This is a genomic window from Rheinheimera nanhaiensis E407-8 (genome assembly GCF_000296695.1).
GTDB classification, from domain to species: domain Bacteria; phylum Pseudomonadota; class Gammaproteobacteria; order Enterobacterales; family Alteromonadaceae; genus Alishewanella; species Alishewanella nanhaiensis.
Genome location: NZ_BAFK01000014.1, coordinates 1 through 109,779 on the forward strand (window position 1 = coordinate 1; position 109,779 = coordinate 109,779).

At 52.5% G+C, this 109,779-nt stretch carries 64 protein-coding genes; 36 read left to right on the plus strand and 28 right to left on the minus strand.

Annotated features, from left to right (window positions below):
- Nucleotides 1-437, plus strand: a 437-nt coding sequence (locus RNAN_RS19245; protein WP_040552079.1) for a hypothetical protein, incomplete at its 5' end; no start/stop codon positions are given.
- A 28-nt stretch (nt 438-465) separates the two neighbouring features.
- Here the strand turns inward: RNAN_RS19245 and RNAN_RS12090 are convergent.
- Entirely contained in the window at nt 466-675 is a 210-nt protein-coding gene (locus tag RNAN_RS12090) for a hypothetical protein (protein WP_008222154.1), read from the minus strand.
- 65 nt (nt 676-740) lie between these two features.
- Entirely contained in the window at nt 741-1,205 is a 465-nt protein-coding gene (locus RNAN_RS12095) for an EVE domain-containing protein (protein WP_008222157.1), read from the minus strand.
- A gap of 95 nt (nt 1,206-1,300) precedes the next feature.
- Here RNAN_RS12095 and RNAN_RS12100 point away from each other — a divergent pair, with 95 nt between their 5' ends.
- Both RNAN_RS12100 and tesB read left to right on the plus strand, forming a co-directional pair.
- Nucleotides 1,301-1,564, plus strand: a complete 264-nt coding sequence (locus RNAN_RS12100; RefSeq protein WP_148275733.1) for a hypothetical protein — start codon at nt 1,301-1,303, stop codon at nt 1,562-1,564.
- Between the two features lie 71 nt (nt 1,565-1,635).
- A complete protein-coding gene (tesB, locus tag RNAN_RS12105) occupies nt 1,636-2,505 on the plus strand; it encodes an acyl-CoA thioesterase II (protein WP_008222159.1) in 870 nt (289 codons plus the stop codon).
- Here tesB and plsB read toward each other — a convergent pair.
- Complete coding sequence (gene plsB, locus RNAN_RS12110; RefSeq protein WP_237739918.1) at nt 2,502-5,027, minus strand: glycerol-3-phosphate 1-O-acyltransferase PlsB; 2,526 nt, start codon at nt 5,025-5,027, stop codon at nt 2,502-2,504. The two genes, tesB and plsB, sit on opposite strands and share 4 nt — an antisense overlap.
- A 53-nt stretch (nt 5,028-5,080) precedes the next feature.
- Between plsB and lexA the strand changes: the two genes are divergently transcribed.
- From lexA to RNAN_RS12135, 5 genes are all read left to right on the plus strand, one after another.
- Nucleotides 5,081-5,698: a transcriptional repressor LexA gene (gene lexA / locus RNAN_RS12115; protein ID WP_008222163.1), complete on the plus strand. Its 618-nt coding sequence runs from the start codon at nt 5,081-5,083 to the stop codon at nt 5,696-5,698.
- A 306-nt stretch (nt 5,699-6,004) separates the two neighbouring features.
- A complete protein-coding gene (gene coxB / locus RNAN_RS12120) occupies nt 6,005-7,147 on the plus strand; it encodes a cytochrome c oxidase subunit II (protein WP_237739919.1) in 1,143 nt (380 codons plus the stop codon).
- A 3-nt stretch (nt 7,148-7,150) separates the two neighbouring features.
- Nucleotides 7,151-8,740, plus strand: a complete 1,590-nt coding sequence (gene ctaD / locus RNAN_RS12125) for a cytochrome c oxidase subunit I (RefSeq protein WP_008222167.1) — start codon at nt 7,151-7,153, stop codon at nt 8,738-8,740.
- 9 nt (nt 8,741-8,749) lie between these two features.
- Nucleotides 8,750-9,310 (plus strand): cytochrome c oxidase assembly protein, encoded by a 561-nt coding sequence (locus RNAN_RS12130; RefSeq protein ID WP_008222169.1) that lies wholly within the window; start codon nt 8,750-8,752, stop codon nt 9,308-9,310.
- 1 nt (nt 9,311) lies between these two features.
- Nucleotides 9,312-10,190, plus strand: a complete 879-nt coding sequence (locus tag RNAN_RS12135) for a cytochrome c oxidase subunit 3 (RefSeq protein ID WP_008222170.1) — start codon at nt 9,312-9,314, stop codon at nt 10,188-10,190.
- A 2-nt stretch (nt 10,191-10,192) separates the two neighbouring features.
- On the opposite strand, the gene RNAN_RS12140 is transcribed toward RNAN_RS12135, so the two are convergent.
- Nucleotides 10,193-10,402, minus strand: a complete 210-nt coding sequence (locus RNAN_RS12140) for a DUF2909 domain-containing protein (protein WP_008222172.1) — start codon at nt 10,400-10,402, stop codon at nt 10,193-10,195.
- A 26-nt stretch (nt 10,403-10,428) separates the two neighbouring features.
- Here RNAN_RS12140 and RNAN_RS12145 point away from each other — a divergent pair, with 26 nt between their 5' ends.
- Genes RNAN_RS12145 through RNAN_RS12165 form a run of 5 tightly spaced genes read left to right on the plus strand, consistent with a single transcriptional unit; the run spans nt 10,429 to nt 14,190 of the window.
- A complete protein-coding gene (locus RNAN_RS12145; protein ID WP_008222173.1) occupies nt 10,429-11,160 on the plus strand; it encodes an SURF1 family protein in 732 nt (243 codons plus the stop codon).
- The gene (locus RNAN_RS12150) at nt 11,153-11,665 is read left to right on the plus strand and encodes a redox-active disulfide-containing membrane protein (RefSeq protein ID WP_008222176.1); all 513 of its coding nucleotides are present in this window, start codon (nt 11,153-11,155) and stop codon (nt 11,663-11,665) included. Before RNAN_RS12145 ends, RNAN_RS12150 begins: the two co-directional genes overlap by 8 nt.
- Nucleotides 11,662-12,660, plus strand: a complete 999-nt coding sequence (locus RNAN_RS12155) for a COX15/CtaA family protein (protein WP_008222179.1) — start codon at nt 11,662-11,664, stop codon at nt 12,658-12,660. The genes RNAN_RS12150 and RNAN_RS12155 overlap by 4 nt, the downstream gene beginning before the upstream one ends.
- Nucleotides 12,657-13,568 carry a heme o synthase gene (gene cyoE, locus RNAN_RS12160; RefSeq protein WP_008222180.1) on the plus strand — a complete coding sequence of 304 codons (912 nt, stop codon included), beginning with the start codon at nt 12,657-12,659 and terminating at the stop codon, nt 13,566-13,568. Before RNAN_RS12155 ends, cyoE begins: the two co-directional genes overlap by 4 nt.
- The gene (locus RNAN_RS12165) at nt 13,558-14,190 is read left to right on the plus strand and encodes an SCO family protein (protein ID WP_008222183.1); all 633 of its coding nucleotides are present in this window, start codon (nt 13,558-13,560) and stop codon (nt 14,188-14,190) included. The genes cyoE and RNAN_RS12165 overlap by 11 nt, the downstream gene beginning before the upstream one ends.
- On the opposite strand, the gene RNAN_RS12170 is transcribed toward RNAN_RS12165, so the two are convergent.
- Entirely contained in the window at nt 14,187-15,215 is a 1,029-nt protein-coding gene (locus RNAN_RS12170; RefSeq protein WP_008222186.1) for a polysaccharide deacetylase family protein, read from the minus strand. The two genes, RNAN_RS12165 and RNAN_RS12170, sit on opposite strands and share 4 nt — an antisense overlap.
- A 94-nt stretch (nt 15,216-15,309) precedes the next feature.
- Entirely contained in the window at nt 15,310-15,888 is a 579-nt protein-coding gene (gene nfuA, locus RNAN_RS12175; protein WP_008222188.1) for a Fe-S biogenesis protein NfuA, read from the minus strand.
- A 125-nt stretch (nt 15,889-16,013) separates the two neighbouring features.
- On the opposite strand from nfuA, the gene RNAN_RS12180 reads away from it, so the two are divergent.
- Nucleotides 16,014-18,554: a M14 metallopeptidase family protein gene (locus tag RNAN_RS12180; RefSeq protein WP_008222190.1), complete on the plus strand. Its 2,541-nt coding sequence runs from the start codon at nt 16,014-16,016 to the stop codon at nt 18,552-18,554.
- Here RNAN_RS12180 and RNAN_RS12185 read toward each other — a convergent pair.
- Nucleotides 18,551-19,273 carry a ComF family protein gene (locus RNAN_RS12185; protein WP_008222192.1) on the minus strand — a complete coding sequence of 241 codons (723 nt, stop codon included), beginning with the start codon at nt 19,271-19,273 and terminating at the stop codon, nt 18,551-18,553. The genes RNAN_RS12180 and RNAN_RS12185 overlap by 4 nt on opposite strands.
- Before the next feature lie 37 nt (nt 19,274-19,310).
- Between RNAN_RS12185 and bioH the strand changes: the two genes are divergently transcribed.
- The 3 genes from bioH (at nt 19,311) to RNAN_RS12200 (ending at nt 21,468) form a co-directional block, all read left to right on the plus strand.
- On the plus strand, nt 19,311-20,060 hold the full coding sequence (gene bioH, locus RNAN_RS12190) for a pimeloyl-ACP methyl ester esterase BioH (protein ID WP_237739920.1): 750 nt from the start codon (nt 19,311-19,313) through the stop codon (nt 20,058-20,060).
- Between the two features lie 104 nt (nt 20,061-20,164).
- Nucleotides 20,165-20,461 (plus strand): hypothetical protein, encoded by a 297-nt coding sequence (locus RNAN_RS12195; RefSeq protein WP_040552084.1) that lies wholly within the window; start codon nt 20,165-20,167, stop codon nt 20,459-20,461.
- Between the two features lie 5 nt (nt 20,462-20,466).
- Nucleotides 20,467-21,468 carry a putative metalloprotease CJM1_0395 family protein gene (locus RNAN_RS12200; RefSeq protein WP_008222197.1) on the plus strand — a complete coding sequence of 334 codons (1,002 nt, stop codon included), beginning with the start codon at nt 20,467-20,469 and terminating at the stop codon, nt 21,466-21,468.
- Nucleotides 21,469-21,497: 29 nt separating this feature from the next.
- Here the strand turns inward: RNAN_RS12200 and RNAN_RS12205 are convergent, their stop codons facing one another.
- Nucleotides 21,498-23,798 (minus strand): Tex family protein, encoded by a 2,301-nt coding sequence (locus RNAN_RS12205; protein WP_008222199.1) that lies wholly within the window; start codon nt 23,796-23,798, stop codon nt 21,498-21,500.
- Between the two features lie 472 nt (nt 23,799-24,270).
- On the opposite strand from RNAN_RS12205, the gene RNAN_RS12210 reads away from it, so the two are divergent.
- The 9 genes from RNAN_RS12210 (at nt 24,271) to RNAN_RS12250 (ending at nt 79,114) form a co-directional block, all read left to right on the plus strand.
- Nucleotides 24,271-61,635, plus strand: a complete 37,365-nt coding sequence (locus tag RNAN_RS12210; RefSeq protein WP_008222201.1) for an Ig-like domain-containing protein — start codon at nt 24,271-24,273, stop codon at nt 61,633-61,635.
- A 100-nt stretch (nt 61,636-61,735) separates the two neighbouring features.
- Entirely contained in the window at nt 61,736-62,563 is an 828-nt protein-coding gene (locus RNAN_RS12215; protein WP_008222202.1) for a peptidylprolyl isomerase, read from the plus strand.
- Nucleotides 62,560-63,414: a peptidylprolyl isomerase gene (locus tag RNAN_RS12220; RefSeq protein ID WP_008222203.1), complete on the plus strand. Its 855-nt coding sequence runs from the start codon at nt 62,560-62,562 to the stop codon at nt 63,412-63,414. Before RNAN_RS12215 ends, RNAN_RS12220 begins: the two co-directional genes overlap by 4 nt.
- Complete coding sequence (locus RNAN_RS19335; RefSeq protein ID WP_052027292.1) at nt 63,386-68,581, plus strand: Ig-like domain-containing domain; 5,196 nt, start codon at nt 63,386-63,388, stop codon at nt 68,579-68,581. The genes RNAN_RS12220 and RNAN_RS19335 overlap by 29 nt, the downstream gene beginning before the upstream one ends.
- A 101-nt stretch (nt 68,582-68,682) precedes the next feature.
- On the plus strand, nt 68,683-74,913 hold the full coding sequence (locus RNAN_RS12230; RefSeq protein WP_148275735.1) for a hypothetical protein: 6,231 nt from the start codon (nt 68,683-68,685) through the stop codon (nt 74,911-74,913).
- On the plus strand, nt 74,900-75,862 hold the full coding sequence (locus RNAN_RS12235) for a hypothetical protein (protein WP_040552087.1): 963 nt from the start codon (nt 74,900-74,902) through the stop codon (nt 75,860-75,862). Before RNAN_RS12230 ends, RNAN_RS12235 begins: the two co-directional genes overlap by 14 nt.
- Nucleotides 75,855-76,742 (plus strand): hypothetical protein, encoded by an 888-nt coding sequence (locus RNAN_RS12240; RefSeq protein ID WP_008222207.1) that lies wholly within the window; start codon nt 75,855-75,857, stop codon nt 76,740-76,742. The genes RNAN_RS12235 and RNAN_RS12240 overlap by 8 nt, the downstream gene beginning before the upstream one ends.
- Before the next feature lie 104 nt (nt 76,743-76,846).
- On the plus strand, nt 76,847-77,638 hold the full coding sequence (locus RNAN_RS12245) for a hypothetical protein (RefSeq protein WP_148275736.1): 792 nt from the start codon (nt 76,847-76,849) through the stop codon (nt 77,636-77,638).
- 6 nt (nt 77,639-77,644) lie between these two features.
- Entirely contained in the window at nt 77,645-79,114 is a 1,470-nt protein-coding gene (locus RNAN_RS12250) for a hypothetical protein (RefSeq protein WP_008222210.1), read from the plus strand.
- Nucleotides 79,115-79,255: 141 nt separating this feature from the next.
- On the opposite strand, the gene RNAN_RS12255 is transcribed toward RNAN_RS12250, so the two are convergent.
- The 3 genes from RNAN_RS12255 to greB form a co-directional block, all read right to left on the minus strand.
- Complete coding sequence (locus RNAN_RS12255) at nt 79,256-80,017, minus strand: ABC transporter permease (RefSeq protein ID WP_008222213.1); 762 nt, start codon at nt 80,015-80,017, stop codon at nt 79,256-79,258.
- Nucleotides 80,014-80,940 carry an ABC transporter ATP-binding protein gene (locus RNAN_RS12260; RefSeq protein ID WP_008222215.1) on the minus strand — a complete coding sequence of 309 codons (927 nt, stop codon included), beginning with the start codon at nt 80,938-80,940 and terminating at the stop codon, nt 80,014-80,016. Before RNAN_RS12260 ends, RNAN_RS12255 begins: the two co-directional genes overlap by 4 nt.
- A gap of 263 nt (nt 80,941-81,203) precedes the next feature.
- Entirely contained in the window at nt 81,204-81,683 is a 480-nt protein-coding gene (gene greB / locus RNAN_RS12265; protein WP_008222217.1) for a transcription elongation factor GreB, read from the minus strand.
- 253 nt (nt 81,684-81,936) lie between these two features.
- On the opposite strand from greB, the gene RNAN_RS12270 reads away from it, so the two are divergent.
- From RNAN_RS12270 to envZ, 3 genes are all read left to right on the plus strand, one after another.
- Complete coding sequence (locus RNAN_RS12270) at nt 81,937-82,143, plus strand: hypothetical protein (protein WP_008222218.1); 207 nt, start codon at nt 81,937-81,939, stop codon at nt 82,141-82,143.
- Nucleotides 82,144-82,248: 105 nt separating this feature from the next.
- The gene (ompR, locus tag RNAN_RS12275; RefSeq protein ID WP_008222220.1) at nt 82,249-82,974 is read left to right on the plus strand and encodes an osmolarity response regulator transcription factor OmpR; all 726 of its coding nucleotides are present in this window, start codon (nt 82,249-82,251) and stop codon (nt 82,972-82,974) included.
- Complete coding sequence (gene envZ / locus RNAN_RS12280; RefSeq protein WP_008222223.1) at nt 82,975-84,279, plus strand: two-component system sensor histidine kinase EnvZ; 1,305 nt, start codon at nt 82,975-82,977, stop codon at nt 84,277-84,279. It begins immediately after the preceding gene.
- A 42-nt stretch (nt 84,280-84,321) separates the two neighbouring features.
- Here envZ and RNAN_RS12285 read toward each other — a convergent pair whose 3' ends face one another.
- The 10 genes from RNAN_RS12285 to RNAN_RS12330 form a co-directional block, all read right to left on the minus strand.
- A complete protein-coding gene (locus RNAN_RS12285) occupies nt 84,322-84,762 on the minus strand; it encodes a serine protease external chaperone (protein ID WP_008222226.1) in 441 nt (146 codons plus the stop codon).
- A gap of 141 nt (nt 84,763-84,903) precedes the next feature.
- The gene (locus RNAN_RS12290) at nt 84,904-87,153 is read right to left on the minus strand and encodes a S8 family serine peptidase (RefSeq protein WP_040552092.1); all 2,250 of its coding nucleotides are present in this window, start codon (nt 87,151-87,153) and stop codon (nt 84,904-84,906) included.
- A gap of 178 nt (nt 87,154-87,331) precedes the next feature.
- Entirely contained in the window at nt 87,332-88,198 is an 867-nt protein-coding gene (locus RNAN_RS12295; protein WP_008222232.1) for a hypothetical protein, read from the minus strand.
- A gap of 27 nt (nt 88,199-88,225) precedes the next feature.
- Nucleotides 88,226-90,661, minus strand: a complete 2,436-nt coding sequence (locus RNAN_RS12300; RefSeq protein ID WP_008222233.1) for a penicillin acylase family protein — start codon at nt 90,659-90,661, stop codon at nt 88,226-88,228.
- Between the two features lie 105 nt (nt 90,662-90,766).
- The gene (locus RNAN_RS12305; RefSeq protein WP_008222235.1) at nt 90,767-91,627 is read right to left on the minus strand and encodes a DUF6999 family protein; all 861 of its coding nucleotides are present in this window, start codon (nt 91,625-91,627) and stop codon (nt 90,767-90,769) included.
- Nucleotides 91,611-92,303 carry an iron-containing redox enzyme family protein gene (locus RNAN_RS12310; protein ID WP_008222237.1) on the minus strand — a complete coding sequence of 231 codons (693 nt, stop codon included), beginning with the start codon at nt 92,301-92,303 and terminating at the stop codon, nt 91,611-91,613. The genes RNAN_RS12305 and RNAN_RS12310 overlap by 17 nt, the downstream gene beginning before the upstream one ends.
- On the minus strand, nt 92,300-93,403 hold the full coding sequence (locus RNAN_RS12315) for a beta-ketoacyl-ACP synthase III (RefSeq protein ID WP_008222240.1): 1,104 nt from the start codon (nt 93,401-93,403) through the stop codon (nt 92,300-92,302). The genes RNAN_RS12310 and RNAN_RS12315 overlap by 4 nt, the downstream gene beginning before the upstream one ends.
- On the minus strand, nt 93,400-93,972 hold the full coding sequence (locus tag RNAN_RS12320) for a hypothetical protein (protein ID WP_008222241.1): 573 nt from the start codon (nt 93,970-93,972) through the stop codon (nt 93,400-93,402). Before RNAN_RS12320 ends, RNAN_RS12315 begins: the two co-directional genes overlap by 4 nt.
- A 65-nt stretch (nt 93,973-94,037) precedes the next feature.
- Complete coding sequence (locus tag RNAN_RS12325) at nt 94,038-94,286, minus strand: GNAT family N-acetyltransferase (RefSeq protein WP_008222243.1); 249 nt, start codon at nt 94,284-94,286, stop codon at nt 94,038-94,040.
- The gene (locus tag RNAN_RS12330) at nt 94,283-94,552 is read right to left on the minus strand and encodes a hypothetical protein (RefSeq protein WP_008222244.1); all 270 of its coding nucleotides are present in this window, start codon (nt 94,550-94,552) and stop codon (nt 94,283-94,285) included. The genes RNAN_RS12325 and RNAN_RS12330 overlap by 4 nt, the downstream gene beginning before the upstream one ends.
- 148 nt (nt 94,553-94,700) lie before the next feature.
- Here RNAN_RS12330 and RNAN_RS12335 point away from each other — a divergent pair, with 148 nt between their 5' ends.
- The 3 genes from RNAN_RS12335 to RNAN_RS18740 all read left to right on the plus strand — a co-directional run bounded on the left by RNAN_RS12335 (nt 94,701) and on the right by RNAN_RS18740 (nt 97,246).
- The gene (locus RNAN_RS12335) at nt 94,701-95,930 is read left to right on the plus strand and encodes an NRAMP family divalent metal transporter (protein ID WP_008222246.1); all 1,230 of its coding nucleotides are present in this window, start codon (nt 94,701-94,703) and stop codon (nt 95,928-95,930) included.
- Between the two features lie 29 nt (nt 95,931-95,959).
- On the plus strand, nt 95,960-96,307 hold the full coding sequence (locus tag RNAN_RS12340) for a tetratricopeptide repeat protein (RefSeq protein WP_148275737.1): 348 nt from the start codon (nt 95,960-95,962) through the stop codon (nt 96,305-96,307).
- 177 nt (nt 96,308-96,484) lie between these two features.
- Complete coding sequence (locus tag RNAN_RS18740) at nt 96,485-97,246, plus strand: class I SAM-dependent methyltransferase (RefSeq protein ID WP_237739921.1); 762 nt, start codon at nt 96,485-96,487, stop codon at nt 97,244-97,246.
- Nucleotides 97,247-97,311: 65 nt separating this feature from the next.
- On the opposite strand, the gene ilvN is transcribed toward RNAN_RS18740, so the two are convergent.
- Nucleotides 97,312-97,803, minus strand: coding sequence for an acetolactate synthase small subunit (ilvN, locus tag RNAN_RS12350; RefSeq protein ID WP_008222251.1), 492 nt, complete (start codon nt 97,801-97,803; stop codon nt 97,312-97,314).
- Nucleotide 97,804: 1 nt separating this feature from the next.
- Nucleotides 97,805-99,574, minus strand: a complete 1,770-nt coding sequence (locus tag RNAN_RS12355; RefSeq protein WP_008222253.1) for an acetolactate synthase 3 large subunit — start codon at nt 99,572-99,574, stop codon at nt 97,805-97,807.
- Nucleotides 99,575-99,920: 346 nt separating this feature from the next.
- Here RNAN_RS12355 and RNAN_RS12360 point away from each other — a divergent pair, with 346 nt between their 5' ends.
- Nucleotides 99,921-100,766, plus strand: a complete 846-nt coding sequence (locus tag RNAN_RS12360; protein WP_008222258.1) for a tetratricopeptide repeat protein — start codon at nt 99,921-99,923, stop codon at nt 100,764-100,766.
- A gap of 10 nt (nt 100,767-100,776) precedes the next feature.
- Here RNAN_RS12360 and RNAN_RS12365 read toward each other — a convergent pair whose 3' ends face one another.
- Both RNAN_RS12365 and RNAN_RS12370 read right to left on the minus strand, forming a co-directional pair.
- Complete coding sequence (locus RNAN_RS12365) at nt 100,777-101,166, minus strand: response regulator (protein ID WP_008222260.1); 390 nt, start codon at nt 101,164-101,166, stop codon at nt 100,777-100,779.
- Nucleotides 101,163-103,022 carry a GAF domain-containing sensor histidine kinase gene (locus tag RNAN_RS12370; protein WP_008222262.1) on the minus strand — a complete coding sequence of 620 codons (1,860 nt, stop codon included), beginning with the start codon at nt 103,020-103,022 and terminating at the stop codon, nt 101,163-101,165. The genes RNAN_RS12365 and RNAN_RS12370 overlap by 4 nt, the downstream gene beginning before the upstream one ends.
- A gap of 99 nt (nt 103,023-103,121) precedes the next feature.
- On the opposite strand from RNAN_RS12370, the gene RNAN_RS12375 reads away from it, so the two are divergent.
- Nucleotides 103,122-104,303, plus strand: coding sequence for a methyltransferase (locus RNAN_RS12375; protein WP_008222264.1), 1,182 nt, complete (start codon nt 103,122-103,124; stop codon nt 104,301-104,303).
- Here the strand turns inward: RNAN_RS12375 and yihG (RNAN_RS12380) are convergent.
- The 3 genes from yihG (RNAN_RS12380) to speA all read right to left on the minus strand — a co-directional run bounded on the left by yihG (RNAN_RS12380) (nt 104,300) and on the right by speA (nt 108,108).
- Nucleotides 104,300-105,229 (minus strand): 1-acylglycerol-3-phosphate O-acyltransferase, YihG family, encoded by a 930-nt coding sequence (gene yihG / locus RNAN_RS12380; RefSeq protein ID WP_008222266.1) that lies wholly within the window; start codon nt 105,227-105,229, stop codon nt 104,300-104,302. The two genes, RNAN_RS12375 and yihG (RNAN_RS12380), sit on opposite strands and share 4 nt — an antisense overlap.
- Entirely contained in the window at nt 105,229-106,122 is an 894-nt protein-coding gene (gene yihG / locus RNAN_RS12385; RefSeq protein ID WP_008222268.1) for a 1-acylglycerol-3-phosphate O-acyltransferase, YihG family, read from the minus strand. The genes yihG (RNAN_RS12380) and yihG (RNAN_RS12385) overlap by 1 nt, the downstream gene beginning before the upstream one ends.
- A gap of 99 nt (nt 106,123-106,221) precedes the next feature.
- Complete coding sequence (gene speA / locus RNAN_RS12390; RefSeq protein ID WP_008222270.1) at nt 106,222-108,108, minus strand: biosynthetic arginine decarboxylase; 1,887 nt, start codon at nt 108,106-108,108, stop codon at nt 106,222-106,224.
- A 142-nt stretch (nt 108,109-108,250) separates the two neighbouring features.
- Between speA and speE the strand changes: the two genes are divergently transcribed.
- Complete coding sequence (gene speE, locus RNAN_RS12395; RefSeq protein WP_008222271.1) at nt 108,251-109,108, plus strand: polyamine aminopropyltransferase; 858 nt, start codon at nt 108,251-108,253, stop codon at nt 109,106-109,108.
- Between the two features lie 133 nt (nt 109,109-109,241).
- A complete protein-coding gene (locus RNAN_RS12400) occupies nt 109,242-109,691 on the plus strand; it encodes a DUF4124 domain-containing protein (RefSeq protein ID WP_008222273.1) in 450 nt (149 codons plus the stop codon).
- Nucleotides 109,692-109,779 lie beyond the last annotated feature (88 nt).

A 109,779-nucleotide genomic window follows, 5' to 3' on the forward strand; every position in this document is an offset into this window, starting at 1 on the left:
CCGAGCAACTGGGTAAAACCAATAAAACCTTACAAAAACAGCTGGCGCTGCGCGAGCAGGAGTCAATCCGGCTACAGCAGGCGGTATACCAACTGGCAGAGCAACAGAAAACCCTGTTAGAGCAGCAACTGGCATTGCAGCCGGCCCAGCCGCTGCTCAGTAACCGTGAAATGCAGCTGGCGCGCTTTTTGTGTTTAAGTTTGCCGGTAGTGGTCAAAGAGTGCTGTCACAAGGCGGTGCTGCCGCAGCAGGTGCTGAAACAGCAATTGCGGCATCATCCGGGGCTGGACAGCCTGGTGCTGGAGCAAATGACAAAAAAGCACAGCCGGCTAACTGCGCTTTGGCAAAGCAATACTATTATGGCGTATATCCAGCTATGCAGCGTGGTGGCGGGGCTTGCCGGCGAAGAGGCAGCAGCCAAAGTCAGCAACCTCTAGGCCAGCATAGCGTGACGTAGCACGCCCTTTAATGACGTAATACAACTCGGGGCTCAGTATCAATCTGGCCGTCAACATCAATGGCGGCCATTTTAGACCCTGCCGCCAGCACCGCCAGACTGCCATTAGCAATATGACGGACGAACAGCAAATCGTAGCCGAAGCGTTGTAACTCCGCGACGGAAAACTTCTGTGCCAGACTCAGATCGTCCCAGAAAAAATGTATATCCTTATCCATCTGGCGCCTTTCAGTAGACATAACAGGCTCCAACTATCAGGGATATCGGGTTTGCAAAACATCTGTTATCGCTGTTTGCCCAGCTGCAATATGCTTTGCCACTGCGGCTCGGTAACCGGCATAACAGACAATCGGTTGCCCCTTTGCACTAAAGGCAACCCATAGAGCTTAGCCGAGCTTTTCATTTTGTCCAGTGTGATAATAGCTGGCAGCTTCTCGACAAATGTAAGGTCAACCGCTACCCAACGCGGCGCCTCCGGTGAAGATTTCGCGTCAAAATAGACACTTGTGTTGTCAAACTGGCTCGGATCGGGGTAGGCGCTACGCACCACTTTGGCAATGCCCGCTACTCCGATCAGTTTGCAGCTGGAGTGATAAATAAATACCAAATCACCTTGTTTTACCTGGTCGCGCAGCATATTGCGCGCCTGATAGTTGCGCACCCCTTCCCACACTATGGCGCTGTCGGGGGCACTGGCAAAGTCATCAATACTGCATTCTTCAGGTTCGGTTTTAAATAACCAGTACATGTGAAACTTTTCCTTGTTATTTTTTATTAATTATCTAATTATTAAATCAGGCTTTCATGCTAATTTTTTTTTATAAAAATCACAGGGAGGATAAGATGGTAAAAATATTGGTTGTCATTTTTGTTGTAATTATGATTCAAGGATGTGCCAGCGGCCCGTCTAAAGCAATTGTGTTGCAAACTGCAGACGCAGCATCAGAGGACACTGTAACTGTAGTATGTCACCGAGAAAAGAAAACAGGAAGTCATTTATCAGCCGTGGTTTGCCGTGATGTTGATGGGCTAGCAGCAGAAGGCGAGCTAACCAGACAAGCGTTGCAGAGAGCTCAGTTAAGGACGCCTTCATCACGACAGATGTAAAAAATTATCCCCACTGTAGTAAACTGTTCAAAGCATGATGAATGAGTCCAGTAAGGTGGGGAAATACATATATGAGTATTGTTTTGGAAAACCTTCTATCTCTCCTTAAATTAGAAGAGATTGAGCAGGGCCTGTACCGTGGCCAGAGCCAGGACTTAGGCTTTAAGGCGGTATTCGGTGGTCAGGTAATGGGCCAGGCCTTGTCGGCAGCGAAAGAAACCATTGCTGAAGATCGCAAGGTGCACTCGTTTCACTCGTATTTTTTGCGCCCCGGTGATGCCTCCCGCCCCATAGTGTATGAAGTGGAAAATATCCGCGACGGTAAAAGCTTTAGTACCCGCCGCGTCAGTGCCATTCAGTTTGGTAAGCCGATTTTTTATATGACGGCCTCGTTTCAGGTGGAAGAAACCGGCTTTGAACATCAGGACCTGATGCCAGAGGTACCGGCGCCGGAGCAACTGGTGTCTGATTTAGAGTTTTACCAGCAGCATGCCCAGCTGATCCCGGAAAGCCTGCGCAGCAAGTTTATTTGTGAAAAACCGATTGAAATGCGCCCGGTTGATTTTCAAAACCCGTTTAAACCGCAGATAAGTGCGGCCAAACGTTATGTTTGGTTTAAAGCCAACGGCGCCATGCCGAATGATTTACGCGTACATAAATATCTGCTGGCCTATGCGTCAGATTTTAACTTTCTGCCCACTGCGCTGCAGCCGCACGGTAAGTCTTTTATGGCGCCAAACATGCAGGTGGCCACCATCGACCATGCCATGTGGTTTCACCAGGATTTTCGCTTTGATGACTGGTTATTGTACGCCGTTGACAGCCCCAGCGCCTCCGGCGGCCGCGGCTTAGTGCGCGGTCAGTTTTATAACCGCGCCGGTAAGCTGGTGGCATCAACGATTCAGGAAGGGGTGATCCGCGCCTACCCCAGCAGCCGTTAGTGGCTGCCGGCTGGCATAATGCTGTGAATACTTTGCAGCACCTCACTGCGTAATAAGCCTGCGACGGTGTCACTCAGCTGATGCAGGCTCTCGGTAGCACAGACCCGGCTTTGTTCATCCAGTTGGCTGTAGCCACTGTCTTTTAACGCCACCAGTAAGGTGGCAAACAGCTGTTTGTCATAATACTCGGGCGCGGTAATACCATGCAGGTTTAACAAGCGCTGCGCCAGTTCGTGGCTATGTTTTTCCAGCTCAGCGCGGTTTAACGCTTCGCGCTGGATCAGCTGTAACACCATGGCGTAGCGCTGCAGCGTATGTTCGGCGTTGTGCGCCAGCATGCTTAACATGGCAAAGCTGCTCTGGTGCTGCGGTGGAGCACAGTAATAATCGCCCTCTTGCAGCACCAGGCCGGCATCGACCAGGTGCTGCAGCACGGCTTTGCTGTAGGTTTCTACTGAGCTGATCGCTAAAAACAGTTCATGGCGCAATAGCGGATACAACTGCTGCACTATAGCGGTTAGCTGTGTCAGGCTGATACGGCGCTGGTGCAACACCGCACTGGCAATAATGGCCGGCAGCATAAACAAGTGCAGCACATTGTTACGGTAATAACTCATCAGAATGGCATTTTCTGCCGACAAACTCAGCAACTCACCAAAGCTGTCACTGTGCTGCTGCACTTTTTGCAGGCTGATGGCGTGGTCTATCAGTTGTGCGGCGTTTTCCTGTGGCAGTGTCACCTGCTGATGATAAGGCACGGCACGCTGCAGGCTCAGGTAAAAGCTTAACAGTTCAGTCAGCTCACTGCGGGCCATAGTATGACGCTCGGTGGCCAGCAAGCACAGCGCCAGTAAATTAATGCTGTTAAGCGCTGCGGCCTGATTAATGCGCTGCATCAGGCTCTCGGCCAATTGTGCTACTACCGGGTTAAGCCACTGCGGTTTTTGTACTTCCAGCGGATCGATGTTTTGCTTCCAGTCTGGTACCTGCTGGGTTAAATAGCTGTTCAGGGTTATCGGTTCGCCAAAATTGACAAAGCCGTAGCCATAATCGCGCAGATTACGGATCGCTTTTAACACGCCCAGCGCTGACTCTTTTTGTTTGCCAGAACCTTTTAACTCGCGCAGGTAAGTGTTTACTTCCATCACGTGCTCATAGCCCAGATACACCGGCACCAGGGTGACCGGGCGCTCTATGCCGCGCAGCATCGACTGCAGTGTCATCGCCAGCATGCCGGTTTTCGGTTGCAGTAAGCGGCCGGTGCGGCTGCGACCGCCCTCGGTGTAGTACTTTACCGAATAGCCTTTGCTAAACAGCTGGCACAGGTATTCACGAAATACTGCTGAGTACAGCTTATTACCGCTGAAACTACGGCGGATAAAAAAGGCGCCGCCACGGCGGAAAATCGGCCCGGCCGGCCAGAAATTCAGGTTAATGCCGGCGGCAATGTGCGGTGGTGCCAGGCCCTGCTGATAGATGACATAACTAAGCAACAGGTAATCCATATGGCTGCGATGGCAGGGCACATACACGATCTCATGGCCTTTTTGTGCCAGGTCGCGCAGCATATCGGCGTTATTGACTTTGATGCCTTTATACAGCTTATTCCATAACCAGCGCAGCACCCTGTCACCGACCCGCAAGGTTGACGCGCGATAGTCAGCAGCAATTTCCAGTAGCAGCTTACGTGCTTCCTGTCGGGCGGCCTTTACTGAAATACGCTTGGCTTTAGCTTCATCTTCGATGGCTTTTTTCAGCGCTGGCGCGCCTAGCAGCGCATTAAATAGCTGGGCACGGTTAACCAGTTTCGGCCCGGTTGCAGCCAGGCGCTGACGGTAAAAGTGAAAGCGCGACATGCGCAGCAGCTTATGGGCTGTACTTTCACCGGCACCAAACTGCGCTGCCATCTGTTTAAGCGATACCGGCCGGCTAAACCGCACCAGCGTATGGCGGCCAGAGATCAGCACAATCAGCAGCTTGGCCAGCCAGTTAGGCGCATGGGCTTCACCCAATAACCATTTGATACTGTTTTCTTTACCCGGTGCCCGGCCCCATAATAAGGCTACCGGCATCAGCTGGGCGTCCAGCTGCGGGTTAGCCAGGTGCGCCTGCAACAAAGCCTGGCCCTGCGCTAAGGCTGTGGTTTTGCCGCGCGGCAGCAGCAGAGTGTGGGGTTTTTCAAGAAATAAGGTGCGCGGGTGGGCTTTACCGTCCAGCATGACGTTATCGGCCGGATCGGGCAAGCCCAGCTTGTCGCAAATACGCCGCACGGCGGCGAAGTCGGCTGCTGATTCTGTTGTGCAAATATAAAACAAGGGTTTAGCTTGCTCTAATGCCAGCTCGGTTACCGGTTGCTCCGGCACTATCTTGTACTTCAGCAGCGGCCACAATGGCCATTTTAATAAGGCTGCAAACAACTTTACCGGCCGAAACATGACCTTTTCTTCCTCAACGAACAAAGTGGTATAGCATAGCACGATGACGTGGCCTGGAAAATTGCGCGCGCTGACAGAAACTTGCATTTGTTACACGCCTGTATATACTCACAGTATTCACTGTACAGGTAACCAGCATTATGAGACCACTAACGCCCCGGCAGGCCGAGATCCTGCAACTGATTAAAGATTATCAACAAGATACCGGTATGCCGCCAACCCGTGCTGAAATAGCCCAGCAGCTCGGCTTTAAGTCAGCTAATGCGGCAGAAGAGCATTTAAAAGCACTGGCGAAAAAAGGCGTGATTGAAATGATGCCGGGTACCTCCAGGGGCATCCGGTTGGTTGACAACGACGAGCCAGAGCAATTAGGTTTACCGTTAATTGGTAAAGTGGCGGCCGGCCAGCCAATATTGGCGGCTGAGCATGTGCAGGACTATTACCAGGTGGATGCCAATTTGTTTAAACCCCATGCTGACTTTTTATTGCGGGTGCAGGGCATGAGCATGCAGGATATTGGCATTTTAGACGGTGATTTGCTGGCGGTGCACAAAACCAATCAGGCGCAGCCTGGCCAGGTGATTGTGGCGCGGGTAGATGAAGATGTCACGGTAAAGCGGTTTCAGCGTGAAGGCACCACGGTACTGTTGCAACCGGAAAACAAAGATTTTGACGTAATAAAAGTAGACCTGAGGGCGCAGCATTTTGCTATCGAGGGCTTGGCTGTAGGCGTTATCCGTAACGGCAGTTGGTTATAATTTGTACTAAGCTCAGTAAGTTATTTCATTCAAAGCGCTGGTATGACCACGTGGGTTTGCCGGCGCTTTTGTTATTTAGGGGTTTACAGCCGCCTTTATTTGGATAATTCTTAACCCGAAACTGATTAAAAAATAATAACAGGGTCAGTTCCGGTTTCTGCGCTAGCCCCGAAACCGATACTTACAATAACAATAATAAACTGATGAAACTTCAGGCATGGGTTCGGTGTGGGTGTGTAAGAACCGTGTAGTACTGTGTACTTAGTTTCTGCAGTTTGCTTTGCAAAATGACAGAGGAGAAGTCCAGTGACGAAAACGCGTAGTCTTCGTTGGTCGCTGCCAGCCTTGCTTTTAGCTGCAACCGCTAATGCAACAGATATGCCTTTGAATATGACCAAAGGTGTAACAGAAATCAGCCAGCAGGTGTACGACCTGCATATGACGATCTTCTGGATTTGTTGTGCTATAGGTGCAGTGGTGTTCGGGGCCATGTTCTGGTCCATTTTACGGCACCGAAAAGCACGGGGCGTGCAGCCGGCTCAGTTTCATGAAAGCACCAAAGTAGAAATACTCTGGACGGCGATACCGGTAGTAATTTTAATTCTGATGGCCATTCCGGCTACCAAAACCCTGATTGCAATGGAGGACACCACAGAGGCAGATGTCACTGTGCTGGTTACCGGTTCGCAGTGGAAATGGCATTACAAGTATTTAAATACCGACGTCGAGTTCTATTCCTTGCTGGCGACACCCAAAGAGCAAATCAATAACAGGTTTGCCAAAGGCGAAAATTACCTGCTTGAGGTAGACCGGCCTTTAGTGATCCCTACCGGCAAAAAAGTACGCTTTTTAATGACGTCTGATGATGTGATCCACTCCTGGTGGGTACCGGCCTTTGCCGTGAAAAAAGATGCCAACCCCGGTTTTATCAATGAAGCCTGGACCCGCGTTGAAGAGCCTGGCATCTATCGCGGCCAGTGTGCCGAGCTGTGTGGTAAAGACCACGCCTTTATGCCGGTAGTGGTGATTGCTAAAACCCCGGCAGATTACGAGCAATGGTTAAACGGCGAAGCCGAGCGTATTGCCAAGGCCAAAGCTGAAGAGCAGGAGCTATTGGCAATGAATATGAGCATGGACGAGCTGATGAGCGTGGGAGAGCGTACTTATATTGCTTATTGCGCGGCTTGTCATCAGCCTAACGGCGAAGGTTTAGCCGGCATTTTCCCGGCGCTGAAAGGCAGCAGCATGGCGCTAAACGATATGGCTGGTCATATTGACATAGTGTTAAACGGCAAAGCCGGCACGTCAATGCAAGCCTATGCCAAGCAGCTGAGCTTAAAAGAAATTGCCGCGGTAATTACCTATGAGCGTAATGCCTGGGGTAATAATACCGGTGAGCTGGTGCAGGCGGCTGATGTGCACGCCGTGCTACAAGGTAAAGGGGAATAACGGATGAGTGCAGTAGTGACAGATCATGAACATGATCACGAGCATCATGACCACAAACCCAGCGGCATAAAACGCTGGCTTTACACCACCAACCATAAAGATATAGGTACCATGTATCTGGTGTTTGCGCTGATCATGTTTTTTATCGGCGGCGCCATGGCGATGGTGATCCGGGCTGAGTTATTCCAGCCGGGAATGCAGTTTGTTGAACCCAACTTTTTTAACCAGATGACCACAGTGCATGGCCTGATCATGGTATTCGGTGCAGTGATGCCGGCCTTTACCGGCCTCGCCAACTGGATGATCCCGATGATGATAGGCGCGCCCGATATGGCGCTGCCGCGGATGAATAACTGGAGTTTCTGGATCCTGCCGTTTGCGTTTTTAATTCTGTTGATGTCGCTGTTTATGCCAGGTGGCGGCCCCAGCTTTGGTTGGACCTTCTATGCGCCGCTGTCGACCACTTATAGTAGCGACAGTACCGCCTTGTTTGTGTTTTCTGTGCACATTATGGGGATCTCCTCCATTATGGGCGCCATTAACGTGATTGTGACCATCTTTAACCTGCGCGCACCGGGCATGACCTGGATGAAAATGCCGTTGTTCGTCTGGACCTGGCTAATCACCGCCTTCCTGCTGATTATGGTAATGCCGGTACTGGCGGGCGTGGTAACCATGGTGTTGACCGATAAATACTTTGGCACCAGCTTTTTTGATGCTGCCGGTGGTGGTGACCCTGTGTTGTTCCAGCATATTTTCTGGTTCTTTGGCCACCCCGAGGTGTACATCATGATCTTGCCGGCCTTTGGTATCGTCTCCGCCATAGTGCCGACTTTCGCCCGTAAGCCGCTGTTTGGCTATGCCTCTATGGTGTATGCCACCTCCAGTATTGCGTTGCTTTCTTTCCTGGTCTGGGCACACCATATGTTTACCACGGGTATGCCGGTAGCAGGTGCTTTGTTCTTTATGTATTGCACCATGCTGATAGCCGTGCCCACCGGGGTGAAGGTATTTAACTGGGTAGCGACCATGTGGCGCGGTGCCATGACCTTTGAAGTGCCGATGATGTTTGCGCTGGCCTTTATCGTGCTGTTTACCATCGGCGGTTTCTCCGGCCTGATGCTGGCCATTACCCCGGCTGATTTCCAGTACCACGATACCTACTTCGTGGTGGCGCACTTCCATTATGTGCTGGTCACCGGTGCGGTGTTCTCGATTATCGCTGCGGCCTATTACTGGCTGCCGAAATGGACCGGCCATATGTACGATGAAAAACTGGGCCAGTGGCATTTCTGGTGCTCGCTGATCTCGGTAAACCTGCTGTTTTTCCCAATGCACTTTGTCGGTTTGGCCGGCATGCCAAGACGCATTCCGGACTATGCGCTGCAGTTTGCTGATTTTAATGCCTTTATCAGTATTGGCGGCTTCCTGTTTGGTGCCTCGCAACTGATTTTTGTCTGGGTATTAGTCAAGTGTGCCCGCGGCGGCGAGAAAGCGACGGCTCAGGTATGGGAAGGGGCGGAAGGCTTAGAGTGGCAAGTGCCTTCACCGGCGCCATACCATACTTTTGACACCCCACCGGTGATTAAGTAGGAGCCGGCTATGGCACTGCGACATAAACCTTTAACCGTCAAATTAGCCGTTACCGCGCTGGCCATGTTTGGGTTTGGTTTTGCGCTGGTGCCACTGTACGACGTGTTCTGTGACCTGACCGGTTTAAACGGTAAAACCGCGGCCACGGCCGCCTCGGCTGAGGCGGCTATGATAGATACCAGCCGGCAGGTGGTGATTGAATTTGTCGCCCGGCCCAATAAGCAAATGCCCTGGGTGTTTAAACCCGAGGTCAGCCGGATGACAGTGCACCCTGGTGAAATTCATATTATGAATTACCTGGCAGAAAACCCGACCGGCCGCATGATTGTTGGTCAGGCGGTGCCTTCAGTATCACCAGGACAGGCCGCGTTGTACTTTCACAAAATAGAGTGTTTTTGCTTTACCCAGCAGCAGTTAGCCGGCGGCAAAAACATGCTGATGCCATTACAGTTTTATGTCGATCCGGCGCTACCCAGCCAGTTTAGTACCATTACGCTGTCTTACACCCTGTACGATGTAACCAACGCCTGGCAGGACAGCAGCGCCGTTTCAACCCAACCTGGGGAATAACATGACTAAGACATACGAAAAATATTATGTTCCCGCCCAGAGCCCCTGGCCAATCGTTGGCGCTGTTGCGCTGTTTCTGATTGCCTTTGGTGCCGGCACCTATGTTAACGAAGTAACCAAACAACAACCTGGCTTTGGCGGCTATATGCTGGCTGCCGGTTTTGTAGTACTGATTTTTATGCTGTTTGGCTGGTTTAAAAACGTCATTGATGAGTCGATGAGCGGTTTGTACAGCGCGCAAATGGACCGCTCGTTCCGTCAGGGCATGAGCTGGTTTATTGTGTCAGAAGTGATGTTTTTTATGGCGTTTTTTGGTGCCTTGTTTTACGGCCGGGTTATTGCACTCGACTGGTTAAGTGGCGGCAGCAACAATGCGATGACCTTTGAAATTCTCTGGCCAAATTTTGAAGCCATGTGGCCGTTGTTAAAAACGCCCGGTGGTATTGAAACCCAGGCCATGCCTGCTACCGGTCTGCCACTGATTAACACCGCCATTCTGGTGCTGTCGTCAATTACCTTGCACTTTGCCCATACCGGCTTAGAGCAACACAAGCGCGGCCAGTTAAAGCTGATGTTACTGGTGACTTTGCTGCTGGGTGCAACTTTCCTTGGTTTACAGGTGTATGAGTATATTCACGCCTATCGCGATCTGGGGCTAACGCTGGCATCCGGCTTTTATGGCAATACCTTTTTCCTGCTTACCGGCTTTCACGGTATGCACGTGACACTGGGGGCCATCATCCTGCTGTTTGTGTTTTTGCGCGTATTAAAAGGCCACTTTACACCCGAGAAGCACTTTGCTTTTCAGGCAGCGGCCTGGTACTGGCACTTTGTTGATGTCGTGTGGCTGTGTTTGTATGTGTTTGTTTATGTAATTTAGTGTCAGTAGGGCCTGGGGTTGGTGTCTATCAGCCCCAGTAGCTGCGCTAAAAAGATCAGTAGCAGTGCCAGTGCTGAAAACAGCACCCGACGCCCGAGAAAACGCGACATGCGAACGTTTGGCTGTGGCTGGCGCAGCATCACCAGCGCCGCCCGCACCAGATTAAAAATAATAAAAAGTAGTAGCGCGATGACAACAAGCTTTATCAACATAGCAAACCGCCTCCGGGAGCTGGGTTATGCGCATTAAACTGGCAAAACAGCACTTTGCCGTTAATCCGCTGTGGCTGTGCCTCACTCTGACCGCTTTTGCCATTTTAATCAACTTGTCCTGGTGGCAACTAAACCGCGCCGGTGAAAAAACTGCACAATTGCAACGTCTGGCTGCTTTACAAACCGCGGGCGCTTTAACACCAGCGCAATTAGCTGAGCTGGAGCCTGCGGCTATTGATGGCGCACCGCTTAGCGGCGAAGCACGCTGGCTTGCCCCCTACAGTTGGTTGCTGGATAACCAGATTGTCGGGGGCCAGGTGGGCTACGATGTCATCGTACCGGTGCAGGTTGAGGGCTTAACCCCCCTGTTACTGGTGAATTTAGGCTGGGTAGCCGGCGGGCGCGACCGCCGTCAGCTGCCGCTTATCGAGATACCCGAGCGTATTCGTTTAGATGGCTTGTTACGCACCGAAGTGTCGGGGCTGATGTTACTGGGCCAGAATGCCGAAGAAACCGGCAGCTGGCCAATGCGCATTCAGCAGGTTGATTATGGCGAGTTGGCGCGCATCAGTGGTCTTCACCTGTTGCCGGTGTTGTTATATCAGCAGCAAAGCACTGAGTTTATCAGCCATTATCAGCCGGTGGTGTTGCCACCGGAAAAGCACCGGGGTTATGCACTGCAATGGTTTTTACTGGCAGTGGCCGTCGTTGGCGTGGCGCTGGCCGCCGCGCATCAGGGGAGAGTGCAAGATGAATAAGTATAAATTTATGGCGTTATTTATTGGCTGCTGTGCCCTGCCATTGCTGGCTGCCTGGCTGGTGCTGACACAGGGCTGGTTTAATGCCGGCGCTTCCAGTCAGGGCCAGTGGCAGCAACAGGAAGTGTTTTTACTGGCTCCCGCCACGGGCAAAGCGCACTGGCGTTTAGCGGTGGCGCCGGCGGCGAGCTGTGACAGTCAATGTCAGCAGGGCTTACACACCCTGCAGCAGCTGTATTTGGGCCTTGGGCGCAAACAGCAGCACGTACAGCCACTGCTGCTGGGTGATGCGACTGTGCCGGAGGCATACCAAGCTATTAGCAAGGCTGCGGTGTTATTACCGCTGCCACAGCAGCTACAAAACCAGATCTTACTGATTGACCAGCAAGGGCTGGTGCTGCTGCGTTACCCGCTGCCGGCAACAGCAGAGCAGATGGCGCCAACCGCCAAAGCCATCCGGCAGGATTTACTTAAGTTAGTTAACTACGATCGGACCAGCGTATGAAAAAACAACAATGGCTGGCGACTATCGCCATTTTCCTTACCATGGGCGTGATTTTACTGGGTGCTTATACCCGGCTGACCGATGCAGGTTTGGGTTGCCCTGACTGGCCCGGTTGTTATGGTTTTTTAAAGGTGCCGCAAAAGCCGCATCATGTCGAAGCGGCACTGCAAGCCTTCCCGGAGCGACCACTGGAGCCGCACAAAGCCTGGAATGAAATGATCCACCGCTACTTTGCCGGCAGTTTAGGCCTGCTGATTGCGGCCATGTTTTTTGTCGCGCTGTTTAACCGTGCCAGCCCTAAAGTGTTGCCGTCCGTGCTGTTAGCGCTGGTGGTGTTTCAGGCCGCATTGGGTATGTGGACAGTAACGCTAAATTTATTACCGTTGGTGGTAATGGGGCATTTGCTGGGCGGCTTTAGCCTGTTGTGCTTGCTGGCGGTGCATTGGTTGCGGCTGCACCCGCAGTATCAGGTGCAGGAGGCACAGCTGACCCCGCTAAAGCCTTTTGCTGCGCTGGCGATACTGGTACTGGTGGCACAGATTACGTTGGGGGGCTGGACAGCAGCCAATTATGCGGCGCTGGCCTGCATCGATTTGCCAATTTGTGAAGCTGGCTGGCAGCAGCGGCTGAATATCAGTGAGGCTTTTGATTTACACCTTGGGCATGATGATTATGAATATGGTGTGATGTCGGCCGAAGCGCGGCAAACGGTACATGTGTTCCATCGTTTTGGTGCCTTGGTAACACTTACGGTGTTAGCGTTGTTTCTGTGGCAACTATGGCGCAGGGTGCAAAGCAGCTTGATGAAACGGTTAACCCTGGCGGCTGCCACATTGTTGGCAGTGCAGTTTAGCTTGGGCGTGGCTAATGTCGCATTGCATTTACCGCTGGCGAATGCCGTGGCACACAATTTTGTTGCAGCAAATTTACTGATGCTGCTGGTGGTGATTTACCTGCAGCTGGGGTTCGGCAGGCAACGGAGGGCGACAATATGAGTATCGCTATTAAACGACTGAGCAATGTTGGCCGCGCTAAAGATTATCTCGAGCTGACCAAACCCAAGGTTGTCGCACTGTTAGTGTTAACCGCCTGGGTGGGCATGATGCTGGCCGTACCCGGCCTGCCGGATTTACTGACAGTGCTGGCCGCTACGCTGGGTATAGGCCTGCTCTCGGCAGCAGCGGCCGCGATTAACCATGTGGTAGACCAGCGTATTGATGCGCAAATGGCCCGCACTTATAGCCGTCCTGTCGCCAAAGGCCGGCTAAGCAGCAAACAAGCCAGCAGCTTTGCCTTTAGCCTGGCAATAACCGGTTTTATCATTTTATATAGCTTGGTAAATGCCTTAACCGCCTGGCTGACGCTGGCCAGCCTGTTTGGTTATGCCGTGGTGTACACCATGTTTTTAAAGCGGGCGACGCCACAAAATATCGTTATTGGTGGCTTAGCCGGCGCTATGCCGCCGCTGCTGGGCTGGGCGGCTATAACCGGCAGTGTCGACGGCCACGCCCTGCTGCTGGTAATGATTATCTTTACCTGGACGCCGCCACATTTTTGGGCGTTGGCGATTCATCGGCGCGATGATTATGCCCGCGTCAATATGCCGATGCTGCCGGTGACGCATGGCATTGAGTTTACCAAAAGCGTTATTTGTTTATACACGGCGCTGCTGTTTATTGTTTGCTTGCTGCCCTATTTGGTGGGCATGAGCGGGGCGATCTATCTGCTGGGCAGTGCGCTGCTAAACCTGCGCTTTATGCAGCATGCCTGGAAACTAAAGTTTAACCCTGACAGTGGCAGCGCCATGGCTACCTTTAAGTTTTCTATTGTGCATCTGATGGTATTATTTCTGCTGTTGTTAGTGGATCACTATATTAAGGTGGCGCCGATTTATGTTTCGTAAACTGTTGTATGTGTTGTTGGCGGCAGGGGCCTTGGTCACTGGCGTTGTGTTGTATCAGTTGGCCAGCACCAGCGCTGAACCAAAGCTGGCGCTGGTATACCCGCAACCAAGAGCGCTGGCAGACTTTAGCCTGACCGATCAGCATGGTGACACGGTAAACCGTGAGCGGCTGTATGGCCAGTGGACCCTGGCCTTTGTCGGTTATACCTATTGCCCGGATATTTGCCCGTTAACCCTGGCCAAGCTGGCCGGCGTGCAGCCCGAGTTAGCGGCACTGGTGAAAGAGCCGCTAAAAGTCTGGTTTATTTCTGTTGATCCAAACCGTGATACCATAGAGCAGTTAGATAACTACGTCAGTTATTTTGAGCAGGCTAATGTGCTGGGCATGACAGCAGGCCATGATCAGTTGTTTCCTTTTGTCCGCCAGTTGGGGCTGATGTATGCATTAAGCAGCACCACCGAGCAGAACTATCTGGTTGATCACAGTGCTTCTGTCGTGCTGATTAACCCGCAGGGCCAACTGGTGGCAATGTTTAAACCACCGATGCAAGTCGGCCAACTGCCGGTGGTGGACGCCGAACAGCTGTTAGCTGATTTCCCGCTGGTATTGGCGAAGCTTTAGTTAAGCCAGGGCTGTGAATACCAATAGAAATAGCCTTTGCGGCTAAGTGATGGCGCCGTGCAGTTGTAGCGGCTGCGGCCTTTATTCAGCGCTTTACTGGCACGTACGCTAAAGGTGTTGTCATTCAGCCATTGTGGCGTCATGACTTCGCTGCCGGCAAAACACTGTAACTGCTGGCGGTTAAAGTCCGCCACCTTTAGTGTGAGGGTAAGCGGGGGTGGGTTTTGGCTGACCAGTGGGTCTACACCATGATAATCGCTGATGCTAAAAGCCAGCGTGCGTAGCTTCTGCGCTAAGTCTTTCAGCTCGGCATAACGGCCGGCGGCCGGAAAGCGCGGCAAGCGGGTTAATGCACTGTCAGCACCGATAGCGCCGGAATGCTGGCCGATGCCAATAAAGCCCAACTCGCTGACTAATTGCTCCAGCGCTGCGCTGTATTCGCCATAAGGATAGGCCAGCCATTGATGGCGTTGTCCGGTAACCTGTTCAATTTTATCTTCGGCCGCCAGTATGCTTTGCTTCATGCGTGCCAGCCATTGCAGCTCTGTTTCGCCCGGTTCCGGTCTGGCCATATGTTCATGCCACATGGCATGGTTCGCTACCAGTACGCCCTCGTCTGACATTTGCTTCACTTGCTGCCAGTTCAGCAAAGGGCCATCGCCTTTATCAATGCTGCCGGGGCTGATAAAGATAGTGTAGGGGTAACCAAATTGACGCAAAATAGGGTGGGCGGTGGTGAAGTTATTCTCGTAGCTATCGTCAAAAGTGATCACCACAGCGTTCTGCGGTATCGCAGTGTTTTGTTTTAAATGCTGAATTAACACATCCAGGCCAATCACCTGAAACTGGTTGTCTTTGAAGTATTGTAAATGGCCACGCAGCTCATCGGCCGTCACGCTGCTGACCCTTGGCGTATCGCTGGCGACATGATGGTAAATCAGCATCACTGCTGCCTGAGCCGGGGCAATAAGCAAACAGCCTACCGCCAACAGTAAGCTACTGAATTTTTTTAGCTGGTGTTTCATAGAGAGTGCCCGTCACAGTAAAAAACCTGCTGGTTTTATACCACAAGCGGGCACTAAACGCAGCTGCCGTCAGGTGGGCAGCCTGGTGGTAAGCTTAATAATAAGAGTGCTCACCGCGCTGATGTTCGGTAATGTCGCGCACACCAGACAGCTCACCGCTAAAGCGGTTTAACAGCTCTTTTTCAATCCCTTCTTTTAAGGTTAAATCCACCTGAGAGCAGCCATTACAACCACCGCCAAATTGCAGCACAGCTACGCCGTCATTGGTCAGCTCCATTACGCTAACACGGCCACCGTGGTTAGCCAGCTGCGGGTTAATTTCGCTGTCAATCACGTACTGCACCCGCTCTAATAACGGCGCATTGTCACTCACCTTGCGTACTTTGGCATTCGGCGCTTTTAACGTCAGCTGCGAACCCATCTGATCGGTGACAAAATCAATTTCAGCATCGACTAAAAACGGCTGGCTCTCGTTATCCACCACGGCGTTAAAACCGGTAAAGTCGAGCATCAGGTCGCTGTCCTCTACCGCATCCGGTGGACAGTAAGATACGCCGCACTCCGCTTGTGCCGTGCCCGGGTTAACTACGAAAACGCGAATATGGGTGCCTTCTGGCTGCTTGGCCAGCAGTTTGGCAAAGTGCTGCTGCGCCTGTTCTGAAATCGTAATCATAATAGTACCTGACTAAATTACTAGGTTAATGGCTATGATACTCCTCCTGCTGCACTGATGCCAGCCCCCCTTGAGTTTTGCCGCTGTTCTGGCTAACGTAGCCGCAGCAAAAAGGACATCAACTAATGAAATATTACACTGCATTAAGCCTGTTACTACTCAGCGTTGTGAGTTCCGCTAAGCCAGCATACAGCCCGGCCCCCAGCCAGTCGACCCTGCCCGCTCCGCAGCAGGTGCTGGGTTTTACCGTGGGTGACTGGCACGCCCGCCATGATCAGATCCAGCGCTACTTTGAGCAGCTCGACGCAGCCTCAGCCCGTGCGCAGCTGGAAGTTATTGGTTATAGCCACGAACAACGGCCCTTGCTGCAGCTGGTGTTGTCGTCTGAGCGCAACATGCAGCGGCTGGAGCAGATCCGCCAGCAGCATGTTGCCGCCGCCCGCGATGGCGCAACTCTGCCGGACGATGCGCCGGTGGTGATCTGGCTTGGCTACAGCGTGCATGGTAATGAGCCCAGTGGCGCCAATGCGGCTATGTTGGTGGCGCAGTATTTGGCCGCCGCCGAAACTGCCGAGGTGAAACAGTGGCTGGAAAACGCCATTATCTTATTGCAGCCGGTATTAAACCCGGACGGCCATGACCGCTTTGCGCTGTGGGCCAATATGCACAAGGGGGCGGCACCGGTGGCCGATCCACAGCACCGCGAGCATATCGAGCCCTGGCCTAATGGCCGGCCAAACCATTACTGGTTCGACTTAAACCGCGATTGGCTATTACTGCAGCATCCGGAAAGCCGGGCCCGTATTGCGCAGTATCAGCAGTGGTTACCGAATGTAGTGGGTGACTACCATGAAATGGGCACCAACAGCAGTTACTTTTTCCAACCCGGCATTCCCAGCCGCAATTATCCGCTAACGCCCAAGCGCAACTTTGAGCTGACGGCAGAGCTGGCGCAGTTTCATGCCGCAGCATTCGATGAGCGCGGCCAGTTGTATTACACCGAAGAGAGTTTTGACGACTTCTATGTTGGCAAAGGCTCAACCTATCCGGATATTCAGGGCAGTGTCGGTATTTTATTTGAACAGGCCAGTAGCCGTGGCCATTTGCAGGACAGCATTAATGGCCCGCTTAGTTTCAGTGCCACTATTCAAAACCAGCTGACAGCTTCGTTATCAACCATTCGCGGCGCAGTGGCCAAACGTGCCGAGCTGTTGGCTTATCAGCAGTCGTTTTATAAATCGGCCTTACAGCAAGCGCGCGCCAGTAAAATTAAAGGCTATATGCTAACGGAGAGTGCGGATAAAACCCGGCTGGCTGCGTTGCTGGACGTGCTGCAGCGCCACCATGTGCAGGTGTATGCCCTAAGCCGCGACTGGCAGGATGATGACAACAGCTATGCCGCTGGCAGCAGTTATTATGTACCGCTGCAGCAACCGCAATACCGGCTGATTAAAGCTATGTTCAGTACGGAAAAAACCTTTAAAGATAATACCTTTTATGATGTGTCAGCCTGGACCTTACCCTACGCCTACAATATTGCTTTTACTGCGCTTAACCGTGAACCGGCAAGTAGTTTGCTAAGCAGCAGTTGGCCGGCGGCACCGGCCAAAGCACCGCCGCTAACTGCAGGCGCTTATGCCTATGCGTTTAACTGGCAGGATCAGCAGGCGCCGTTATTTTTGCAGGCGTTACTGGCCGAGCAGTTAGTGGTGCGCGCAGCGATGAAAGACTTCAGCGCGCTAAGTGGTGACGGCGAAATAAGCTTGCCGGCCGGCAGCATGGTGGTGGCTGCTGGTTTGCAACAGCAGCAAGACTGGTTCGAGCGTCTGCAGCGCGTGCAGCAGCGCTTTACGTTGCCGCTGCAGGCAATCCGCTCGGGTTTAACCCCTACTGGCAGCGATTTAGGCAGCCACAACTTTAGTCCGGTGCAGTTGCCACAGGTGTTACTGCTGGCAGGGCCGGGGATGAGCTCTACTGAGGCCGGTGAAGCCTGGTATAACCTGGAGCGACTGGCCGGTATTTCGCCCAGTATGGCCGAGCCGCAGCGTTTAGCACAGCTGGATTTAAGCCGGTACAGCCATATTATTTTGCCAGATGGCAACTACCGTAGCTGGCAGGACACTGAGGTGACTAAGCTACGCCAGTGGCTGGAGCAAGGCGGTGTGCTGTGGGGCCATAAAGGGGGCGCTGCCTGGCTGGCGCGGGTGGGTTTGCTGAAGACCGGCGTCTGGCAGGGCGAGGAAATGAGTAGCCTGATCCCGGCCGATAACCTGCAGTATCAGGATAAAGAGTTGCTGGCCGGCAAACAGCGTATTGCGGGGGCGATTTATCAGGCCGAGCTGGATTTAAGCCACCCGTTAACCTTTGGCCTAACCAGTAACCGTTTACCGGTGTTTAAGAACAGTACCAGCTTGCTGCAGCCCAGCCACAAACCCTTTGTTAATGTGGCGCTGTACAGCGAGCAGCCACAGCTGGCCGGTTACACGGCAGCAGAATACCTGCCGCGCATCAAACAAAGTGCAGTGCTGCTGGCACACAATGCCGGTAAAGGCCGGGTGATTGCCATGACCGATAACCCGGTATTTCGCGGCTATTTTTATGGCTCCAGCCGGCTGTTGGTCAATGCACTCTATCTGGGCCACAGCTTTAGCGCTGACGCCGGTTAACTATTTAAGGTTACGGCTACCGTCCACAGGCTAATCTGGCGCACGCCGGCCCGGCGCAGCAGGCGGCAAAGCTCGTTGGCGGTAGCGCCGGTGGTCACCACATCATCCACCAGGGCGACACAAGCGGGTAATATTGTGCCGGCTTGCAGGGTAAACGCCTGGCGTAGGTTACGCTGGCGCTGCTTACGGTTTAATCCTACCTGCGCCGGCACACTGTTGTTGCGGCCAAAGGCATGCAACAACGGGATATTTAACCTGGCGGCGGCGATTTCTGCCAGCAACTGGGCCTGATTAAAGCCACGCTGGCGCTGGCGGCGCGGGTGCATAGGCGCGTATAGCAGCGCCTGCGGTAGTGCCTGCCCGTCTTGTTGGTACTGCTGTAACATCAGGTCAAATTGCTGCAGTAACAGCTCGCCGGCGGCAGCATCGGCAGCAAACTTCCAGCGCTGTAGCCAATGGCGGTAAGGTTGCTGATAAAAGCCCACACTGAGCAACTGGTCAAAACGGGCTTTGCGCAGGCCGCGGCCAACTTGCGGTAACCACAACAGGTTGTAATGACAACGCGGGTAAGGCAGCTGCGGCAGCGCTTGCTGGCACTCTGCACAGAGCTGGCGGTCAAAGCGCTGCACCGGTAAACTACACCACAGGCAACTGGCGGGCAGCACGCCGTGCCACAGTCGGGCAAACTGTCTGGCAAACGCAGTAAGCAAATTAATCATCCATTAAATTTACATTTTGATAACTATGGCAGGGCAAATGACATCTGACAAACCCGGTGTGGTCTTACTGCATGGCTGGGGTGTAAACCAGGGCGTCTGGCAGGGCGTTCGCCAGGCACTGGCCGCTAAGGTGAAGCTGACAACACCGGATCTTCCCGGGTTTGGGCTGGCACAACATTATCCGCAGCCCTATAGCCTGGACGCTGTGGTAACACAGCTGTCAGAGCAGATCCCAACGGGCAGTTATGTGTGCGGCTGGTCACTGGGTGGCATGTTGGCCATCGCGCTGGCAAAGCGCTACCCGCAGAAGGTGGCAAAGCTTGGGCTGATTGGCGCCTCGCCCTGCTTTGTCGCGCAGAGCGACTGGCCGGGTATGCAGCTAAGTGTGCTGCAGCAGTTTGCCGGCGCACTGAGCCAGAATTTGCCGTTGACGGTAGAGCGGTTTTTGGCGATCCAGGCGCTGGGTAGCCGCAGCGCGCGTGACGACATTAAAACACTAAAACAGGCGATTATGGCCTATCCGATGCCACCACAAGATGCGATAGCCGGCGCCCTTGAACTGTTACACTGCGATTTACGCGCTGAATTTGCCGCGCTAAGCCAACCGGTTGCCGGTTTTTACGGCCGGCTTGATTCATTGGTGCCGGTGGCCGTGCTAACGCAGTTACAACAGCTGCAGCCCAAGGCCAGGTTCACGGTGGCAGAGCATGCCTCACATGCGCCTTTTATTTCGCACCCGCAGCTGTTTATTAACTGGCTAAACAACTGGTTAGGCGAAGCGGGTTAAAACGCCCCTCAGCTTACAACCAAATAGCCTAAGGGCAGGCTTCCCTTTTATGCTGGCCTGGTTAATAATTAACCAGTATTTGCTAAAGTCGCACGAGGTGTATCTTGGACATTCAATCAGCATTTTATTCTGGCATGCAGGGCTTTAGCCGCGCCAGCGAGGGTGTCACTCAGGCCACTTTGGAGATTAACCGCCAAACCCGGCCGCAAAATGACACTGAGCAAGCAGTAGCGCAAAGGCCTGATGCTGCAGCGCCTGACACTGTCACTAATACCCAGGCACCATCGCTGACGACTAGCCTGGTGCAATTAGGGCAGGAGGAGCGTAATGCGCAGGCGAATGTACGCAGCATCCAAACTGCCGATCAGGTGCTGGGCAGTGTGATTGATATCCGGGTATAGCGCTGATGCTGGTATCACATTATCCTAACGTCAGTATTAATACCGCTAATCCGCCGACCGAAATGGCGCGGCGCGATGCTGTACGTCGGGATTTGTTTGTACCTATCACAGAGTCTGAAAAAGCCAGCCCGGATAAACCGGCGGTTAGCGACGAGCGCAGCCGCGCAGCGAATAGCCAGCCGGCCGTCACCTTATATGATGCGAAGGGTAAAGAAACCGAAACGCAGCAGGCGATAGAAGGGCGTGGTGAGCGCCAGGGTAACGAGCAGAGTAACGACGCTGAAGGTCAGCGTGAGCAAAGCTCGCAACAAGATAAGCAACAAGCGGCTGAACAGCAGCAGGCGAAGCGGCAGCAAGCTGAGCAAGAAAAAGTTGAGCAGCAAGAGCAGCAGCAAATCCAACAGCTGGAAAGCCGCGATCAGGAAGTGAAAGCGCACGAGCAGGCGCATGCTGCTGTTGGCGGCCGTTATGCCGGCGCGCCCAGTTATTCCTACGAGCTGGGGCCGGATGGTAAGCAATATGCGGTGGGTGGTGAGGTACAAATAGATATCTCGCCAATACCGGGCGATCCGCAGGCCACGGTACAAAAAATGCAGCAAGTACGTGCCGCCGCGCTGGCGCCGGCCGAACCTTCAGCGGCAGACCGGCGTATTGCCGCCGAAGCCATGCAGCGGCAAATACAAGCGCAAGCAGAATTGGTGCAGCAAACCTCTGCTGGCGTTAGTAACAACCAGGCTGAACCAGCACAGTCAGTGCAGCAAGACAGCAACAGTAACGCCGACGTCAGAGTGAATGGCGGGCCGGCTAGCGGCCAAATTTTCTACGGCCCGCAGGTGCAAACCGACATTAGCTACAAGGTAAATGACGATGCCGGCGGCGCTATCGTCTTCCCGCAGCGCGACACTCTGGCTGTTACCGCCCAGATGGCGCTGCGGCGCAGTGTGATTGCCGGTTTTTACCAGCGCGCCACCGAGCCGCAGATTAAACAGTCATTACAACAAGCCTGACGCCAGCCACGCTGGCGTTTTTTACACTGCTATTTTTTCAGTTTGGCAAAGGCCTCAGCAAAGGCATTGCCCATAGCCGCATTGTTTTCTACTACTTTGGCCGGGCGGGCGGCTTTGTTATTGTTGTTGCGACCGGCATTTTTGTCGGCGGCTTTGGCGCTGGGTTGCTCGTCCATCCGCATGGTCAGTGCAATACGCTTACGCTCGATGTCCACTTCCAGCACTTTTACTTTCACCACATCACCGGCTTTGACCACCTGATGCGGATCGCTGACAAACTTATCGGTTAACGACGAGATATGCACCAAACCATCCTGATGCACGCCAATGTCGACAAAGGCACCAAAGTTGGTCACATTGGTGACCACGCCTTCTAACAGCATGCCGGCAGTGAGATCTTTTAACGTTTCCACACCGTCTTTAAAGCTGGCGGTTTTAAACTCCGGCCGCGGGTCACGCCCAGGTTTATCCAGCTCTTTTAAGATGTCGGTAATAGTCGGTACACCAAAGTGCGCATCGGCAAAGGCTTTTGCATCCACCGTTTTTAAAAAGCTACTGTTACCGATAATTTGCTCGACACTTTTTTGATGCGCCGCGAGGATCTTTTCTAGCAGCGGGTAGGCTTCAGGGTGCACGGCCGAGGCATCCAGTGGGTTGCTGCCGTTGTTAATGCGTAAGAAACCGGCCGCCTGCTCAAAGGCTTTTGGCCCCAAACGTGGCACTTTTAACAGCTCTTTGCGCTCGTTAAAGCGGCCATGGGTGTCGCGGTGAAACACGATATTTTGCGCCAGGGTTTTATTAAGCCCGGCCACCCGCGCCAGCAGTGGCACTGAGGCGGTGTTCAAGTCAACACCAACGGCGTTTACACAGTCCTCTACCACGCCATCAAGCGACTTGGTCAGCAGGCTTTGGTTAACATCATGCTGGTACTGGCCCACGCCAATGGCTTTGGGTTCAATTTTCACCAACTCGGCCAGCGGGTCCTGCAAACGGCGGCCGATAGACACAGCGCCACGCAGCGATACATCCAGTTCCGGAAACTCCTGTGCCGCCAGTTCAGAGGCGGAATACACCGACGCACCGGCTTCCGATACCATCACTTTTTGGATGTTCAACCCTGTTACCGCTGTAATCACTTCAGCGGCCAATTTATCAGTTTCGCGTGAGGCGGTGCCATTGCCTACCGCAATCAGCTCAACTTTATATTGTTGGCACAAGGCCGCCAGGCTGCGTACTGACTTATCCCACATATTTTGCGGTGCATGCGGAAAAATGGTGGTGTGGTTTAGCAGTTTACCGGTTTCATCAATTACGGTGACTTTCACACCGGTGCGCAGGCCCGGGTCCAGTGCCAGCGTGGTACGCATACCGGCCGGCGCGGCCATCAGTAAGTCTTTTAAATTGCGGGCGAATACTTTTATCGCCTCTTCTTCGGCTTTTTCACGCAGCTCGCCCAATAAGTCATTTTCCAGGCTCAGGTGCAGTTTGACCTTCCAGGTCCACTGCACTGCCGTGCGCAAAAACGCATCTGCCGCACGGCCTGCATCTTTAATATTAAAGTGGCTGGCAATCATCTGTTCGCACAAGCTATGGGCGGTGTCTTCATTGGCATCCGGCACCAGTTGCAGCTGCAATATACCTTCGTTGCGGCCGCGCAACATGGCCAGCGCCCGGTGCGACGGTGTGGTTTTCCAGCTTTCGCTGTGGGCAAAATAATCGCGGAATTTCGCGCCTTCCTGCTCTTTGCCGGCCACCACTGTGCTTTTTACCACGGCATGCTGGGCCAAGTGCTGGCGCAAGCGGGCCAACAGGTTAGCATCCTCAGCAAAGCGCTCCATTAAAATATATTTGGCGCCATCAAGTACTGCTTTTTCATCGGTAAAGCCGGCATCGGCATTGATATAGGCGGCTGCTTCGGTTAGCGGGTTTAGCGCCGGGTTTTGCAGCAGCGCATCGGCCAGCGGCTGTATGCCAGCTTCAATCGCAATTTGGCCTTTGGTGCGGCGTTTGGCTTTGTAGGGCAGGTATAAATCTTCTAAGCGGGTTTTATTATCGGCTGCCAGAATGTCACTTTTCAGCTCGGGTGTTAACTTACCCTGCTCGTCAATGGTTTTTAATATCACCTGACGGCGCTCTTCCAGCTCGCGCAGATACGTCAAGCGCTGCTCTAAATGCCTAAGCTGGGTGTCGTCTAAGCCGCCGGTCACTTCTTTACGGTAACGGGCAATAAAAGGCACGGTAGCGCCTTCTTCCAGCAAGGCGATAGTTGCTAACACCTGCTCGGGCCGGGCAGCAATTTCGGTGGCGATTTGTTTCACAATAATAGACATAAAAAGAAAAGTTCCTGCTATAAAAAATACCCGTCGGCTATTAACCCGCAGAGTAAAAAACTTCGACAGACTGATTGTCCCCTGTACGTGAAAAAAAATCCAATCTGCTTCTTAACTATTTGCGGTTGGCAAAAAGGGCATTTACATGATTTTTAAACCGACAAGTGCGGCATTCAGGTTTATACACCTGATATGTAAACAAAATTTAATTTTTCTTTGCAGCAATTGTCATTTCATCTGCAAAAATATTATTTCCTTCATCGTTATGGTTAGTCTGTGTATTTCTCTGTGAATTAAATGTAGACATCTGTGTATAACTAAGAATAAAATCTGCACTTTTGTATGTGCTGTAACAACAAGCGTCGTATTGTTTTACTTGGTGGAAATAAAAATGCTGAGATGGGTCAAAGGATTGCCGCTTTCGCTTGCGAGTGTTTACTTCGTTACAGCTCAGTGTTTAGCGTCTTCATTGATGGATATTCGCGCAGACAGGCCATTGTCTGATGATGCTGACTGGCAATTTACTTTTTCGGTAACTGATTGTCCGGCTATTGCAGAAGTGCAACTGGTTACCCAACCCACAGTGACGTTACAGCCAGTGCATGAAGATGTTGCCGGACTGCGTTGTGCTTACCGCTTTAGCTGGCCGAATGCAAATAACCAGCCCACGGTAAATGTGATATGGAAAGATGGCACTTCACAACACTACAGTGAACAATTCAGCGCTGAAACCAATAGCCCCCGCCTGCAGATCGTGCAGGTAGCAATAGAAAACGAAGCCTCGCAGCAACTGGTTGTCCGGTTAACGGCAGAAGATGATAGTGACATCGCTTATGTTGCCGTAGACGTTGCCGGTATTACCGCGTCGTCGCTACGCCAGGCCGGCGGTGTACTTGGGGTGGCGAAAAGCAGCGCTTTTGCCTCCAGCCAGGGTGTACAACGTTTATACCCTCAGGCCAACCAACAGCAGGAATTTGAGATCCGCCTGCCGTTGTCTGCCAGCCTCAGCGCAGAACAAATCGCCCGTGATGGTTTAGTGCTAATAGATGCCTATGCGATGGACGCCTTCGGCAACAGAGCCGCTGTGTCTTCAATTGAATATACCGGTGATCAGGTAAGCGAAACGCCACTGAGCTGGCGTATTTTCCCCGAGCAGCTAGTGATTAATGATGTGCTGCAATCAATGACGTTGCTGCCATACATTAACTATGAGTTTCGTGGTGAAACGCTGACAGGTGGTGCCGGTGTAGGTGTCAGTTACAGCTCGTCACTGCCGGACAAAGTGAAGGTAACTGCTGACGGTGTGGTCTATGTCAGCTCCGATGTCGGCAACGTCCAGGCAGATATCACCGTACAATATTACGGCCTGCCGGCACTGACTGTGCCGGTAACGGTCGATCTGACCAAGCGGCTGTTAGGTCTGAAGTTTGATACCGGCAGTGAGGGCGTTGCCCTGGCCAGTTTGAATAAGGCCTACACTTTACCACCCCTACTGGCATTGTTTGATGATGGCACTACGGCGGCGTTGGGTGATCGGTACCCGGTAACATTGTCGCTGCCGCAAACAGCGCAGGGGTTACTGAAACTGCATGCTGACAGCCTGACTGCGCTACAACCGGTCAGTAGCGGTGCGCCTTTTGTGCTCAGCGCTGAGCTGGCGGCTAACCCGCAAATTCGTGGTGAAGTTGCCGTTTCTGCCCGTGATGCCATACCGCAATTGCAGCTTAAGGTGCCTGCCAAGGTTGAAGTGGATAGCCGCTTGGTACCTGAGATAACGGCAGTGGATGATGTTGCCATACACAAAGTGGAAGTGTTTTTAAATGATCTGTCAATTGCGCAGCTGTATCAAGCTCCGTATCAGGTAACGATACCGGTATCGCAAGACATGCTGGGGCAAAGCCTTAAGTTCTCTGCTATCGCTACCGACAGTGCCGGCCAGCGCTCAGTGATGGCGCGGGCAGAGACGCAGGTAGTGCTGCCGGAAACTACGCCAATACCAAGCTATGAGTTTGAGTTCCCAACCGAGAATCAACGGTTGGTAGAGCAGTCGCCGATGCGTTATCAGCTGGCGATACCACTGGGGCCCATCCGCACTGCAGACGTTAACACCGGCATAGTCCGGGTTGAGTATTTTATGGATGGCAATAAAGTGGGTGAAGCGGCCCGGCCAACCTTTGTTATTCGCGAGGTGGTAACAGGTCCGGGCAAAACCGCAGACCACATGTTCCAGTTATGGCAATTGGACGATCAGGTACCGTTGTCGTCGTTACAGCTGACTTCCAGGGCGGTATTTGCCCGTATTCATATGAGTAACAACCAGGGCGACAGTGCAGCACGGTTGATCCGCATTCAGCAAAATCAGCCACCGACACTAGTGTTGCAAACGCCACAGCAAGACCAGGACGTAGTGGCAGGTCAGCCGGTGAACGTCGTGCTAACCGTCAGTGATGATACCCTGTTGGCGGGTACGCAGATCAGTGCCCGTTTTAATAATCGCGAGGTTTTTACCAAGCGCATTCAGGACCCCTCTGCAATTGAACAGTCAGCTACCAGCATAGCGGCACAGCAAGTCAGTTTTGCACTGAACATCCCACTTGAGTTATTGGGCTCGGTACAGCCGCTGCAGCTGATCGCAACAGATTTTCATGGCCGGGAGACACAGACAGAGCCAGTGCGGTTAAAAATTAAAACGGACCAACCGCCCACTGCGGCCATCACCCAGCCGGTGGCGGGTAGTAGCTGGGTGGCCGGCTTGCCGATTGAAATTATGGCCGCGGCAGCAGATGACATCGCAGTAAAATCGGTGGAATTCTATGTTAATGGTCAAAAGCAAGGCACGGCAGTGGTACCGCCCTATCGTTATGTCTACCAGAGCCCGCAATTACAAGGCAGTGCACAACCTCTACGTTTACATGTGGTTGCTACAGACAGCGCCGGTCAGCGGGCTCAAAGCCAAACGGTTGACATTACGCTGAGCCAGGATGAGCAGCCACCCGTCACGCAGTTTGTCTCTCCGGCGGTGAACCGGCGTCAGGGTGAAGTGGCGGTGTCTGAAGTTATTGAAGGTAAGCAGATTGCGCTAAAGGTATCAGGTTATGACAATGTCGGCGCCGTGGGCTATCAGCTCAATGGCTTACGCAAACAGGGCAACCGCTTTGTGTTGACCGGCAATATCGCCGATGTGGTATCGGCTCAGGATGTGGCGTTGCAGCAAATCCCAGGTGGCAGCAATGCCTTTTCTGTGTTGCTGCTGACTGAAGTACCGGCTTATAGTCATCAGCAGCAAGGGCCGGATCACTATGACGTCCGCGTCAGAGTCTGGGATCAGCGTGGCAATGAAAGCCAGGATCTGCGCCGTATTGCAGTGATTGCGGATACCGCACCGGAAGTGACCGAATTAAGTAGCAGCCGTCAGCAACTGACGGCTGCTGAGCAATTGACGTTTTCAGTATTTGCCGTTGACGATATCGCAGTGTCTGCGCTGGCATTGAGGCTGTTAAGTGCTGATGGCACCGTGTTATGGCAGGCTGAGCAAAATGCTGACAGTGGTTTGGTAGCGGCTAATCGCAGCCTGGCGCAGTTCAGTGTCGACTTTAGTACGCTGGCGCTGGCAAATGTTCAGCAAACCCTGACGGTTGAAGCCACCGCAACTGACAGTGCCGGCCAGACATCTGCTGCGCGTACTATGCCGCTGACGCTCAATGCGGATAACGACGCGCCACTTAGCAGCATTAATAGTCCGGTGCCCGGCACGGTGTTAACAGCAGAACAGCCAATCAATATCCAATGGGCGGTCAAAGATCTCAGCCCGATCAGCAAAGCCTCGCTCAGCGTTAACGGTGTAGTACAGAAAACCCTGACCGGCCAGGCTAACAATTTTACCGAGACCACCAACTATAGCGTGGGCAAGGTGGAGCAGCTAACACTGACGCTGCATGCTGAAGATAAATTTGGCAACCGCAGTGAGCGGCAGTGGCAATACGCTGTAATGGCCGCCAGCGCGCCTGAAGTGAGTATTCTGGCGCCGGCATCTGGCACAGCGCTGATGGAGGGGGAAGCCTTTGCTGTTAGCGTCAGCGCCGCTGACCAGGGCTATGTAAAACAACTGACCGTGCAACTGTTGGCTGATCAGCAGCCGTTGCTGACAAAAACGTTGCACAATACGCCTAACCCGTCTGATGCCGGCAAAAAAATTAGCCGTTTTGATATGGACCTGCGTTTGCCGCATGTACCAGATGGTACAGCTTTAACGCTAAAAGCAACGGCAACCAATAACTTTGGCGTCAGCAGCAGTGATATTGCTGAGCTAACGGCGTTAAACGATACCACTGCACCGGATATCGTACTGCAGGCACCGACAGAGGCGCAGGTTTTACTGCAGGGTGAGACATTCAGCGTTCAGGCGACAGCCAGCGATGATGTCTATGTGCGTGACGTCCGCCCGGTACTGGTAGATGCCGATGGCCAATATACAGCTATCGCCTGGCGTGGGCTGAGTCAGAAACGCAGCGTGCGCAAGGTTACTGTGCCTAATCCGGTTACTATCGGCACTACCATAGTGCGCGAGATAGCGGTGCTGGAAGTAAAAGGTGAGCTGGAGATCCCGCCAGCGTTGTGGGGAGCTGAAGACCGCCAATATCGCTTTATGCTGATTGCCGATGATGAGGGAATCAACAGCACGGAATCAGCGGCTATTGATGTCAGTTTACTGGCCGACCGCCAGGCACCGCAAATTCAGCTGCAGTCGCCGTTGGGTAATCAGGTAGAGCAGCAAAAGGTAGAAATTAAGGTAGATATCAGCGACAACCTGGCGGTGGCCGGTTACCGCATTTACTGGCCGGGGCAGCCAGAGCAGCCACTGGCTGCGGCTGACGGTTTGAGCCTGCCGACGGTTAGTGTGCGGCCGGAAAATAACGAATCTGCGCTAATGCTTGATCTGGCCGACTTTGCGCCAATTCCGCAACAAGGCAAAGCTATCCGGCTGGAAATAGAAGCCTGGGATATTAACAACAACCGCAGCAGCAAAACGCTGAGCTTTACCATTGTGCCGGATCAACCTGCCCGCATCAGCCTGCAACGTGCAGTGCCGGTGCAGCCCGTGCGCGGTGGCTACAGCTATTATCAGTTATTACTCGAAGACGATTATGCCAGCGACCAGCAGCCGGTGTTCGGTGCAGCATTACTGACCTCGTTGTCAGGTATTGGCCAGCAGCGTAGTGTCACAGCCGACAAGGTGCAGCAAAATAATCAAGCGAACCTGAGTTTTAATGTTAGTTACCCGGAAGCAGACAACAACTGGCAGTTGCTGAGCAACGACAAGCGGTTGCTCAGTGCCGATGCACAGCGACTAAACGCGCAACCGGCCGAACTGGCCAGTTTGACGCTGGGCAGTACCTTGCGGTTGCAACAGGCTGGCGACTGGCAATTTGTACTGCGTTGGCTTAACCGCAGCCAGTGTCCGGCTATGTGGCAGGAACACCGGGTCAGTGCTGCCACGGGTGTGCAACTACAACAAGTATTAAGCGCCGACACCGCTGAAGCAATACTAAGTATCGAGTCGCTGGCCGGTGTGCCCCACCCGCAGCTGCAAAAACTGCATTTGTCGCTGAACAATCAGCAGACGGTCGACAGTGTTGTCGATGGTGTCAGCCTGCAACCTGTAAGTCGCCGCCCTGTGCGGCTGGGCATAGAGCTGGCAGATAATCTGTCTGCCAGTGGCAGCGCTTTTATCGCTTTCAGTGCTTTGCACAAATTTAACGGCGAGCACAACAATACGGTGTATCAGGTTATTAATGAACTGGTGCCATTAACTGCTCTTGCACAGCACTTGCAGTTATTTGCCGTGGCGCTGGATCGCAATCTGGACAGCGTAACGTTACAAGCCCCATTACTGGATACCCCTCTGGCGGTGGACACTGAGGTGCCAGAGCTGCAAATCAGCCAGCCGGGGCTGGAATCTGTGGTTATTGCCGGGCAAAAATTAACGCTGCAGGCCTTAGTTGGCGACAATGCGCAGCACCTGGCAAGCTTAGAATTGCAAATAAACGACGAGCTGGTATCGCAACATGGCGTAGGGTTATTCAGTGAACGGCAACAGCAGAAAGTACAGTTGCCAGCCACGCTGGCCGCGGGCAGTGAGTTGTCATTACTGCTAACGGCCACTGACCGCATGGGGCATCAGAGTCAGCAGCAGCTGTTGCTGCCCGTGCTGGAGAATTTGCCACCCGAACTGGCGTTAAAACAGTTTAGTGCCCATCGTGACATTATTGACCGCGCCCGGCTGGAATATGCTGAATTTTGGGTGCGTTCCGGTGCCGACTTTAACATGACATTTCAGTTGCAGGATGATACCGGCCTGCAGCACTTCGTTATTGACCGTTTGCTGGCCGATGGCGGCCGGGTAAATGAGTTCAACCAGCACTTTGCTGTAAACTGTGACGCTGATCTGATCACCAGTGCAACCAGCAAGCCTAAGCTGCGCTTTAGTTTTAATCAAAGTCAGGAATATGAGGCTGTCGTTACCGACAATACCGGCCAGCAACGTAGCTTCCGTTTTATTGTGCATCCGCAAGCTAATGTGGCGCCGGGTATTAAAATAGTCAGCCCGGCTGAGCAGCAATATATTGCCGCTGGCAGCTTTAATTTGCTGGTGCGTATGCTGGCTACTGACGATCGCAGTTTAGCAAAACAGCCGGTAACTATTCTGGCCGATGGCGTGCCAATGCGTATTTTAAGTGCCAGCGAAGCGGTTTTCAGTCAGCTGCGCGACAGTGACAGAGTAGCGCTGGAACAGATTTATGATGATTACGAAGCACGCTATGGCACCGCCATCGCCGATGAATTCGCCAGCAGCAACAGCCCGCATATTCGTATTATTGAGGCGGTATTAGAGCTGCCTACCACAGTGATTAAGGCCAACCAGCAAGTCCGGCTTACGGCGCAAATTACCGATACCGAGCAGGCAACCGGCTCTGCTGAGCTGCACTTTATCGGTGCGGCGGATGACATTAAGCCGCAGGTCGCATTGTTGTCGCCTGGCGCTGGTGCTCTGTTAACGGAGGCCAGTACAGTTCAGTTTGACTTCCGTGCTTTTGATAACGTCAAAGTTGAACGCATAGAGCTGTATCAGAGCTATGGTATGCGCAATGTGTCGCAGTACCGTAAATTACCGTATTCCGACAGCCCGCAACGGGTAATTGACAATATTCCGGCGTTTGACTTTGAAGCCGTTACCACACTGAATATTGATACGCCGATTTATCAACAGCCGGTAACCATTCCGCGTCTGGCGCAGTTGTACGCCATGTTTGACGGGGCTGTCGTTAATGACGCAGACAAGTTTGATCTTTGGTTATCGTTGGTGGCAGTAGATGTGTCTGGCAACCGGTATCAGCTGGAACAGGCGTTCCAGCTTAAAATTGATGAGCGGCCGGTAGTTGATATTGTCAGCCCATTGCCGCAGGCTGCTGTGGTAGAACACAGCCGTATTGCCGTCAATGTGCATGCCTATGACGACGTTGGCATTGATTCAGTGCGCGCCACGCTGCTGCGCGGTGATGAAGTAGTGAGCACGCGGCGCCTGACTGCGGCACCTTACAGCTATGTGTTCGAAGCCCCGGCATTATCTGACAATGCCGCGCTGAATCAGCTGAGTATTAAAGTGGAAGCGCTGGACAGCTATGGTGCGCGCTTTAACGATCCGGATAAGCATACGGCCACCGAAACCGTGAGTTTACGTTTGGTTGGTGACGAAGTACCGGTAGCTGAAATTGCCACGCCGCTAAGCGGCCAGCAGTATATCGAAGGCCAGAATGTGCTGGTGCAGGTTAATGCGGTAGACGATATCGGCATTGCCAGTGTCAGCCTGACCGTGAACGGTTTGGTCACCGGGCCATTAACGCTGAGTGATGTGCGCTGGCCGTACGAGTTTTTGGTGAAACTGCCTTATGGCCAGGCCGGACAAGATTTGCAGCTGATTGCCGAAGCGACTGAGCTGCGCTACCAGGGCACACCCAGAATAGTCCGCACGCCGGCAGTGACTGTTAGCGTAGCGCAGGATAGCCAGGCACCGGAGCTGATTGTCCGTCAGCCACAACAGGCGGCCATGGTATCTGAAAACGGCCAACTGCCATATTATCTGGAGGTGCTGGATAACGTCGAAGTTGGCGTAATCAAGCTGGCACTGCTGGTAGATAAAAACCGTGATAACCAGTTTAGTGCCGAAGAAGTGATCAGCCAGCAGTTTTTGCTGACAGCGCCCTACTCTGGCGCCATAGATGTCGGCAGTTTTGCCCAGTATGGTGTAACGGACGACAGCGTGCAGCAACTGGCTATGCACTTACAGGTGGAAGCCAGTGATGGCGCCGGCAATACGGTAACGGCTGCGGTAGACACGGTGCTGCGGCGCAACAGCCCGCCGGTAGTTGACAGTATTATACTGCTCGACAGCACTGGCGTGTCGCTGGGCAATACCACTGAACTGACGCAGGGCCGTCGCTTTGTCGTTAGCGTTAATGCCACCGACGCGGAAAAAGGCGTGGACAAGGTACGGTTGTACCGGGCGGTAAATCCGCAGACGGAGCAAGACTTCAGGCTGGTAGCAGAAGATGCCAGTGCCCCCTTTACCTTCGCACAGGACAGCCATCAGCTAAGTCCGGGTGATATTCTGTCTTATCGTGCCATCGCCACTGATATTGATGGCTACCAGTCGGCCTTGTCCGCCGAACGGCGTTTTACCGTAGTGGCCGACACGCCACCTCAGGCGCGAATTGTGCAGCCTGCCAGTGATAACAGCTATGTTATTCGCGGCCAGACGCTGGATGTGTTTATTGAAGTCACCGACGATTTGGGTCTGGAAGGTATCGACCGGGTGCAGTTGCTGCTAAATGACCGGCCTTATGTCACTCTGACCCAGAGCTATCAGGGTGGGGACGGCCAAACCGGTATTAACAACCTGTTTTACGCCTCAGTGGCGCCACCAACAGATGCCGCCGGTATAGTGTTGCAAGCCGTTGCTTACGATAAGTTAAATCAGGCCGGCTATTCTTTACCGGTACACATCGGTGTGGTCGAAGACACCGTGGCACCGAAAATTGTCAATATCAGTCCGGTAAGCGGCGACATTATGCCGGCCGGCGAAACTGTCGTTAGTATGGTGACTGTGCAGGATATTGGCTCGGTTACCGAGCGTCGGGTGACTCAGGTCTGGACCCGTGAATATCAGGACAATGCCGGTAACTGGATTAAGCTGGCGCAAAATGAACGCGAGCTAAGCTACGATGATCAGGGCGGTAGCCAACTGGGGCTGGCACCGAGCGATCCGGCGCGCCATACCTATGTATACTGGAGCAGCTTCGCCGATGGTAATATTGTTAGCCGCCAGCAAAAGCCCAATGAGCGGGTGCGGGTTGATACACTCGTCAGTGCTGGCGCCCATACGGCTACGTATCAGGCCGTGTATGAGGTATCACTGGCACAGCGTGAAGCCCGGTTCTGGCAGCCAACGTTAAAAGCGCCAGGTTCGTTGGAAGCGATGCCAAAAGATGCTGCCCGGCAGGTGTATTACAGCAAGCTGGCACAGTTTGCCAGCGGCGCCCAACAGCAAAGTCTGGTGGCCGCCTGGTCGGTGCATGCACCCTATAGTCAGGATCCGCAGCTGGCACCGTTAACTAAGGAGCAACAGAATTATAAACCGCAAACCGGCTTGTTCCTTGCCGATTATTACGAGCTGGAGCAACCTGCCGAGCAAGGCTTACGCTGGTTACACTCGCCACTGATTAATGGCAGTGCAGAAATTTTTGCCGGTACTATTACCGGGCTCTCTGCAGCCGACGGCATAGTGGTAGCGGCTAAAGCGGCCGATACCTGCGTCACCTGCCGCGACGAAGTAGACTTCTCCAAACAATTACAGCGCGATATGGCAGATTTCCCTGATACCGGCGCGCTGTATCAGGATAAAGCCGCCCAGTTGTTACTGTTCCATAAGCGCAACGAAGATGAACAGTTTGGCTTACCCTATGTGTTAACCGGTCAGGTCGATTTACCCTACAGCGATACTTACAATGTCACTACCGCCGGCCAGTTAGCGCTGATTGCCAATGGCGCTGGTGGTGTGCAGGTGGTGAATATTGCCGACTTACAGGCACCCTACCATGTCGGTTTTATCAAGCCTGATGGTTTTGTGCGGGATGTGCAGGTAAAAGGCCGCTATGCCTTTATTGCCGCCTCTTATCAGGGCCTGGTGGTAGCTGATCTGGCCAGCCCCGGTTTACAAATTGTCGCAACGCTGGATACCGCCGGCATTGCCAATCAAATGACCATTGTCGGCAATACCCTGTACCTGACCGATATGGCAGCCTGGCAGGGCAATGGTGCCTTGCATGTGATTAATATTGCCGACCCGCTGCAACTGCGGCTACAAAAAACCCTTGAGCTGCGCGCCGCGCGTAGTGATTACAGCAATGGTGGTGCCGGCAGTGTTGAAGTGATTGGCAACAAAGCCTATGTCACCACCTTTTATCGCGACCAGGAAGGTGTTGCGGTCGAAGGTCTGGCCGAAATTATTGATTTGGCGGTGCTAAATCCGGCATTGACGGACAACAGCATTCCGGTACTGACGCACCGGCCGGCTACTGCTGATGACTTTGTTGCCACCGATGTGCAGTTTGCACTGGGCCGGATGCAACTGGCCGCCGGCCGCCAGGGTATTATTGATGTCGACTTCCCTGAGCTAACGGTTACCGGCCACACGCCGGCACGGGATGCGCAGCAGGTTGATACTGAGCAGCTTAGCATCCGGTTGGAGTTTTCTGCGCCTTTGGCAGAGGGGCAGCAGTTAGCTGAACTGGTACGCTTTAGTCAGGGCCATCCTGACATTGGCCAGCAACTGGCAGAGTGGTTTGCCTGGCGTTTTGCGTTAAACCCGGATGGCAGTGAAAACAAACGCATTATTATTGGCGAGCTGGCGGTCGGTAAAACGCTGCAAAGCAGTGCCGATTATTATGTCACTGTTGTCGCCGGTACCAGGCCGTTAACCGGCTATCCTCTACAGAACGATTATCAGTTCCGCTTTATGACACAACATGCTGAGGCAGGTTTAACGCCTCAGTTTCTGGCAGTGACACCGGGCCAGGGCGATATTGGCGGTGGCACCGAGATTGAAATTCAGGGCCGTAACTTCTCGGCCGATATGCAGTTGGAACTGGGCGGCCAGCCACTGCGGATTACCCGTTTTGTCGCAGCGGCGACACAGCAAGACCCTGACATCATTACTGCAGTAACGGTACCGAATTACCCGGGCCCGGCGGCGCTGGTGCTGAAAAAGCCACACAGTGCAGAGCTGGTAGTACCCGGCGCCTTTATTTATGTTGATATGCTGAAACTGACGCATGTCACGCCGCCTTTTGTCAGCGCGTCGCAGCGCGGAGAAAATGATGTGGTTGAGCTGGCCGGTTACGGTTTCAGCCCCACAGTGGTGTTAACTGCCAAACGCAATGACGGCCTGGGGCAAACTATAACGCAGCGGGTTGATAACGATCGTCTGCGGCTGTACAGCGCCCAGCGCATGCAGCTGCGAGTGCCGGACTTCGGCCAGCAGTTCCGTGGTTTTGTGGATTTACAGCTGACCGACGAGCGCGGCCGCAGCTCGGTACTACCCAAGGCGCTGTTCTACGGCGGCTTATCGGTTAACCGCCTGCTGGAAACCCGCAGCCCGCTGACGATGGAGCAAATTCAGGATTATAACAGCGGTAAAAGAACCAATTATATTGACCCGTTGTTGCTGCCGCCGGGGCGCATCGCCGCACTGGCCAGTGACGCCAGCCTGGGCTTAGCCTATGTGCTGGGCAATGGTGTTAACGCTGGGATGGTAGATGGTCCGGAAGACGTTACCGAAGCCAGCTATGTCAACCGTTACTATGCGCCGGGCTGGTTGGCACTGGTGCATTATCGCCCCGACGCGCTGCAGGACGCAGCACCGATGCACGGCCTGGGCTACTACAATTTCCCGCAAAGCCTGACAGTACAGACACTGGCACTGGGGGCTGAGCATGTTTATGTCAGCGCTAAGGGTGCTACTTTCCCGTTTATTGATTACCCGTACGAGAGCGATGTTTATTTGCTGGTACTGGACCGTGTTAACCAGTTACCGGATGGTGATAGCGAAGACAACCGTGCCGTGGTTAACAGCATCAGGCTGCCATTAGAGAAAGCGCCTAAACAGCTGCTGGTAAAAGACAACCTGCTATTGGCGGTAACCGATAACAGCGTACTGGTCATCAATATCAGCGCGCCGGCGCAACCCTTTATCAGTGCGGTAATCGACAAAATTGCGCTGGACGGCACCCTGTATACGCCACAGATCCGTCAAGCCAGCATCGCCGGCCACAGCCTGGCGCTTAGCGGCAGCTTTAATCTGGGTATGGCCTCACGTACGGGAACAGCGCTGCTGGATCTAAGCCGGCCTGAACTGCCGGTGCTGGGCTTTTCGGCATTAACACCGCAGGTTGCCAGCCGCTGGTTGTCAGAGCACTATCTGGATGGCAGCGACCAGCTTAGTAGCTGGAAGCCAAGCGCGGCAAGCAGCTGGCGCCTGGATAAATCCTATCAGGCGTTTGGCTTTAACCTGCCGGGCAAAGCCATGCAACTGGCCGCCGGTGAAACCACCGCACTGCAGTTTATTAATACGCAAAAAGGCGTTAAACCGGACAATGGCTATCTGGCACTGTTTGATTTAACCGAACCACAGCGCTTGCCGTTGCAGGATGTGATGACGTTATGTGAAACAGGCTGTAACTGGCATACCGCGCTGCTGACACAGGATGCGGTGGCCATTGCCAGCTATTTTGTAGAGCCCGACAGTGCTGCAGGTGGCACCAAACTGGCGCTGATTGACACCTATCTGCTGGATCTGGTGCACAGCTATCCTCAGCCGGATGCAGCAGCAGTGCCGTTGGATGCGGCTATTCGGCTGCAGTTTAACCGGCCACTGCCGTTTACCAACGAGGCGGATGCGCAGACATTCCTGAACCAGTATGCCCGGCTGTACTGGCAGGACGGTACTGCGCAAGGCCAGCTAACGGCGGTGCAATACCAGTGGTCGGCACAGCAGCCAGCCCATGTCAGCGTGACCCCGCAACAGCCGTTACAGCCGCAGCAGCAATACCGGTTGCAGTTATCACAACAGCCACTGAGCCGGCGCTCGGCAGGCTTGATGGACTATCAGCTGAACTTTACCACCGCGCTGGACAGTGGTAATGAGCCACAGATCCTGTCTATTGTGCCGCACCGCGTAAGTACCGAAGGTGGTGAAGTTGTCGTTACGTTGCTTGAAGCTGCACAACAGCCGTTATTTAGTATCGCCGGTCGTGCCGGCCGGGTAGTGTCGCAGCAGGGCAACAGTTACCGGGTAGCGGTGCCAGCCGGTAAAGCCGGCGCAGCCGCCATGCAGCTGCGCGACCAGCGTGGTTTTATCACGCAAAAATTAGCTGCAGTACAATATGTGGAGCCATTGCGGCTAACTGCCGTGACGCCAGCTGTCGGCGGCGTTGGTGGTGGCACTAAAGTGGTGCTCAGTGGTAAAGGTTTTGAGCCAGGTACTGAACAACTGCAACTATGGTTTGGCGAGGTCGAAGTGCCTGCCGCCAGCATTAAAGTGCTGGATACCGAACGGCTTGAAGTGATCACACCGGCCGGCTCACTGGGTAAGGTTGATGTGACAGTGCGCTACCGTGATGGCCGCGAACAACGGCTGGAAAAGGCCTTTGAGTACCGGATGTTGGGTGCTTATCAGCTGGATGGCAAAGGCGCTATTTATGATCAATATCTTGATCCCAGCGCCAGCTACCTGTTTGCAGCGGCCGGCACGCGTGGCGTATTGCTGTACAACCTGCAGCAGGCACAGCAGGGCGAGCCGGCACTGGTAACTGAGCTGGCATTGCCTGATGGCCTGGCCGCTTTGGGTATTGATGGTTATTTTGAACGTGGTTACGATCGGATTTTTATCAGCGCTGCCCGTTTCGATGCTGACGGCCAGCCTGAGGCTGGCTCGGCACAGTTACTGGTTTACGCCATTGACAGCGATGATATAACCCGGCTTACGCTGGTAAAAACACTGCCGCTTGGAGCCCGCTTTGCGAAGGGCCTGCTGGCAGAAAACTATGCCGTAACACTGGCCAATGCAGAGGCAGGCCTGGCCCTGGCCGACGCCTATTTACACAACAAGTTATATATTGCCCAGCAGGCCGCTTTGCCATCGCAGCACAATGCCTTAGATGTGGCGGCAATGTGGCAGGCAGAGCAGCGCTACACACTGGTTGCTGCCGGTGACTATGATTTTAATGCCAGAACATTACGCAGCAGTGCCAGCAGCAGTGGCGGCGTGTATTTATTTGCCCATCATGCCGAACGCGGTTTACAGCTGGTATCCAGTGTCAATCTGCCTGGCAGCCGGGTGGTAGTACAGGGCCAATTGGCGGTAGTCGCCGCTGGTGACGCCGGTGCGCTGATTATTGACTATGCCAACCCGCGTGAGCCGGTAGTACTGGCCAGACTGGCGGAGCACGGCCATGTATACGATGTGGCGTTAAATGGCAGCCTGTTATATCTGGCATTGGGTGAAAGCGGTGTTAAAGCCTTTGATATCAGCAATGCGAAGGCGCCCAAAGTGCTGCCCGGGCTTGTTAGCGAAGGTACCGATATCCGCCTGCTGACGGCCGGCTCATACAGTGTGTTGGCGGCTGGCAGCTGGGCGCAGGGCAGTCATCACCGTATTCTGAGTTTTAACGATGTGGCGTTAACAGTGATTGGGGTAAGCCCGCTATCACGTCTGCTAGGGGCGGACGATATTATCCGGTTGCGGTTTAACAAAGCCATTGATTTATGGCCGGATAACCTGAACAAGTTTGTTGTTACCGATGAGCAGGGCCAGCGCATTGCGGCGCAGACGACCATCGTTAACAACGATGCCGAAATCCGCTTGAACGCGAATAATCTACAATCTGGCCAGTTACTGAATCTGACGGCACAAGCCGGCGTCAAATCGGTTAAGCCATTAGGCGGCGACCGTTATATAACGCTGTACGAGATGCATAACCGCCAGCAATTCCAGTTCCGTTACGCTGGTGTTCAGCTTGAATCTTTAGTGTTGCAGGACGTGTTGCCGCGCCGCGCTCAGGTTGGCGTTGCTACCGAGATGACGCTAACGGTCGTTGGTTGGCCACAACGGCATGATACGCCACAGATCCGTGTTGGTGGTGTAGTCGCAGAACAGGTCAGCGTGCAGCGCAGTGAGCAAAATGAGCGTCTGGCACTGCTGCATTTCACCTTGCCGGCACTGCAGCAACCCGGGCTGTACGATCTGGATATCAGTGTACCGGTGCAAGGTGTAGTATTTAGCGGCCGCATGCAGGGTGCTGTCGTAGTAGATGCCGCCCTGACAGCAACCGGAGTATTACCGCTATGGACTGATGTCAGCGGCGGTGACTGGATCGACTTATATGGCAGCGGCTTCGATCCGGGTAACAGCGTGCAACAGGGCACCAGTGTTACTGTGGGTGCCGTTAAAGCGTCAGGGGTGCAGGTATTATCGTCAAACTGGCTGCGCTTTGTTGCGCCGCGTAATCCGTCCGGGCGTCACCGTATTATTGTCACCAACCGCACCGCCGAGCAACGTGTTGCCGACGAATCCCTGACCTTGGGTTACGGCATGGCGCAGCTGTCTGCTGTAGCGATGGCAAACACGTCGCCGCAAAAAGTACTGCTGGATGCCACACGCGGCCTGGCATTTGCCGACGGCGGTTACTTTGCGCAGGGTTACAGCAACGAAAAATTTAATGGCTATACGCTGCCAGACAAAGTGCTGGCGATGAGTGTGGATATTAATAACCGCTACCAGCCGTTGCTGGTAGGCGGTGTGCCCTCTATTAACTTCACTAAGGCCGAGCAGGAGCAGTTCGCCAAAGATTTGCTGAAGATGGCGCTGTTGCGTAAACAACTGCTGGGCGATCCGTTAACGGAACAGGAAGAGGCCATGCTGGCCGAAGGCATCACGCCCCGCGCCTACAGTTTCGATGCGTTAAGCTTGCAGCAGTACCCACAGCCGCTGGCAGAGGCCGACGAGCGGCGCAACTCGGTATTAGTGGCAACCGGTAACGGTGGGGTGTATCAGCTGGGTACTGATGAAGCGAATGGCATGCCGATCCTGATGCGTGAGTTACTGCCTATGCGCGGTGGCGAGCCGTTAACCTCTGCCATAGCCGGGCGCGATTACGCGGTTTTTGCTGCTGGCTTAACACCAGGCAGCGCCAATACAAAAATTCCCGAGTGCGGCAATGTTACCGTACCGGCTGAGCGTGCCGGCTTATCGATGCTCAGTATGCTCGACAGTGCTGATCCGGTGTTGTTGGACAATAAACTGGCCATTCCTGGCTCACACAGTTTATATCTGGCCGATGACGGCTGGTTATACGCCGGTGGTTTATATCAGGCACTGCAGTGGCAACCGGCCAACGGTTGTGAACTGCTGGACTTCAATACCATAGCGCCTGGCAAAGACAATGCAGGTCAGTTGCATCAGGTAGTGGGTATTAACCTGTTCGACCCGTTGTTGCAGCGTTCTTTACTGCTGGACAGCAACGTCTATGACATGGTGCGGTTTGGCGATTACCTGCTGCTGGCCGCTGGTAGCAAAGGCGTGGCGCTGCTAAAACCAGAACGGCCGGAGCAGCTACGTTATCTGCAACTGACCAGCGCCGATCAGGCCCGGCCCGGCCGGGTGATTGGCCTGGAACTGCTGGGTTCCAGTTTACTGGTCGCCAATGATAGCGGTGGTGTGCTGCTATTTGACCTCAGCGATCTTGACCGGCCTCAGCTACTGTCGGCCGGTACTAAGCTAATGGTGAAAGACTTAGCGGTGTTTAAAGATCGCGTAGTGGTGGCTCAGGGGACGTCAGGCTTTAGTTTGCTTGACTTACCGGGCGCGCTGGTCACATCAGCCTCTGTCAAAGAGCAAGGCATACTGGGTAATAATGTGCCGTTGCAAATTCAGTTTAATGAACTGATGTCAGTTGAATCGTTGCAACAGGCGTTTAGCCTGCAGGATGTCACGACGGCAGAAACGGTAACCGTGCAACTGCTGGCGGACGATCTGCAAAATGGCGCCGCTTCCCGCTTTACGCTGCAATTTAGTGCACAAGATAATCATCAATATCGCTTGCTGCTCAACACCGGTAAAAATGCCCGTGGCGGCCAGTTGCTGGCGCCGTTTGGGCTGCAGTTCAGCTACCGTGATACGCCACAGCCAGTGCTTCACGCCAGCTACAACGGTGCGGTGCGCCGTGGTGTGCCTACCGAGATCAGTCTGCAGGGCGCTGCTATTCAAAGTGACGCTACGCTTTGGATAGGCAGTTATCAGGTGCCCTTTAGCTGGCATGATGACAGCCGTATTACGGTGTCCAGCGAGGCGCTGGATATGTTGGCTATGCCAGCAGGCAACTACCCGGTTAAATTGGAGCAAAACGGCTTAACGGCGACACTTTTTGGTGCCGTGATGTTGGCTGACAGCTATAACGAGGCCAAGGTTAAACTCAGTGCAGAATCCGGGCCATTAAACGGCGGCAACACGCTGACTATCAGTTTCGATAAAGCCGTAATGCTGCCAGGTACTAAGGTTATGCTGCAAAGCCGCTCTGGCAAGGTAGTGGAAACCGAGCAGGTAGACGACGGCTATTATCTGGTTAACCTTGAAGATGACGTGCTAACGCCAACCAGCTTTAGCTTCCGCTTGCCAATGAGCCTGCAACCTGAAGTCTATGATATTTATCTGCGCCATGGCTCTGAGCTGTTTAAAGCCGGCGAGTATTCGTATCAGATACAGCGTGGCCGCCTGATTGATTTGCCAAATTATCCGCCGATGACTATCGGTGCCATGGCCGTCAGGGACGAGCTGCTGTATGTCGGTGTCGGCCAGGGTGCTAACCCCAGCGCGGCTAACCCGTATTTAATGCCATATGGCTTTGAAGTGTATGATCTGAGCCTGGCGGAATTCCCGGTACGAATGGCACAGCTGCCGCTGAGCAGCAGTGTCACCGGTATGGTGTTAGCCGGCGAGCTGGCTGTGCTCAGTGCTGCTGAAGCGGGCGTATTGCTGATTGACATCGCTGATGCCAGCCAGCCGTATCTGATTAAAACTTTGCCACTAACCGGCTACCGCGCCAACGGTATAGCGCTCAATAGCGGCCAGCAGCTTATTGCCGTGGCGGCGGCCAGTGATTTAGGCGACGGCTTTATCCGTTTCCTCGATTTGCACTCGGCCGAACTGGCACCGAAAAGCGGTTTTGCCACTATCCACTTTAATAAGGGCGAACTGCAGGGCCGGCCATTGCAGTTGCAGTGGCTGAACGATGAGCTATACGTCGTATTTGAGCGTGACGGCCAGTTATATCTGGCGATATTTGACGGCTTTGGTGAGCAACTTAGCTACCGGGTGCAGCCAATCGATCGCGCCAGCTATGAAGGCGGTGCGGTGCAGCTGCTGGTGCAGCAGGATGGCATTAGCCTGAGTATGCAAGGTCGTTTGCTGCGGCTGAGCCGCGCCGAAGATGGCCGTTTTGTTACCAGTTATTGGGAAACACTGCCAACCGGTGGCAGCCTGATGCAACACAATGGCTTTAGCTTTATTGCTACTGAACATGGCTTCCAGCAACTGATCACACCGGGACTAAGACTGGTTGCCATGACGCCGCAAGCGGGTTCTGTCGTCGTGCCGCAGGATATACTGCGGCTGGATTTTGACAACTTTATTGTTACCAACGCAGCTGAACTGGCCAGCTGGGTCAGCATCACCGACAGCGCCGGTCAGCCATTAGCTGGCTATACGCTGGAGGGCATTAATACGCTAACCGGTGGCCAGCTGTTTATTACCCTGCCAGACAGTTGGCAGCCACAGGATATTGTGCTTAAGCTTGATGCCGCTTTGCAAAACCTGAATGGTCAAACCCTTGGCCGTCAGCTTAGCTATGGTTTCCAATACCGCCAGCAACTGCGGCCGCAGTTACACCAGGTACAGCGTCTGGATAACAGTGGCAAGCCGGTTGGCCGCTACTTCCATGCCGACGGCAGCGAGCGGGCAGTATTGCAGGGCCAGGGTTTTGGCAGTAACGCGGACGCCTTGCAAGTACGCATTGCCGGCCAGCTTGTCGCCGTTGATGCTATTACAGCTATTAATGATCAGCAAATCACGCTGCAGATGCCGAAGCTTTATCTGGCTGAACCTACAGCGCCGATAACAGTATCAGTAGCACGGGCAGATATCGTCAGTGAGTTGGTTGGTGCGGCGATAGTGATGCCTGCTGTCACGCTGCAGGATATTTCGCCGTTAACCGGCCCGCCACAAGGCGGCAATTGGGTATCGCTGCGCGGCTATGGCTTCACGCCGCATACACAAGTGACTGTCGGTGCGAACCCGGTCAATGCACTGCGGATCCGCTCAGATTACTTGCTGGAAGTGATGATGCCGGCCGGTCGTTTTGGTTATGCCGACATTCTGGTAAATAACCCGCAGTTCCCGGATGAATGGGCCGGCTTTAATCAGGCCTATTTTTACGCCGATGCCGAACTGGCCAGTGTCGATCTGGCTGACGATGCGGAAAACCCAATTGCGGCTATGCTGGTGCGCGATCAGCTGTTATACGCTGTCACCGGCGGTGATTACAAACTGCTCGATACCGATGGTAAGCTGATCCGCCAATTTAGTACCCAAAATAGTGAGTTGGTAGTGCTGGATTTAGCCGACCCGCTCAAGCCTGCAGTGATTGAGCGCGAGTTTGCCAATGCCCGTTACAGCTACCACTTCAAAACCAAGCTGGCACCGCAGGGCTTTGTGGCGATGGCGGCGTACGAGCAATTCCTGTTTATTGCCGGTGATCGCAAACTGTATCAGTTCGACATCAGCCAGGGCGCGATGCCGGTGCTGCTAAAGGAATACCAGCTGGCTTCGCCGGTGAAAGCACTGGAAGTCAGCAAGGGCGCGCTCTACGTTGCCACGACCGCCTCGGTCGATGTACTGACCTTTACTGACGCCGGAGAGTTAAGGCTCCTGACCCGGTTAAATAATGCTACCTTGGGTGGCTGGGTGTCGCGCCTGGTGCTGACCGACCAGCATCTGTGGCTGTTGCAGCCGTCGCAACGGCAGGTGCTGGCACTGGAGCTGGACAGCGGACGTTTTGACATCATAAAACGTATTGCACTGACCGACCGCTTTAACAAACGCCTGCCGGCAGCTGACATTATGCCTTTGGGCGATATCCTGCTGGTGTCTACCGCAGAGCAGGCCACCGTCGAAGTGTTTGATACCTTCTCTGGCCAGCATCTGACCGGCTTAAAGCTGGCCTATCTGCTGCGTAATGGCGAGCTGCATGCCGGCCGGTTATTACGACAGGGGCAGCAACTGTACGTGGCCGCCGGCCACGGTGATTTGCAGCAGTTTGATATTAGTGACTGGCTCAACGGCCGCTTTAACCGTGATATCGCACTGGGTAATTATTTTGCTGTCACCGGTGCGGTAAAAGACGTCGTAGCAAGGCCAGACACCTTGTTTGCTGGTGTGGCTTATCTGCGTGACAATAAAGGCCAGCCGCTGGAAAGCCCGCAGCAACGGCCGTCAACCGCCAGCCATATTGGTGGCGGTGTTTATTCGTTCCAGAACGACAGCTTGCAGGTGTTGGAGCATCAACCGGTTGGCAACGGCATTTTACATCAGCAGCAAAGCTTGCAGATCCAGTTTAACCGTCTGCTGGATAATCAGCAGTTGGCCGAACAACGTGACAGCCTGTTTGAAGTGACATTAAGTGGCGCCAAGGTCGCGGGCCATTGGCATAGCGACGTGCATCAACTGGGCAGCTTGCTGCGCTTTGAGCCGGCGCAGGGCTGGCAACATGAAAAAGAATATCAGGTCAGAGTGCGCGGTGTACTGCGTGATCTGAACGGTCGGACGCTGGGCGACGATTACCGTTTCCGCTTCCGCTATGATGATGCGCTTAAACCGGTAATTGACTATCTCGAACCGGCCATTGGCAGCTGGCGTGGCGGTATGCAGGTTAAACTGTATGGCCAGGGGCTGACGGCGGACACAGCGGTGGAAATTGGCGGCCAACAAGTCGCGCCGGCTGATATCACTGTCGTAAGCGGGCAACAATTGTTGCTGAAATTACCGGCCTTAGCAGAAAAACCGGCACAGAACCGCGTGGTGGGCGCCCGTGTTAGCACTGGCTTATTCAGTGCGGTACTGCCACTGGCCTTTACCTATGTGACCGACCCTCAAATTGAACGTGTTGGCCGCTTTAACAGCGGCACCGGGCAGGTTAACAGTGCCGATCAGCAATTTGTGCTGAACGAAAACGTTTTGCTGGGCATCGTGGGCCAGGGCTTTAGCCGGTATAGCCGGGTACTGATTAATGGCTTGCCGCAGGCTGATGTGCAGGTGAAATCTGATCAATTGCTGGTGCTGCCACTGCCGGCAGACACCTTAGGCACGCTGAATGTCAGCATCAACAACGAGTTTGATAAGCTGACGACTGCCAGCAATCAACAATTTAACGTGGTGATTGGTCAAAGCGACCAGCAGCAGGGAGTCAAGCTGATGGCGCGCTCCGGCCAATTACTGGCACTGGCCAGCGCCGATCAGGTGCAGTTGTTTGGCCTTGGCGCCGAGCGGCACTATATTGGCCAGATTGCGCTGCCACACAGTATCAGTGCGCTGGCGCTGGATCAGCACTGGTTGCTGGTACAAACCACAGATGGCAGCAGTAGCTTGTATGATTTACGTGACCCTTATCTGCCACAGCAGGTTAACCGCCTGCTGCACGATGGTATTAGCGGAGGTCAGTTACAGCTGGCCAGTGGCAACCTGTTGTGGAAGTTACCGGAGCAACTGCGGCTGGGTAATCTGTACGCACAGGATCTGCTGGTTATCGATGGTCACTATCTGGATGCAATATTAAGCGCCGATCAGCTGATCGTGTTACGTAGCGACAAGCTGCAGGTTTATCGGTTGTGGCAGTTAGAGCAACCGGTACAGGGACTGGCGTTGCCTACTTTGCAAAGCGGCCGCTTACAGCGTGATGGCAACCGCTTGTGGCTGGTCAGTGACCAGTTGCTGAAACTTTATGATCTGTCACCGCTGCCCGGGCAGGCGCCAGACGAAACCGGCAGCATGGCGCTACCGCCGGCGCTGCAGATGTTACAGCTAAGCGGTGAGCTGGCGCTGGCACGCAGCAATAACAGCTGGCAGTTATACGACATTGATTTGTCCGGCCAGCAGCTAAGCCTGCGGCCAGTGGCGGGCTTTGATTTTAGCCAAACGCTGCAGCAGATAAGTTTTAGCACTGATCTGGTGGAATGGCTGGATAGCCGTGGCTATGGTGCGGCTGCACTGCCGCTGGCTAATGCCTCGGCCTTTATGCCGCTGCAGGCTCAGCATAATTTGCAGACACTGCAGTTGCAGTTGTCACTGTGGCGTCAGGACTGGCGTAATGTCAGCCTGCAACTGAGCGATCAGCTGGCGCAACCGCTGCCTGGCTACACCGACTGGTTCGATCAAAGCCTGCTGTTTGAACCCTACAGCCCGGGCTATGTGCTGGGCAACCGCTATCAGGTGCAGTTACAGGGCCTGCCGCTATCGGCTGTGGCCGGTGCCGATGTCCGGTTCGACTTACCCTGGGCGTTCAGTACGCATGCCAGTTTTGCGCAAGGGCCGGCACAGGCACAACGGCTGATCCCGGCTAATACCATTGCCGGCCGGCAAACTACCTATACCGTGCAGGGCGTTAATCTGCATACCTTAGAGTCACTGCAGCTCGGACCGCTAACGGTGGACAGCAACAGTTGGCAGGTTAACGACAGCGGCACTGAGCTGCAGTTTACGGCAGCGCTGGCTCAAGCTGGCTTATTCAGCCTGCATCTGTATCAGGCCGAGGCGGAGAGCTTCCTGCCGGCAGCGGTGCTGGTGGCAGAGGCGCTGGCGGTGGACAGCGTTACGTCTGATAATGCGCGTGGTACGGCTTTACTGTCGGACAGTGGCGGTAATACTCTGACGGTACAAGGCACCGGTTTCAGCGGTGACTTAGCTGTGCACCTGCTGGCGCCGGCGCGGTTTGATCAGCCCGGCCGGTCAAACCAGCTGACGTACCGGATGGAAAACGGCCATTTACTGGTCAGCACGCCGGCAACCGAACCGGGGCTGACTTATCAGTTGCATATTATTAAAGCCAGCACTGGCGAAGCGGTAACGGCAGATATCAGCCTCACTGCTATCGATGATACGCCACCGCGCATCAGCCAATGGCAGGCGTTTGATTATAATAACGGCCTGACATTACATGGCTCTGAGCCACTGCGGGCGCAGCAGTTTAGCGTACAGCGGCAGATGCAGGACTACAGTGGTGCTGCGGCGGAGAATATCAGTGCCGACTTTGAGCTGGTCAGCCTGAATAACCGGGTAACACTGCGCTTAAAAGAAGGCCGTCAACTGCTGCACAACGCTGTTTATCAACTGACTATCAGCGGTATCAGCGATCTGGCAGATAACCTGGCTTTACCGCTGAACAGCAGCATAGCAACGCTGTTTAGTGCCGACGGTGCCGTGGCGCAAAGCTTTACCAGCCGTGATACGCTGGCACCGCGTCAGTTGCAACTGACCTTAGCCGATGGCCGTGCCGCCACACCGGCCGTGAGTTTAACCCGGGGCCGCAGCTACTCGTTTATTGCGCAGGCACTGGACAATATTTCTGCTAACAACCAGCTGAAGTACAGCTACCGTCTGTCGCGCGATGGTGGTGTGCAGTTTGGTGCTTATCAGCCATTCACGGCCGGCTTTAACGTGAAGATTGACAAAGATTTCAGTCAATTGGTGCTTAGAGTCAAAGTGGTCGATGTGGCAGCCAACGTGACCGAACAGGATTACAGCCTGGCCGTGGTTGACCCGGTAGTGAATATCGGTGCGGTACAAACCACGCCGGCACAGGTAGAAGAGCTGACTGCGGCGACGATCCGCCTGCCACTGAGCGGTGACACCGATCTGATAAGCGAGGTTAGCCTGCAGCTGAATGGCCGCTGGTACCGGGCACAATTACAGCCGGGCGCAACCGAAGCCAGCGCCTCGCTGTTGTATATGCATCCGCGACTGGCCGAGCTAAATGGTAACGACCAGATGCAATTGCTGACGCTGGTTAAGTTTGGTTATGGTGCCAGCAAACAACAAGCCGACAGTTATCAGCTGTATCTGGATGTGACACCGCCGGAAGTGGCGATCGTGTCGCCGAAACAGGGTGATCGCCTGCCAATCGGCGAACCTGCCGAAGTGTTGCTGAAAGTGTTTGACCGCTATGGTATTGAATCGGTTGAAATGGCGGTAAATGGCGGTGCTTTCCAGCGCCTGGCACAAAGTAACCGCTTTAGCTTTACGCCGACTTCAGAAGATGCGGTAACCTTGCAGGCCAGAGCACAGGATCCGAACGGCAATATGGCGGTGTCAGAGGCTGTAACGATCAGACCGTTTGATGCCAGTCGTGGCGAGCCTGAGCTGGCGATCCTCAGCCCGGACAATGGCAGTCAACTGCGCTCCGGCCAGCGTGTTACGCTGGAACTGATGCTGCGCAATTTGCAGCAGGCCAGCCTGTCATTGCAACTGGGTGCAGATCCACTGCATCCGGCCAATCCGCCGGCAATTCTGCTAAGCCGCACCGAGCAAGAACCTGAGCGCTTTATGCTTGAAGTAACTCTGCCACACACTGCAGAAGATGCGGTGGTATTGTTGTTGCTGCAAGATGGCGCACTAAGCGCCCGGCGTTTTATCAATTTAGTGCCGGACGATGGTGTGAATGAACAAGCGCAGCTGCAAGTATTGCCACAGCATAAAGTGCTTAGCGGTACCGGTTTACGTGTTGCTGGCCAAATCCCGGCCGAGATGGTTGATTACAGCAACCAGTCAGAGCTGATTATCAGCGACAATGGCAGCCTGCATAACTTACCACTGGCACCGCTGAGCGACATCGTGCCATTACAGCCGCATGATGCTGCTGTACCCGGCGGCGTGACGCTGCAAAGCGTGCTGCGGGATCTATCGGGCAATGAAAACCGCCAGCAAAGCACGTTAGATTTGGTAGCGTATCTGAGTGGTGAGGCAGAACTTGCTGCAAGCCAGCCGGCAGCGGATGAACAGCTAGTGCAGGTACTACCGGTTCGTTTTGCCGACCGTCTGGCGATGCTGTCACTGTATCAGCAAAATAACGGTGGCTACCGCCTGGCAGACGAGACAGGCCAATGGTGGCACAGCAATAACGGCGCCAGACTGGAGCAGGTGTTCGCCGGACGCAGTGCGCTGTTTATTCAGGATAATCTGCAAGGGCAGCGCCGTTTGCTGCAGCTGCCTTATCAGGCGAACGCGCAGGCCACTGAGCTGCCGTTATTCGGTGAACTGGTAGGCAGCACTGGCGCTCACGCTATAGTGCAATATGGTCGTCTGTTAACATTGCAACAGCCGGATAATCCGCAGCACCAGATAACCGGCTATCAGTTTGACGATGACATCACCGCGGTAGCGCAGTGGCAACAACAGATCTGGGTATTGGCGGGCGATAAACTGCAACTGCTGCACCTGGATGCGCAACACAATGCCCTGCGTGCGCTGGCCAGTTTCAGCGTGCCTTATAGCGATGGCCTGGCAGTGCATCAAGACCAGTTGTATCTGTGGCAGCAGCAAACACTGCAGGTATATCAGCACGTAGATGAGCAATCATTGGCGTTACTGGCCGAACAGCAGCTACCCGGGCAAGTTGTACAGTCCAGCGCCGAGCAGGGTTATGTCTGGCTGAAATTACTGGACGCAGAGCTGGGTTACTACTGGCTGGCGTTTGAGCAGCAAGACGCTGTTGCTGTGTTGCCGTGGCAGCATTCGCTGGCCTTTGGTCATCAGCAGCTGTATCGCTTTAGTGCCCAGCAGTTGTGGCAACAGAGCAAAGTAACAGCGCCGGCACCGGAGCCGGCACAAATTAACCTGCAAGCCAGTGCCACCGAACTGGTATTGCAACTGCCGTCTGGCTGGACAGATGATTACCGGCTGCGCATCAGTAACGCGCAAGGCGATACCCTAAGCAGCCGCTGGCTGAATGTTGATCAGTTGGCAGTACAACGCCAGCAGGCGGGCTCGACACTGACAGTGCAGTTACTGACAGAAGCGGGCGTTGAGGTACAGCAACAGCTGGCACTGGATAATCTGGCCTTTACGCCACCAGCGATGTTACAAAGCGCCCTGCCGTCACGCCTGGCGCAAGGTGCGTTGGTGCCGTTGTCACTGCAACTGTCAGATGAGGCCAGATTGCTTGGCAGTAGTCTGACCGATGGCAGCCCGTTATTGCGACTGGCCAATACGCTGCACAGTACCTATATGGTAGCGGAACAAGCCGGCAGTGCAGAACTAAACTGGCAGTTGAATCAGCAGGCATTCAATGCGCAGGTTGAACGGGTCGCCAATGACCCGGCACAAAGCCGTATTAGCTTGCTGCAACCGGACAATAATAGTGCTGTTGCCGGTGGCAAGCCGCTGCAGTTGCGTTATCTGGCAGAAGGCGTGGCAGAGCAGGATCTGCGCTTTATTGAGCTGGCACTGACCGATGTAAACGGCACTGTGCTTAACCGGGTGTTAAGTGATAAAACCAGCGGCGATATCAGCCTGCGTCTGCCGGTTGTGGCTCAGGCGTCAGCCTTCTATTTACGCGCCCGGGTGTATTTTGGCCCTGAGCATTATTACGCACAGGACAGAGTGGGCATTCGCGTGCAGCCACAGCGTAATCCGCTGCAGTTTGGCCTGCAGGGCATTGCCGACCGGGTGTACAGTGGCAGTACCGTTGAGATAACGGCCGACCGCGAACTGGTTGATGGCCAGCGCCTGACATTAAGCGCTACCGATGCCGAAGGTAATGTACTGGCCAGTGCCGAGCAACACCTGCGGTTACAGGTGCCGGACACCAGTACGCTACAGATCCGTGCCAGCCTCAGTGATGCTGCCGGCAACCAGCACCAGTTGGACAAACAGGTAGTGGTGCTGCGCGGTTACAGCTTCGGTCAGCCGGGCAACAGCCAGCCGTTTACGCAGGCACTGCAAACGACTGATGCGCTGTATCTGACCCAGCGCGAGCGTTTGTTCGATCAGCAGGGCGCATTGCTGCACCGCTTCAATGCCAGCGTCGAGGCACTGATCCCGTTACAGGACCGTTGGTTAGTGTCTCTGCGTGGCATTGGCTTACAGTTTATTGACCCTGCCGGGCAATATCAGGTGCTGGGCCAGTACAGCAGCCAGCAGCAGTTTACTCAGCTGGCCAGTCTGGGCGAGCTGGCCTGGGCGGCCAGCAGCGATGGCAGCCTTGAGCTGTTTAGCGTGCAGGGCAATTCGCTGCAGTTGCAGCAGCAACTGACGCTTGGCCAGGTTTACCAGCTCAGCGCCGGTTTAGATGGTGTGCTGGCGCTGACAGAGCAGGGGCTATATCAGCTGCCGGCTGATGGTGAGGCCCAAAGCCGTTTGTTGCGGGAAAATAACGCACAATTTAGCCACTTTGCGCTACAGGATGATGCTATCTGGTTAGCAGGCAACGCTAAACTGGTACGTATCGACCCGCAGGGTGAAGCCCAACAGTGGACGATGCCGTGGTCACAGGCGCAAGCCTTGCTAAGCCGCGATAATGAGCTGTGGCTGTATGATGGCGCCAATCTGTTGCAGTTGGATATCCGCAGTGCGCGCCAGCCTTATGTTATTGGCCGGTTCCCGCTGGCATTGACAATGCCGTTACAGCTGAGCGCAAACCGCTTGCTGTCTGGTGATGGCCGTCAGCTGTCATTAACAGCGTTGCCGTCTGAAGCCCGGAGCCTGTTCAAGACGACACAAGCCAAAGGCAATACCCAGCAAGTGGCGATGCAACATGGCCACTACCTGGCGGCTGCGCGTGGCTATGCGGTACAAAGCTATTACGACCTGCCTGCGCTGGATAAAACCGGCGTCTATCCGTCACCCTACAGCAGCGACTACCGCTTATTGCGTACCACTGCCAATGGTGTCTGGGGTTATGACGATATCAGCGGGAACCTGACCGACTTAAGTCAGGCGCGTTTAGTGTTAAAGCAGCCGCAACTAAGCGATTTTGCTGCCGATGCACAGCGCCTGGTGATGGCTGTCGGTGATGCGTTGCGTATTTACTCGGCGGATGGTAAGCAGGCCATTACGACTATAACGGTAAGTCAGGGCGATAATATCCGTGCCCTGGCGCTGTCCGCGCAGCTTATTTATGTGCTGACCGATGCCGGTACTGTGTATGCGGTACAAACGGGTCCGATGCCTTTTGATGAGTTTAACCTTGAGATCAAAACCCTGCTGGCATCGGCGCAGCAAGCGCATAGTATGGTGCTTGGCGGTGACTATCTGCTACTGGCATCGGCAGCGGGTTTACAGCGTTTGTCATTAGTTGACGCCGAGGTGCAGCCGTTAATGGTGGGTGCAGTGCAGGCGCTGGCGTATGATCAGGGTACAGTCTGGTTTAGCCAGGGCAGCAAATTGTATCAGCTGCGCCTGGATAGCTTTAGCCAGCCACAACTGGTGTATCAGGCGGCGCAGGATATTCCCGCCATTGCACTGGATAAAGGTGAAGTACTGTTAGCCCAACAATTGGCCGGTATTGAACTGCTGTGGCTGGGCAATAACGCTGTTACGGCCATGCCACAGCTGCAAACGCCGTTTAGTGGTCAGGTATTCCAGAATGGCCAGCTGATCAGCTTGTCTGTCAGCGAAACTGATGCACTGCAGGCAGTAGACTATCTGGTTAACGATGAAGTTGTCAGCCGCACCTCAACGCCACCTTTCGATGCGCAGATTCTGGTGCCGTCTACTTTACATAATGGGAAAGCCTTTACCGTACGCAGCCGTGCGCTGACGCAGCAGGGTGAGCTGGTGTACTCATTGCCACGGCGGGTGATGCTGCAAAGCGACAATCTGCCAGTGCATGATTTCACAGTTGGCCTGGCCTTTAACAATCCAAGTTATGTACCGACACCGCTACGGGTAGTGGCGAATATCAACAATGCCAGCCTGCCGTTGCAGCAGGTCGAGTTTTATTTGGCTGAACAAAGCGCTGGGCCTTACACCCTGATGCGCAAGCATTACGGCCCTGACTTTATTGTCCGGCTGGACTTAGCGCAATCTGCACAGCCGCGTTATATCAAGGCGCGGGCGGTCGATATCTACGGCAATCAGGTAGAGTCGGCGGCCATGCCAGTATCCCGGCTGGCCGATCAGGCCGCACCGGTGGGACAGCTTACGTTGCAATCGGCCATAGATGCGCAGGGCCAGGTACCGGACAGCCAGCCGTACGCCATTGCGGTGACAGTGGCAGATATTGGCAGTGGCATCGAACAGGCCTTACTGAAACGCAATGGTCAGGTGATCTGGGCCGGCTTTGACAATGGCAGCTATGTGGTTAATCAGCCTAAGCCTGCCTTAGGCCAACAGTACCTGTATCAACTGGAGATGCGCGACAACGCCGGTAATAAGGCCAGCACCAGTCTGACGGTTGATGTGGTGGCCGATGCTTATCCGCAGCTGCAACTGATCAACAGCCCGGCACAGGTGCTGGAGCAAAGCGAATTCAGCGTTACGCTGGCGCATAGCGACGATGTCGGGCTGGCTAAGGTTAACCTGAGCTGGCCGGGCTTTGAGCGCGATTATACGCTGGCCGGTAAAACGCAGCAGCAGACTTATCACATTGCAGACTTGCGTAATGAACGGTTACATCAGGCTGTCGACCAAATGTTGACGCTGACACTGACCGACAATATCGGTCAGCAAACGACGCTGACACAGCCCATTCAGGTAGTGCCGGATTTACCACCACAGCCGCAGCTGATGCAGTTGACGGTAGCGCCGTCGGCGATATACGGCCGCAGCCTGGCCGTATCGTTGCAAGCGCTGGATCGCGTAGACGATGGTGGTGTGCAGCAACTGGATACCCGTTTGTTACTAAGCTACAACGGTGCTGTGCAACAAGAGCAGCAGTTATGCCGGCCTATGCCGGGGCCGCTGTGCCAGGTAAGCTATTACACCCAACTGACGCTGCCGGGAACTGAGGTGCAGGGCGATCAGGTCCAACTGCAAGTTGCCTTTACCGATCGGATGGGCCAGCGCAGTGTCAGTGACGCGGTCAGTATTAACCTGACACAGAAACCTAACCTGATTGAGTTCTCAGCGGCGGGCGAGCCGGGGGTTAACCCTGCAGAGCTCGACAGTGGCGCCTCGGGCAGCTATCAGGTGCGGGTGGCAGATATTGCTCAACGTCCGGTGGCGTTGCAACGGGTTAACTGGTTTAAGTTGACGCCTGATGGCAGCGAGAGCTTACTGGGAAGCAGTGAAACAAATGCGGCCGGCCTGGCGCGCTTTAACTGGCTGACGCTGGGTGAAAAAGTCGGGGCTTACCAGCTTAAAGCCAGGTTAGCAGACTATGGTGCATTACAACCGGCAGTACACAATGTAGATATCTTGCCGGGCATGCCGTTTGCTCTGCAGGTATCGCATATCAGGCCGGTGCAGGCAGCTAAAACCATGCTGTTGCAACTGGAACTGGTAGACGCGGCTCAAAACCTGATTTACAACCGTGATGATTTCAATGTCACGCTGGGCTTTAACGCGCCGGGCTTCCATTTTGCCTTTACCGAGGGCCTGCAACTGCGTCAGCGTTATGATGAACAAGGCGTCTATCTGGGCGAAGCAGCACAGATCCGTCTGCGTGCAGGTAAAGCCGGGCTTGAAGTGACGGTGCCAGAACTTGCCAATATCTATCAGTTGCAGCTGTTGGCCAGTGAGCCGCCGGGTTTGCAACTGCATTACCAGCCTTATTTGGCGCAGCCGTCATTCATACAGGTAGAGCAGATCCCGGTACAGGTTATCGCCGCCGAGGCTGCGCTGCTTGAACTGAGTGTTGCTGAGTTGGCTAACCATCCGCTTGGCCGGCCAGACGTGCTGGAAGCCGGCGAACAGGTGCATGTCGCAGTGCAGCTGACCGACCGCTACGGCAATGCCATCGGCCACGTTGTCGCCGATGGCCAGCCACAGGATGCTAATTTAGTCCTGCAATTTGCCGTAACAGGTGCGGCCCGGTTTGCCAATGACAATAGCAGTACTGAGCTGACGTTAACCGCCGGTTCCGGCCGGTTAACCCTGGGTAATGAGCAGGTAGAACAAGTGGTTGTCAGCCTGATCTCTGAGCCGGGTTTTGCCATCAATGCCTTTGCAGAGCTGACACTCGACTTTGTTAAACGCCTGCCGGCAGTGCAGCAGATAACGCTGGAAGCTGCGCATCAGAGCGAAATCACGCCAGTGCTGTTTAGTTTCACCGAAGCGGTTATCGCACCGGTGGACAGCCAGTGGTTGCGCATTACTGATCCAAACGGCGAGCTGGTGGCCGGTGAATTTAGCCAGGATACGCCACAGCAGCTGCGCTTTGTACCGGCACAGCCACTGATGTTGTATACGCAATACCGCTTTGATACCACAGTTTCAGCGTTGCTGGGCGAGTTGCAGTCCGATTCGGTATTGCCACAGCAAGGTTCGTTCTTAACGGCTGCTATGTCGCTACCAGAGCAACAGCAACCCTATTTGTTGTCCGAAACACAGCAGCAACTGACAGTGCGTATTGGACAGGGTGTGCCGTCCCGGCAACAGGTTCAGTTAGAGCTGCACATTGATGGTGAGCCACAGAGCTTTAATGCGCAACAGCCGCAGTATTTGGCCCCGCGGACCAGCATTGAGCAGGAAGGCGAGTTGCTAATGCTGCAAATACAAGAACCTGCTGTATTACAACCTTGGGCAGTTGCTGCTGAGCAGCCACAAAGTCTGTTGGTAGCCAATACAATTGCTCTACCACGTCTTAGCCTGGACGGTGACTACGATGGCGACGGCTTACCCAACCTGTTCGAGCATCAGTTGGGCTTAGATCCAACGCGGCGCGACAGCGATGGCAATGGTGTCGATGATGGCGATGAAGACTACGATAATGATGGCCTGAGCAACCTGCTTGAACTGCAGCTTGGCACTGATCCGCGCAACCCGGACAGCGATGACGATGGCCTGTCAGACGGTATGGAATATCAGCTGGGCACCAACCCGCTGTTAAAGGACAGTGACGGTGATGGTATACCTGATGCAGTTGAAGTGCATTTCGGCTCCGATCCGACCCGGGCTGACAGTCGTGCAGTCGACCCGGCAGCGGTAACCGCCATCACAGTAACACCGAAAGAACGGGTGTATAACCTGAATCAGGACAGCGGCGACGTTTATCTGACGGTTAAAGCCCGGGTGTTGGTGGCGGGACGCAGTTATGACATTGACGTCAGCGATGTCGGTTACTACCCGTTACAACTGAGCTCAGCCGACGAGGCGGTTGCCTTGCCGGGCTTTGATGGCTTTACCCCGCTGGGCGCTGGCGTTACCACGCTAACTGTAGGGTTCGGTCAGCACAGTGATACGGCCCGCTTAACGGTGTTGCAGCGTAACTCGCTGGGTGATGTTAGCTGGCAGGATGAAGATCCACAGTTTGACAGCCCAATCTCTGTCGACAATATGACCGCCAGCGGCCGTGTGAATCTGTCTGTTGCCGGCGATATCACTATCGATGGCAACCTGCTGTTGCAAGTCGATACTGAGCTGATGATTGAAGCGAATAGCCTGACTATACAGGGCGATGTAATACTGCAACCTGGCAGCAGGCTGCGACTGTTACTGCAACACGATGTAGCGATAGCAGGCAGCGTTACTCAAGACAGCGCGGCGCTTGAACTGGCGCAGTTTAACCTTGATATCGGTGGTTCATTGCAAATCAGCGGCGACAGCGAGCTTTACGCTCGCAGGCTGACAGTGCGTACCGATTCGGCGCTGCTGCCAAGCAGTTATCTGCTACTGGCGTTGACCGACGGCTGGTATACCGAGGGCGATCAGTGGCTGTACGGTAAAGTTGAGGCCGCCCGGGCCGATGCCCAGTTGCAGCAACTGTATCCGGTGGCATTGCATGTTGGGCAAAAACTGACCGCTACGGGAGCTATTGATGCAGCCGGTGCCGGCTATCCGGCCGGTTATGGCGTTGGCTTTATTGAAGGCCGCTGCCTGGGTCGTCATGCGGATGATACAGCAGAGCAACCTGATTGCGCCTACGGCGATTACCGCCGGCCAGTATTGGCGGGTGCCGGTGGCGTGCAAGGCGCAGGCGGTGGCGCAGTGCATATCACGGCAAATCGCCTGTCACTGGACCGTGACAACTACAGAGACTGGATCAATATCGCCGGTGATAACGATGCCGCTGATGGCAGTGCTTATGTCGATGTGCACGAGCTGCAGGTACTGAATGTAGGCCAGATGGTACGTGGCAAACAGATTAACTGGGAAGAGCGCGATAATGCCGGTGGTGCCGGCCGTGCTGCGGTTAAGGCCGTGCTATGGGATATTCAGTTGTCAGATGATGACTGCTATGACTGTGAACCACCGTGTGAGGGGTGCGAATTTGAGATGGGAGGTGCTGATGAAGTGATGGTGTTGCAATCTGAGGCTGAAGAAGCACCTGAACTGATTGCTACCCGCAAGGTGCTGCGAACCATCACCCAGGGGCTGTTTACACAATATTGCTATGAGATATGTGAAACGTTCTCGCTATCCGGAACGGCTTTTGTGCAAGGGCCGGATGGCTTGAGCCTATTAGCCATTGGCACAGAGCAGTGGTTCGAGCCACCGATGTTATCGGGGCTAAGTAGTAACGACATGGGCATATCGGCCAGCAATATTGAGTTGCCTGCGCAGGTTGCGCCGTCATCTGCAGAGCAAACTAATAGCCTGCAAAATGTTATAGATGACTATATACCCAACCGCACCCGAGTGTTGACAGTAGGCAAGCACGCGTTGCAAACGGTATCTGCGCTCGGTGACGGCCAATGGCAACTGAATGTTGCTGATCAGCCATGGCTGGGTAATAGCGCCGACAAGGGCAGAGCATTGGCAGGGATGACCGTACGCTTAACTGACGGTCAGCAGCAAAGCCAGGATCTTACTATTGTTGCGAACAGCGCTAATAGCCTGACAGTGCACAGCGATCTGGACCTGACCTCCTTTAGCGGTGGGCAAATCCAGGGTGTGCACAAACTGACAGAGTTATGGCTGGACGGGCCGTTGGATCTGGCTGACGACTTGCTGGAAGCGGCTGAAGTGCGGTTCGGTGATAGTGCCGCATTGCAGGCCAGTTTAACTGGCGAGCAAGTTCGCACCTTATTGGAAAACAATGATGCTGCCTATCTGTTACTTGCCACTGAACAGCCGTTGCAATTTGCTAGCTTGCCTGATGGCAACAATGTAACGCTGGTTGCACCGTCTTTCGAGTTCCTTGATGACGTTACTTTATCAGCGATTGATCTCATCGCCAGTAATGGTATGCAATTCAGGCAGTCATTGTTTGTTGAATCATCGAGTAGCTTGATATCTAAGGGTGATATACATGTTGGCGGCAATCTGACTTTCAATACTTGGCAGGATGACAAATTCAGGCTGGCAGGCAAGTTGACGGTTGCCGGTGATGCTATGTTATCAGGCACCGTTACTTTTGATGGCAGGTTGTCAAATACAGCCGCACCACTCAAAGCACAGGTTGAAGTGGGCGGCAAACTGGTACTGGATAACTGGTCCAGCGGTTTCCGTATGCTGTATGCAGGGGGCAAACCCATGACCAGCGACCATGCTGGCGCTGCGTTGGCGGGTTGGCACGCAACAGCACCTCTATTGTCAGTCGAATCAGTCCAGCCTATGGGTAATTATCGCAGGCCACAGTCCTGGGGTTACGGTGCCTTAATCGATGAGCGTTGCGACAGCGATTACTGTATGCAAAATGCATATGGCGGCGGACACATGCATATTAAAGCAGCAGAGATTGACTTAAATGGTGTTATTTCCGCGACTGCCCACGATATGAGTGGCGCCAGTGTGCTGATGCCCGCCGCGGCTGGCTCTATCTTGATAGAGACGGCTGTTCTGCGTGGTAATGGTAAGCTGGAGGCGCTTGGAAGCACTCATGCATCGAGCATTGGTGCAGGCGGGCGCATTGCACTGTTAGTAGAGCAAAATGAATTTAGCGGCCTTACGTACACGATGAGTGGCGGAGGCGATTTTACGACCGGCACTGTGTTTATCCAGGCGGCACATCAGCAATATGGTGAATTGCGTCTTCAGGGTAGATGGAGCTGGGACTCTCAGAGGTATACCCCATGGTTAGACTTACCGACAGTAGGACAGCATGCCATTAGTGCAGTTGAAAGCCTGCCGGCACAGCAGTGGCGTATTACTGCCGCTGCAGCCAACTGGCCGCTAACAATAGACAGCCAGCATGTTGGTCTGGCAGGTGCTTATGTAACGCTGGACGCCGCCCAAGCCGATGCACCACTGTATAAAGTACTCAGCAGTACGGCCGATAGCCTGCTGGTTGAGTCTGCAGCCGACCTGTCCGCTTATAACGGCAAAACCCTGCAAGGTGTGCATGTGTTTGACCGGATTGAACTGGGCAATTCTGTACGGTTGGATATTGGTGACGACAGGTTGGTAGTGCTGGATCTCGATAGCTCTGTCATTGGCAACTGGGTAAAACTGATCGCTGCCGATGTTGCTCCTGAGCTGGTACAGCGTATTCAGGGTAATAACGGTGAGGTAATGCCGCGCACCCTGACGCTGGATTCGCTAACTCTGCTTAGTGGCAGTGAGCAACTTACTGCACGGCATGTGGTTATTAATGGCGATATCCAGCTACTGGGCGATGCGCAGTTAATTAGCAAGGCTACTGATAGTATTACCGTTAATGGCAACGTTACCCTGGCAAATACCGCCCGTTGGCAGCAACAACTCGAGGGCATGCGTTTGCATATGACCGGCCAGCTACTGCTAACTGACAATAGTAAGTTGCACTTTAGTGCACCGCTAACCGAGCTGCGGCTTGACCAGGGCATGCAGCTATACGGTGCAGCGTCGGCAGAAATCCATGCACGAAGTCACATCGAACTCGATAGCGACCTGACGGTGGCAGATCTTGCACTGGTAAAACTCTATACCGCAGCCGAGATAAACATTAATGGTAGCCTTGCGCTGACATCTACCGCTGAGGGCTCATTGTTACAGGCTAAGGGCTTGAGTGTTGGAGAAAATGTAACCTTAGCTGCATCCAGCAAATTGCAATTGGCAGTGGAGGAAATTAGCCGGGTTGCCGGAGATTTGTCACTGCAAATGCATAGTTTGCTGTCGTTAAATGGCAGGTACATCAACAACTATAGTCATTTGATGCCGCATCAGACATTGGATGTAGCAGGAGCTGTAAATATTGCTGATACTGCAACCATCAGTGCTGATGGTCAAGGACATCGCAATAGCAACAACCAACATTATCAGCTCCGCTGCCACGCTGGTTTCCGTGCGCCAGGTACGATGTTTTGCACTGAAGGTAGTTATAATCAGGCGTTAACCGCTGGCCGTGACGCTGCAGGCATCAGCAGAGGCGGTGGCGTGATTAACCTTAAGGCAGGCAGTATTCACCTTGATGGCAATATTAGTGCTGTTGGCGAAAATGGCAGTAGTAGCAATTTCAGCCTGGCCTATGGTAGCGGTGGCTCGGTGCGTCTGGAAACGCCGGTGCTAAGCGGCGCTGGCCAAATTAGTACTATCGGTGCGCAGGTTAACCGCAGTGGGATTGCCGGCTTTGAAAGTGGCGGTGGGCGTATAGCGGTATTTAGCCCGGACAACCAGTTTAGTGGCCGCTATTTAACGGCGCCGGATACCTTGGCGACGCAAGCTGCCGGTGCCGGTACCGTGTATCTGGCCAGCAATACGCAATCAGCAGGCCAGCTGATTGTTGATAATGGCCAGCAAACCAGCGCGTTGGCTACCGGCGCGGGCACGGCGTTGGCGCAACCTATAGGCCGCTGGCAGGTAGGCTGTGTGCGCCAGGAAGGCGTTAATCAATGGCGTTTAACACCACAAGGTTACTGCGATAATGAATGGGGCGGTTTGTGGCCGGAAAATAGCCTGGAACACCGCCAGATTAGCAGCAATGCCGACAACGACGATGCGCCTTTACTACGTATTATTGCCAACAGCAATACCAGTTTGCTGGTGCAATCCGAGCAAGATCTCAACCACCTGGTGGGTAATTATATTGTTGGCGTTTATCAGTTCAGCAGCCTGCAGCTGTTAAACCACGCTTACCTGCAATTGGGCGAAGACCATCTGCGTGTGCTGGATACCGCTAGCAGTGTGGTGCACAGCAGCAGCCGCCTGCTGTTGGGCGGCGCTAATGCGCAGCTGCGCGATTTACTGGCCCAGTCCGGTGCTGATGTGCGCTATCTGCAGCAGGGTTGTGCCGATATCTACAGCGACAGTTATACCGGGCTACCAGATGAACTGCGTATTGGTTCTTCGCAATATTATTATGTGTCCACCAGTGATAATAACCGGCTGTTTAGTGTAAATGTGCAACCGGACACCGAATTTTTCAGTATGTTGATCAGAGGTAGTAGAAGCGGCTATACACCTTATAGTGACATGTATGTGCGTTTTGGTGAGGCGCCAACAACCGCAACTTATGATTGCAAAGCGGGCATCAGCACCAGCACTACTGAGCGCTGCCGTATCGATAATCCGGCTGTGGGCACCTATTACATTTTAATCAATGAAAGATCATTATCAACTTCCGGCTATTTAACACCGAATGCCTATATTACTGGCTGTAAACGGTAAGTGTGGTTATTTAATAAATAGTTGTTGAAGGTGGTTTGGTGGTTAAATAGAATGAGCAGTTTGAAAAAGCCATGTTGTATGATGCTGAGGTAAGTATTTAATGAAAGCGGTAATATTCACAGTAGCAGCACTGGTGCTGATCCAGATCAGTGGCTGCAGTAAAAAACCAGAACACTTCGCCACGGTAGGTGAGCAAAATGTTACTGTCGATGAAGTTAATGCCTATCTGACATATAAACGTATTGATAACGCCAATACAGAACTGACGGCCAAAGCAGCGCAGCATTATTTAAATAATCTGGCGTTAATTCAGGCAATAGAGCAACAAGATAGTGTTGATATGCTGAGAATTAATGCGGAATTAACCGAACTGAAAAAAGATTTGTTGCTTAACACTTATTTGCAACAGTATCTGGAGCAAGCCGTTACTGAAACGGCGATGCGAAATTACTATGCCGACAATCAGCAAAACTATCAGCAACGTAGTGCTAAGGTAGCCCATATTCTGTTCCGGGTAACACCTGAGATGACCGAAGCTGAACGCCAGGCAAAGTATAGTAAAGCGCTGGAAGCTTACAGCAAGGCCCGTACTGGTGATAACTTTGCCGAGTTAGCCAAGGCCTATTCAGAGGACAGTATTTCTGCCGGTAAAGGCGGACAGCTGGGCTGGCTGCAGCACGGGGCTGTATCACCGCTGTTTTCTGCCCAGGTGTTTGAGAAATTGACCGCCGGTGAAATATCAGAGCCGGTATTAACCGAATTTGGTTATCACCTGATAAAACTGGAGCAAGAACCTAATACGGTAAAGCAATCTTTTGAAGCGGTTAGTGGTGATATACGCCGTATTTTACGCGCAATGGCAAAAGATGCTGAACTGGAGCGGCTGCGCCAGAGCGTAACCATTAAACAGCACGACACACCGCTATGAAAAGCCGCAGTGTTGTACTGTTCGTGGCGTTATGTATAAGCGCTTGCAGTGATAAACCCGCACCGCAACCCAACGTCGATTCTGATCCGGTTCTGGCCAGGGTCGGCAATGAGACAATTAGCCGGTTGGAGCTTGATGTCGCGATTGATAGCAGCATAGGTCCTTATGCTGCTTTACATCTGGGGCCGGAGGGCGAGCATAAGGTGTTGCAGAGTCTGGTAATGCGCAAACTGATGAGCCAGCATCAGTTTGCCCTGCTGGACGAGGACGCTCGTACAGCACTGGAACTGCAGGTCAACGCCTACCGTGAAGAACTGCTGACCAAGCAGTTTGTCCGTGAGCAATTGATACCCGAGCCAGTAACAGAGGCCATGGTAACGGATTATTACCAGCGCTACCCTGAGGAATTTGGCGCCGCAGAATATGCCAGTTACCAACTGCTACGCGCCGACACGGGATTAAACCCTGAGCAGCGTCAGCGCGTGCTGTGGTATCTGGAACAACTGACTGCCGCAGCTGACTGGACAATATTGGCAGAACAGGCGCGGCAAGAAGGTTTAGCAGTATATCTGGTCGCAGGTACCAGCTCAGAGCAGGGTTTAATAGCGGAATATCAGAGCTTAATTGCGCCGCTTGCTGCCGGCCAGGTCTCGGCAACTGCCGAGTTGAACAACCGTCTTGTTAAAGTGAAAGTGCTTGAGCGCAATCGTATCGCAGCTAAACCATTGGCTGATGTAAGTGACGAAATCAGAAAAAAACTGGCACCTATGCAGTTAAAGCGTGCCATAGAACAGGCAACGGATAACCTTAAGGCTAACACGGATGTTGAAATCTACCCCACTTCCAACTAGTTGTATCGTTGGCAGGTTTCGCACCTGGCTGTTGTTGGCGCTATTGCTTGGTCTGGCTGCCTGCTCTGATGATGCCAGGCCACCTGAACACGTTAACGCAGTACGTTACGCGTTATACACTGACACTACTGAGCTGGCTGCACTGACGGAGCCTGACTATCAGGGGTTAGCCCCCTATATGACCGCGCAATTAGCAGGTGCCCATGCGGTTAAAGCCGTAAGTTACGAAGGCTATTTTTTTAGTAAGCGGCCGCAGCTGGTTAAGATTGAATGGCGGGCGCCGGGCGACAGTGTGCTAACGCTGAATGGCCGCAAGCTGGAAAACGGCGAGTATTTTATGCTGAATAAAGGCCAGCAGCGTCTGCATTTGCGACATACATCGTCAATGCAGATAAGTCCGGTCGTCGAGCTGGTTTATGCCAAAACTGGCAAAAAACAATTGTTAAGTCAGGGCGGGCTATACCTGCCACTTTCTGAGCTAACGGCGACAAGCGCTGTACTCCCGGCGGATACGACCCAGGGTTGGTCTTATCAGTATTTCGAGCAGCAAGCACTTGAGTTTTCTCAATTATCAACATTGGCGCCTGTTAAATGGGGCAATCTGCCTGCACTGCAATTAGCCGAACGTCACCGTACTGACGGTTATGGCTTTAGCTTCACAACGTATTTTACCGCACCGCAAAGTGCGCTCGTCAGTTTCCGCCTCGGTAACAGCATGCCAGTGCGGCTATGGTTGAACGATAATTTGCTGCTAGACAACCCCGCCAACGGCTTAACGTCACAGTTGGCGTCGGCTTTTATCAATGCCGGCCAGCATAAACTGACAATTGACATGCTGGGACAACGGCCTGATGACACTCTGGCATTGCAGCTGGCTTTTACTGATTCTGAGCAACCAGCAGTGCGGTGGCAAAATATCGATCAGATAGCGCTGCTGGCAGAAACTGCCATGGTCCCGACAATCGAGCCGGTAGAGGCGCCGGCCGGGCTGGAGCCGGGTTTTAACGTACAGTTATTTTTGCCGCAGCAGCCCGCAGCAACGGTTGGGGCGCAGACAGCAGAGGCGCTAACGCCGGTAGCAAAGCAGCGCGGTGCGCAAAGCACAGCAAGCGGCACCACAATGCCAAACTATGCTTTTAGAATTAAAAATTTAAACGAAATGAGTAGTGTCGATGTACCTGCTCCGTACCGGATTCAGCTTGACAGTTTATTGCAGGTAGAGCGTGCTGGTATTTACGTGCTGTATTGGCACTATGCAGATGTTGTAGAACTTAAACTGGGTGATGCACCGGTAACGGCGTTGGCACGGGGGCACACTGCTTTATTGTTGCAACCTGGTTTATATCCGTTACAGCTGAGTTATAGCGTGAGCGGGTTACCTGTGACATTGCCAGAGCTTGCTATCGTGGCACCACAGCAGCCGCGCCAGCCAGCCAGCAGCTTTGTCTGGCTTAGCCCTATCGTAGAGATTATTACCGACCGTGATGGTGACGGTGTGCCCGACCACGTTGATGCATTTCCGGATGATCCAACACGCTGGCAGTTACCTGAGCCAACACCCGAGCCAGAACCCACGCCTGAACCAGAGCCAACGCCTGAGCCAGAGCCAGAGCCAACACCAGAGCCCGAACCAACACCTGAGCCAGAGCCAACACCAGAGCCAGAGCCAACACCAGAGCCCACACCACAGCCTGTGCTGGATATAGCATTAACGCTGCAGCCTTCTGTTAACAGTATTAGCTTGTCCTGGCAGCGGTTCACTGTTGGTGGTTTGGCCCGGCTGCAGGTTTGGCGTAGCGAAGGCAACTTTCCGCTGCAGCATCTGACTGATGTGGCTATTGGCTTTCATTCGGCTTACCAGGATAACAACGTGTTTAACGGCCGCTTTTACCGTTATCAGTTGCGCGCGCTCTCAGCCAGTGGAGATTTAATTGGCCAGTCGCAGATAGAGTCAGCATGGCTTACCTACCATACAACTAAATTATTTGGCTTTCAGTTACAAAATCTGGACCGGCAAGCGACGTTAACCTGGCAGCCGCCACTAATAGGGCAGGTAGTGTTGCAGCGGTTACACGGTGGCCAGGACTGGCAAACTTTGCAGGATAATGCCCTGCCGGGCTATATTGATGCAGGGTTGCTGCGCAATGAGCAGTATCAGTACCGGGCGTTTATCCGGCGCTATTTTAGCCATCCGGTCACTGGTGAAAGCCGGGTTATTGACGGCCCCTATACACCTGTTCTCACGCTGGTTGTGCCCGCTGCGCTGCAGTTGCAGCTTAGCAATGCCGTTGAGTCAGCCCCAGGCCGGTTTGTTTTGCGGGTAAACAGTGCACAAACTACTTTACAGGTAAGTGGCGAGGTGTCTGGTGCAGTAGGCCCCGTCCAATTGTTTTGGCAGCAACAGGGCACTGTTATTCAGCAACCGGTGGTCAATGGTGTGTTTAATTCTGTGTTACCGCTAGGCAGCGACAATACAGCATGGCAACTGCACGCAGAAAGTAGCACCGGCAACCAGAAACAGCGTAGTAATCAGCTTAGTTTACAGGTGATTACTGATGATCTTGGGCCCGACATTTTGCTGGACCAAAGCAGTTTTACCACCGCTACTGACCGTTTTGTGCTGTCGGGTACTGTTGTTGATGACAGCTTACCGGTAACGTTATTGTTAACCTCTGTGGCACCTGCTGCGGCAGATGTACAGTTGCTGCTAAACGGGCAAGGACAATTCAGCACAGAGCTGCAGTTATCAGAGTCTCAGCGCAGCATAGTGCTCACTGCCACGGATGCCTTGGGTAATAGCACAGTGTTGCCTGTGTTGCTGCAGCGCCAGCCAGCCCTGACGCCCGAGCTGCAGATCTTAAGCCATCGCGACGGCGAGGTTGTTACCCACCGCGACGTTATTATCACCGGCTATGTTTTTGCGGCCAGCGCTGATCTGCAACTAACCCTGCAACCGGGTAATATGACAACCGTTGCTGAGCCGATAGTGGCCGGAAAATACAGTTTCCGCTTTCCGGCACTGGCTTTGCAAACCGGCGATAACTTATTACATATTCAGGTGTCCTCCGCCTCAGGGGTATCTCAGCAGGTACTGAAGCTGGTGTATCAGCCGTTAGCAGAGGTGGCGCCGCCACTTATCAGTATCAGCGCACCGCTCGATGGTAGCTGGCTGAATCAGCGCCAGTTTGAACTGGCGGGTGAGGTAAACTCTCAGGTACCACCGACGCTGCAGATAGATGGTGTGCCGGCGGCGTTAATGAATATCGGCCACAACCGCTACCGTTTCCGGCAGGCGTTATTGCTACCGGCAGGGCAAAGCCATGCCAGCTGGCAGCTGACTGCGCAAAATGAAGCCGGCACGGACAGCCGCAATGTGCAGTACCGGTTTGATGCTCAGCCACCTCATATTCAATTGTTTGGTAATTATTTACCGGCGCCCGACGTGAATCAGCTTATCAGCAATACATTAACACTAAGTGGACAGGTGTCTGACGAGCAGGCAGTAACACTTACTGTCGATGGTATGCCGGTGTTGTTGCAGCCGGCAGATCAGGCCGGGCATTACCGGTTTGATATCTCGTTACCACTGCCAGTGGCCCAAACGCGCGATGTACATTTTGCCGCCCGCGATATGGCAGGAAATATCAGCCGTATCAGCTATAGGTTTGAAAACACCTCTGCCGCCAGTATTGAGCTGATAGCACCGGCAATGGATGCCAGCTTTATCACCGAGAGCAATCAGCTAGCCTTGCAGTTAGTTGCCCGGGTACAGCATCAGGCCAGCGCCCCGCGGTTGATGCTGCGTATTAACAACGCTGCGCCACAACAGCTGTCGTTGGTTGGCAACCTGGTTAACACCACAGTGCCGCTTACTGGCGTCGCCGGGCCGCAACGCTTATGGCTGGGGTTATATGACGATAACAACCAGCTGACCGCCCAGACTGAGGGACGCTTTAGTGTTACTGCGCTATCTGATGTGCCGCTGACCGTGGTGCAGCATGAGCCATTGCATCTGGCCGAGCATATTGAGCGCAATGCCGCCGTAGCGTTGTTTTTTAATAAAGCACTCGACCCATCGCTGCTGTCAGTTGACGTACGCCAGACGCTCAATGGTAAAAGCTATGTTAATACTGCCGCGCCCGGTGCCATGCTGACCGATCAGGCTGGCGAAACCCTGCAACAGGTCAATCTGAATAACGAAGCAGTAGCAGGTGGCGTGTCGGTATTGCCCGGCAATCACAGCGTTGCCTTTTACCCGCAGCAACCGTTGGCCTACGGTGCTGATGTACGGGTAACGGTGCGCTATAACGGCGCCGAGTTAAAACGTTTTAGTTACCGGGTCAGAAAACTGCCCACGCTGGTAGATGGCGCTTTGGCCGATGCGTTTGGTGAAGAATTGCCAGGTATTGGTATCGCCCTTAACCCCCTTGGCCGGCAGGAGCGTAGCCGTGATGGCGGTATCTTCTCCTTCGGTTATCTGGACAATGGCGAGCAGAATATCCGTTCCGGCAGTTACCGGCTTGAAATTAACCCCGGCATGGAAAACCCGGCGTTTAGCAATCTTATCCGCCATATCAGCCTGACTGAAGGGAATAGACATGATCTGGGGCAATTCAGATTGCTGCCGGTAAACAAAGACGTCAGCTTTACCTACCTGCAGTCTGGCCAGCCTTTAGCCATTGCCGGTAACGGTGATGTAGAGCTGCAATTAGCGCAAACCCGGCTCGATTTTGGTAAAGGTGAATCAGCTGGCAATGTGCAGTTCAGCCTGCTGCCACTCGAAGCCATGGCGGTTAAGACCCGTGGCAACGTCTCGCCACTATGGGCCTATGCAGCCATACCACAGGGCGTTACCGTAGCGGGCCACACTGGTGTCAGGTTAAGGGCTCCGCGCCTGTATGGGGGTTATGAGTATCTGCCGACTGAACAGGAATACATGCTACTAATGGGGCGTTCTAACGGCGCAGATGAACTGGAGCCAGTAGGCGTGGTTCGCCGGCAGGGACAATGGCTGGTATCGGCAGGGCCGGTAGCATTGCAAAGTTTAGATTACCTCAGTGTTGCCCGCGTGCACTTTGTGTTGCAGCCGCAATTAACCGCTTACGCCAATAATGAGCTGCCACTGGTGCAACTTCAGGCTGCCTTAATGATGAATACCAAACTATGAAAACACTGATTACATATTTTGTCGCTGTATGCGCCTTAGTTGTTTCACATTTCGCAACTGCATCAGCGTGGGATATCTGGCGTTTTCAACTGGGTTATGTCATGGCGCGAGGTTTAGTTACCGATGATGCTGGCAATCCTATCTACGTTGAATACGCAGAAGATGGTGCGATGCTGGAAGGCTGGAGTTTTAATACCTCACCAGACAACCCGGTGTATGTGCTTTCTGCCAATGAGATTAATGCCAGTTTGCAATTGCGGGACCAGTTGCAACAGGAGTATCAGAACCAGGCCCGCGTGCTGACTATTGATGAGTTTAATAGCACTGAGTTTAAAACGGTAAGTGGAGCGGTAATCCCAAAATTTTCACTGCCAGGAAATTTAAAATCAGTATTGGTAAAACCTGCCAATAAGTTGCTTAGCCCCAGCGATAACCCGTTATTGCTGGGCGCTAAATTTAATATGAAGGGGGTTGCTTCATTAGCGGGCAACACCCGTTCGGTGCTGCTAAGCCAAAGCGGCAATGCAATTAAAGAGTCTCCTCACAACATTACATTTAAATCGGCTTATTTCGAAGGCCAGGATTTAACCAGTGGGCAAGCTGCCAATTTACCAGCTGGTTTTAAACGCTCCGAAAAGCCGAAGATATATGAACCTGTAAAAGGGACGGTGGTGGAGGCCGCAGGCAGTTGGCTTGGTGGTTATGGCTCTACCGATGAAGATGGCAAATACGTCGTCAATTATGCTTTGGTACCCTGCCCATGTTTTACCTTCGATTACACCACACCGTTGATAGCCAGGTATGACTATACGCAATTTACCTCTTCGGGTATCAAACCCCGTTTTACTTATTTGGTTAAAACGGTATACGACACCTGTGTGGGTTATGACGCTTGTCCGGTAAGCGCTACTTTAGCAGGCCAGATGGCGAGGGTTGCCGTTATCGGTATCCTTGCCTCGATTGCACAGCCGGTTAAAACGCCAATAAACTTTTATATCGATACCGGCTTTATCGCCGGTGCGGCATTACTGCAAAACCCTGATGGGGCAGTAGGCGTAGGTGGTGCCACCCAGTATGTCTACAAAGCACCGGATTTAAAGGCCACTACCCAAAGCAAATATGATTTTGACGGCGACGGTAAATTTGAACTTACGCTTTTAGGCAATTTAGTAGATGGTCAGTTTGTCTGTAGCACTGATGCTAATGCCGAATATCAGGGCGTGTACTTTAGTAGCCTGCACAGCAGCGTGCAGCACAATTGCGCCGACAGCGACCCCGAACTAACCCAGCCGGATGTACTGCGACTGGCTGATACGGCGCCGGATTTCAGTGCGCAGGGCTTGGTCGGGCAAATTGCTACTGCCGATTTGCAGGACACCGATATTTTTGTATTTCGCGAGTCAACCGGCATGTTGATTACCCGCCGTCAGGGTATTAGCGCGGCTGAGGTAGCGGTTAAAGGCGATACCTTTAACTACCAGATTATGATACGCGGGCCGGCGGATATTTTTTCGACATTTATTTATAACGATCGCGAAGCGGCGTTTACGAAATTTCAAAGCAATGCGCAAATGAACCCGGAATTACACCGCCGGTTTGCTGATCACTTAAAGCCTGGTGAAGCAATACGTGTAGTGCTAATTAATCGTAAAACCGGCTATACGGGCAGTCTGAAAACCAGTTACATGAATGACTATACCGGCGGCATTATCCGTTTTGCTGTTAATAGCATTGTTATGCAGCCACCTAACCTGAAAATCTCGGTAGAGCGCCGTTTCAGCGTGCAGGAAGGCATGAGTAAAGACGATCCGCGTAAGCACCTTATCGCTTATGAAAGCAGTGCCATGAGTAACGACGAGATGTTGGTGCTGACGACCGAGTGGTACGATGCCGATGGCACACCGTTACCCGATGCGCTGGCCGATTACGGCTTTACCGGCCGGTTGGCGCGAGTGGCCGGGCCGGGACAGTTAACTACCGGCGGCCAGCTGGGCCATTTTGCTATCCGGCCGGGTAAGCATATTGAGCATATCCGGCTGCAGGACGATGCTCTGCCGGCGGATCATTACTATGTGCAGGTCAGCGGCCAGCCGTTGCACCAAAGCCCGGATTTTTCTGGCAGTGGTGCCGGTAACGGCCCGCTGGCCGAGCGGCCTAAGCACTACGTGCCCTTTATGGTGCCAGTGCTGGACGAAGCTGTCACGCTGGAACAAGCCTGGTTGTATAAAAAACTTAAAGAACAGGGCCAGGCCAACGACATACCTAAACCTGAACCGGTGTATCGCTGGGTATACCGGCCCGAGTTGCAGTTTTCCACCTATCAGTTAAAAGTACAGGATATTTTGCGCGAGCAAAGCGATGGCTTAAGCAGCAGCCTGTATGGTAACCGCGTGCCAATGATTGCCACATCCGACAATCTGGTGCGCATGATGTATGGTTTATTACAAAGCAACCAGCAGGCACTGGCTTTTCTTGGTGCAGGTCAGCAACTGGTGTTTGCGCTGGGCGAGCATGAAATAAAAGTACGCATGGGTGAAGGCCAGCAGCTGATTTTTGACCGGCTGGAGCATTTGGCATCATTGGATGTGGCCGATTTTGTCACCTTAAGGCTGTACAACAACAATGACCCGACCAATGTGCTGTGGGAATACGCCTTTGAAACGCTGGCAGCCGATACCCGCACTGCCGGTGGCGATAACATCGATGAAGATGGCACCTACTATGTTAGCGCCGATGAGCCGGTCGTGCCGCTGCAGGCGGTGATCCTCGGCTATGCCAACCGCGAAAACAAACAACCGCTTAACGTTAGCTGGACGGCCCAAGGCGCCGGCGCTATTACCAATATCGACTTACAGTATAAAGAGCAGGGCGTATTTCCAGCCGATATTGAGCTTAGCACTCTGGCTGGCTCGCGCGCCGTAGCCAGCGCCGGGTTAGATGCCGGCAATCAGGTAAAGTTGCCGCCCTTTGTGGTCGTACCCGGCAAGCCGGCTAATATGCACGCCAGCTTGTCGTCGGACAGCGTACATATGCGTGGCCATCAGCAGATAACAGTGCAGGTTAATGTGCAGGATGCACATGGTAATGCGGTAAGTGATGGCACCTCGGTCAGCTTTGCGCTGGAAGGCCATGCGGTATTGGCACAAAGCGATGAAGGCACACAGGGCGGTAAGGCGTTCGCCGTTATTAAAGGCGGTAACCTGCCCGACACCGACAGCGCACTGATAGTACGTGTCGCCGACATGGAACAGCGCCTGCCGTTTACCGTTAAACCGTTGCAGGTCACGCTGGATATCTATCCGCAGCAAATGCAGGCGCAGCAAAGTTACCCGGTAACAGCTACCGTCACCGATAGCGGTGGTGCTGCGGTGGGGGGCATCGACGTAATGTTTGTTGCCTCTGCCGGCCGTTTTGCCAACGGCATGCTAACCACCGATGCTGCCGGGCGCGCCGAAGCCCGTTTGCACAGTGGTTTTCATAATATCGGTAACGTTGAAATTGTCGCAATGGTCGGCCCGGTAGTGTCGCAAACCGAGCACAGCAGCGTGCGGCCGCAAGGCGACAATTACGCCCAAACCCATGAAACCGTAATAATAGGCGATGAGGCTGCCTCAGGTATTGCCGAGTATGAGCGCTTTGACGGTTTGCGTATGGGTATACCGTTTGAAACCCGCGCCGACGTGCAACTGTTAGGTAAAGCCGGCGATACACTGCAGTTAGAGTTGGGTAGCTTAAGTGAGCCTAACCTGCAGCCTATTGCCAGTTACAACATGTCAGACTTACATAACGATGACGTCACCGAGCTAAATGGTTTGCATGGTGGCGTGGCCCGGCATGTCACCTTAGTAGAGGACAACCCAACCCAAACCGGCAGCAGTTACCGTTTTGCCGCTCAGGCGTATTTAAATGCACTGGATGTATGGGAAAGCAGCAGCATCAGCGTGGCGGCCAGCCCTCGCTTAAAACCGGCTAACAGCAGTGGTTTCCGGCTTGATATGAAATTGGAGCAAGCCGGTGGCACAGTTTTCAGCCTGGAAGGCGGCGTACAGCAGTTGCAGGTGCTGGAAAACGGCAGCCTGGAATACACGTTATATACCAGCGCCGGTAAACAAACGTTAAGCACAGAGCCGCTGCAACCCGGTAAGTGGTACACCGTAGCCGGGCGCTACAAAGATAACCGGCTGGAACTTGAGGTAAGTAGCCTGGGGCACTACCACACCACGGCAACCGGCGCACTGAAATACAGTATCAGCCAGCGCGGTTTAACCATAGGTGAAGGTTTTAGCGGCAACTTAAGCGCACTGAAGTTTTACAATTGGGACAGCGCACCGCTGCTTACCTTTGCCGATGGCAGCACCAGTTTAAGCCACACACTGCAAAGTGTGGAAGACAGCATTGAAGTAGTGGGCACCGGCGCACTAAACCAAAGCAGCGAGCAACTGCAAATGCTACGGGTGGGCTTTAGCGCTAACCAGCAGCAAAGTTTTGTTGGCGTGGTGAGTAAAGACTTCTTCAGCGAAATGATGGTGTTTTACGCCGAAACCAACAAGCCAGACGGCTACCCCGAGTACGGTGCTTACAACCAGCGGTATACGCCGTTCCCCTTTATTGGGGTGGCACACGCCTGGGGCTGGGATTACCTGATGGAAAAAGCCGCCAGTGTGCTTATTGCCGCTATTGGCCTGGCCATTCCGTATCAGGAGGCGATAGCGCTGTATAAGCAAATTCGCTCTCTGGCCAAGGGCGAAGACGTTGATTATATGGACATGACGCTTAATGCATTAGCGGTAATATCGGTGGTGCCGGGGGCGCAGCTGCTGCGGCCGTTATCAAAGGGCTTAAAAGCCTTCTTGCCGACACTGCGCGCTAACCGCAAGTTCTTTAAAGCTATAGGCGGTATCTTAGGCAAAATAGGTGACGATGTACTAAACCGGCGTTTTGACACCATTATGACATTATTACCGTTTTTACTGGTGGTAGGGGAAATGGTCGCCGACAGCGAAGCGCGCGAGGGGGCGATGCTAATGTTTAGCTCCATCGCCAGCGCCGACGATATTTTGGCCTGGGCCGAATACTTTAGACTACCCGCCGACGGCTGGGACGGCGATGGTGAACCACCAAAGGTAGATACCGACGGTAATGCAGCAGTCATCCCACACTTTGCCTATCCGTTTATGGGGCAGGCGTATGCGAGTGCTAAAAAAGGACGTCGGCCTAGTGGCGGAGATATTAGTAAGGCATTGATAAAGCTTTCAAAAATTCTACGGAAAAATGTTAATGGTACTGTTGATACTCAAAAAATCACTGAAAGCGTAAAAGCTGTAACCGAAGCAGTTAAAAAGACAGATACAAAAGCGCTGCGTAAAATGGCTCACTCGCCTTATACGCTTATGGTGGGTATTACCATGGGTAAAGTGGGGGTGCAACGGATTTTACGTAATACACAAAACCTGCGTATGTCACCGTTAGCAATTGCAGCAGTAGTTATGTACCTGGAGTCACGCAATGTCGATCAGTGCGCGGCTGATTTGCCTGGTTGTATCCCACTAAATGCAGGAGTTAAGCGGGAACTTGATTCGCTATATCGTAAAGCTTTTGTTAGCGTGGCCGCTGGGCAGGAAAATTACAATGCCCGGCCAAGAGAAAGTGGTTATCTATTTCAGTTAGCGGCTTTAGCGGTACATCATTTAGCGTATGAAGTGTCAAAAGACCCTGCTAAGGAAGTGCTGGCTATTGAAGGAAGGGAAAAAGTTCAACTTTATCACAAGGTCGGCGGCAGTGTAGTAGCTGCTGGAGAGTCCTATCCACGCATCGTGGATATTGTGCTCAAAGGTGAAAATGGCAATGTCTGGGTGGAGCTGAAATCGTACAAGCATAGCGATGCCATTGAAACCAATTGGTCTAAGTGGAATATGGGCAGAGGCAAATCGGCTAGCGAAGACTCCGGTAATCACCGTCAGTTTTATCTGGACAGGGTAGCAAGCTCTGAGCCTGATCCTACAGGCGACTCTCAAAAACAATTAACCAGTGATTTTCAGTGGTGGTTCCAGAAGTTTAAACGTAAAACTATTGAAAGCTACTCAGAAAAAGATCTGGACAAAGTTGCTGGCAAATTAAAAGCATTACCAACCGGTGGGGGCAATGCGTTGCATGAAAGCCTGGGCTTTGACACAGTCAGCGATCACAACAAAGCCTTTACCAAAGCTAAGGCGCGTGAAAAGTTACGGCTTTTTGACATCAAAAACTGGATACTTAATGAAGGGCGCAGCCTGATAAAAGACGCCGGTGACGAAGCAATAAACGAACTGATAGTTAACAATGAGCAGTCTTGAGAGCTTACCGATGAACACATATAACAACAAAACTCTTTGCTGGGAGCTGGATTTAAGCCACTGGCAGCCAGAAGACAAAATCTGGATGAAGGCACGTAAAGTGCTGTGGCAGCAGTTGCAACCTGCTTTGGGTTCGTATAATGCCAGAGAGTTAAAAGGCCACAAGCTTAGATTAACGAAAGAATACTTCTTTAAAGGCACCACTTATATGGAGAATAATTCTGCAGTGGGTTATACGTCTTTTGGCCACCGTGACGTGCTATTAATGATGTGGCTGCACCCAAGTGAAGAGCGGGATACGCTGGCTGAGCTATGGCAATGCTTGGATGAGAGTGCGCGGGAAAGTGTGCTACAAGATTTTAGAATGATGATAGACGATAGCCGTTACGCCGACTATGAACAACCAGCGGATCCGCTAAACCAGTACCCATTTGAGTACAACGGCGACAGTTTTTTTTATGGCAAAGATGCCGTGTTATTTGACGTTGTGGTACCTAAGACGTTCCGTGAGTGGCCGCGTATGGCCAGGATCTTGGAAAAAGGCGAATACAATAACCGGTTATTGCTTGGTAAAGCCTCAGGTACAAAACATTCAGTTTGTTGTTTATTAAAAGCTAAAAAGCCCAATCCGTATTACTACGGCCATTTTGTGTTACCGCTTTGGGTTGATACCCTGCATTATTCATTGGGTTTTGATAACGGCCAGTATCAAAGTAAGGAAGAATTAGAACGACAAATAAAAGTCAATGAACATAGGCATCGGACATGGGTTGAGCTGTTTCAGTTATTACGAAACATTGCAAACAATCCAGAGCAGTACAGCGAATTCATCTGTACTTACGCTGCCAGGGTTGATGCAGTGCTAAACACCGAAACGCTGCCAGACGCTATTCGCAAGCATTTAGAAGCTTTGCGTCAAGAAGCTTTGCAGGTGAGCTTGCATGAGTAGTTGTACAACGACAGCACATTTTCTAATAGACAACACGCCAATTGCGCTGGCTGAAGTAAACCAACATCTTAAAGCACAGCTGCTGCCGGATGTTGGCAATGCTGAGACTGAGATTCTGTCAGACGGGCGGTTAAAGATAACACTGATTGCTGAAGAAACTGAATTATCGGAAGATGCAATTTTTAGTCTGTTGCAACAGTTGTCTGATTGTGCGACCGATATCTGGATTAAGCAATGGCATAACAATGCCGCCGACCAGCAATATTATATTTGGTATCAAAGTCGCGTACTGCTGTTTGACTCTGTCGAGGATATTGCCCGCTACAAACAAGACTGCGAGCAACCAGCGACACTGTCGTTTAACTACGGCAAATCTGGCCGCGGCCAAACCGCGCTGATAAGGTTAAAAGTATCCTCAGCCTCAAAACTAAAAGTATTACACCAGCTCTTCCAGCGCTATATCGGAATTAAAACCGATGAGCAATATCAAGCTTTTGTCGCTGATTTTAATGCCAAAACTCAGTCAAAACAGCACGATGTGCAGTGGTGCCGGTTTAAATGGAAAAGCGATGAAAAGTGGTACAGCCCGGGGCCAACAAGACTTATTTACGGGTTGAGCGATGTAGCCAGCGCCGACGATAGCCTGTACTTAGCATTTAACCTTAACAGCGCCGGGTTAGTTAACGAAAAGGACTGGCCTGCGTTGCTGGAAACGCTTTATTTTGTTCTGTTTAACCTCTCTGGTGTCAAAAAAGTGTGGCTGAAAGTGCGCCCAGAAGATCCGGCATTAGCTGAGTGGTATCTGTACCACCCTGGAATGGGCGATGAACCGGCAGCAGATTGGTATCAATTAAATGACGACAATGATTGGCCGCAGTGACGATCGTTATTGCAAAATATATTAGAAGGCGCTGCTACTTATGGCTATAAAGCCGGTGATATTACCAGAATAAACGGGGTCAGATCCTGAGGGATCCCAATTATTTGGAAATTATATTGGCGTGTATCCTCTATTTGGAAACAAATAAAGACCTGTTATTCACAGATGCAGCGAGCAGAAGTGACAGTGTAACCTCGTTATATGAGCTGTATGCGAGATTACTGGTGTCGGCAAACGACCCTTGGGCAGAACGGAAATATCATGGCGCAGCGTTTCATTTAATGATGCTGACGTATTATCAGGTATTAAATCAAACGGCAGGGCAGCCTGCAGTAAAAAGTATTGAAGCGCTTAGGGAAATTAGATTTGGTGCCACGGGGCCTAAATACAAGCGGGAAGTTGATATCGTACTGGATATTGAAGGCAAAGAGCGATTTGTTGAATTGAAGTCGATGCGCGCACCTCTGACGGACAGCTTATTTAGGCGCTGGACCTTCCGCAGCAAAGTTGGCCACGGCGAGCATTTGCATAAAGAGTTCTTTTCTGATGTCGTGCAGGCGAATGATACCAAGAGAGACATTCTAGTAGATATGTCATGGCGCTTTCATAGTTTTGTTAGCAAGGATAAAAGAACCCGTGGGCCAAAATCATCGGATATGCGTTGGGTAAAAAATCGTCTTTGTAAAATGCCAAATAGCTTGGGAGCAGATGGCGCCAGTTGGCTGGAAGATTTAACCGGCAAAAAGCCAGGCGCGCTGGAGCGCGATTGTAACAGTGGTTCCGATGTACAGGTACAGCATGCCAGGGCGGTAGTAAACGACTTTATACGTAACGGTCTGTTTGGTGATGTTGGTGAGCTGCTGGAAGACTTACTACAAGATTTAGCTGCGGAGTAAAGGGCCGTGTCAGGATATAACATAGAGCAATTCTGGAAAGTAAAAGACAAAACCTGGTTAGCTGAGCGTAAAGCCAAATGGCAGCGGCTGGCAGGCTTGCTTAAAATGAAGTCACATTACACTGGTGCTGAAATAAGGGCTTTTGAACAATATTTTGTGAAAGGGGTTCTAAAGTTTCAACATTACCCAGAGTTGGATATACCTAAAACACCAGATTTGAATTTAGTACAGCAACTTGTTTGGCACCCAAGTGCTGATCAAAATGTTTGGCAAGAAGTAGTGCGGTACAATTCAAATGAATTTGATTTTTTTGATCCGGGATATGATTTTATCAGCAGTTACACGTTTTGTTACTTAGTGGCTGAAGAGTGTAAACCTGACTTGGAGCAGTCATTTTTCTGCCAAAGAGAAGCACAGTTATATGATTTTATGTACAAAAATGCGGCGTGGTTGGAATTTCTTAAAAGTGATGTCAGGTTTTCTGCTAAGAATACTGGTTTAGATAGGTTGTTTAGATCCCACTATTTTCTGATACGTACAATTGCGGGAATGTTCTCTGCAATTAAAAAATGTTATCCCAAAGATGCAATTTACTTTTATAACTGCCTACCCAGATACGCAATTTCATCAATCGCAGAGTTATATACCTCGGAACATTATGCTATAGAGAGCTCGGAAGAGAGGCGTTGGCCGGGGTTTCTGAAAGATATCGATGCTATGGCAGAGTTTTATGTAAACAAGGATAACATCATCGCTGAACAGCGCTTAATTGTAGAAGAATGGAACTCTCAACTGGAAAAATCAGCGCCAGAATGGCAGGCACTATGGCAAAAATCTAAGCAAGATGCTCTGGCGAATTATAAGGCGCCTGTACAAAAACCAGAGCAGAAGGAGGTTAAAACTGACCCCGCTTATATCCATAATTCTGGTAAAAAACCTAAGCTAAAACAATCAACCCCTTGGCCGGACGAACTAGTAGCGTTGAAACAATATCTGGAACAGCAGGGTTATCCGGTTACCACCACTGAAGCTAACGCCAATGCCATATTGCAACAACATTTTGCCAATCGCTGCGTGTACTTTGGTAGCTTTATTGAAAGCATGCAGTTAGAGGCAGAAGATTACGACAAGCCCTACCCCGCTTTCACCGCGCCATTACGGGCACTGTGTGATATTAAAAGCGACGCCAAACTCAGTTATACCCGTCGTGGCGAGCGCATTACCATTAAGGTTAATGGCGAGCGTGTTGGTGTGGCGGATTTGGAAGAGCCAGAAGGTGAAGACACCAGCGCCTACTTTGCCGCGATAATCCGCCTGGCACAGCAGTGGTTCCCGCAGCAGGTATTTGCCTACGGCTATGAGTCACTGCATTTGTACATATTGCCATCAGAGCTGGTGAGCTGGCTGGAGGCGAATGGTTTTAAGAACTCATTAACCTATTTTGGTCCTGACGATGTAGCAGGGAATGACGTATAGGTATGATTTGCCCCTGTTACTCGGTGCTGACACCGTAGCGAATGCTATTCACAAACCACAACTTGCTGCCTGACGGTGTGTTAACCAGCACTTCGTCATCAACGGCTTTTTTTAGCAGAGCCCACCCGGGCTCTGCTTTTTCTATATTTTAACTTTATAGCCGGTATGAAAAATCCAGCAGATCACGCCAATACAGCTGGTCATAAACAGCAGGATCATTGCCAGGCTAAAGCCGACATTTACATCGGCCACGCCATAAAAACTCCAGCGAAAGCCACTAATTAAATACACCACCGGGTTAAACAGCGTAATTTGCTGCCACAGTGGCGGCAACATGCTGATGGAATAAAAACTACCGCCCAAAAACGTCAACGGTGTGATCACCATCAACGGCACAATTTGCAGCTGTTCAAAGCTGTTAGCCAGCACACCGATAATAAAACCAAACAGGCTGAAACTAATGGCGGTAAGCACTAAAAAGGTTAGCATCCACAGCGGGTGTATTATGCTGAAATCGACAAAAAACTGTGCCGTCAGCAAAATAATTAACCCCAGCAGAATAGCTTTGCTGGCCGCGGCGCCGACATAGCCGAGAATAATTTCTACTGCCGACACCGGTGCCGATAGAATCTCATAAATGGTGCCGGAAAATTTTGGCATATAAATACCAAAAGAGGCGTTCGATGTACTCTCTGTCAGCACTGTTAGCATAATTAAGCCCGGTACTATAAAGGCGCCGTAGCTGATGCCGTCTATTGCGACCATGCGCGAGCCGATGGCAGAGCCAAATACAATAAAATACAACGAGGTAGATAACACCGGTGAGGCAATACTTTGCATCAGCGTGCGCCAGGTGCGGGCCAGCTCAAACAGATAAATGGCTTTGATAGCGTAAAAATTCATGCGGCATCTCCTACCAGGCCAATAAAGATATCTTCCAGCGAGCTTTCGCGGGTATTTAAATCGCTGAACTCTATGCCTAAGCTATTAAGCTGACGTAATAAAGTAGCGATAGTCGCCTGCTCTTGCTGCGCATCATAGGTGTAAATCAACTGGCTGTTATCGGCAGACAGCTGCAGCTGATACGAGGCCAGCGCCGGTGGTATCTGTGCTAATGGCGTGACCAGCTGCAACAGCAACTGCTTTTTGCCCAGCTTTTGCATCAGGCTGGTTTTATCATCCACCAGCACCAGTTGGCCGGCGCGGATCACACCGATGCGGTCAGCCATATCTTCAGCTTCTTCAATATAATGGGTGGTCAGAATAATGGTCACGCCGCTGTCGCGCAGCCGGCGGATCATCTGCCACATATCACGGCGCAGCTCGACATCGACCCCGGCGGTGGGCTCATCCAGAAACAAAATTTGTGGCTGGTGCGCCAATGCTTTGGCAATAAGTACCCGGCGCTTCATACCGCCGGACAATGTCATAATTTTGCTGTCTTTTTTATCCCATAACGACAAATCACGCAGCAGTTGCTGCAAATAAGCCGGGTCGGCGGGTTTACCAAATAAACCGCGGCTAAAGCTCACCGTGTCCCACACTGTTTCGAAAATACTCACCGACAGCTCCTGCGGCACCAAGCCGATACGCTGTCTGGCCTGGCGGTACTGTTGCACTATATCCAACCCGTCGACCAGTACAGTACCTTCACCCGGATTCACAATGCCACAAATAATACTGATTAACGTGGTTTTGCCAGCGCCGTTAGGTCCCAGTAGCGCAAAAATTTCACCGCGGCGAATATCCAGCTCAACATGCTGCAGCGCCTGAAAACCGGACGGATAGGTTTTGCTTAAGTTGTTTACCTGAATAACAGATTGCACCTGACCTCCTGAAAGCTTAAATAAACGGTAACCAGTTTAGCTTAACCGCTGCCAGAAACAGACAACGGCCAAATCGCAATACAAGCTATTACCTCAAGTTAGCTTTAGGTCAAGTGTTTGTTTTAGGGAATTTCGGACTCTTGCGGATGTTGTTAAGCTCAACCGAACTAATTTTTGTTGAAAACAGCGCCTGATCAGCCTCGCATCGGCTGTCGCTGTTTTCGCCCAGTCCAAGGGGCACCTGTGCACGGCAATAAACTGCGTTAGCTGGCGCTTTGGTAGCGGATGGCGTTAACAAACCACAGTTTATTGCCAGCCGGAGTGGTTACGCTAACCTCGTCATCGACGGTTTTTTTTAGCAGCGCCCGTGCCATGGGCGAGTCTATCGAGATGTAATCTTTGCGGCCGTAAATTTCATCCGGCCCGACAATACGAAATGTCAGCTGTTCGCCCTGCTCATTCTCAATCTCTACCCAGGCACCAAAAAATACCTTGCCGTCTTGCTGTGGTGAATAATCAACTATTTTCAGCACTTCCAGCCGCTTGCGTAAAAAGCGAATGCGGCGGTCGGTCTCACGCAGTAGTTTTTTGTTGTATTGATAATCGGCGTTTTCGCTGCGATCGCCCAGGCTGGCAGCCCAGGCCACTTTGGCCGTAACGTCGGGACGCTTTTCCCGCCAAAGATAGTCAAGCTCTTGTTGCAGGGCTTCAAAGCCCTCACGGGTAATTAAATCGGTACGCATGGCTAATTATTCTTAGATAACAGATGGTAGCGATGGTAGCAGTTTTTATTGCCGCGCTGTATTAGCTGTCAGTTAATTGACGCAAACTTTATTGGTATAAGCGCGTTGATTAATTAATTCCCATTAAAAACAATATATTATAAATTATTTTCTTCTTTTTGCGTGCTGTCATTTAGATGTCACAAAAATGTGCTAGCCAGCCAATAGCCGCTTGACTATAGTTGTTTTACACAACGATAAGAGGTAACAGCGCATGAAAGCAAAACAAGTCAGTGTAGTCGCCGCGTTACTGGTAGTGGGCCTGACAGGCTGTTCTACTGCGCCGGCAAAATATACTTATGTGGTAGACCCGGATTTAACCGAGCAAGCGAATAATTTAACCCGTACCAGTGCCCATGCCGGTCATGTGGTTTGGGTTAACCCGCCGCTGAAACGGGTACCGGTAAACGAGCAGCCTTAACGGTAAAAATCGGCTGACAAACTTTGTAACATAAACAACCGCCAAGGTTTTTCGCCGCGGCGGTTTTTTCGTTTATAGTGAAGCAAATCTCAGGGAGGCTTCATTATGGCCAGTTCAGAAACGCCAAAAATTCTTGTAGTCGATGATGATATGCGCCTGCGTGCTTTGCTGGAGCGTTATCTGGTTGAGCAGGGGTATATAGTGCGCAGCGTAGCAAACTACGAGCAAATGCAGCGTCTGATGGAACGGGAAAACTTTCATCTGCTGGTGCTGGACTTAATGCTGCCAGGTGAAGATGGTTTATCGATCTGCCGCCGGCTGCGGCAGCAGGAGAACGAAATTCCGATTATTATGCTGACCGCCAAAGGCGATGAGGTAGACCGTATTATCGGCCTGGAAATGGGCGCCGATGACTACCTGCCCAAGCCGTTTAACCCGCGTGAATTATTGGCGCGTATTCGTGCGGTGATGCGGCGTAAAAGCAAAGAGCTGCCCGGTGCACCCAGCCAGCATGAGGGGGTGGTGGAGTTTGGCCCGTTCAAGTTTAACCTGGCAACCCGTGAAATGCGCAAAGGCGATGAGCTATTGCCGTTGACCAGTGGCGAATATGCGGTGCTCAAGGTGCTGGTAAGCCACCCGCGCGAGCCGCTATCGCGCGATAAACTGATGAACCAGGCACGCGGCCGTGATTACTCAGCGATGGAGCGCAGTATTGATGTGCAGGTATCGCGTTTGCGCCGCATGCTGGAAGACGATGCGGCTAACCCGCGTTATATCCAAACGGTGTGGGGCTTGGGCTATGTGTTTGTGCCCGACGGCAGTGTAAGCTAAATGCGGTTATTGCCCCGCAGTGCCTTTGGCCAAACGGTATTTTTAATTGGCCTATTGCTGCTGATTAATCAACTGGTGTCATACTTGTCTGTGGCGTTTTACGTCATTAAGCCTACTACGCAGCAAATTAACCATCTTATTGCCAAGCAAATTAAGGTGGTATTTATTGACGTCGGTCACCCGCAGTCGGTGTTGTCGGAAGAGCTAACCAGCCGTTTTCAACAAGCGACCGGCATCGAGGTATACAACGAGCAGCAAGCGCTGCAACAAGGGTTGGCGCAGGCCAGCTATTACGGTTATTTTTCCGATCTGATGTCGCGTGAGCTTGGCGGCCCGGCTGAAGTGCGGGTGGCGCAGGGCGATACCTATGCCTTTTGGGTGCGGCCGCCGCAGGCGCCACAGTATTGGGTCAAGGTGCCGCTGACTGGCTTGGATGAAACCGATTTTTCGCCGCTGACCTTTTATTTGCTGATGATAGGCGTGCTCAGTGTGGGCGGTGGCTGGTTGTTTGCCCGCCAGTTAAACCGGCCACTGAAAAGCCTGCAGCAGGCCGCGCTGCAGGTAGGCCGGGGGGAGTTTCCACCGCCGCTGCCTGAGCATAAAGGCTCTACTGAAATTATCGCGGTAACCAAAGCGTTTAATTATATGGCGCGGGGTATCCGTCAGTTAGAGCAGGACCGCGCCTTACTGATGGCCGGTGTGTCACACGATTTGCGCACCCCCCTTACCCGTATCCGGCTGGCGTCAGAGATGATGCACGAGCAGGACAGTTGGATCCGCGATGGCATTATTAATGATATTGAAGATATGAATGCCATTATCGACCAGTTTATTGATTATTTGCGCCACCACAAAGAAGAACCCGGTCAAAAAGAAAGCCTCAATACCCTGGTACAGGAACTGGTACAGGCAGAGCATTTGCAGCAGCGCCATATCAGCACCCACCTGGCATCTGACCTGCCTGAAATCACCTTACGCCGTATTGCCATTAAGCGTTTATTAAACAATTTGCTAGAAAATGCGTTGCGCTACAGCGAGGGTGATATTGAAATTTCTACCGGTTTTGAACGCAACCGCAAACGGGTTTATTTACAAATCCGCGATCATGGCCCTGGTATACCGGAGCATCAGATGAAAGCCATGTTTGAACCCTTCACTCAGGGTGATATTGCCCGCGGCAGCGGTGGCTCAGGCCTGGGGCTGGCAATTATTAAGAAGATTGTTGATATGCATCATGGTGATATTACCTTACATAACCATGCTTTTGGTGGTTTAGTGGTAACGGTTTATTTGCCGGTGAAATAAAAAAGCCCTGTACAAACAGGGCTTGTTAAAGTTTAAGTAACCTTATTGATTACTATATTTTCTTTCCAGAATATCCAAACGTGCTGTACTAACTAAGTCGGACGCTTTGATTTGGTCCAGTAACGACAGCAGTTCGACATCGGTGTTTGGTTTTACAACATACACACCGGTTGCGCTTGCTGAGCGCACCACTTTTAAGTCAAGTTGGCGTAGCAAACTGGTAATATCGCCGCCTGGTTTGGCAAGCAGGCTGATATTACCTGTGACAACGCCCATTTCGCCGGTCATATTGTTATGCACTACCGCATTGCGGCGAAACTCAATAACCTGCTCTATGTCGTTGCTGGCCGGGCGCTGTACTAAGGTCATGTTGCCAATATCCTGTTTGCTGACCGTACGATCAGCCAGCGCTTGCGGTACCGCAATTAAATCAGACTGTAGCAGGTAAGCACCATAGGTGGCGGCTTGGGCCGCTGTGGTCATACTTGGTTTGTCCATTGAACGTTTAACTGTATTTTGGCGCAATTCACTTTTTAAATCTTGGGCACAGGCCGTGTTGACTAACAAGCACAGGGTAGTTGCCAAGATTGATACTTTATACTTCATAAATAATTCCCTTGTCTGTTAGTGACCAAATACCCGGATTGCTACACCCTCTACTACAGAGTTTTGCAGATTATTTTTATAACCCTCAGGCCAAACTGAATCTGTTACTGCGTAGTCGGTACCATTGGTATCTACCAGGCGAACTGTCCATACACCCTGAGCATTCTCGCCATAAAAAGCGTTCGACAGGAATACTGAGTTTTTCAGAATATAACCCTCGTTGTAGCCGGTAGCAAAGTCAAATGACGGATCAGCTATTGCTTGCTTAGACGACAGTAACACGCTCTTAGTGCCGCTTGGTGATGTCACTTCTATCGCTAAGTCGATACCGGCTGTTGTCTGGCTAGGCCATGAATCTGAGCGCAGTTCAGCATTTGCTACGTCAAAAGCAAACTGTACACCTTCTACTGTGATGTCGTCTGTGACTTCCAGCGTTAACACTGCACCTTCAGCATTGTTATCTGGTACTTCAGCCGTTAGCGGTGCTTCCGCTGCCTGACTACCTAATGCCGTCCAGTTCGTCATTATTTGCTCTGGTAATGCTGAGCTGTATGTTTTGGCCAGCGCTACAGCAGAGCCTGCATCAACCCGGCCAAAGCCGTACAGATTATTATGGGCATAACCGGCCGCATTTTCGACCCAACCTGGATGAGCGACAAATTCACCGTCGCCAACAGCAAGCACAACTGGTTCGTTTTTTGGGTCAACTTTAGTGCTGGTTTTCACCAGAATGTCTTTGATATCACGGTAGGATAACGCCGGATTAGCACTATGGATCAGCGAGATAACACCAGCAGCGTTAGGTGCTGCAGACGAGGTGCCGTTAAAGGTGCTGGTGTAGTTGCAGCTTGGGTTTTCTGGGTGCCCCGGGTAGTTAAACGGCGTAAACGCCGCATCATATTCAGGCCAGCCGCCTGCTTCAACGCTTGGGAAGCCGCTATAACCGCGCAAACAGGTCATCTGGTCGGTGGTTACCATGGCAGGTGCCAGATCACCGTATTCGCCAGCTGGCGCAGAAACCAGTACGTTAGCACCTGCAGTTGAATAGCTGGTGTGGCCGCCGTCTGAATTTACCGCTGCTATAGAGAAATAAAAAGGCGTGTTTTGCGATGGCTCAAAATTGCCATTCAGACAAGTTAAACCCAACTGGTTTGCCTCGTCACAGATGCTACCTGCCCAACTATTGTTACCGGGTCGCAGGAAGCTGTTACCACTGGATTTGGTATTAACCGCACCTAAGCCTGAGCGCAGCGCCATAGCAGAGTAGCCTTGTACGGCTTCGTCAAACAAATCGTAAGAAATAACGGCTGGATAACTGATGCCGTAGCTGCGGTTAAATACGGTTAATGGCTCGCTCTCGGTAATGCCACTGCCAGGAATGCCGTGGCTTAACGCTGCGTTAAGATCTGTTTGAGATTCCAGATAGTTCATACCAATTAGTTTGGCATCAGGCGCTACGCCGCGACCACCCAAGCCATTCCAGCCCACTGCTGCAATCAGACCTGCTACGCTGGTGCCGTGATCACCAAAGGCGCTGGTTGATGTTGGATCCGTTACATTTAATGCACCGGCAACCATATTTAATGAACGGTTCGGTAGAATATTGGCCTGTAAATCTTCGTGGCCGATTTCTAATCCAGAATCCACTACCACAGCAATACTGCCTTCACCCGTTACACCTTGCATAAAGGCTGCGGCAACATTCATGTCTTCGCCGGGTACCAACAGCTCGGGGTCAATCCGGCTGGCTATCCAAGCATCAGCTGCTGCTTCTGTCCAGCCCAAGTCTGTTATTAGTAAGTTTTTGATAGCCTCAGCATTTTGTGAGTATGCTGCCTGGCCGGTATTGCGCAGATGCCATTGTTGGTAAGCCAGCGGGTCCGAGACCGGTGCCGCTATGGATAAAGTCGCGGTTGCGCTCAACTTGCCATCGGTAACGGTGTAGGTCACCTGTGTCGCACTATCGTTTAGCGGGACATAGGTAAACTGTGTACCTTGTACAGTAAGGACTCCGTTACTGAGCCGGTATTGGCCCTGCTGCGCTTGCACTGTTGCGCCATTTTCAGAAATGGCTGAAATACGTAAGGTATCTTTGGTATTGGCGTCGGATACAATAAAGTTACCTTGTACCGGAATCCAGCTTTTGGTTGCTTCGACTGAGACATTGAATGCCTCTGGGGCGACATTTTTACTACCACCACAAGCGGTGACAGATAATGCTACGGCGACAGCTATGCCGCTTAATCTGTACTTATTAGTGTTCAACATGTTCTTCCTAAATTACCTGAATATATTGTTCTTATAGAGTCACAGAAAATTACAACTGTAAAAATTTATGACGGTTTAGAGCATATATTCAATAACAAGGCATTTAAAGAGTAGATTTTAATTTTTTGCGGTTATCTGTATTTAATCTGTAACGTATCAACTACAGAGTTATAGGCTGTTAACTTGATTTTGTTCCTAACTCTTTGATTATTTTCAAAAGACTATTGATAACATATTTATCCCGCCAATATTGGTTATGCGACAGCGGGTTCCAGCTGGCGCTTAACCAGCCCCAAAAACCGTCTTTGGCATTGACTTCAATATCCGTTACCAGGCTGGCATAGGCGTCTGATAAGCCGGCCAGTGGCCAACCCAGTACATCATCTTTGTCATAAAAGTTGTGCCAGCTAAAGTCGGCGTTAGGTCTGGCAAAGGGGATGATCTGCTCAAGCGCATGGGCGGCGACAAAAATCGGAATATTGCAGCCGGTGGTAATAAGCGCTGCCAGTTTATCGCCGCGTAAAAAGGCGATGTCATCGTCGCTAAGCGGTGTATCGCCGCTGATACCAGCCTGGTAGCGTTTAATATCGCGCCAGATACCGGCTGCCGGTTTGTTGCCTGCTTTGGCTTGTTGGGCATCCCACAGGTAGCAGGACAACACCTGGCCACCCAGAGAATGCGCCAATAACACCAGTTTGCCATCGGCAGCTAATTGCTGGCGGGCTACATAAAGCGTGCGGGCAATTTTTAACTGGCCGTAATGGTACAAACTGTGCGGCTGCTCTTTGCGGTGCTCCAGCGCCGCCGCATCAGCAAAACCAAATAGCATAAAGCGGCGCAGCGTGGCCCAGCGCAAGCCTTTACCCAGTGCCCGCCATACCCGCTGTTCGTTATACTGCAGTAAATCCTGGTAATACACAGCGGCACAATAAAGCCCCTGAGCAGCCAGGCCGGTTTGCTGTCGCAGCTGATTAAACAACGGTTCAGCGTAATCGGGCTGGGTGTCTCCCATACCATGCAGCGTTATCAGTGCGACCTTATTCATATACTGCCTCAGTGCCTGCGGTTACTTTTATTCTGGCCTTGGCAGGCTAAACCTGATAAGCCGTTTAGTATGCTGCTTGATATCTTCCTGCTGAAAATACATCGGCTGCCACGCTTGTTCACGGTATAACAGCGTTTGGTCGTTAAAGTGTACCGACTGCGGATCATGTGCCTGGCTGTAAGCATGCAGCATACTGGCCTGCGGGCCCTGTTCGGTAAACGCCATTACCATCACAAAGCTGGAGCCGGAATTTAACGTATAGGCTTCGCGTGGCTCACCTGCAAGCAAATGTAACAACAGTGGCGAGTCGGGCCTGCCGATGCCGGTAACATTATTCGCCAGCTCTGAGCTGCTGCGCGACTGCTGGCTACCTTCTGCCATATTAAATAGCCCTTCAAACGAATAACCCCCTGGCATAGCGATGGGCGTTTGGCCCTCAGCTTTAATTAAATATTGAATGCTGGCCAGCGTTGCATCGGGCGCGATACCGGCCTGCTGCAGGCGCAAAGCGGCCTGGCCTAATGCCTGTAGCACCGGATCCTGCTGCGGATTATCGCTTATAGCTAAGCCGTCAGGGGTATGCAGAGGGGCGTTGGCATCAAAAGGCATAGCAAATAGCTGTGGCTGCAGCGCGGCATGTGCCGGGCTTCGAAACGCTGCAAGAAACTCGCGCATAATGTGGGCACCCCGGCTGTTGAGGTTATAGCGACCGTCCCAGTTCGCCAGCGCCTGACATATTAGCTGCAAATCAACAGTTTGCTCAGTTGTGTTATCAGTGTACACCGGGTTGGCCTGACAATGCTGTACTAACTGTTGGCGAAAGCTGTCGGAGAATAAACTTTCGTTGCGGTTAAATACTTGTCGCAGCTCAGCGGCGCTAAAGCGCAAATCTGCGCCCATCAGTTGCGGGTTGTTAATCAGCTGGCCATTATAACGGCTGCGCGGGCTAAGCTCAGTGCGCTCCGGTCCATACATCAGGCTGTAACCTTCCAGCGGCTGCTGCGGGTTTGCCAGCCAGTGACTGCTATTGGCGTTGAACAGGTAATCGCGCCGGCTAAGCTGCGGTGCTTGTTGCAGCGGCACCAGACCGGCGCCAAGTGTCTGGCCGCTGTCTTGCCATTCAAATATGGGTTCGCTGCCCGGCAGCAGCACGGCACCATCGCCGCCCAGCCATAGCGCAGCCAGCGCCGGTGATTGGCTGGCCTGGCGCCAGTAAGCTTCGGCGACAGGGTGCAGCAGAGGCACCTGGCTGGCATCAATATAATGCACATCACCAGTTTGCTCGGTGACTAAGGTATTTACCCAGGGAATACCCTGATGCTGTGCCAGCGCATCCATCAGCTCGGTTTTATTGCGTGCCTGCCCTATTGCCAGCCATTGCTGCAACATACGGTAATTTCCGGCATTGGCATCGCGGTAGCTGATCGCAGACTGGGTCGTCCAGCCCAGGCTGGCATCCAGCGTGCTTAAATCCAGCAGTGGGCCATAATGGCTGCGGTAAAAGGTGCGGCTAACCTGCTGCATACTGCCATCGGGCAGCATGACATCAATACTGACTTGTTGCTGGGTGAAATCGCGGTATTCATTGCCATAGCGGTAACGCAGCGGGTTGTCTGGCTCCAGCTCCAACTGATAAAAGGTAAATTGTTTCGACTGCGAAATAGTGTGTGTCCAGGCCAAATGTGGATTAAAGCCGATCAGCACCGTTGGCAAGCCAACCAAGGTCACGCCGCTGACATCCAGTTTGCCGGGAATGGTCAGGTGCTGCTGAAAAAACCGCAGCTCACCATCCCACGGAAAGTGCGGGTTGGCCAGTAAAGCGCCCTGGCCATTTGTTGTTTTATCGCCACCTAACGCCCAGCCATTACTACCCAAGCCGCGACTGGTAAGAATATGCTCAGCGTTTAATTGAACCTTGGTTTGCTGCTGATTGCCCGGCACTGGCGGTTGTGCCAGCGCCATCGGCAGCAGCAAATTGCGGCTACTGGCAAGGCCTGCCAATTCCAGATGATAGGCCAGTAACTCTGTGGCACTGAGCGGGGCCACCCAGTTGGCCTGGCGACAGGGGCTGGGGTAAGTCTCCGGCGTTAACTCGGTAAGGCGGGCATTAAAGCCACTGACAAAGCCGTGCAATAATTCGCTGGCCTCGGCCGGCAGCTGCGACAGGTAGCTGTGCGCCTGGCCGGGATAATCAAGAATTTTGTAGCCAAAGTCAGACAGCAGATTAACCTGTTGCTGGCCCGGGCCAAAGTAGCGTGACTTTTGCCCTTTAAGTTTAACGATTTGTTCTGTCAGGGTGCAGAGGTTTTCTTCTGCCTGAGCATAGCCACTGCCATACCCCAGGCCATAGTAAGATGTGGCAGTAATGTGTGGCACGTTAAAGGCGGTATAACGGATTTCAGCTTTGTCTTTACAGGCGGTTAAACAAAAAAATGCAGTGACTAAAATAAGGCTACGCAGCATCTGATTCTCTCCATGAAAAATAGTCCCGGATACTGCTGGGAAACGGATCCGATTATGCGATTAGCGTGGCTGTTTTGCCAGATTAATATAAATATATTGTGTAATTTATGTGTGATTTTGTGGCTTTTGGTCAGCTTTATGTTGCTGTAAATAGGCGTACAGATGCTCGGTAAAAAAACCGTGCATTAAAAAGCGCTGGCCTAGATTCCATGGGCCTACCAGATAGTGTGGATACTTGTTATAGGCCAGTTCGCGCAGGCTGCTATCTCCCACCAGATCGCCAATGCGGATGGCGATAGACTGGTCGAGGTTAAAGCCGTTAATGGCATCGCGGTACTCTTCGCGGGTTAACAATAAACAAAACAGACACATAAACAGCGCATGCGAGGTCTCAAAATCCAGCCACTGGGTGCGCTTTTCAGCAACATCAAAGCGCTGCATATCAATGCTTTGCCAGTGCTGCCAGTTTAACTCACCCGGGCTTAGCGGCGGTTTTGGGGATTGCCAGTGGCCCAGTTCAGCAAACAGGCGGAATAACTCCTGGTCGTGCTCAACAAAGCTGGCGTGTTGCATATCGGCAATACTTTTCGGATAAAGCTGTACCGGGTTAAAACTGACATTGGGGCTGTTAACGGCGAGAAAATTTAGCACATTGGACTCGGTAGCATAGTGGCGCAAGATCAGTAAATTGGCTTCTTTACTGACAAAATGCGTGCAAAACCAGCAAATTAACCGTTGCAGCGTGTTGTGCGCGCTAAACTGCGGCAGCGGCAGGCGTTTAAACAGCCAGATCAGGTGCAGTAATACGGCAAAAATAAACTGCAATAGCGGCCTTACACTCCAGCGCAGCGGGTTTTGCAAATCTTTTAACCAGAGATCCAGTGCCGCCTGCTCTATCGGCAGTGAGTTGTCGTTAGCAATAGCGCGCAAATAGGCGCTGTAACCGGCTTTATTCGCTGTAGTCATGTTCTGTCTCTTCCAGTTGCAGGCAATACAGTTTTGCCGTTACGCGGGCGGTGCGCACTATGGCGCTGAGCTGAGCCGGGCTCTGGCATAAGCGGTTAAGTAGCTGATACAGCTTTTGCATATGGTTATCATCGTTGGCGCCATGGTAGCGCATAAAACGGGTATAGCTGCCATCACCGCCCGTGGCCCGGTCGATTTGTGCTGCCCAGTTGTCGGCCATTTTCTGGCCTAAACCTTCAATAATCCACATGGCGCCGACTAAATCGACTGGGTTTGGCTGGCTGGCGCGATACATTAAAAAGCCGTGCAAGGCTTCGGTACCGATATTTCGCGGCGCCGTTTGAATGTCGGCTAAGTTGCCGCCGGCGGCAACATAGTCGCGCTCGAGCATTTCGTAGTCGCGGTGCTCTTCTCGGGCGTGGCCGATAATGGTGGATCGTACATCGCTGTAATCACGGTCGAAGCTGGAGGCACAGCGGCTGATCCAGCGCGAGCCCTCTATCACCTGCTGGCGCCAGTTGAGCAATAGCTGGCAGTAATCGGCTTTACTAAACTGGCCACGCTCTAAACGCTGCAGCAGCGGCACCCGACCCAGCTGGCGCTCAAAGTCAAACCATACCCGCATCAGTGCCTGTAAACACTGCTGGCTGTGTGGGTTTAATACGTGCTCTGTCATGGTTCCACCACCGTTAATTGCATATAGGCGTTATTAAAGCGGCCGCTCTCGGGCACCATACACAAAATGGTATCGCCCACCTGATGTGCCTGACTGGTGCGAAATTCGTCCAGCATAATAAAAATAGAGGCGCAGCCGGTATTGCCACGGCTATACAGGTTGGAGTACCACTTATGCTCGGCAATGCCAACGCCGGCGCGCTGCATCATGTCGAAGATTTTGCCTTTAAAATAATGCGATGAATAATGGCACAGCACATGGTCTATCTTGTCTGGCTGTACCCGGCCTTCGCTGATTAACCGCAGGTAGCCATCGACACCCAGCTTGACGATATTTTCCAGCAAACGCACATCCTGACGAATTAACAGGGCACCGTCTGCTTCAGCCTCGGCATAGCTGGCATAGTCCTGCCAGCTTGTGTGCGGGCTGTTGCTGGGGTAACCCACGCTCATGCACACCGGATACGCATCGGCATGTGAGAAACTGCGGATCCAGTCGATACGAAAGCATTTGCCACGCGGCTGGGTTTCCAGCAGCAGGGCGCCAGCGCCGTCGGATAACATCCAACGCAGAAACTCAGCGTTAAAATCCAGCTCGGCGCCAGCGGCTTCATAGCGGCTGGCTTTAAATAAGCGTGAGGTCAGCTCACTGGCGACCACCAGCGCATTCGGCTGTTCGCCGGTTTTCAGGTTAGTAAAGGCGGCTTTGAGTGCCATCAGGCTGCTGGAGCAAATACCGTGACTGCTGTGCAGTTCAATGTCGCTTAACCCCAGCTCAGCCTGCAGCATAGAGCCAAAGCCCGGCAGCACAATATCGCCCTGGCTGGTGGCCGCGCTGAGCATTTTAATCTGCCGTTTGCCTAAAAAGCTGCTGCTCAGGCAATGCTCGGCCGCTTTGGCTGCCATGCCGGCGTTTGATATGGTGGTGTTGTGGTTGGCATCAATTGCATAATGCCGTGTTTGAATGCCATTAGACTGCAAAATGCGCCGTCGCAGCCGGCTGGGTTTGCCGTGCACTAACCCCAGCAGTGGTTCTATTTCTTCGTTGTTAATAGCCGGGCCGGGTAAAAAGTGGCCGCTACTGGTGATATAAACGTTCATGCCTGCACCTGCAACCGTTTCAGTGCCGCGATTACGCAGCGCAGGTTTTCTTCCATATACGGCAGCACACAGACTACAGCCATAAAGCCAAGATAATACGGCAAATACCCCTCGCCACCGTGGGCATAGGGCATGCGCTGCAAATAAAACTCGCCCTGCCAGTTAAAGCTAACCAGCTTAATAAACACCGGATAGTTAATCACGATAATCAGCAGCAGCATATACAGTGGCAGGGTGGCCAGATAATTGTGCGCGTGCATCTCCCACACGCTGATATGGCGCTTCGGCGCCGCATAATGCACGTCGTAATGCGCTACGGCTTCATGGGCCAGCCAGGCGGCGAGGCAAATCAGCATGATCAGCACGTTCACTTTAAACAGCAGACAGAGCAAAATCGGCACCGCCATTTGTATGCCCATTAATGAGTGAATAAGCGACTCTTTTAAGCCTGAGGTGTGTTCAATGCGGGTAGCGCGATGGCAGCACCAGTCAACAAAACCGGCAATACCCCACAGCGGTAAAAACACATACAACATTAACTGAATAAGCAACTGACTGGTTTGCAACACCGGACTCCTGTTGGTGTGTCGACTGCCGCTTACTATAACTGAAGGTTAATATGATGTAGATGCATTTAGCGCAAAAACTTCTGCACATACCAGCAGCTGGCGCTGATTTGATACTGCTGCTGTCTGGCCCAGGCCAGGCCGTGGCGGACTAACTTTTCAGCCAGGCCTTTGCCGCGAAATGTTGGTGGCACAAAGGTATGATGAAAATTAATGCTATCGCCGCTTAGAGCATAATCTAACACGGCTTCAGCGCCATCCAATTGCAGCACAAAGCGCTGCTGCTCACTCTGGTGCTGAATAACCGGCTCGGTCATGCGTCTTCATCCTCCAGCCAGGATGTGTCGGGCAATTGCGCCAGATGTGCAGCATAGCGCTCCAAGTTAAAGCTTTGCTGGTGCTCTATCACATCGATCATCTCTGGTGCTAAGGCACAGGCGATAAGCTCAATGGCTTCATCGCGGCTATGGCCTGTCATGCGCAGCCGCATTAGGGTTTCAGTCACTTGCTTGGGGTAATTGTCGGCCAGCTGGTTTTCGATAACTTCAAATAACATGGCCTGGTCGAGCAGCTCATCGCTCATAAAAGCTCCGCGCGGGAATGGGTTTGCGCCAGTATGGAAGAATTTGCTGTCTTTGCCAATCGGTAGTGAAAAAACCGCCGCGCCAATAGTATTTACCGGCCGCTTTGGCTAAGCTGAGGCGCTTGGCAATGGGGGTAGAATAATAACTATGCAACAATCACTTAGTGTGTGGCGTGGCCGCCTGCAGGCGCTTGGGCCAGGGGTATTAATGGCCACGGCGGCGATTGGCGGCTCACATCTGGTTGCCTCCACTCAGGCTGGCGCCTTGTTCGGCTGGCAACTGGCCTGGCTGATTTTACTGGTTAATGTGCTGAAATATCCATTTTTCCGTTTTGGGGTGGAATACACTCTAACCCGCAAAGAAAGCCTGCTAATGGGCTATCAGCGCAAAGGCCGGGGTTATTTTTACAGCTTTATCGTGCTCAATATCATCGCCGCTGTGGTGAATACCGCCGGGGTACTGCTGTTAACCGCCAGCCTGTTGCAGTATGCGCTGCCAGGCAATTTGTCGGTAACCTTATTATGCTGGCTTATTCTGGCCGCCTGTTTGCTGATTTTGCTACTGGGCCATTACAAGGCGCTGGATAATGTCGCCAAAGTGATCATGGTATTACTGACCATCACTACGGTGATAGCGGCGCTGATTGCCTGGCAAAATGGCGCTCAGGCACCGGCAGATTATGTTGGCCCTTCGCCCTGGACGCTGGCCAGCTTAGGCTTTTTAGTCGCCTTAATGGGCTGGATGCCGGCCCCAATTGAAATCTCGGCAATCAGCTCGCTGTGGCTAAAAGCCAAGCAGCGCCATACCCACATTAGCCGCGCTCAGGGCTTGTTTGACTTTAACCTCGGCTATTGGTTAACCGCAGCGTTGGCACTGGTGTTTTTGTCACTCGGCGCCCTGGTGCAATATGGCAATGCGCAGCCGATTGCGCTGGCGGGCAGTGCTTTTGCCCAGCAACTGATGCAAATGTATGCCAGCACCATTGGCGACTGGGCGCGGCCGCTGGTAGCGTTAATTGCCTTTTTATGTATGTTCGGCACTACTATCACTGTGCTGGATGGCTATGCCCGCACCTTACATGCGTCCTTTGAGCAGCTGGGCTGGGTAAAACACAAAGCTGCATTACATTACTGGCTGCTGGCGCAGGCCGGCTGCGGTATGGCACTTATTTTGTTTTTCAAAGCAGCGTTATCGCCCATGTTAACCTTTGCTATGACGCTGGCGTTTTTAACCACGCCGGTATTTGCCTGGCTGAATTACAGCCTGATGCGGGGCGATGGCGGCATAGTGCTGAGCAAGCCGCTGAAATGGTTAAGTTGGTGCGGGCTAAGCTATTTAATAGGCTTTTCATTATTATATCTTTTCTGGCTGCTATAAAAGTTCTAAAGCGACGAATGGAGTATATTTTGACATCTTTACTGCGAGTGAATGAAATAAAACAACTATTATCTCAGGGGCTGTTGGCTCAAGCAGAAAGGGATTGCAGGGATCTTTTGCAAGTCAACCCTGAGATTGCCGAGGGGTGGTTCTTACTGGCTCAAATCGCTATGCACCATAACAAAGCTGACGCTGCCCTCGAGTGTATAAAGCGAGCTGTGAATATTGATCATCAGAATAGTCATTACATGATTTACAACGCCTTTATTTTGTCTGTACTAGCGGATTATGACCAGGCGTATCATATGCTTAAACCGATAATGCCAGACAGTTCAGAGTTGTCGGTGCAGCAGTTATTTGGCCGTGTTGCCTGGTAGTCGGGCTATTTTGAAGACGCGTTAACTGCATTCAAGCATATCGCCGATGGGGCCCCAATTACAGAGTCCAAGGTACTACCCTATGCGCGGGCACTGGCAGCACTGGGGCATAAAGATGATGTCATCACTGAGCTCACCAAGCTTAAACGGGCTATGGCGATACAGGGTGAGTCGGCGTTGTTGTTGGCACATGCCACTTTAGAACAGGCGGGGTATAAGCAGGTTAGTCAAGACTTGGTAAGTTATATCAATCAGTTTCCAACGCATTTGGGGCTGAAGCAACTACATGGATTGCTGCAAGCCTGGTACGAGAATGCCACATTGTCGCGTACGCTTTTTGTGCATGAGCATCAATTTAGTGGTGCAAAGCATGCCCTTAGCATGCGAGACACGCATACCAAGCTGGTTGGACTGCCGGTGGATGTGCTGAATTACGCTGCCAAGGTTGCGCCTCAGAGCGGCCTATGGTTAGAGTTTGGCGTTTGTTATGGTCGCTCTATTAATATTTTAGCTAAGGGCTGCGAAAAGATAGTTCATGGTTTTGACAGTTTTCAGGGCTTACCTGAGGATTGGAAACCTGGCGAGCCAAAAGGCAGTTATTCAACCCACGGCAGGTTACCCAAAGTAGCAGAAAATGTCCGCCTGCATCAGGGGTGGTTCGAACAGTCGCTACCAGCTTTTCTGGTCGATCATCCGGAGCCAGTGAGTCTGGTGCATATAGATTGTGATTTGTACAGCTCAACGGTTACTGTGTTATCGTTGTTAGCGGAGCGTATCGTGCCAGGTAGTGTGTTAATTTTTGACGACTTTTGGGCATATGAAGGCTTTGAACACCATGAGTTCAAAGCTTTTAATGAATTTGCCAATAAACAGGGTTTAGCACTGCAACTGATAAGTTATGCCGCCTTGGGACGTGAAGTAGCTTTTATCGTGCAATAGATAAATAGTGGCATTTAAGGCAGAGCGCGCACAAGGCGCGCCTGCTGTGGTTAAGGATACTGACGTTACAACGCCAACGTTTTCTCGCCACGGGCGATACCCGAAGCGCCGCTGCGTACCACTTCCAGAATTGGCGTGGCGCCTAAGGCCTGAATAAAGGCATCAAGTTTATCGCCGGTACCTACCAACTGAATGGTATAAGTCGTTGGTGTCACATCGATGATCTGGCCGCGGAAGATATCTGCGCAGCGCTTTACTTCTTCACGCTGGTTGCCATTGGCTTTAACCTTTACCAGCATCAGCTCTCGCTCGATATGCGCCGCTTCGCTGATATCGGATACTTTTACCACCTCAATCAGCTTATGCAGCTGCTTGCTGATTTGCTCGATAACCTGATCATTGCCATGCGTTACCAGTGTTAAGCGCGACAAGGTCGGATCGTCGGTTGGGGCTACGTTTAGCGAGTCGATGTTATAACCGCGCTGGGCAAATAAACCTACTAAACGGGCCAGGGCGCCGGATTCGTTTTCCAGCAGAACAGAAATTATATGCCGCATGTTAAGTCCTCTCTGTTTTGCTTAAAAACATCTCGTTCATCGCACCGCCCGGCACCTGCATCGGGTAAACGTGCTCTTTGGGGTCAACGTGAATATCTAAAAACACCAGCTGATCTTTCAGTGCAAAGGCGCGCTCCAGCGCTGGCTGCAGCTCTTCCGGTTTGGTCACCCGAATACCGACATGGCCATAGGCTTCGGCCAGTTTGACAAAGTCGGGTAGTGAATCCATATAGGAGCTGGCATAGCGCGACTCATAGTTCATATCCTGCCACTGTTTTACCATGCCTAAATAGCCATTATTCAGGTTAATAATTTTCACCCCCAGACCATACTGCTTGCAGGTAGACAGCTCCTGAATATTCATCTGAATAGAGCCTTCACCGGTCACACAGACGACGTCAGCGTCAGGGTAATTCAGCTTTACCCCCATCGCGGCCGGCAGGCCAAAACCCATGGTGCCAAGGCCGCCAGAGTTAATCCAGCGGTTAGGTTTGTTAAACGGGTAATACTGGGCGGCAAACATCTGGTGCTGGCCCACGTCGCTGCAAACATAAGCATCGCCCTTGGTAATTTTGGCGACCTGCTCTATCACATATTGCGGCTTTAACAGTGGCGCAGCGTTGTCGTAGCGGCCGCCATGCACGGCGCGCCACTGTGCAATTTGCTGCCACCAGCTTTGTAGTGCGGCACTGTCCAGCTTTTTCTTTTTCTGCTTTAGCACTGCCAGCATGTCTGTCAGCACCGGTTTTACCAGACCAACAATCGGAATATGCGCATTAACGGTTTTACTGATGCTGGCCGGGTCGATATCAATATGAATGATGGTGGCATCCGGGCAGAATTTCTTCGTGTTGTTGGTGACCCGGTCATCAAAACGGGCACCGACGGCCAGGATCAGATCGGCGTGATGCATGCTCTGGTTAGCTTCATAGCTGCCGTGCATGCCCAGCATGCCAATAAACTGCTTATCACCGGCCGGGTAAGCGCCCAGCCCCATCAGCGTATTGGTTACCGGCAGGTTTAACAGCTGCGCCAGTTCGGTCAGCTCTTCCGCTGCCTGGCCCATAATGACACCGCCGCCGGCGTATAACACCGGCTTTTTCGCCGCGAGTAAGGCGGTAACGGCTTTTTTAATCTGACCGGCATGGCCTTGCTGTTTCGGCTGGTACGAGCGCAGGTTAATTTCTGCCGGGTACTGGTAAGGAAATTTTTGGTTCGGCATTGTCATATCTTTCGGGATATCCAGCACCACCGGGCCGGGCCGGCCGGTTTGCGCGATATGAAAAGCCTTTTTAATTAAGTACGGAATATCCTCCGGCCGGCGCACTGACATATTGTGCTTACAAATTGGCCGGGAGATGCCCAGCATATCGGTTTCCTGAAAGGCGTCATCGCCAATGAGATGGCTCATCACCTGGCCGGTTAACACCACCATCGGAATGGAATCCATGTAGGCGGTGGCAATACCGGTAACGGCATTGGTGGCGCCGGGGCCGGAGGTCACCAATACTACACCGGCCTTGCCACTGGCACGGGCATAGGCGTCGGCCATATGGGTGGCGGCCTGTTCATGGCGTACCAGCACATGCTTGACTTTATTTTGCTGAAACAGCGCATCGTAAATATGCAATACCGCGCCGCCCGGATAACCGTACAGGTATTCTACGCCTTCATCGGCAAGGGCGCGGATCACCATAGCGGCACCGGACAACATTTCTGGCGCTTTGGTGGTGGCGGCTGACTTATCGTCTGGCTTGGTTTGGCTGGTCATGTTGGTTTCTCATAGTTTGCTGTGGCAAAGACAACACGCCACGGCTTTGCAGGCAAAGCGTGGGTGAATCATTTAAAGCAGTGCTATTGCTGCTTTTATTCTGTGCTACGTGGACGGGTTAAGCAGAGTAAACTGTTAACTCAAACTATGGCGCTATGGTTAGTTGCTGCTGGGCAGTCATTTTTTAGTGCGCCCGGATAATTTACGTGATAGACGGCCAGATGTCGATGCTTTTCCGCCAGCTTTTGCGACTTTAATCGGCCATGCTAAGGCTTGCAAAGCGGCCGGCCAGCCCACATAGTAACAACTAATTGAGTTTATATCGCCGTACAGGATTAATGCTTTTATGCAACAGCCAATAGTGGATGTGTCTCTTAATAATGCCCGTGAGGTGCTTGATGCCTCAATGCAAAAACTGGTGCTGTTTCAGTTTTGGTCGGCGCGCAGCGAAGGCTGCACGCAACTAAGCCCGGTGCTGGAAAAAATTGTTCGCCAGTACCCTAATCAGCTGCTGCTGGCGCGGGTAGATTGTGATAAAGAGCCTGATCTGGCCATGCAGTTTGGTGTGCAGTCGCTGCCGACTGTGATGATGATTAAACAGGGCCGGCCGGTCGATGGTTTTGCCGGGGTGGAAACCGAGCAGGCGATCCTGACCAAACTGGCGGCTTATTTACCCAAGCCGGAAGATGAGTTACTGGCACAGGCAGAGCAAAAACTGGCTGAGCAGGACTATGCCGCAGCATATCCGCTGCTAAAGCAGGCGTTAACCCTGGCCCCTGCGCGCAGCGACATTAAAGTGTGGCTGGCTGATACCGCCGTAAGCCTGGGCCAGTTACCGCAAGCTGAAGCCCTGCTGGGCGAGATCAAACTGGCTGAGCAGGATGCCTTGTACAAAAGCGTACAGGCCAAGCTGAAGTTGGCAAAAGAAGCCGCCGACACGCCGGAAATTCAGGCGCTGCAAGCGCAATTGGCACAGGATGACAGCAACCAGCAGCTGAAAGAGCAGTTGGCCATTCAGTACCAGGCGGTGCAGCGCAGTGAAGAAGCGCTGGCGCTGCTGCTTAGCATACTGCAACAAGATCTGAATTTTGGCAGCAGCAAAAAGCTGTATCTGGATATCCTGGCTGCGCTGCCTAAGGGCGACAGCGTGGCTAACCATTACCGGCGCAAGCTGTATAGTCTGCTGTACTAAATCTGTTGTACTAAGCCTGATGAAAGTCTTGCCAGATTTGCCTGATCTGGCCGGACAGTGCCATAGGGTCAAAGGGTTTTACCACCACATCAGCGGCGCCCAGGGCTTTGTATGACTCTACCTCACTGCTTTGTACCTTGGCGGTCATAAATACGGCCGGTACCTTTGATAAATCAAACTGCTGACGCAGTTGCTGTAGCGTTGTCGGGCCATCCATGCCCGGCATCATCACATCAAGTAAAATTAACTGTGGCGCAAAGGCCGGGTAGTCGTCCAGCGCCTGTTGGCCACTGCTGCAGGTATGCACGGTAAAGCCGCCAACGGCCTCCAGCGCAATTTTTGCGACCTGCTGAATCGAAGGATCGTCTTCTACATGCATAATGCGTTGTAGTGCCGTCATAGTATTTCCTCTGAATGTTCTGTAATGCGTTCTACCGGCAGCAGTAAATAAAATTCGCTGCCTTTACCCTGCTCCGAGTGAAAGCCGATATTGCCCTGCATCTTATGCATCAATTGCTGGCTAATGGCCAGCCCCAGGCCAGTGCCGCCCTTAGTTTTGCTGTCTGAACTGTCGGCCTGCGAAAACTTACTGAAAATATAGGGCTTAAAATCGTCACTGATACCGCAGCCGCTGTCTATCACGCGGATCAACGCCGTATCGTCTTGTTGTTGCAGCACCACCTTCACCACCGCTTGTGGTGGTGAAAATTTTGCCGCATTCGACAGCAGATTGGTCAGTACCTGCTGTAAGCGCATATTATCAACCCGTACCCAAATATCGGTCGGATCGGCATCCAACTGGTAGCTTACCTGATATTGCTGGGCATAACTTTGGTTATCGCGCAGCGCCGCCTGAATAATCGGCAGCAGCGGTTGCGGCTGCATATCAAACTGCATTTTGCCGGCGATCAGTTTATCCATATCCAGCAAGTCGTTAATCAGTAGCTGCAATTTCTTCACATTAGCCTGTGCCAGCTCAGTCATTTGCCGGGCCTGCTCCGGCAGCGCGCCGAATACCTGGCCATGCAACAAGCCAATGGCGCCGCTAATCGCGGTTAGCGGGGTGCGCAACTCGTGGCTGACCGTTGAAACAAACTCATCTTTTAGCCGCTCTACACGTTTGCGCTCGGTTAAGTCACTGATAAAGCCGTGCCACAGCACACTGCCATCGGGCTGTTGCTCCGGCATTGAGCGGCCGGTCACCCAGATATACTCGCCATCTTGTCGGCGCACCCGATAATCGGTTTTCCATAAACTTAAGCTGGCTGCTGAGGCGGCAACACTGTCCTGAACGGCGGCCAAATCATCCGGGTGGATCAGCGCGAAGACGGCTGAGGCGTCGTCTTTAACCTGCTCTGGCGTTAGCTGATAAATATCGCGGATCCCTTCGCTACAATAAGGGAAACTGCTGCTGCCATCCGGTTTTAGCTGAAACTGAAACACCATGCCCGGCAACTGACTGGCAATTTTCTTCAGCCGCTGCGCCGCATCAACCTGAGCTTCCAGATACTGCCGGCGCTCTATACTACTGCCAATCCAGCGTGCCAGCAGGCTGACAAAATCACACTCCAGCTGGCTAAAGGGCGTGGCTCTGGCTGTAGCAGAGGAAAAACTGACGGTGCCAAAGGGCTTACCATCGACTTGTATGGCACTGCCGATATAACTTTCCAGCGCAAAAGTTTTAAAACAAGGGTGCTGCGCATGCTGGCTTTGGCTCATCTGGTCAATGGCCAGCACGGTGCCGCGGGCCAGTGTTAAGCTGCAGTAAGTGTTACCCAGCGCAAAATGGCTGCCATCCTGCAGTAAACCTTCCGGGGCACTGTGCACCAGTACCTGATAATCCTGTTGCTCAATTTTGCTAACAATCGCAATAGGTAATTGCAGGTAGTCTGCGGCTACCTGCAGGGCTTGCCTAAGTTGTTTGCGCCAATCCGGATCGAAGCTGGTGGCAATATTGTTTAGTGTGCTAAGCGCTTGCTGATAATTGTTGTTTTGGCGCGAAGCCAGCTGTTGTTGTAATTGTTCTGCCTGCTGTGCTTGTTGTAACAGCCGTTGAAATAAGCAGTCTATTTCGCGCACCAGCAGCAGTAAAATCAGCTCACTGGCTAAAAAGGCCACCAGCCAGCGTAATAACAGCTGCGGACTGGGGGTTTGCTGATAACCCTGCCAGCTAAGATAGCCAAACAACAATATCAGCAAAAAACTGCCCAGCCAGGCAAGAAACTGTGTGGTCCGGTTAACGCCCTGGTTTATCATAGTGGCCTTAATTGATCTGCACCGCTTTACTATAAAGCACAACAATAGGGCTGGCAAAATGGCAGGCATAGCTTTTTACTGCGCCCCGGGTAGCGGGTTATGCAACAGGACTTAGCCGGCTACTTTCATCAGTTGAGTCAGTTACTGGTGCACTACCGCCAGTACTGGCAACTGCTGCCATTTCAGCATCAGGTGCTGCCCTGGGCCGGGCAGGCCTGGCAAGCACCGTTGGCGGCATTGACACCAGCCGGGTTAGACCAGGCTGAACAGTCGTCACAGTTACCATCGTGGCTTGCACCACACTTTGCTGCGCTATTTCAGCTGGTATCCCCGCTTGAGCAGGCGCCTGCTGCTGAGCTGTCTGCCTTGCCGTTTTGGCTGCAAACCGGTATTAGCGGGCGCAAGCTTGAGCAAATTGATGCGCTGTGCCAGCAGTGGTTGCCCGCTACGCTGCCTGTGCTGGAGTGGTGTGCCGGTAAAGGCCATCTGGGCCGCATTCTGGCGCAGCGCTTTGGTCAGCCGGTAACCAGTGTCGAGTGGCAGCCACAGTTATGCGATGAAGGCGCCGCGCTGGCCGAGCAACATCAACTAGAGCAGCAGTTTATCTGTGCCGATGTGCTGAGCGAGCCGTTAACCGGGGTACTCAAACCCGCGCAGCATCTGGTGGCGCTGCACGCCTGCGGCGATTTACATATCCGCCTGCTGCAGCAAGCAGTGCAGCATGGTTGCAGGCAATTGCAGCTGGTGCCCTGTTGCTATCATTTAATTGCTGATGAGCTGTATCAGCCGCTGTCGGCGTTGGCGCAGCAACATAACCTGCGGCTTGGGAAAGATGACTTAAAGCTAGTGGTGCAGGGCCAGGTTACCGGTGGTGCACGGGTAAACCGCTTACGCCATACCGAGGTGCTATGGCGGTTAGCTTATGATGAACTGCGCGCCGACATCAGCGGCCAGCGTGCGTATCAGCCGTTATCGTCAGTGGCTAAGCACTGGTTTAGCGGCGATTTTGCCGGTTTTGCCCATTGGGCGGCTCATCAGCATCAGTTGACGCTGCCTGCCAGTGTTGATTGGCCAGCCTATCTGGCGCGCGGCGCTCAGCGGCAGTTGCTGGTGCGCCGAATTGAGCTGGTGCGGCATTTATTTCGCCGGCCACTGGAGCTGTGGCTGGCGCTGGATAAGGCGTTATATTTGCAGCAGCATGGCTACCAGGTAAGGCTGACACAGCTGTGTCAGCCTTCGATTACGCCGCGTAATATTTTACTCAGTGCCCGTAAAGCCTAACAGGCCAGGTGCTCGGTTTGTGTTGTGCTGGCGCGCTGCTGGTAGTATTGGGCGATTTGCTGATCTTTTAACTGCCAGCGTTGATTCAGCCACAGCTGAAAGCGCTGCCGAAACTGCTCATCGTTAAAGTAATCACCAATCACCTGCTGGTCTACCGGCAACACCTCTACCTGCACCACTACCCGTTTCAGTTTGCCCATCAGCATGTCCAGTGCCACATGATCCGGGTTATCCGGATACAGCAGGGTAAAGTCTAAAATGGCATTAAACTGCTCGCCCATGCTGGCCAGGGTAAAGGCAATACCACCAGCCTTGGGTGGCAACAGATACTGAAACGGGCTCTGTTTATGGGCTTTTTTCTGCTCGGTAAAGCGGGTGCCTTCAACAAAGTTAATAATAGTGGTGGGCACGGTTTTAAATTTCTGGCAGGAGGCGCGGGTGGTTTCAATGTCCTTGCCTTTGAGTTCCGGCCGTTTTGCCAGTTGGGCGGCACTGTAGCGTTTCATAAAGGGCATATCCAGCGCCCAACAACCGGTGCCTAAAAATGGCAGCCATTTTAGCTGATCTTTTAAAAAGAACTTCGGCTCAGGAATGCGGCTATGCGCCACGGTGCTCACCACCGGAATATCCAGCCAGCTTTTATGGTTAGAAATCAGCAGGTACCAGCTTTGTTTATCCAGCGTCTGGGCGCCGGTTACCTGCCAGTCGACGTGATTAAACAGATTAATCAGCGCGGTATTTACTGCTGTCCAGCCACGGTAGCAGCCCTTGCCGGCATAACCGGTTAAGCGGTGCACTGCTTTAAACGGCAGCAGCAGCTTAATTAACCCCAGTGGCGTTACTACGATGCCCCAAAACGCCAGGTTTAGTGCAAAGGCGCTAAAGCTGAATGGAAATAACAGCCAGCCTGGTAAAAAACTTAACATTACTGCTTAACTCCCTGTTGCAGCCTGCTCAGCTGCAAATCTTTTTGCTGCCACAGCTGATTAATCCACTGCTGAAAGCGCTCGCGGTAGGCGGCGTCGTTGTAGTCACCCACCAGCTCTGGTGTAATCGGCAGCACCTTTATTTGCACTGTTATATCACGAACTTTACCGGAGATATAATCCCAGAAACTGGGAATGCCTTTGGGATAATAAATGGTGATGTCGAGAATTTTGTGCAGCTGCTCGCCCATCGCGCCCAACACAAAAGCCGCGCCACCGGCTTTGGGTTTTAGCAGGTTTTGATAGGGCGATTGCTGCTTGTCGTGTTTTTCGCGGGTAAAGCGGGTACCTTCAACAAAATTCATAATGGCGGCCGGTTTAAAGCGGAATTTACGGCAGGCCTTACGGGTGGTTTCAATGTCTTTGCCCTGCAGATGCGGGTTGCGCTGTAAAAAGGCCTTGCTGTAGCGCTTCATAAAGGGGAAATCCAGCGCCCACCAGCAAATGCCTAACAATGGCACGTAAATCAGCTCTTTTTTCAGGAAAAACTTAATAAACGGGATCTTGCGGTTAAACACTTTTTGCAGCACCAGGATATCGGCCCAGGATTGATGATTCGCCAGCACCAGATACCAGTCTTTGCGTGACAGTTTTTCCAGCCCGCTAACATGCCAGCGAATACGGGTAAATAAATGGGTGGTAAAGTTATTTACGCTGATCCAGGCCACGGCACAGGCGTCCAGCAGGTAGGTCATCCAGCTTTGCCAGCGGGTTATCGGTGGCAGTTTTAGCAGCGCTAATAGCAATACCGGTACAAACCAGAACAGGGTGTTCAGAATGTATAGCAACAGCGATAGCGTGCCGGTAAGAGGACGCGGTAAAAAATGTAACATAGCAGCACCTGATAACAATGGCCGGCGGTTGGCAGCGGCTAAAAATAATAACAGCAGGCGAGCCTGCTGTTAACACATCGGATCAGATGCTAGTTTACCTTAATCTTCAAAATAGGTGTAACCGTAAACGCCGGCTTTCAGCTCATCCAGCAGCTCATCTTTTTTGCTGTCGTCCATCTCCAGTTTGGCCAGCTGTTTGGTGTAAGAGGCAATCAGCTTTTTCGCATCAAACTGCACATAACGCAGTACATCGGCAACCGTGTCGCCTTTGATGATATTGGTCAGTTTATAGCTGCCGTCATCGGTCAGCTCAACGTGTACTGAATCGGTGTCACCGAACAGGTTGTGTAAGTCGCCTAAAATTTCCTGGTAGGCGCCGACCATAAACATCCCCAGCAGGTATTGCTCATCTTCCTTATACACCGGCAGTGGCAGGCTTGGCTCTATACCATTGCCATCGGCATAGCTTTTTAATTGGCCGTCAGAGTCGCAGGTAATGTCCTGAATAATAGCGCGGTGATCCAGTGGCTCGTTCATCCGCTCCAGCGGCATGACCGGAAACAGCTGATCAATACCCCAGGCATCGGGCATCGACTGGAATAAGGAGAAGTTAACAAATAACTTATCGGCCAGCTTTTCGTTCAGCTCGTCATGGATGGAGCGGTGTGACCGCGCTGTCATATCCAGATTGGCTTTAACTTTGTTAATGGTAGCAAAGTAAATCTGCTCCAGCAGTGACCAGTCTTTCAGCGTTAATAAACCATGCACGTACTGGGCGTGGGCATCGGTAAAATAATGCACCGCATCATGGTAAGCCTCTATCGCCGTGCGCGGTGTCACATTCTGGTAAGCTTCCCACAGGCCCAAAATGACCGTAGGTGAGTCTTCGCTCGGCTCGGGCAGGTTAACCAGGCCCGGTGCGCGCTCAATATCAATCGCATCGGTTACCAATACCGCATGGTGGGCGGTCATCGCCCGGCCAGACTCGGTAATAATGTTCGGGTGCGGCAGGTCGTACTCGTCGCATACTTCTTTTAAGCCGTTTACCACGTTACGGGCATATTCGTACATGGTGTAGTTCATCGAGCAGGCCGAACGGGACTTCGAGCCTTCGTAATCGACGCCTAAACCACCACCCACATCGACGGTCGTAATAGGTACGCCTAAGGTGCGCAGCTCGGCATAATGGCGGGCACATTCACGGATGGCGTTATGAATATCGCGGATATTGGCAATTTGCGAGCCGATATGAAAATGCACCAGCTGCAGTAAATCCAGCTTGCCGGCATCGCGCAGCACATCAATGGCCTGCAGTACCTGAGTAGCCGTTAAGCCAAACTTGCCTTTCTCGCCACCGGTGTTTTGCCATTTGCCTTTACCCACCGAATTTAGGCGGATACGAATACCAATGCGCGGTGCTGTGCCTAAGTTATCAATTTCGCGCAGCAGGGTTTTCAGCTCAGACAGTTTTTCTACCACCACATACACGGTATGGCCCATCATCTGGCCAATGGTGGCTAAACGTAAAAACTCGCTGTCTTTATAACCGTTACAAACGATTTGCAGTGGCTGCTCGGTCACACCCAAAATGGCCATCAGCTCGGGCTTACTACCGGCTTCCAGGCCGACTTTGCCGCTATCGTGGCTAATAAGGCGTTTTACTACCGAAAACTGCTGGTTCACTTTAATCGGGTACACGGCGGTGTATTGGCCCTGATAGTCTTTTTCGGCCTTAGCACGCTGGAACGATTTAATTAAGGTATCTACCCGGTGCTGCAGAATGTCGGTAAAGCGCACCAGCACCGGCAAGGTCAGGCCTTCTTCTTTAAACCGGGCTGTTAGCTCAGGAAAGCGGATGCCTTTTTTACTGTGGTCCTGATCCGGATAAGCCACCAGATCGCCATCAGTATTGACATCAAAATACCCTTCACTCCATACCGCAACATTGTAAATAGAGCGTGCTTTTTCAGTACCCCAGTCGGCCATTGTCGTTCCTTTAAAATTAAGTTGGCTATAGTTTAAGGCTTATACGGCCAGGCTGCAGCAAAAAACACGAAAAACCGAAAAAATTTGAGTGTAAAGGCGCTAAAAGGCACAATACGCGCCCTGTTACGAAGAGGGGATCACTATGTCGGGTTTTAACAACAATTGGTACACCGAAATTTTCGCCGCCAGCGGCAGTGCTTTTGGCCTGCAAGTCACCAAAAAGCTGGATGAGGTGCAATCGCCATTTCAGAAAATTGAAATGTATGAGACCAGTCATTTTGGCAACCTGATGGTGATCGACGACGTTATTATGCTAAGCAGCCGTGATAACTTTTTATATCACGAGATGTTAAGCCACCCGGTGTTGTTTACCCATGCCAACCCGAAAAACGTGGTGATCATTGGCGGCGGTGATTGTGGCACCCTGCGTGAGGTGTTAAAACATCCTGGTGTGGAGTCGGTCACCCAAATTGATATTGACGAGCAAGTCACCCGGATGGCGGAAAAGTACTTTCCGGAGCTGTGCGCGTCAAATAATGACCCGCGTGCGACACTGAAATTTGATGATGGCATTAAATTTATGCGCGAAGTGCAGCCGGAATCCATCGACGTGATTATTGTCGACTCGACCGATCCGATAGGCCCGGGCGAAGGCTTGTTTAACCGCGCCTTTTACGACAGCTGCCGCAAAGCGCTGCGTCATGGTGGCATTTTAGTGCAGCAAAGCGAGTCGCCATTGATTCACATGCCGCTGTTAAAAGACATGCGCAGCGCCATGTTAGATGCCGGCTTTGATGCGCTGCAAACGCTGCTGTTCCCGCAAATGGTGTATCCGTCCGGCTGGTGGACTTGCACCCTGGCACGCAAAGGTATGGCCTTTAACGGTTTTCGCGAGGCCGATGCAGTAAAGGCGCCGTTTAACACCGAATATTACAACGCCGAGGTGCACAAAGCGGCTTCAGCCTGGCCTAACTTTATGAAGCAGGCGCTATTGGGCTAATTGCGCTGCCGCTAGGCAAATGGTGTTACCGCGACTAAGCTGAAAACTGGCTGAACCGAAAAATAAATGTGCAGGCTGACTTGCCTATTTGGCAAGCTTTCTGTACATTTATTGCTCATATGTGGGGTGGCAAATGAAGAAAATATCTTACCTGTTGTTTTTCGGCGCTTTTTCTGTTCAGGCTCAGGTTTATAAGTGTGAGCAAAACGGCGTGGTTGAATTTAGTCAGTTTCCCTGTGCCGGTGAAGCCGAGCAGGTTGATATGCGACCTTTAGGCACTGCTATGCTCGGTACCCGCAGCGAATTTAAACAACAAGTGGATGCGCTAAAACGTCAGGGCCGTTTTGTCGAGTTTCAGATCAGTAAACTGGAACAGGAAAAACAGCAAAAACTGGACGCGCTGAAAGCCGATTTGTACAAGCTACGCCGCAGCTTTCCTAAAGCGGAAGAGTTAGTCACCCTGCAACAAAAGATTGATCGTACTGCGCAGCAGTACGATGAAAAAATCAGTGCCGAGCGTGCCAACCTGGCCAGTCTGAAATCGAAAACGGTTAATTTAGAACGGCAATACGCGCAGAATTAGTGCTGACTGCTGGTATTGTCTGTTAACAAAAGCCTCGCTTCTCGCGCAATACTGTTCACTTAAGCGGTGACGCTTTGTGGTTAACCGG

Bases quoted from the DNA above. Each gene is read 5' to 3' on its own strand.
- RNAN_RS12090 (WP_008222154.1), bottom strand. From the start codon at position 675: ATGGATAAGGATATACATTTTTTCTGGGACGATCTGAGTCTGGCACAG.
- RNAN_RS12095 (WP_008222157.1), bottom strand. From the start codon at position 1,205: ATGTACTGGTTATTTAAAACCGAACCTGAAGAATGCAGTATTGATGAC.
- RNAN_RS12100 (WP_148275733.1), top strand. From the start codon at position 1,301: ATGGTAAAAATATTGGTTGTCATTTTTGTTGTAATTATGATTCAAGGA.
- tesB (WP_008222159.1), top strand. From the start codon at position 1,636: ATGAGTATTGTTTTGGAAAACCTTCTATCTCTCCTTAAATTAGAAGAG.
- plsB (WP_237739918.1), bottom strand. From the start codon at position 5,027: ATGCAAGTTTCTGTCAGCGCGCGCAATTTTCCAGGCCACGTCATCGTG.
- lexA (WP_008222163.1), top strand. From the start codon at position 5,081: ATGAGACCACTAACGCCCCGGCAGGCCGAGATCCTGCAACTGATTAAA.
- ctaD (WP_008222167.1), top strand. From the start codon at position 7,151: ATGAGTGCAGTAGTGACAGATCATGAACATGATCACGAGCATCATGAC.
- RNAN_RS12130 (WP_008222169.1), top strand. From the start codon at position 8,750: ATGGCACTGCGACATAAACCTTTAACCGTCAAATTAGCCGTTACCGCG.
- RNAN_RS12135 (WP_008222170.1), top strand. From the start codon at position 9,312: ATGACTAAGACATACGAAAAATATTATGTTCCCGCCCAGAGCCCCTGG.
- RNAN_RS12140 (WP_008222172.1), bottom strand. From the start codon at position 10,402: ATGTTGATAAAGCTTGTTGTCATCGCGCTACTACTTTTTATTATTTTT.
- RNAN_RS12145 (WP_008222173.1), top strand. From the start codon at position 10,429: ATGCGCATTAAACTGGCAAAACAGCACTTTGCCGTTAATCCGCTGTGG.
- RNAN_RS12150 (WP_008222176.1), top strand. From the start codon at position 11,153: ATGAATAAGTATAAATTTATGGCGTTATTTATTGGCTGCTGTGCCCTG.
- RNAN_RS12155 (WP_008222179.1), top strand. From the start codon at position 11,662: ATGAAAAAACAACAATGGCTGGCGACTATCGCCATTTTCCTTACCATG.
- cyoE (WP_008222180.1), top strand. From the start codon at position 12,657: ATGAGTATCGCTATTAAACGACTGAGCAATGTTGGCCGCGCTAAAGAT.
- RNAN_RS12165 (WP_008222183.1), top strand. From the start codon at position 13,558: ATGTTTCGTAAACTGTTGTATGTGTTGTTGGCGGCAGGGGCCTTGGTC.
- RNAN_RS12170 (WP_008222186.1), bottom strand. From the start codon at position 15,215: ATGAAACACCAGCTAAAAAAATTCAGTAGCTTACTGTTGGCGGTAGGC.
- nfuA (WP_008222188.1), bottom strand. From the start codon at position 15,888: ATGATTACGATTTCAGAACAGGCGCAGCAGCACTTTGCCAAACTGCTG.
- RNAN_RS12180 (WP_008222190.1), top strand. From the start codon at position 16,014: ATGAAATATTACACTGCATTAAGCCTGTTACTACTCAGCGTTGTGAGT.
- RNAN_RS12185 (WP_008222192.1), bottom strand. From the start codon at position 19,273: ATGATTAATTTGCTTACTGCGTTTGCCAGACAGTTTGCCCGACTGTGG.
- bioH (WP_237739920.1), top strand. From the start codon at position 19,311: ATGACATCTGACAAACCCGGTGTGGTCTTACTGCATGGCTGGGGTGTA.
- RNAN_RS12200 (WP_008222197.1), top strand. From the start codon at position 20,467: ATGCTGGTATCACATTATCCTAACGTCAGTATTAATACCGCTAATCCG.
- RNAN_RS12205 (WP_008222199.1), bottom strand. From the start codon at position 23,798: ATGTCTATTATTGTGAAACAAATCGCCACCGAAATTGCTGCCCGGCCC.
- RNAN_RS12210 (WP_008222201.1), top strand. From the start codon at position 24,271: ATGGATATTCGCGCAGACAGGCCATTGTCTGATGATGCTGACTGGCAA.
- RNAN_RS12215 (WP_008222202.1), top strand. From the start codon at position 61,736: ATGAAAGCGGTAATATTCACAGTAGCAGCACTGGTGCTGATCCAGATC.
- RNAN_RS12220 (WP_008222203.1), top strand. From the start codon at position 62,560: ATGAAAAGCCGCAGTGTTGTACTGTTCGTGGCGTTATGTATAAGCGCT.
- RNAN_RS19335 (WP_052027292.1), top strand. From the start codon at position 63,386: ATGTTGAAATCTACCCCACTTCCAACTAGTTGTATCGTTGGCAGGTTT.
- RNAN_RS12230 (WP_148275735.1), top strand. From the start codon at position 68,683: ATGGCGCGAGGTTTAGTTACCGATGATGCTGGCAATCCTATCTACGTT.
- RNAN_RS12235 (WP_040552087.1), top strand. From the start codon at position 74,900: ATGAGCAGTCTTGAGAGCTTACCGATGAACACATATAACAACAAAACT.
- RNAN_RS12240 (WP_008222207.1), top strand. From the start codon at position 75,855: ATGAGTAGTTGTACAACGACAGCACATTTTCTAATAGACAACACGCCA.
- RNAN_RS12255 (WP_008222213.1), bottom strand. From the start codon at position 80,017: ATGAATTTTTACGCTATCAAAGCCATTTATCTGTTTGAGCTGGCCCGC.
- greB (WP_008222217.1), bottom strand. From the start codon at position 81,683: ATGCGTACCGATTTAATTACCCGTGAGGGCTTTGAAGCCCTGCAACAA.
- RNAN_RS12270 (WP_008222218.1), top strand. From the start codon at position 81,937: ATGAAAGCAAAACAAGTCAGTGTAGTCGCCGCGTTACTGGTAGTGGGC.
- ompR (WP_008222220.1), top strand. From the start codon at position 82,249: ATGGCCAGTTCAGAAACGCCAAAAATTCTTGTAGTCGATGATGATATG.
- envZ (WP_008222223.1), top strand. From the start codon at position 82,975: ATGCGGTTATTGCCCCGCAGTGCCTTTGGCCAAACGGTATTTTTAATT.
- RNAN_RS12285 (WP_008222226.1), bottom strand. From the start codon at position 84,762: ATGACCACAGCGGCCCAAGCCGCCACCTATGGTGCTTACCTGCTACAG.
- RNAN_RS12290 (WP_040552092.1), bottom strand. From the start codon at position 87,153: ATGTTGAACACTAATAAGTACAGATTAAGCGGCATAGCTGTCGCCGTA.
- RNAN_RS12295 (WP_008222232.1), bottom strand. From the start codon at position 88,198: ATGAATAAGGTCGCACTGATAACGCTGCATGGTATGGGAGACACCCAG.
- RNAN_RS12300 (WP_008222233.1), bottom strand. From the start codon at position 90,661: ATGCTGCGTAGCCTTATTTTAGTCACTGCATTTTTTTGTTTAACCGCC.
- RNAN_RS12305 (WP_008222235.1), bottom strand. From the start codon at position 91,627: ATGACTACAGCGAATAAAGCCGGTTACAGCGCCTATTTGCGCGCTATT.
- RNAN_RS12310 (WP_008222237.1), bottom strand. From the start codon at position 92,303: ATGACAGAGCACGTATTAAACCCACACAGCCAGCAGTGTTTACAGGCA.
- RNAN_RS12315 (WP_008222240.1), bottom strand. From the start codon at position 93,403: ATGAACGTTTATATCACCAGTAGCGGCCACTTTTTACCCGGCCCGGCT.
- RNAN_RS12325 (WP_008222243.1), bottom strand. From the start codon at position 94,286: ATGACCGAGCCGGTTATTCAGCACCAGAGTGAGCAGCAGCGCTTTGTG.
- RNAN_RS12330 (WP_008222244.1), bottom strand. From the start codon at position 94,552: ATGAGCGATGAGCTGCTCGACCAGGCCATGTTATTTGAAGTTATCGAA.
- RNAN_RS12335 (WP_008222246.1), top strand. From the start codon at position 94,701: ATGCAACAATCACTTAGTGTGTGGCGTGGCCGCCTGCAGGCGCTTGGG.
- ilvN (WP_008222251.1), bottom strand. From the start codon at position 97,803: ATGCGGCATATAATTTCTGTTCTGCTGGAAAACGAATCCGGCGCCCTG.
- RNAN_RS12355 (WP_008222253.1), bottom strand. From the start codon at position 99,574: ATGACCAGCCAAACCAAGCCAGACGATAAGTCAGCCGCCACCACCAAA.
- RNAN_RS12360 (WP_008222258.1), top strand. From the start codon at position 99,921: ATGCAACAGCCAATAGTGGATGTGTCTCTTAATAATGCCCGTGAGGTG.
- RNAN_RS12365 (WP_008222260.1), bottom strand. From the start codon at position 101,166: ATGACGGCACTACAACGCATTATGCATGTAGAAGACGATCCTTCGATT.
- RNAN_RS12370 (WP_008222262.1), bottom strand. From the start codon at position 103,022: ATGATAAACCAGGGCGTTAACCGGACCACACAGTTTCTTGCCTGGCTG.
- RNAN_RS12375 (WP_008222264.1), top strand. From the start codon at position 103,122: ATGCAACAGGACTTAGCCGGCTACTTTCATCAGTTGAGTCAGTTACTG.
- yihG (WP_008222266.1), bottom strand. From the start codon at position 105,229: ATGTTAAGTTTTTTACCAGGCTGGCTGTTATTTCCATTCAGCTTTAGC.
- yihG (WP_008222268.1), bottom strand. From the start codon at position 106,122: ATGTTACATTTTTTACCGCGTCCTCTTACCGGCACGCTATCGCTGTTG.
- speA (WP_008222270.1), bottom strand. From the start codon at position 108,108: ATGGCCGACTGGGGTACTGAAAAAGCACGCTCTATTTACAATGTTGCG.
- speE (WP_008222271.1), top strand. From the start codon at position 108,251: ATGTCGGGTTTTAACAACAATTGGTACACCGAAATTTTCGCCGCCAGC.
- RNAN_RS12400 (WP_008222273.1), top strand. From the start codon at position 109,242: ATGAAGAAAATATCTTACCTGTTGTTTTTCGGCGCTTTTTCTGTTCAG.